We start from the raw sequence: 115,343 nt of genomic DNA on the forward strand, positions 1-115,343 counted from the left end.
AAAGAGAGATTTCGAACTACCAAGGAACATACACTTGCCACCCCGAAGCGATCTACGACCCAAGTTCTATTGATGAAGTACAAAACATCGTCCAAGACGCTCTGATACGCGGTAAAAAAGTGATGACGGGAAATCGCAAGTTCGCCAGCCAAATCGATGCCGCTTGTGCCGGTGACGACCAAGTTCAAATCACTCTGAAGAATATGAATAAGATCGTTCACTTCGATGCAACAAATAAGACCGTCACCGTTGAAGCTGGTATGCGGTTCAACGATCTTAATGACTTCTTGCGCGGGCAAGGTTACGCGATCAACATGGTGACGGAGTTAGCTATCTTTACCGTTGGTGGCATGCTGGGCAGTGGCACACACGGCTCTACATTAGATAGACCAAGCAACATGCTCGCTGACTACGTTACCCAACTTAAAATTGTTGATGGACAAGGCGAAGTCAGAGTACTTGAGGGCGATTTACTGGACGCCGCAAGAGTGAACCTTGGTGTGCTTGGCGTAGTGGTTGAAGCGACATTAAAACTTGAAGATGCCTTTAAAGTGAAAGCAGAAGTCACCGGTTATCGAGATGATTCCGACCTTGAAGACGTAGTACTGGATATTGCACACAACAATTACTCTGCGAACATCGCATGGTTCCCCGGCTTAGGGCGTTACACCACGACGCTTTACAACCCCGTTCCAATCGAGACAGAAGGCCAAGCCTACAATGCACAAGCCGATGTCACAGATGCGGAGGAGTTTTTCTTCGGGCTACTGTTTAATGCCGCACACGAATTCCCAGGTGCTGGTTTGCAATGTCTTGCTGCCGTCGCTCGTTACAATGGCCGAGCAAAGTCCTACTTCAGAGACAGTGTCACAGGTAAGGCAGTTGATGAACCTATCGGCTATTCAGACCAAATGCAGTACTTCGAATGCAAAGACCCGAACAAATGTATCTGGGATCGTCTGCCTATCGCGCTTCAAGAAGTCGCTATCGACATTGAGCGCCTGCCAAACTGGATCAATGATGTCCGCCAAATCGTCGATGCTCACCCACGTACTTGCTTCCCGCTCAATGGTATTTACTTCCGATTTGGTAAAGCTTCCGACAGTTATTTAGGAATGAGCGCAGGACGAGATACCGCTTTCGTCGGCATTGAATACACACTGCGTAAAGAGGGCAAGAAAGAGCCTAAAAACTATTTCGTTAACCTAGAAATCGAGCAAATGTCACTGCGAAAATATGATGCGAGACCACACTGGGGGAAAAACTCAGTCGCTATTTTTGAGGACATGCCCTCTCGCTTCCCGATGTGGCCAGAGTTCTTGCAAGCTAAAGCTGAACTAGACCCTTTCGATACCTTTACTAACCCATTCTGGGAGCGTGTGAGTGGTGAAACACCTTTAGAAAACTATCTACAACCAGGATGTAACGTACGCGGCGAATGTTATTGCCAAGAAGATGCCCACTGCCAATCCGGGACGACTTGTCAGTCAGGGCTCTACTTCACTGACGCTCGTATCTGCCGAAAATAAACAGCTCGTCAGGCATATAGCACTTCGCTCTATGCCTGATACTCGCTTTTCCAAGGGATCCAATAAAGGACATCACGTCAATGAACCTCCGCCAACTACTGCGTTTAGGGCTAGCATGTTGCTGCTTGTTCCTAACACAAGGATTTGCTACCACACTCGAGGACATACGCCCTCACACTCCATCATCTCAACAAACTTGGGCTGAACAATGGTTCTACAATATCGCCGTACCAGAGGTCGGCTATGTTAAAATCAGCCTACAAACCTATATAGCTCCAGACTTTACTGAACCAACGCCGAAGGCTTACGTGCATCTCGCGTTTACACCGATAAACGGTAAGACAGTAAAATACGACATCTTTCGTGATGAGTTAATCCTCAGAGGTTTTGAAGACTCGGAGCAGTTTCATTACGAAATTCCAGGGGTTGTCGTCGCCAATGAAGACACACTGAATGTGACTTTCGAAGACTTTCAGTTCTCGATGCGTTGGGATGGCAGACATGCTCATTATTGGCGTGGAAGAAATCCGGGACAAACGCCTTTTGGCATGATTCCTGAATTACCGGGGGTCGGAGGAAAGTGGTTTCTTTACACCGTCGGCACGCCGATTCAATACAGTTTCTACGATGGTGAACAGTCACTATTTGGAAGCGGATACGCTCAGCTTGATAAAGGGTGGTACGACAAAGAGTCTAGCGCGGGAATGATCTACACCATGGGACTTTCTGATGAACTCTATTACATGTTTACAGGCGCAAAAGTTGGGAATTCTAATATTGAACTGTGGGCTGGCCGCTATATCTCCCCTAATTATGACCTGATCTTCTACCCGGCGATTGGCAATATTTCACTGAAAAGAGAGGTAGATTCCTGCGCGGGATACTTAAAACTCGAAATGAACAAAATTAAGTACAAGATGGTCATGGAAGTAAAGTCAGAACTGGAAAGCTTTTATCCGCTAGCCTTCCCTTCTGTGATTATCTTTGGCGGAGAGCAAAAGTACATGAAGTCGATGAAGGCCGCGGTCAATGTCTCTTTGTATGAGCACAACATTTTGGCCGAAACCATAGACATGCCACAAGCCTTATTGGAGTTCAGTGGCCCTTTCTATTGTGATGCCTTAGATGACATTCAAAATGCCGCGCTTTAGATCGGTTTGAATACACAACAGGTGCTTCTAACAAAACAACAACGGAGTAGTACTTTCTTGGTGCTACTCCACAACTTAACGCCTTCCAATCAGTTCCAGTAATCCCAAAAGACTCACCTTTCATGCAGACATAATGGTAGCTCACGAAACGGATAATTTTCCTGATCGATAAAAAGCTCATGTTCGTACATATAGGCTCATAAAAACGCAGGTTCATTTAATCAAATAGGAAGAGAAAGGTTATGAAGGACATCACCCTGTCAAAGAACGATCTTCAAGCCATGGAGCAGCGAGCGCGCACTCGTCTAGTCAACTCATTATCAGGATTCAAGAGTGCAAATTTGATTGGTAGTTGTGACAGTCAAGGGGCAGCAAACTTGGCTGTGATAAGCTCGGTGGTACATTTAGGCTCTCACCCTCCACTATTCGGGTTTATTGTCCGCCCATGTAAAAGACGCCGCCACACCTTGGACAACATTCTCGAAACCAAACACTTCACCATCAACAGCATTGGCGCTGACTTTGTTCAAAAAGCGCATCAAACCTCGGCTCGTTATCCAAAGTCGGCATCCGAATTCAAAGCCGTTGGGCTCACCCCTTATTATGACGACATGTTTCCCGCGCCGTTTGTATTAGAAAGTGCACTCAAGATAGGGCTGGTTTTGAAAGAACAGATATCAATAGAGAGTAATCAAACCCAGATGCTGATTGGAGAGGTTATTACGATTCAAGCACCCAAGCGTGCCGTGATGCCGGATGGCTACCTTGATTTAGAAGCGCTAGATTTAGTCACGATTTCAGGGCTCGATAGCTACCACGTCACGCAAAGGCTTCACCGATTGAGTTACGCCAAGCCAAATAAGTCTCTGTTTCCGCTGACCCACGAAGGTACCCCAACCTCATGGGAGGCTTTCGAACACAACCTAACTCATTTTGTTCGGTAATCTAGTCACAAAGGTGTTAACTTTCTAAGCTTAACCTAATGCGCACACAACAGTTCTAAACTGCATCTACCACCATTTCCAAGGACTCTTTTGAAGTTAACCCACTTTAAATACAAGACTCGCAAAGGCCCAGACTATCGCCATGGTGATCAGGTGTCTTTCATGGACATCAAGCAGACCTTTGGTATGGGCAGTATTCGCGTGGGTGCTTGGGTAACCAAAGAAGAGAAAGAGCTGGCTGCGAATCTGATATTCGACTCGCTTGCAGACTTGGCTTACATCTTGGCTCTGCCGCCAGAAGCCATTGGCCTGCGCGGCACATTAGGCTTAGCGTTTGGCAGTGGTGGCAGAAAAGGCGTGCAAGCACACTACGCACCGAACCAACGAGAATTAGCCCTTGCCAAGAACGCTGGTGCTGGTGCGCTTGCTCACGAGTTTTGGCATGCATTTGATCACTACATCGCTGAAAAGGCATTTGAGATTGGCGATACCTCAGGGCCTCGTAAACACATCTTGTTTGCCAGCGATTGTTGGCTACATGATAGAAAGGTGCGACCTCATCCATTAAACGAGAGTCTGATGTCGCTGTTCGATTCCACGCTACTCAGCCAAAATCACTTGGATAAACACGATTACGTTGCCCGAAGTGTCATAGCCGACAAAGCGACGTCTGCCCGCTACTTCTCGTTACCAACAGAGATGATGGCGCGTGCTTTCGAGTCCGCCATTGAATCCTGCTCAGATATCAAAAACTCGTACCTAGTCGACGGCACAACAAAGCCGGATATGTTCCCCCTCTATCCAGACCTCACGCATAGAGAACAAATCTACAATGCGATACAAGGCTATTTTGCACCGCTAGGCCGCTCTTTGAGCAAGTAGCTCTTAAGTAAATAGCGTTTGACCAGCTAGAACAGTAGATGATCCAAGGCTCAAAACTGTTTATAGTCGATAAACTTCAACATATATGATTCAGAGGCTGTAATGATCCGTTGGCCATCTTTAGTAAAACTCTACGGCGATGATGAGCTTATTTACGTCGCATCCAAGAGTGACTTTCAAGCAGAATGCTCAGACATGATCTTGGGCGAAGATGATTACCTCATTGATTCTGAAGGTAACAGCTATTCACTTCAATCGAGCTCAAATCAACTATCTCTAGCAAAACGACCTGAGCAGTATTCATTAGAAAGCGTGACTAAGCTGATACGAAATCACGAATTCCAAAAAGCTGAAGTATGCTTGATGAAAATTCACTTCCCAACGATTGAAGAAGCAATTCTGTCTTTGGCTTTTGAAGCTCGTTAGTATCGACTCGGAAAACCAATACTTCAAATATCCCAAACAAAAACAGCGCCAATTCAGGCGCTGTTTTTTTGTTTATGAGCTTGCTAGTACATTAAGCGATAAAAATCTGTGCTAGTGCGTAGCCTAAACAACATGCGCCTACAACACCGATTAAACCAACCGACATGAATGAGTGATTGAAATACCACTTACCAATCTTGGTGGTGCCAGACACATCGAAGTTAACCGTTGCGATATCTGATGGGTAGTTCGGGATGAAGAAGTAGCCGTAAACTGCTGGCATTAAGCCGATCAACAAGGCTGGGTCGAGTCCTAAGCCAAGGCCAACCGGTAGCATCATACGTGCAGTAGCCGCTTGAGAGTTCACCACAACCGATACGATGAATAGCGCTAGTGCGAACGTCCATGGGTAGTTGGTTACCATTTCCACGATGCCGGATTTGAACTGAGGCATTGCGTATTGGAAGTAAGTATCCGACATCCAAGCGATACCGAAGATAGCAATCGCTGCCACCATACCCGATTTGAATACCACACCACTTGGCACATCACGTGGGTCGGTTTTGGTCGCCAATAGAATGATACCGCCGAAGCAGAGCATCATCATTTGGATGATCACCGACATCTTGATTGGCTTGTCGCCGTCTACGATGGTTCTGATCTCAGGCACCATCGCCACAATAACAATCACAACTATCGACAGTAGGAAAATCAATACTGCATTACGTGCCGAGCTTGGAAGCACTTCATCCAAAGACGTCGCAGTGGTGTTTTCAATACGCTTTTTCCACTCAGGATCTTTTAAACGAGCTTGGTAATCAGGATCGTCGTTCAATTCTTTGCCGCGCTTCAAACTGTACAAAGAAAGTAACAACGTACCGAATAGCGTTGCAGGCACCGTCACTAATAGGATTGAAAGCAAAGTGATAGAGTGTTGAATATCAGACAACTGCGCTAAGTAATAAACTACGGCTGCCGAGATTGGCGATGCTGTGATTGCAAGTTGAGACGCGACTGAAGCTGCCGCCATCGGACGTTCAGGACGAATGCCATTCTTCAATGCCACATCACCAATGATCGGCATGATTGAGTAAACCGCGTGGCCAGTACCCAATAGGAAAGTCATCGAATAAGTCACAAACGGGGCTATCAAGGTGACACGTTTCGGGTTCTTTCTTAGCACCCTTTCCGCAACTTGCAGCATGTATTTTAAGCCACCTGCGGCTTCGAGGATCGAGGCACAGGTAACAACGGCGAGGATAATCAGCATTACGGTAACAGGTGGAGACGTTGGTGGCATCTTGAAGACAAACACCTCGATAACCAAACCAATACCAGAAACAACACCTAGGCCAATACCACCATATCGAGAACCGATATAGAGAACGACAAGTAAAAATAGAAACTCAAAATACAACATAAGCAACCCTGCTAAAAATGTGGACTAACTATATTTTGTCCGCAAATTCAGCCATTTACTTATTGCTTGGTCACACTCTCATTGCAGGCTTCCGCAAATTGTTTTTTATAAGATTGTGGTCACGCTACCAAGTCTGTAAGTTTATGAATTGTAATAGTAAACTAGATTCTCGACCTAGATTTGTTATCTATGATAACCACTATTGTGTCTATTAGATCCGTATAGCCTATAAAATACCAGTCTCATAACTTAACGGTATTATTCCACCCACAACCAATCACAATTAAAGTCACTCATAAGCATATTGCCGAACCAGTTAGACGTATTCTCACACAACACTGGCTCGCCTATCCCTAGACACTATGTCAAAATACCCGCCCTCACGACGACAACACATAAAGAACCACGGATATGAATTTTCAAGCTGCTATTTTTGATATGGATGGACTGCTGCTCGACACCGAGCGACTTTGTATGCAGATTTTTGAAGAAGCATGTCACGCGCAGGGTGTCCCATTTTTAAAGGACGTTTACCTAGGCATCATTGGCTGCAACGCAAAAACCATCGAACAGATCTTTCGAAATGGTTATGGTGAAGATCTCGATTATCCGGCTCTAAATAACGAATGGCGCACCCGCTATAGCGCGATAGTGAAGAACCAAGCTATTCCAGTAAAAGACGGCGTGATTGAGCTGCTTGAATGGCTAAAGTCGAATGACATTCCAATCGCGGTGGCAACCTCAACTCAGCTAGATATCGCGAAGAAAAAGCTGGAACTGGCTGGCTTAGATTCTTATTTCACCTCATTAAGCACAGGTTGCGAAGTGACTAATGGTAAGCCTCACCCAGAGATCTACTTACTTGCAGCTGAACGCCTAGGGGTTGCACCTGAAACTTGTCTCGCGTTTGAAGATTCAAATAACGGTATTCGAGCTTCTATGGCAGCCAACATGATCAGCTTCCAAATCCCTGATTTAGTAGAGCCATGTGACGAAGTAAAAGCGCTTGGTCACACCATCAGCTCTTCTCTGCATGATGTATTAGCACAGCTTCAACAAGCTGCAGCTTAAGCTCTAACTGCCGTTGATAATGCTTTTATCAACGTAGACAAGCCTCTCTATTAAGCCGACTCACAGAGTCGGTTTTTTTGTCGGTATAGCTTTTATAAAAGATAAAAACTCGCGCTTGAAACTGTTAAAGTCGATGTGAAATATATGCCAAATGATGAACAAGATTGCTAACGCCCAAAGATGGAGAAAGAGACACGTGATTGAGAAATTTGAAGGCCAACTGCTTGATTTTGCACAGCGAGAAATGACACAAGATGCAGCGCACGACATCAGCCACATTAAGCGCGTCGTCAAAACTGCCAAAGCTTTGTGTACTCAAGAGCAGGCTAAACTTGAAGTCGTTCTTCCCGCTGCTTACCTTCACGATTGCTTCACCTTTCCGAAGAACCACCAAGACAGAGCTAAAAGCTCTCAAATGGCGGCAGACAAGGCAATCTCTTTTCTTCAATCTATCGACTACCCCGCGTCCTATCTTGATGGGATCCATCATGCCATTGTCACGCACAGCTACAGCGCCAACATCACACCAGAAACCTTAGAAGCGCAAATAGTCCAAGATGCGGATCGTCTTGATTCTCTCGGGGCAATTGGTATTGCTCGCTGCCTGTACGTGGGTCAGAGCTTTAATGCCGAACTCTATAACCATCAAGACCCGTTCGCTGAACATCGAGACTTGGATGACAAGCATTACAGCGTCGACCATTTCTACGTGAAGCTGTTTAAGCTGGCTGAAACCATGAATACAGAATCCGCCAAGTTAGAAGCTAACAAGCGCACTGACTACATGCGTGGCTTTCTTGATCAGTTGGGCGCAGAAGTTTAACGGCTTACTTGCTTAGAAAAATAGTTAGCCAACAAGGGAGAAGTACGAATATGGAAATTAATCGCTTTAAGGAATCCGACGCCGACGAGATCGTCACTTGGTTTACATCGCTCGAAGACTACGTGTTGTGGGGCGGACGAACATTTGGCTGGCCGTTAGAAGCGACTTCTATCATCGAACGATCTCAAGAACCACATGTTGAGCTGTATACCTTTTCTCAATCTAATGCTGGTTCTAGCACAAGTGAATTACTTGGCTTTATGGAATTTCAACGCATGTCAGACAGTGAGCTTCGCTTTTGCCGTGTCGCCATACACCCAAACTTTCGAGGCAACGGGTTAGGACAATCGATGCTAGAAACCGCCCTAGAAGAGGCGAAAGAAATACCGGATGTCACCACCATCACCTTGGCCGTATTCAAGCAAAACCAAGGGGCAAAGCGCTGCTATGACAAAGCGGGGTTTCAGGTTGTCGACAAAGAGCCAAGCGTTAAAGAGTTCAACGGCAAAACGTGGCCCTTGTATCAAATGGAATTACAGCTCGGCTAGTTCGTTTTAATTGTCAGGCTGGTTTTAATTACCAGATTTGACCCCATATCTTAAAAACTCGCATTAGTTTGGAACCTTCAATGACCCAAGAAAAATTCGACACCATTTATCAACGCGCGGCTCACCGTAAAGGTGGTGCAGCCGAACTCGAAAAGATTGTTCACGCGCCTCTTTCACAAGCCGAGCTATCACAAATGACCGACGACCGCTGGTTGGCAGCCTTTACCGAAAAGGTCTTCCAATGTGGTATTTCATGGAATGTAGTGAGAAAGAAATGGCCGCAATTTGAAGAAGTATTCTTTGAATTCAATATCGAAAAAATGCTGATGCTGCCTAATGAAATGTGGGAACAAAAAGCACAAGACCCGCGTATTATTCGCCACCTCACTAAGGTGATGACCATCCCAGCTAACGCCACCATGATCCACAATGCCAAACGTGAAGCCGATTCATTCTCACAAATGGTTGCCGACTGGCCATCAGAACGCATTACTGAGCTTTGGGATTATCTGAAAAAACACGGTAAGCGTTTAGGCGGTAACACGGGCGCCTACACTTTACGTCAAATGGGCAAAGACACCTTCATCTTGTCTTCTGATGTGGAAGCGCATCTGCGTAGTACAGATGTTATCGATAGCGGTCGTAACACCAAGCGAGCACAACTGGCGGCAGGTAAAGCCTTTAATGAGTGGCAGCAACAATCTGGACGTAGCCTAAGCGAAATCAGCCAGATCGTTGCATACAGCTGCGGCGATAATCGAGTCTAGTTGTCGCTAGAATTGCTTAAAGCTCAATATTGCACACAGTATCCTGCAAACTAAATGTTATAAGTCATTAACAAATAAGCGTGTATTACACTTTCATGCGGTGGCATTGTATAGATAAATGTATACAATATAGAGTAATACTCATGAATTACTCTCGACCAGACCAACTCGACTAAACAAGGGTCCTTATCTCTATGACAGCTCTCAAAAACTCTGTCTCCAAAGGTGTAAATACAAAAGTATCAGGCCAGACTCAAGACGATGTTGTTTACTGCCATATCTTCGACGCAATACTAGAACAAAGGCTACCACCAGCCACTAAATTAAGTGAAGAAGCCCTAGCAGAAATCTTTGGTGTTAGCCGTACAATCATCCGTCGTGCCTTGCTACGTCTATCTTTAGAACAAGTTGTGGTGATCCGCCCTAACCGAGGAGCAATGATTGCTGCGCCAACGGTAGACGAAGCCAAACAGATATTTAAAGCGCGTGAAGTGATGGAAATCGCTATCACCGAACTTGCAGTGAAAAACGCGACCAAAGCTCAAATCGAAGAATGTAGAAAATTAGTAGCGAAAGAGAATTGCGCCTTTGACCAAGGTGATTACGGCTCTGGCTTACGGCTGTCTGGTGAGTTCCACATCAAACTGGCTGAAATGGCAGAGAACGCACCACTTCTCGCCTTCCAGCGCAGTTTAGTGTCACAAACTTCACTGCTGATCGCTCAATACGAAACAGGTAATCATTCAAACTGTTCTTTAGATGAGCATTCTGGGTTACTTGATGCGATTGAATCTGGTAATGAAGAACAAGCGGTAGAATTGATGCAAGAACACTTAAGCCACATCCGCTCAAAGCTCAATTTAGACAGCAGCACAGCTTCTAGCGACCTACACGTGGTGTTCTCTGATCTGCTCAAGAGCAAATCATAATCGTATCAACGATATAGTGATGCTAAGAACATTACAGTACAAACATTAGTTACCACCTGTTAACAAATAGAGAGAAGTGAGCGCCAGTGCTCACTTCTCTTTTTTATGCCCCACCTTCTCTAACTCAGTACAAAAATCGATACCACTTATTCTTAAAGCCCTATCAAACCTGGCCTGAACCGCTAACTTAGCCTCAATAATGCATTTCCCGCCTACCCCACAAACCCTGCCGTTATTTTGTATACATCGCCATCAATTCATTCACATTATCAAACTGATTGATACTTCGGACAACCCTTTATAAAACAACAAAATAGAGTCGATAATTTATTGTATACAATTTTAACCAACATCTCTTTGTTGCATTTTTGTAAATAAATAGTTGACCACAGGGTCAGGATGGATAATTATTGACCTAGAAGTCAAAAAGAATACACATGGAAATATGTCGATATACAAGGAGGTCTCTTGATTACTTTTTTGCTCAATCAGGAAATAAGACGTGAAGACAATCTGTCACCTAACATGACAGTGCTCAACTACCTTCGTACCAAGATAAATAAGACGGGTACAAAAGAGGGATGCGGTTCAGGCGACTGCGGCGCATGTACGGTCGTTCTAGGTGAAGTAGTTGATGGGCAACTGCAATACCGTTCGGTCAATTCTTGCCTAACTTTTGTATCAGCGCTGCATGGTAAGCAACTGATCACGGTAGAAGATTTGCAAAACAAAGACCGCTCTCTGCATCCAGTGCAAAAAGCAGTGGTTGATTTTCACGGTTCACAGTGTGGTTACTGCACGCCGGGCTTCATCATGTCGATGTTTGCGCTAGGTAAGAACAAACCCGATGCGAGCAAAGAAGACGTCATGGAATCACTGGCGGGTAACCTATGTCGCTGTACTGGCTACCGCCCAATTGTTGATGCTGCGATGTCACTTTCAACAGACCAACCTTTGATAGACCAATTTGCTGAACTTGAACGCAACACCATCAAGAAATTAGAAAGCATTCAAGACACTGAGGCTAACTTACGCCTTGGTCACCTCACGGCTTTTTCCCCGAAAAGCACCGATGAGTTGGCCAAGCTTTTTCAAGCACATCCGAACGCAAAGCTGGTTGCTGGCGGTACGGATTTAGCACTGGAAGTAACTCAATTCCATCGTGAGATTGAAACGCTGATCAGCGTCAACCTTGTTGAAGACATGAAAGTATGTGAAGAGACAGACACCGACTTAATCATTGGTGCCAACCTTCCTATTAGCGATTCTTACTCACTACTGAAAAAACACTACCCAGATTTTGGTGAGCTACTACACCGCTTTGCTTCGCTGCAAGTACGTAACCAAGGAACCATTGGCGGTAATGTTGCTAATGCTTCGCCTATCGGTGATACACCTCCTCTGCTGATTGCACTTAACGCGAAGATCAAACTGCGTTGCGGTGATGAGTCACGCATCATGCCGATCGAAGATTACTTCATCAGCTACAAAGTGACGGCGCAGAAAGAGAGTGAATTCATTGAGCAGATTATTATTCCTAAGCCAACTAACGACAGTTTCCGAGCTTACAAACTGTCTAAACGTTTAGACGATGACATCTCCGCGGTGTGTGGTGCGTTTGATATTCAAATCGAAGATGGCAAGGTTTCTTACGCTCGTATCGCTTTCGGCGGTATGGCTGCAACACCTAAGCGCGCGGCGCGTTGTGAAAATACGTTATTAGGCAAACCGTGGACAGACGCTAATATTAAGTTAGCGATGCAGGAACTGTATAACGACTTTGAGCCGCTATCTGATTTCCGTGCAAGCCAAGAATACCGTTCATTGTCGGCGGCCAACATGCTGCGTCGCTACTTCATTGAACAACAGAACAAAAACAACCAAATCGAAACAAGGGTAACGTCTTATGTCTAAATCACACGAGCATGCGATGACCCACGAAGAGATGGTTACCATTGCAAAACAAGACCTAAAAACTGGCGTGGGTAAAAGCGTTAAACACGACAGTGCAGCCAAGCAAGTAACGGGCGAAGCGGTATACATTGATGACCGCCTAGAGTTCCCAAATCAGCTGCATGTATACGCACGCCTGAGCACACAAGCACACGCGAACATCACCAAGATAGATTTATCACCGTGTTACGAATTTGAAGGTGTGGCGATTGCTATTCAAGCCAAAGACGTACCGGGTGAACTGGATATCGGCGCAATCCTACCGGGCGATCCACTGCTTGCGGATGGCAAAGTAGAGTATTACGGCCAACCCGTGATTGCGGTAGCAGCAAACGATTTAGAAACCGCACGCAAAGCCGCGCACGCAGCCATTGTTGAATACGAAGAGCTACCTGCCATTCTTGATGTAAAAGAAGCGTTGGCAAAAGAGCACTTCGTAACAGAAAGCCACACTCAACAACGTGGTGATTCGAAAGCCGCATTGGCAAAAGCAAAACACGTGATCTCTGGCGACCTAGAGATCGGCGGCCAAGAGCACTTCTACCTAGAAACCCAAATCAGTAGCGTGATGCCAACCGAAGACGGCGGCATGATCGTCTACACCTCAACACAAAACCCGACCGAAGTTCAAAAACTGGTTGCGGAAGTGATTGGCGTACCGATGCACAAAGTCGTGATTGATATGCGTCGTATGGGTGGTGGTTTCGGTGGTAAAGAGACTCAAGCAGCCTCTCCAGCGTGTATGGCTGCGGTGATTGCCCACCTCACAGGCCGACCTACCAAAATGCGTCTGCTGCGTAATGAAGACATGCAGCAAACCGGTAAACGCCACCCGTTCTACAATCAATACACCGTCGGTTTTGACGACAATGGTGTGATTCAAGGTGCCGACATTACCGTTGCAGGTAACTGTGGCTACTCGCCAGACTTATCAAGTTCTATCGTCGACCGCGCGATGTTCCACTCAGACAACGCCTATTACCTAGGCGATGCAACAGTGGTCGGTCATCGATGCAAAACCAACACAGCATCGAACACCGCATACCGTGGCTTTGGTGGCCCGCAAGGCATGATGACCATTGAACACATCATGGACGAGATTGCGCGTTACCTGAAAAAAGATCCTTTGGAAGTACGTAAGGCGAACTACTACGGCGAAGAAGGCCGTAACGTGACCCATTACTACCAAACCGTTGAAGACAACTTTTTACCTGAGATAACCGAACAGCTTGAACGCAGCAGTGACTATCACGCACGTCGTAAAGAAATCGCTGAGTTCAACAAGCAAAGCCCTATCTTGAAGAAAGGCCTAGCGATCACACCAGTGAAATTCGGCATCTCGTTTACTGCGACTTTCTTGAACCAAGCAGGTGCGCTTATCCATATCTACACCGATGGCAGTATTCATTTGAATCACGGTGGTACGGAAATGGGGCAAGGCTTGAACATCAAAGTGGCACAAATCGTTGCACAGGAGTTCCAAGTCGATGTCGAACGTATCCAGATCACCGCTACAAACACAGACAAAGTTCCGAACACATCACCAACCGCAGCCTCATCGGGCGCCGACCTCAACGGTAAGGCCGCGCAAAACGCCGCAATAACCATTAAGCAGCGCTTGATCGACTTTGCTTCTTCACACTTCAAAGTGTGGCCTGAAGAAGTCATCTTCAAGAACGGTATGGTGCAGATCCGCGATGAGATCATGACCTTCAACTCATTTGTTGAACTGGCTTGGTTTAACCAAATTTCGCTGTCGAGCACCGGCTTCTACCGCACGCCGAAGATCTTCTACGATCACGAGAAAGCACGCGGTCGCCCGTTCTACTACTACGCATACGGCGCATCTTGTTCAGAGGTTATCGTTGATACCCTAACGGGCGAAAACAAAATTCTACGTGTCGATATTCTGCATGACGTGGGGGCTTCGTTGAACCCTGCGATTGATATCGGCCAAGTCGAAGGCGGCTTTGTGCAAGGCGTTGGCTGGTTGACTACAGAAGAACTGGTATGGAATCAACAAGGTCGCTTAATGACCAACGGCCCTGCAAGTTACAAGATCCCAGCGATTGCTGATATGCCGATTGATTTCAGAACGCACCTTTTGGAAAACCGTAGCAACCCAGAAGACACAGTATTCAACTCGAAAGCCGTGGGTGAGCCACCTTTTATGTTGGGTATGTCGGTATGGAGTGCATTGAAAGATGCGATTAGCTACGTAGCCGTTGATGGCGCGATTCCTAAGCTGAACACACCAGCAACGCCAGAGCGCATTCTGATGGCGATTCAGGAAGTCTCTGAAACAGCCCCGACTTCGGTCGATGCTCAATCAGAAACGGCTTAGGGCTGATAGGGTATCTAAGACACCAATAGGCAGCTAGGAAGCACAGAAGGGATTTAGGAGGACATATGTTTAAGGATAATTGGATTCACGAACTGGCAAAACTGGAAGAGAACTACGAACCATGTGTCATGGTGACAGTGCTTGAAGACAGAGGCTCAGTGCCACGTGATGCGGGTACCAAGATGCTTGTCACTCGTGACCGAATCATCGCTACGATTGGTGGTGGTCACCTTGAACATGTGGCCACTAAAATGGCTCGCGAGATGCTGATTGCCAGCGAAAAATCGCTCAAAGTAGAACGCTTTAACCTAGGTGCTCGTTTAGGCCAATGTTGTGGCGGAATGGCAACATTAAGCTTTGAACCGATTGGGACTCAGCAGAACCACCTCGTGCTGTTCGGCGCCGGCCATGTGGCTAAGGCGCTGCTGCACATTGTCGCAACCCTGCCCTTCCGTGTGACCTGGATTGATGAACGTGAAGAAGTGTTCCCTGACACACTTCCTCACGGTGTGAAAAAGCTGGTCTCAGACGACCCAGTTGGCGAAGTAAAACACATGCCACCGAACAGCTACTACCTTGTGATGACGCACAACCACCAGCTTGATTTCGATTTAACTAAAGCCATCATCGAACGTGAAGACAGTCGCTACTTCGGCATGATCGGCTCGCTGACCAAGCGCAAGAAATTCGACTTCCGCCTAGAACAACGTGGTTACAGCCAAGAACAAATTGAAACGATGGTTTGCCCTATTGGTATTAGTGCTGTGAATGGCAAACATCCAGCCGAAATTGCGGTATCGGTTGCGGGTGAACTGATCGCACATTATCAAGGCCAGGCACTTGAACAAAAGCGTCCAACCAAACAATATCAAAATCAGGATTTGACCGATCAACACAGTCAACCAAGCGATGTAGGCGAACCTCCTCTGGAAGAGAAGATCGCCTAATAAAAGTCGCAAAGCTTCAGTGGCCATAACGTCGCTGAAGTCATTAAAAGGAAGTAAACATGACAACGCAACGCAAAGCTTATCGCGCAAGTATTTTACACAGCGTAGCCGACCCAAAAGACGTCGGTATCGATGAGTCTTACGACTATTTTGAAGACGGTGTTTTAGTGGTTGAGAACGGCCACATTGTCGACCTAGGCCATGCCGATGAAGTATTAGCTCGCCAACCAAAAACACTCGAAGTAAAAGAATACAAAGACAAGCTGATCACCTCTGGCTTTATTGATACGCACATCCACTACCCTCAAACAGGGATGATCGCGTCTTACGGTGAGCAGCTTCTCGATTGGTTGGAAAACTACACCTTCCCAGAAGAAAAACGCTTCAAAAACCCAGTCTACGCACACAAAGTGGCGAAGCTATTTCTAGACGAACTGGCCAGCAACGGTACCACGACAGCACTCGTGTTCGGCACAGTGCACAAAGAGTCGGTCAATGTGTTCTTCGAAGAAGCTGAAAAACGTAACCTACGTATGATCGCGGGTAAGGTTTTGATGGATCGCAACGCGCCTGATTACCTCACCGATACCCCTGAATCTGGCTATGAAGATTCAAAAGAACTCATCGAGAAATGGCACAACCGTGGTCGCTTGCACTACGCTGTGACGCCTCGTTTCGCACCAACCAGCACTCCAGAACAATTGGCGACGGTTGGTAAGCTATTAGAAGAATACCCAGATGTGTACATGCACACCCACCTTTCTGAAAACAAGAAAGAGATCGACTGGGTTCTAGAATTGTTCCCCGAACGCGACAGCTATTTAGATGTGTATGACCACTATGGCTTGCTGCATAAACGTTCGGTATTCGCACACGGTATTCACCTATCAGACTGCGAATGCAAACGCCTAGCGGATACCGATTCTGCAATCGCCTTCTGCCCTACTTCAAACCTGTTTTTAGGCTCTGGCTTATTCAAGCTGCCAAAAATGGAAGAGCACGGTATTCGTGTTGGAATGGGGACAGACGTTGGCGCTGGTACCAGCTTCTCGATTCTGCAAACCATGAGCGAAGCGTACAAAATCATGCAGCTTCAACAAGAGAAACTACACCCGGTTAAATCACTGTTCTTAGCAACTCTGGGTGGCGCACGCTCGCTACATTTAGAAGACAAGATTGGTAACTTGGAAGTAGGCAAAGAAGCGGATTTCGTAGTGCTCGACTTGCACGCTACCCAACTGATGCGCTTTAGGATGGAACAAGCGACCAAGCTTGAAGAAAAGCTATTTGTACTGATGAGCTTAGGAGACGACAGAACCGTCAGCGAGACTTATATCTACGGTGAGAAAGCCTACGATGTGAACTTTAAAGACTACAAAAAGCTCGTGAGTTAATTTGCTAGCAATGAGCACATACTAGGTAACCTTTGTTGTTAAAGAACCCGTCCAAATTCGCCTAGTTTTAAAGACCAGCTGTTAACGTAGCTGGTCTTTTTTTGTCCTTTATTCAAAGAAATACAAATTATTGCTCGTGGTGTGCTCCACACCCATGACGCAGCCGATTTATGTTGGTACGTTAGACGATGATTGGTCAAGCTTTGTCCGTTTAAAACAACACCCACACACGCTTAGAAAGGAATTCTATGTTCGAACAGGTCGTCAGCATTCTGTTTCCCGTTTTTGCTTTAGCCAGTGCTGGTTTTGCAGTGGGTCGTTGGCTCAAACCCGATTTTAAGCCGATCAATCGCATTAACATGGATGTTTGTATTCCTGCTTTGGTGTTTGCATCGCTGACCACCATGCCGCTCGACACCGAACAACTTCCGCTGATTTCTGCCTCTTTGGTTGCGGTGTTAGTGCCCGCTTTATTGATGATACCAATCTGCAAGATCTTTAAGCTCAATTTCAAAGCTTGGGCTCCGCCACACATGTTCCGCAACAGTGGCAACCTCGCTATTCCGTTGTTCACGTATACCTTTGGTGAGAGCGCGTTAGCCCCTGCGGTATTACTGTTTGTGGTATCGGCTTGTGTGCACATTAGTGTTGGTTTGGCGTTACTGAGTGAAGGTAATCCGATCAAACAGATCCTCAAAATGCCAATATTCTTAGCCGCTTCATTAGCGATGGCGCTCAACTTATCTGGTATTACTGTGTGGAATCCAATCTACGAAGCGACATCGCTTCTTGGCCAAGCCGCTGTCCCTATCATGCTGTTGTCACTGGGTTCGCAAATGGTCAACTTGAGGCTAAGCGGGTTGAAAGTCGGCTTATTGTGTACCGCTCAATCACTGTTTACTGGAGCCATCGCTTTTACCATCATCTACTTCTTTATTCCTCTGCCTACGCTGCACCTGCAAATGATGGTTCTGTTCACCATGCTGCCACCCGCAGTAATGAACTACCTGTTCGCAGAACGCTTCAATGTCGAGCCACCCAAGGTCGCGTCTATGGTGCTATTTGGCAACTTCCTGAGCGTGGTTACTTTGCCGATCTTGCTATCATTTGCGTTGTCTTTGTCGACCTGAAGGCCGTAAACCTTTTACTATCGAGTCGGATAAGCCTGCCCTTCCCCCTGAGAAGTCGCGGCCGATGAAGCGTGTCTGTGCAGCCACACCCAGCGGTCCGTTTTCTTGAGTATCACGCTCCAACGAACAGGGATAGACAAAAACGATCCACCCGCATTCAAATGGATCGTTAAACATTGTGAAACCACAGCATGATCACCCGATATCACAGTATCTGACCAACCCCATTCAAATCTTATCGCTGTGGCTTCAGCAAAATTTCTCAGAAATAGCTGCTTTACTGATTCTGCACCTGAACACAACTCATCTTCACCCGTCCCTATCACTGAAATGTGGCCATTCACATCAAATACACGCATCAGTGCTTCAATATCTTTTGCACAATACGCGTCTGCGTAATTATTTAACGTAGCCATAATGTCATCGAGATCTTTCATGGTGCACTCCTTGGTTACCATGAAGTGTAGACCTACGCTTTAAAAGCATTCGATCCGAATCAAGGCTGTCACTTACCCTGTAATATCATCAGAAAAGAGGGGGGTTCACGAAGAGAGCCGGAAGGGAAAACAAAAATGACGGACTTAACCGCCACTAGATGGAAGGTGTTTTAAACTTAGTTTGAAGGGTAAACGCGATAATTAGGTTCGTTTAGGTTCTCTGCAAACCCAAGCTCACCAATAAAGTAGATAGCACTACCAATCGTATCCAAAGTATCATTCGGCTCTCTTTCAGGTATGTCACCGATTGACGGTACAGTTTGTATCGCACCTCTCTCTTTACAAATGATACTTCCACATTGCCTTTCAGAAAAACTCGGTGTCGGTATCTCATATTGTTTTCCGTGCCCTAAAAACACAGATTCATTCGCGCCAAATACACTGCCCGAGAACAAAACAAGTAAAGGTACCCCTAGCTTTATCATACTCACACCCTACTGTTTATAAAATTGAGCAGAATGATATCTAACACTTGAACTATTGAACAGTGTTTTTAATTAGGCGACATAACATCGCCTATTTTGCATGATAACGACCAAGCCTGAGAACTAACTTATGAGCGCTAGAAGTTGATAGGCGATGAGCACTAAGAACATTAATACGGTGGAATAAAATGTCAGAGCAAAACCGAACGCTCTGGCTGGAGCACCTTGTTTGTACCCCTTAAAAAAGAAAATTCGCCCAATGGCAAACAACATCGAGCACAACGGTACGACCGATAACCATGAAGCTGGCATTAATAAACTCCAAGCCGTATACACACCAAGCGCAATCACAAGTTGTTCTAATGTGTTTTGGAGTAAGCTCTGTAAAATCATCGCTTCGTTTGTGCCAGACGTTAAACCACTGCCATCAATGTCTTCCGGGCTAAAAAAACGGAACTTGGCGAGCCGACCAATTGATGCAATCAAAAATAGAACCGGAAATAGTAAGGACAGTGCTAAAACAGTAAGTCGTTCTGATACTTGACTAATTTCTGAGTAATTGAAGGGGTCGAATACAACCGCAACTGCGATGACAACGATTGAAGTCAGCATTGCTGAGACCATTCCTTTTAAAACACCACTTTGTTTATTCGATAATTTCATCATTCCCTCAAGCCAAATTCACACCATTTAAAAATACGGTAACTAGGGCGTTTAAGCTGTGACCTCTAGGTGTATTCCATACAAAGAACCGTTATTGAATTCTCTATGGTCAGGCTTTCTCGTTAAAATACTGAACACTATGATCAATGAACAACCGAGTTAAACGCGGAAGCTGCTTTCTGGAAGGGTAAAGCAAACTGATTTCGAATAAAGGCATCGGAAAGTCAGGTAAAACCTCGATTAACTCCCCTCTTTTAATCTCGCCTTCACATAAGAATGGCGGCAGTTCCGTAACGTACTGACCATTTAAAACACTATACTTAAGTTGAGAATAGTCATTACACACCTCTTTCGGCTCAATTTTTATTTTCTCATCTCCTAAGCTCCAGAGAATACTCTCTCCCGGATAACCCCATGCAATACAAGATTTATGATAAAGCTCCGATGGCTTAGCGATTGGATCCATTTCAGGAGAAGAAACCAGCTTATGACGATAAGAAGTTAAACGACGAACTACATGCGATAAGTTGTTAATGCTCCCAACACGAAAGGCAACATCAATCCCATTTGAAATTAAATCTAACTTTTCTGTCGTCACTACCGTATCAATTTCAATGTTTGGATAAGCTTCTTTGAAAGCTTGTAACAATGGCCACACAATATGAAAAGAGGGAGGAATAGATATTTTAATCCGCCCTCTTATGGCTTGTTGATTATCAGATAAAGTCTCAAGGCCATTATTAATCTCATTGAATGCACGAACAAAAGAGTTATATAAGATGTCGCCAGCTTCTGTTGACCTCTGTTTTCTCGTTGTCCTTTCCAATAAACGAATGCCTAGTTCCTCTTCCAACTCTGAAACTTTTCTACTTACTGTAGTGAGTGGAACATTGAGCTCTTTAGCTGCCGCGGTAAAAGAGCCTTTGTCCACAACCGCAACGAAAATCCGTGCACCATTAAGGCTTACATCTTTCATATAATAATTCCAAATATGGGATAGTCTATTAGCACTTTACCATATTGTTGTTCTTTTTGGTTTACTTGATACTGCAGTTCTCAACACGAGATTTAACGTAAAAACATAGGAATAAAATCATGAAAGCTATTATCGCAGCACAAGCAGGTTCTCCAGAAGTTCTTACTCTGATTGATACTAATGAACCAGAAACACAAGAAAATGAAGTCAAAATTAAAGTAAAAGCATTTGGCCTAAATAAAGCAGAAACTTATTACCGAGCAGGCCACTTTGGCCAACTAAACCCTGAATTGGCACTGGGTATTGAAGCTGCTGGCGAAGTTATCTTCGACCCATCAGGTATGTATCAGAAAGGGGACAAGGTTGTTACTGCAATGGGCGGAATGATGTTTGCTCGCCACGGTGGTTATGCAGAAATCATTGCCGTAAACAAAACAAACGTGAAAAAAACAAATAGTGATATTGATTTTACCACTCTCGCTTCATTACCAGAGCTTTACTCAACGGTATGGGGTGCATTGGACAAAACGCTAAACATTCAATCAGGTGAAACGTTATTAGTTAGAGGGGCAACGTCAGCAGTTGGCTTAGCGGCCATCACTTATGCTAAAGCAAAAGGCTTAACCATCTTCGCAACAACACGCAGTGAAGATAAGGTTGATTTCTTGAAGTCCATGGGGGCAGATAACGTTCTTATCGATGATGGTCATGTAGGTGACAAAGTACGAGCCATTCTTCCTGAAGGTGTCGATAAAGCCCTGGAAGTTGTTGGTGCGTCAACCGTTATTGATACAATGAAAGCGATTAGACCATGGGGTGAAGTCACTGTAGTCGGCCTTCTTGGCGGTGCACCTGTGATTGAGAACTTTGGTTTAATGTCAGACCTACCAAGCTCTGTAAAACTAAGCTTTTTCCAAAGTGGAATGCTAGGTAACGAACTACCACTAGAAGAGTCACCGCTTGACTGGGTTGCGGACCAAATACTCGAAGGAAAAATGCCATCGATTATTTCTCAAGTCTTTAAATATGAAGATACCAAAAAGGCTCACTCGCTAATGGATGCCAACCAAGCTAACGGTAAACTCGTTGTTGAAATGGATTAATGCCTATCGATGCCCATAATACCAACAACATGGTCACTGCATATCGATGTAGTGACCAATATCTTTACCTCAATTTACGCACTTATCCAGTTTAAGCTCTGCCGTCACTTTAGTAAGACGCAGAGCTATTGCGAAACAGACTAAGTAAGGACTCACATACCAAAAGATGCTTTCTAACGGTTGCTTCACCTGCGCTTCTCTGGTTTTTATGTATTGGTTTTTCTGCTTCTCATACTGACTCAGCATGCCATCCACCCACACCGCATCACTTTCAACCAGCGATACATTAGGCGCAGGAACCGTAAAATCCGATGCATTGGGTAACAAGGTAAAATCAACATCTTTGAACGTCATAGCTGTGCTCAAATACCACAAACACGCTTCATGATGCTGAGCCTGGTTATCTAAAGATGGTTGACCTTTGCAGATATCACTTCTCAGCTTATCCAAAGAAAACTGCTGAACCGATTCTAGAATCACCACTGCTCTGGTTTGTTCTGTTTCAACCCAGTCACCCGCCACTTTCGCACGAATCTCAGACACTGCACCGAGCATCCCGATCCCTGCCAATAATGGCCACAAATAGTCCATCAATTTCCATTTACGTCGGCTCAAGTTGAACCCACACCAAATGGGAAGGTGTAAAAGGAGCGTTAGCCCAAGCGATAGCAAAACGAAATTCAAGGAGCTAGAGAGCATGAGTTCGCTATCAAAGAAGTTCTTCATAATGAGAGACTTGCCTGTATAACAAAGAGAAATTTGATACTAAATTCGATATTTGAAAGGAGTGTGAGGGGAAAGTAAAAACAGCACCAACCATTGGAGTTAGCGCTGTTTATTTAAGCAAGTAGCGGCTTTTCCATCGGGATGCAATCGAGGCTAATACCTCTAGGCGAGTGATAAGTGGAAAGTTCATCACCGATAAAACCACACGAACGATAAAATTCCGCAGCATTCAGGGTCGATTCTAGCTTCATTAACGGTAAGTTGTGTTGAATCGCTAGTTCCTCTAAGAACTGCAACATCAGCTTCGCTGCGCCTTTTCCGGAAAAATCTGGGTCCACAAAAATAGCATCAACCATACCGGTTTCGATGTTGATTTTACCGCTGCCAATCACTCGGTCATCGACCTCTGAAACGTGAAAAGTTTGGACTACATCGCTTATGAATCCATCAGACATTCCACCCTGCGTCCATATTGACAGCTGTTCTTCTGAGTAATAAGCCGAGCACTTCTCGACAATGGCACGGCTTCGAATATCGAAAATATCCTGAGCATCAGACTCAACCGCTTTTCTAATTGTAATCATAAGCCTACCTCAAGGAATTGTTGGAAAATGGGAAGCCACGGCTATATCACTAACCTCACTCAATCTATCACAAGACGACTGGCTATTTCAGCTCCAACACATGATCGATAAAAGCCGACTTCTTTGCACGGTACTCTTCTTGTGGCCAACCTTCACAAGACATTTTGAGGGCATTGTATTGCTCGACTAAGGCAGGGGCCGCACGTAGCTTGTCACGAAACGTTAGAAAGCATTCAAACTCAGAACCATTAGCGACAACTTGCAACGCCACATCGTCCCCAGATGTAGACTCCAACATACACAGTTCGAGCGTTCTTAAGGTATCGAGTTTCTCATTGAAGCCGAGCGTTGAGAGTTGTTCAACGGCGTACTCAAGTTCACTCGATTCAATACCCACGAATATATCCAAATCGCCTTTAGATACTGCAGATGGAATAGAAGATGCACCTACATGCTCAACTCTCGCATTAGAGATTAGCTTTTTGATGCCACGTTCGTATCGGACAAACAGCTCGTTGCAAGCCGCTTGGTATTGTTCCGCGGAGTAAAATTTCATATATCCTCACTCCGAATCACAAACTATTGAACACACCAATTGCTAACAGAAGCAACACGATGCTAATAGCTCCGATATAAGAGATTCTAGTTCGCTCTTTTTCAGTTGGAATCAATGGGGGGAAGCGCCCTAATGTGAATACTTTACAGACTATCCAGCCAGCTCCGTAACCAATGAACTCAATCAAGATCGACTGAAACAGATACCTAAAGAATGAGCTCAGTGCCCTAAAATACGCGACGATCAAGTCTTCCATTTTTGTCCTAAATAAAGTCAATTTAGACTAAAAATGCCATGGGTAGAGATTCATATCAAGAACCTTATACAGGACTGCGCACGCAATGAATCAGTTTAAACGTAAGTACTTACTATCGACATGCAATGATTCACAGAGTCTTCTTTCTCACCAACAGGCGCAACATAGTGAATTGCAGCTTCGGCATGTGCTTGGTCTGCGAGCTTACAGATAACCCATGCAGCTAAGTATTTGGACGACAAGCATCCACCCGCTGTAGCAATGTTACCTTCCGCATAAAACGGCTGGTCCAACACGGTCACACCGGATTCAATTACCCATGGCTTCGTTGTTAAATCAGTACAGGCTGGAACTTGATTCAACACCCCCAATACCGACATTAACAGAGTCCCTGAGCATTGACCGCCAATCAATTGTGTTTGTGGATTAAGGTTTAATCTTGAGAGTAATTTATCATCTTGGGCAATATCGCGGGTCAACATGCCACTACCAAACAACACCGCATCAGCAGTATTCGCGAACTCTAAAGGCTGTTGAGATTTAATTGTGACTCCATTCATTGAAGTCACTGATTCTGTGGGACTAGTAATCTGCACATTCCAGCCAAACTCTTTCATTCGGTTCAAAATACCCGATGCGATGAAAGAATCCAGCTCATTGAATCCATCAAAAGTTAGTACGGCAATATCCATATTTTTCTTTTCCCACTTCGTTGTATTGATATCGATTACTTCACGAAAAGCAGCTATACCCTAGATTTACTTTTAACACAGAGCTAAGCCATTTTAGACATTCCAGAAGCCTTGGCTTTGATACCATAAGTATTGGCTTCTTGCTCTCCAGTATGGATTATATCATCAAGAATTCCCGAGAATTGGCTGGGAGCCTTATTAAGTCTCAAACCGATATATGTGCCATCAAAGTTGAGCTTTTGCTCATTAATGATGTTTCCTTGAGACACCAATTTTGCGGAGCCACTACCTAACATAAACCACCCGAATGATGAAACAAGCTGCTCTAACACATAAAGCCCAAAACCTGAGTTATCATAAACATTGTCGGTATCAGCAATCTTTGTAGTGCTTGATATGCCAGGCTTAATCGCCATTCTTAGTGCAGATAGTTCAGAATCAATCATAAATGATCGTTCTAATGAAGAGGATATACCAACTCCTTCATCAATGACTGCGACTTCCACTCTACCATCCGCCCAACGTTGTCCACACAAATAACACTCTTCAGCTGTTGAATGCTCAAATACATTGCGAACAATTTCTCTCAAAGCGTAGTGATAGAGTTTATTTTCTTCATTGTAACTTTTTGTTCCTGATAACAAATTAGCAAAGCGTCTTGTTTGAGATATAATTTCATCGTACCACTCTTGAACATCTTGAGTTTTGGAGTCAAACGATGGCTTATATATTTTGGTTATAGGTAAATACGTCATTGAGCCAAGAGCTTGTCCCACATTATTCCCTTCACCCATACCAATGAACTGAAAAAAGCCTAAATGACGTAAATAGCAATGAACATTCTTATTACTGTCATGACCTTTCTTTTTAGTAATTAAACCTAATTCACGTCTGTATTTGATCCACGCTCTCATTTTTGAGCCAGCAATTAACATCCCACTAGGGTAAGAAAAATTCAATGTTGAGCAATCTATACAAACCTCCTGTTCATTTAGGCTTTGTTCAAGTTGGTAAAAAAATTCATACAAGGTGTCTCGTCCAAGCTGGCTCGGAAAATAAATAGTCTTCATTTATTAATACACTCGATAACTAAAAGGCTCTTGTTTACGCTTTTAAATGAAGGTGTCGAACTATATTTGAGCTGAGCACCGCCAACAAAATTGCTGTCAAGAACTCTAAACCACATATGCACCTAGAGTCACCAACTGAATGATAAATCTGCATTTCCTTTGTCCAAAAACAAAAAGCCCCGGTTATAGGAACCGGGGAAACAGGGTGGGATGAGTTTGGCGCGTGCCCGTAAACCAAACTCTCCCCAAGCCTCACCTAAGACTCATGCTCTTAGGAAAAGGATGCTGAGTACTCTTGTTGAAGAGTAATGTTATTGCAAAGTACGATTATTGAAGCGTAGCGCCTTGCTCTACCCAAGTGCCGATGAGTGCTCGCTCTTCGTCGGTCATTTGAGTCATGTTACCAAGCGGCATAACTTGGGTTGTTACGGTTTGAGCAACAATCCTTGGTACGTTGGCTTTAATCTCTTCTGGCGTATCAAGCATGACACCCGCTGGCGCAGCAGCAAAAGCGGCGTGACTAGGGGTTGATGAGTGACAGACAGAACAGCGCTCTTGAATGACCTTATTAATGGTTTCAAAGCTGACTCCTACGCTAGCGGTTTGAGCTGTGTGGTCTGCTGGTAAAGCTGGAGCATCAGTTGTAGTTGAAGCAGTATCGCTTGAAGCAGCCTCTTCTACCGTCGATTCAGTCGCGCTTACTTGCACTTCTTGAACGACTGGCGCCTGTACAACTGGGGTCATCTGTTTTTTCGCGTAAGGTGAAGTCACAAACGCAAGAGTGATCATACCCAATGCCGCGACTGGTACTGTCCATGCAAATTTCTGACTACCGTGACGGGTGTTGAAATAGTGACGCACCAAGATACTGAAGATCGCTAGGCCAGCAAGAATCAGCCAGTTGTATTCTGAGCCATAAGTGCTTGGGAAGTGGTTACTGATCATGATGAACAGCACTGGCAGTGTCATATAGTTATTGTGACGAGAACGCAGTAGACCTTTCGCTGGCAATGCCGGATCCGGTTCGCGCTTCTCTTCAATCGCTTTCACTAAATTACGTTGTGCAGGCATGATAACTCGGAATACGTTACCCACCATGATGGTACCAATGATTGCACCCACATGAATGTAAGCACCACGGCCACTGAACACTTGAGTTAGGCCATATGTCGCAGCGACGAGCAGCACAAACAGCACAACGCCAAGCAACACTGGAGTTTTACCTAATGGTGAGTCACACAGTAGGTCGTAGATAAACCAACCGGCAACGAATGAACCAATACCAATCGCGATTGCAGTGGTTGAATCAAGACCAGAGCCCGGTGCAATCAGGTAAATCTCAGCGTTAAGGTAGTAAACCACACCTAGTAGACACACACCGGTGATCCACGTGAAGTAAGCTTCCCATTTGAACCAGTGCAGGTGCTCTGGCATCTCTGGTGGTGCCAATTTGTATTTTTCTAGGTGATAAATACCACCACCGTGAATTGCCCATAAGTCGCCTGAAAGGCCCGTTTTAGGGTTTACTCGATTAAGGTTGTTCTCTAACCAAACAAAGTAAAATGATGCGCCTATCCACGCAACACCAACAATCATGTGAGCCCAGCGTATTGCTAAGTTCAACCACTCTGTAATATGCGGATCCATAATAAACTCCTGTATCACAACGCTTTAGCTAAACGTTGTTCTTCCTTATTGTCGTCCGTTGGCAGATCGTCCAAATGCAATGCCACTCGGTCGTTGTCGAAATAAACTTCATCACAGTTGTGTCCTTCGCCGCCTCTATCGACGATCAAGAACTGGTCTTGATCGGTGAGGGCGAGAACTGGGTGGTGCCACACCCCTTTGTGATAGTTCACTCCTTGACGGCCGTTGCTCAAGAAAGCTCGGCTATTGGCCAATGTTGGATCATCGCCTTTTGGCGCAACAACAATTAAATAGGGTTGACCAAGTAATGGAATGAATGCCTGAGAGCCAAGTGGATGACGCTCTAACATTTTGATGGTCAGTGGGTAGCTCAACGGTGTGGCTTGGAAGATGCTGATGATGGCTTCTCCGCCTTGGTCTTGCACATCCGTTGTCGCTAACTTGTGATAGCGACGTGTTGATCCACTGTTGATCATGAAGAAATCACTATTATCGGACTCGATAACATCGCCAAACTCTGCAAAAGCCTGCTTAGTTAACGGTTCGATCGATAAACGACGTATTCCATTACTCATACTCATTTCCTTACCTATTTCGCTTTCGTACCAAATAGACGCAAACGGCTGATACCACCATCTGGGAATATGTTTGCACGTACGTGGGTAATCGCACCAAGGTCGTTAACCTCAGAAATGAATTCGTGAATCTCGTGCGCTTGTAGCTTTTGTGCAGGCAAGAGTTCACGCCAGAATAGGCTTTGTGTTTCCACTTGGTCGTCGGTACCGCCTTTCACGTAAGCTGCTTGAATTGAGCAGCTGTCTGGGTAGTTACCTTTGAAGTGGGCAGTATCAACAACGATACGTTCGATATTACCTGGATGGCCTAGTGCCACGATAACCCAGTCGTTACCCGGTGTACGACGACGTGCTGTTTCCCAACCGTCACCCATGTTTTCACCGCGGCCTGGGCCTAAGATATTGGCTTTATTGCCATAGTGCTCATCGCTACATGCGAGTGCTCGACCACCGTGTTCAACGGCTGCTAGGTCAACTTGTTGCTGAGAATCTATTGCTTCCCAATCGACACTTGGTCGGCCATAAACACGTAAGCGCGCGACACCGCCGTCTGGGTAGATATTCAAACGTAGGTGCGTAAATACTTGGTCACTTTCGATTGCTTCAAGATGATGATGATCACCTTGTAATGCCATTGAAGGTAGAATTTCTTGCCACTCTGTTGAATCAGTTGGCTCACCTTGTGGTGAGTAACACGCGTCAATTGATGCCGAAGGTGGGAAGTTACCAGTGAAGAATGAGGTATCAATATCAACGCCAGCAATGGTGCCAGCTAGGCCAAGGCGAACGACACAGTAGTCGTAACCTTCACCGCGTTTACGTCTGCTTTCCCAACCGTCCATCCACTTGCCGTTATCGTCGTATAAGTCGTCTTTCCACTCTGGCGCTGCGTGGCTGAGTAGACGGCTTTTATCCGCGAAAAAATCGTCGGTTGCGAAGATAGCTTCTGCACCGAGTTTTTCGTCTGCAAGGTTTATGTATTGTTCAAATGTTTGGGTCATGTCCGTGTAATCCTATCCAATTAATCAAGTAATAATAAAATGAGAACTTAGTGGCTTATTCGCTTATAAAGCGTGCTCTTAGCGCACTAAGACTGGGCTGAGATAGCTGTTAACTCCGTTAACTTACATATCCCAGAGACGAAACATCGCGATCTTGTTGATCTCTTGAATCGCCGTAGCAAACTCAGTTTCACTATCATTTCCTAATCGCATCTCGAACGACTCAAGAATTTGGTAACGATTGGCTCCCTTCACCGCCATGATAAAAGGGAAATTGAAGCGACTTTTGTAGCTGTTGTTGTAAGAAGTGAATTTTTCAAATTCTTCGGCGCTGCATTGGTCAATGCCCGCCCCCGCTTGTTCTTTAGTCGACGACTCTGTAAGTTCGCCGTTTACTGCTGCTCGGCCGGCTAAATCCGGGTGAGCGTTGATCAAAGCCAACTGTTTACCTTGGTCTGCATTTAACAAGGTTGTTGCCATTTTCAGATGAAGATTCTCGATATGATCGTCTTCGGCATTCAAACCTTGGTCATACACCACTTCTGCAACCCATGGGCTGTGTTCGTAGACATCAGCAAAATGAGCGACAAAGGTATCGCGGTCCATGGTTGTTGGTTGGCATGATCGAAATTCAGTCACGTTAAGCCTCCTTGCTTCACTGCTACTTTTGCTGTTGATGATTAGCGTTATTTAGTTGATATGGATGATGTTGGTGCCAGTGATTGGCAATATCGATTCGACGACATAGCCACACACTGTCGTGCTGTTTGACGTAATCTAGGAAACGTCTTAACGCAGCAATACGACCGGGGCGACCAATCAGCCGACAGTGCAACCCAACCGACATCATTTTCGGTGCGGTTTCGCCTTCCATATAAAGGGTGTCAAACGTGTCTTTTAGATACTGGAAGAACTGCTCACCTGAGTTGAAACCTTGCGCGGTAGAAAAACGCATGTCGTTCACATCGAGTGTGTAAGGGATCACCAATTGAGGGTGGCCCGTTTCGGTATGCCAATAAGGCAGGTCATCATCGTAGGCATCTGAGTCATAAAGAAAGCCGCCTTCTTCTGCAACCAAGCGACGAGTATTTGGGCCCGTTCGGCCTGTGTACCAGCCTTGTGGGCGTTGCCCAGTCACTTGCTGGATGATCTCAATCGCTTTGGTCATGTGATCACGCTCTTCAGACTCATCAATGTATTGATAGTCTATCCAGCGGTAACCGTGGCTACAGATTTCGTGCCCCGCTTCGACCATGGCTTTGGCAACGTCTGGATGACGTTCAATGGCCATCGCGACGGCAAATACGGTCAGTGGGATTTCATATTCATCGAACAAGCGAAGAACACGCCACACCCCCGCACGGCTACCATATTCATAGATGGATTCCATACTGATGTGACGTTCGCCTTTGATCGGTTGTGCTGACGGGATCTCTGAAAGAAAGGCTTCAGACTCGTCGTCTCCATGTAACAAACAACGCTCACCGCCCTCTTCATAGTTCAATACAAAAGAAACCGCGACGCGCGCATTACCTGGCCATTGAGGGTTTGGAGGGTTAGCTCCGTAACCGATCAAATTTCTTGAATAATCCTTATTCATCCAAGTACTCCTAACATAAGTGGTTGGCTTAGCCGCTCTTTAAGTGAGTCACCAAATGATTCAATCAAATGGATTCTCGATAAACAGAGCAACCTTACCCCTGTACATTTATTGTATACAATTATTTATCTCAATGTAAAGATTTTGTTATTCAAGTTAAATTTAGGTACTTTAATTATTTAAAAACAAAAATTTAACAAAGCACAAGCTCACTAAAAAACGATAATTAAGATCTATAAAGTCAGAAAAAACGACACAATGGTTAACATTTTTCCAACAATTAGCTTTACTAATTGTGTACAGTTCGTACATAGTTAGTGATAACAAAGTGACCAGTTGCATTCTTTGCAAGGTCGAAACAGACAGATAAACCACGGAACAGAGGAGCGCTACAAGCGCTATTAAGGGACTATGGGAAGACTAACAACACACGTATTAGACACTACTCACGGCTTACCAGGTGCAGAGATCAAGGTAGAGCTTTATAAGGTCAATGAAGACTCAACAGAAAAGCTGGCGACGGTACTCACCAACTCCGATGGCCGAACCGATGCGCCGATTCTGGCAGGGAATGATTTCCGACCGGGGAAATATCAATTGGTGTTCTACGTTGCGGATTACTACAAAAGCAAAGGTGTAGAATTGGATGGTGTGCCCTTCTTAGATGATGTGGTGATTCGTTTCGGCTTAGATGACCCAGAAGCGCATTATCATGTCCCTCTTCTCGTCTCGCCTTACAGTTTCTCAACCTATCGGGGCAGTTAGTCCCGTGACCTAGAACTTCGAACTAGGCTCAACCGACAAATATTAAACAGATTAGTGCGTGCATCCAAAATGATGCGCGCTCATTAAACACGCTCATATAAAAATACTAACAACGTTAATAGTTAGAGATTAATAGCTAGAAAACAGATGGTTAGAAACTGATAACTAAAGAAATAGCGGCTAGGAAAAACCTTAAAACTTAATATTGAAATCTCGCTGTATTCAATAAATGGATCACAACATAAAAGGACTTGCTGACATGAGTGAGAGTAAAACAGAAATACTCAACCAAGATGCGAACAACGGAATTTTAGAGAAGTTTTTTAAAATTAAGGCACACGGAAGTAGCGTAAAAAATGAGTTAGTCGGTGGTGTCACCACTTTCGCAACCATGGCTTACATCATCTTCGTTAACCCACAAATAATGGCCGCTTCCGGCATGGATTCAGGTGCGGTATTCGTCGCAACCTGTATTGGTGCTGCGATCGGTTGCTTGCTAATGGGGTTATTTGCGAACTGGCCTGTCGGCCTTGCGCCGGGCATGGGCTTGAACGCCTTCTTCTCGTTCACTGTAGTAAGCGAAATGGGCTACAGCTGGGAAGTGGCACTGGGTGCCGTGTTCATCTCCGGTATCTTGTTCGTCGGAATGAGCTTCTACAAAGTCCGCCAATGGATCATTGAAAGTATCCCTGTGAGTTTACGTTATTCCATGACAGCGGGTGTTGGTCTGTTCTTGGGTCTAATTGGCCTTAAAACAGCGGGTATCGTCGTCGAAAACCCAGCAACATTGGTATCACTAGGTGACTTCACTAAACCTGAAGCGCTACTGGCCGCTATCGCATTCTTAATCATCGCTGTTCTGAGTGAGCGCAAGGTTTTTGGTGCGGTTCTAATCGGTATTTTGAGTGTAACTCTGGTCGGCATGATGCTTGGCTTAGTGCATTACAACGGCTTCTTCGCGGCTCCACCAAGCTTAGCGCCTACGTTCCTAAAAATGGACATTATGGGTGCGCTTGATGTTTCAATGATCAGCGTTATCTTGGCTTTCCTTTTTGTAAACATGTTCGATACCGCGGGTACTTTGATGGGCGTGGCTGAGCGTGCGAACCTAACTAACCCTAAAACGGGCAAAATTGAAGGTCTGAGCAAAGCACTGAAAGCCGATAGTATCTCAAGTGTTGCAGGTGCGTGTGTGGGTTGTCCACCTGTCACCAGTTACGTAGAAAGTGCTGCAGGTGTTGCAGCCGGTGCTCGAACAGGCCTATCTGCGATTGTAGTTGGCGCTTTGTTCTTAGCGGCGATTTTCCTATCACCTCTTGCAGGTATGATCCCAGCTTACGCCACCTCCGGCGCGTTGATTTACGTAGCGTTTGTGATGATGAGCAGCATGCAGCACGTTGATTGGAAAGATTTCACCAACGGTGCACCCGCAGCGATTACCGCTTTGATGATGCCACTGACGTTCTCTATCGCGAATGGTATCGCACTGGGTTTCATTACCTACACAGTACTTAAGCTGGCGACAGGTAAAACAAAAGACGTATCAATTTCGATGTACTTCCTAGCGGCTATCTTCGTTGCCAAGCTGGTATTCATCGGATAATCAACACGGCAACATGATTTATTGCTTGGCTCATTCATGAGCCAAGCTACTGACACACAATCTACCGACAAAATTGCTAAGAAAGCTAATTGTATTAATACGCGGAACGCAGATGCATTCCGTCCCTTTAATGCACCTTTTTTATGACCCTACGCAGTTTGTAGAAGTCATTATTTGACCGCCAATCGCCTGTAAACGGAAACGCAGGCAGAGGAATATCAAATGAAACTTCTGTACACCCTAAATGAAAGACCGCCTCACGGCTTAACCTTCCTACTCGCATTGCAGCACATGCTCGCCTCGATTGGTGGCATTGTCGCTGTTCCCCTTATTGTCGGCGCTTCCATTGGCCTACCCAACACAGAGATCGTCTCACTGATCAATGCAGCTCTATTGGCATCCGGTATTGTGACCGTTGTTCAGTGTCTTGGCTTTGGCCCTGTTGGCATTCGACTGCCCGTGGTTATGGGTTCGAGCTTTGCCTTTTTAGGTGTGGCTATTTCGATCGGAAACGAAGGCGGTGTCGCCGCCATTATGGGCTCGGCGCTTATCGGCTCGTTTGTGGTCATTGGTGCCAGCTTTTACATGGACAAGGTTAGGAAGCTGTTCCCAACCGTGGTAAGTGGTGTGGTGGTTACCCTAATCGGCTTAACCATTTTACCGGTTGCCATGAACTGGGTCGGAGACTCTCCTGCCAATACAGAACAATTCGCCACGCTACCTAAACTGTTTCTAGCTCTGGTCTCTTTGGGGATTGTGGTTGGTGTATCGGTTTACTGTAAAGGCGCGGTTGCCGCTTCAGCTATCGTGATTGGTTTAGCTGGTGGTTACATCGTTGCGCTATCGCTCGGCATGGTCGACCTTGAACAAATCAGCTCTGCAGCTTGGGTTGGCGGACCTGAACCCTTCAAGTATGGCTTTACCTTTTCTGCTAGCGCCATCATCAGCATGAGCTTGGTGTACATCGTGGTTATCGCGGAAGCAACGGGTGACTTCATGGCATTGGGCAACAACTGTCAAACCCAAGTCAGCGGTAAAGATCTAAAACGTGGGCTGCTAGGCGATGGCCTTGGTAGTACCTTATCTTCAATTTTAACAGCGATGCCATTGGCGTCATTCAGTCAAAACGTCGGTATTGTTGGTATCACAGGTGTCGCAAGTCGCTATGTCGTAGCAGCAACCGGTGGTTTACTGATTTTAGGCGGTTTATTCCCGAAATTAGCCGCTATTGCCGTCACCATTCCTAAACCTGTTTTGGGTGGTGTGGGTTTCGTGATGTTCGGAATGATTGCCTACGCGGGTATCCGCATGTTGATCAAAGCCGCAGACACCAAACGTAACGCTTTGGTAATCTGTGTTGGTTTGGCGTCTGGTTTAGCTGTTACCTTCGAACCGAGATTGCTTCAACATTTACCTCATGACCTAGCGAACTTTCTTCACTCTGGCATCACGACCGGTACTATCATGACCGTGCTGCTAAACCTTGTGTTACCGAAATCTTCACGAGCAGAAGAGCAAGAGGCGTTGGCCGAAAGCCAAGCGCAAGTTGAGCTAGAAATGAAAGAGCAAGCTGAAGATGCAATGGCGTCAGACGAGCAATTAGAAATTCAACAAGCAACAACAGAAACTGACGTTCAAACGGCATCAGATAACCCAGAGCCAAAAACGAACTAGATGAACCGCTAACGAGCGTAAAACCGATTTCCGTAGAATCTCGGGCGTAACGAGAACACTGAATATTTCATCGCCCTAGATTCAAATTTATCTTTCAACAACAAATACCAAATAAAGACCCTCTTCCCTGAAAAGGCTGAGATGGCTAAGGACTACTATGAATGGAAACCATCTGGATTAAGAATCCTCTCGCAATCTACACTGGCTCACACGCTGATGCAGAAGGCGGCATTGTCATTAAAGGTAATAAAATCATTGAGCTGGTTGGCAAACACAAAGAGCCAACCTTACCCGTAGATTACAGCGTCGATGCCTCTCGTCATGTTGTGACTCCTGGGCTTATCAATGCGCACCACCACTTCTACCAAACCCTAACGCGTGCCTACCCCGGCGCACTCAATAAAGAACTCTTCCATTGGCTACAAAGCCTCTACCCGGTTTGGGCCAACCTCGATTCGGAGATGATGAGCCTTGCTACAGAGCTTGCTCTGGTTGAGCTTATGATGTCGGGTTGTACTACAGCTTCCGATCACCATTACTTATTACCAAACGGGCTTGAGCACGCTATTGATTTACAAGTCGAGGCGGCCGAGAAGCTGGGTGTAAGAGCAATTTTCACTCGCGGTTCTATGAGCCTAGGGGAAGATGAAGGTGGGCTACCTCCAAGACACACCATTCAAACCGAGCAGACCATCATTGATGACAGCCAACGCTTGATTCGCGATTACCACCAGCGTGATGAAGGGGCGATGATTCAAATCGCACTCGCGCCTTGTTCGCCGTTCTCTGTCACCACAGATCTGATGAAAGAAACCGCTAAGATAAGTGAGCGTGAGAACGTAATGATGCACACGCACTTATGTGAAACACTTGATGAAGAGGACTTCTGTATTGAGAAGTTTGGCCTGCGCCCTGTGGATTACCTAGAGGATGTGGGTTGGTTAAACGAACGCACTTGGCTTGCTCATGGCATTCACTTCAATCCAGAAGAGATCAAACGTTTAGGTAAAGCGGGCATTGGTATCAGCCACTGCCCGACTTCCAATATGATGTTGGCTTCTGGTATTTGTAAGAACAACGATCTTGAAGCCGCTGGCGTAAAAGTGGGGCTAGGTGTTGATGGTTCCGCTTCAAACGACGGTTCGAACATGATTGCCGAAGTGCGCATGGCGATGTATCTACAACGCCTGCAATATGGCTCGGCTAACGTCTCCCATTTCGATGCCCTACGCTGGGCAACCTCAGGCTCTGCTGCCGCTATGGGACGAACTGATATTGGTACGCTCGAAGTTGGCAAACAAGCGGATATCGCGATGTTCAAGCTTGATGACATTCGCTTCTCTGGCAGCCACGACCCACTCGCTGCACTATTGCTTTGTGGTGTTCAACAAGCAGATAAAGTGATGGTTGCCGGCAAGTGGCGAGTTAACGATGGCGCTGTGATTGGCGTAGACATGGAGCAACTGATGCACCGCCACCACGCAGCAGCCATGAAGTTAGGTAAGCTGGCGATGAATAATTAAAGTTCGTGTATTTTGAGCTTATCTAAACAAGAAAGGCCGACATATTGTCGGCCTTATTCATTCTGTTCGATTACTAAAATCAGGTTTAAGTCCTAATCCATCAAGCTCTTCGACTTAATCGCTTTCTTAGACAGTTCTTTCGCGAACTCAGTAATGTCGGCTTCAAACTGATCAACGCTTTGGCGGATGTCATCCAGCTGAACCGTCTGCATCACGCGGTTTTCCATTACGATTTGGCCGTTAACAATGGTCGTGTCGATGTTACTTGGGTTCGCTTGATAAACCAAGGTCGCGTATGGGTCGTAGCTTGGCATCATGTTCGCTGATTGTGTTTCGACAATCACGATGTCTGCTTTTTTACCGACTTCCAGAGAACCAATTTGGTCTTCCATGTGTAAGGCTTTAGCGCCACCTAAGGTTGCCATCTCAATAACCTGTTCAGGAATCATGATGGTGCGATCTGAGTGCTTCAAGCGTTGCATGTTCGCTGCATAGCTTAGGGTGCGCATGATATCGACTTGGTTTGAACTCATTGGGCCATCTGTTCCCAAACCTACTCGCATGTCGGCACGGTACATATCCCATGCTGGTGCGATGCCGGTTGCGCCTTTAGCGTTCGCCATTGGATTGTATGAGATCCCTGCATCAGCTTGTTTTAGAAGCTTTTGATCGTTCTCTGAAAGGTGGATACCGTGAGCAATCACTACACGCTCGTCCAGCACACCAATTTCACTCATGTATTCGACTGGCGACGTTGCCTTCGTTTCATCTTTGATGCGCTTCTCTTCATTCGGGAATTCAGCAACGTGAATTAACACTGGCACATCGTATTGAGCAGACAGTTTGTTGATTTCTTGAAGCTTGTCTTTGCTCACTGTGTACACCGCGTGTGGTGCATAAGCAGGTGTAATCAACTCATCGTTTTGGTACTGCTCAATGAAGCCTTTGGCATAATCGATACCGCCATAAGGTTCTTTAGCGTCTACCACAGGGAACTTAATCACGGTCTCGCCGAGCACCGCACGCAGGCCAACTTCTTTGGTCGCTTTTGCCATTTCATCCATGTGGTAATACATGTCGGCATAAGTCGTGACACCACTTTGTGCCAGCTCGATACTGCCTAGCTTGGTCGCGTTATAAATCAGTTCACGGCTTAGCTTTTCTGCTTCAAGCGGGAAGAAGTAAGCGAATAACCGGTTGGAAATACCCTCTTCGCCTAAACCGCGAAACGCAATCATAGGAAGGTGGTTGTGAGCATTAACCATGCCTGGCATAACAATACCATCTTGAGCATCAATCACCTTTTCAGCTCGGTATTGAGTAATCAAGTCCTCATTACCCACCGCGATGATCTGGTCGTTTTTCACGACAACAACACCATCTTCAATCACATCCATTTCAGAGTTGATCGTCAGGACTTGTCCATTAGTGATAATCAGATCGGCGTTGTATGTTTGAGTTGCCACTGTCGAACCACAGCCAGCCAGTAAAACCGCGCTGATGGTGCATGCCAAGCTTTTAAGCGTCATTGCTAAACCTATATGTTGTGCGTGTAATATTGTTAAGAGCTCCACTTTGTTGTTCTTGGCTATTCGTGCTTGAGAACAACAGTGCCGCAAATTTTCGCGACACTATACCCTTATCTTTAAATGAAATGGCATACCAAATCTAGCCAGATTCAAGATAAATACGTAATTGCACAACAGGTCACAAAACCAAGCTTCAAGACGCGTTGATGTTGGCGTACTACGCGGTTTCTGCGTGCACATTCTCCTTAACCGGCGAAGGTGTTCCTTTAGAAAAGAACAACGCATACATAGCAGGAATCACCAACAGCACAACGGGCAACGAGAACAGCAGGCCATAGCCCAATGTAAGCGACATTGGCCCCATAAACACATCCGTTCCACCTAGCCCATAAGCGAGCGGTAGCAAGCCAGCAACCGTGGTCAGAGAGGTCATCACAATCGGACGCAGACGGCTGACCGCAGCTTGAGTCACGGCGTCTATCGCGTTCAACCCCTCGATTCTTAGTTCGTTGATCCGGTTAATCAGAACCAATGAGTTATTGACCACCACCCCAGTCATTCCAAGTACGCCAATCAATCCAAACAGAGACATCGGCTGCATGTGTACGACTAATGCCATCAGTGAGGCCATAATCGCAAACGGGATAACCGCCATAATAAGTAATGGTTGCAGTAGTGAGTTGAACATCACCGCCAATACAAAGTAGATCGCCACCATCGCCGCAGGGAACACCACCATAAAACCGCTCATGGTTTCATTGGTGCTTTCCGCCTCGCCACCAACATTAATGGTCACACTTGCTGGGTATTGTCCCGCAAGTTCAGTAACTAACTCATCGGCTAGCGCGACAGAGCTAATATTCTCGTCAGACAAACCCGCAGAAACTGTCACCTCGCGCTCACCATTGTAGTGTTTGATAAGACGTGGGATTTCAATCTGCTCAACCATGGCCAAGCGGCTCAGTGGTACTTGTTGTCCGTCTGCCGTGTAAATCTTTGTGGTTTTCAGTTTCTCTATATCGCGGAACTGCTCGTCCAATACCACTCGTATATCGACTTCTTGGTCACCAAGCCAAGTGGATGTCACGCTGTTACCATCAAACCCGACACGCAGCGCATTCGATAGATCAGTCACCGTTAGGTTATATTTCGCCAGCCAGTGATACTGAGGAACAATATTAAGCTGGGGATCTTTCAGAGCTTCACTGTGGTTAATGCTGGTTACCCCTTGGTAGTCTTCTAACCAAGCCATCACCAAATCAACCGTTTGGTTGCATTCACTCTCCGTTCCGCCAAGCACTCGGACTTCAACCGGGTCACCCGGAGGCGGGCCACCAGCATCAATTGAGAACTTAATAAACATCTCATCAGACAACGACGCCAACTCTTCATTCAGTGAAGCAATAATCTGTTCAGCAGAACGGCTACGTTGGTCAAAGTTCGTTAAATTGATGATGCCTTGTGAGACTGGCGATGAGTAAATCAGTTCATAGCTGACTAGCTCAGTTTCAGGCAGAGATTCAATCGCTTGTTCAATAGCTTGATGAGCCTCTCGCACTTGGGATAACGGAGTTCCAGCCTTTACCTCGGTATACACATCAATGTATTTACCCGCTTCAGTCGGGAAGATATCCACTTTCAAAGAAGACACTAAATAACCAGAAGCGACGAAACCAACAATGGCCAATGCGATAACCGATTTTTTGTAGTTGAGTGCCACATTCAGCAATGAACGATATTGGTTAGAAACCCATTCAAAACGGTCTTTTTCTTCGACTTTTTTGGTGCTCTCTTTCGCAGAAGATAAGTGCGCAGGTAGTGTTAACGTACACTCGATAAAGGAAAACACTAATGCTGCAATAACCGTAATTGGAATCACTGCGACAGCTTTACCCATGGTGCCCGGAATGAACATCATTGGAATAAACACCAAGGCGGTTGTCACTAAGCTTGCCATCAATGGCTTAATCACTTTTAAAGTCCCCGACACCGCTGCATCGACGCCTGTTTTACCCGCTTCTTTCTCTTGGAAAATACTCTCAGCAATGATCACTGAGTCGTCAACAATAATACCGATCACCAACAACAATGCAGCCAGTGTGATGCTGTCTAAATTCAGTCCCATGATTGGTAGAACCATCATCACGCCAAATACACAAAATGGAATAGAGACCGATACCCAGAAAGCCACGCGACGCTGCAAGATCATGCTCAAGATCAGTAGAACCAGCACTAAACCTATCGCCCCGTTAGTTGCCACGATAGAGAATTTCTCGCCCATGTCTTTACCAAGATCTAGGCTTGTCTGGAAAATGAATTGGTCGCCAATGCGTTCGCTCTCTTTGTCCAACAATGCCTTGATGCTATCGATGGTGGCGATCACATCGGCACTGCCGCTATTGGTGATTGAGAAGATAACTGCAGGCTTGCCGCTCATGACTGGATCTTGCGTTGCTCGAGCAAAGGTGTCGACCACCGTCGCCACATCAGAAACTCGCACAACCTGACCAGAATCCAACGCCTTAATCACGATGTTAGACACATCATCCGTCGACTCTACTTTGGTCATGGTGACGATCTTCTGTTCTTGACTCCACGACTCAACAAAGCCGCCCGATTGCGACAGGTTGTGCTGCTCTATCGCGGTGCTGATATCGTCGAAGGCCACTTGGTAACGACGCGCTTTTTCAGGATCGACCTCAACCCAAAACTCTCGCTCATTAAAGCCAGACATAGTGATAGAACCAACACCGCCAAGGTTGTTGATTTTCTTTTCTAACTGATAGGCGTAGTGCTGCAAAGACGCCGAATCTGTATTGTTACCCGCTAGGCTGACGCCAAAATGGTACACATCCAAAGAAGACGTTTTTTGCTGAGTCACTACCGGTGGCGAATCAATATCTTTCGGCAGATTACCCACTCGATCGACGGCTTGTTGAATGTCTCGCAAGATCACGGCGGCATCTTCACCGGGCAGATATTCAACCTCAATGAAAGAACGTCCTTCTGAAGATTCAGACGAAAAATACGCAATACCATCCACTGAGCGAAGCTCTTTCTCGATTGGATTGGTAATGTTCAATTCGATGTCTTGAGCCGTTGCACCGGGGTAGATGGTTTCAATTTCCGCGGTGTCCATCGCAACATCTGGGTACTCTTGTAAATTGAGCTGCATTAACGACATAGCACCGGTTAACAGCACCATAACCGTGATGATACGAGCCAAGAACTGACGTTTGGCGAAGTATGCTAGAAAGTTCATTGTTACAGCCCTTTACCTTCATTTAATACAATTTGATTCGATTTTGTTTGAGCGGTTGTCATGCTTTGCATAGAAAGATCAGTCGAGGCATAAACCGACATCCCCGGCTTAAACTGATGGCCTTGGTTGGTAATTTCGACGAGCACCGGATAGGTTGAGTTTTGCATCTCGACACCAATACGCTGCACCTTGGCTTCCATCTTGAATTCTGGGTTAGTCTCAGACCACACCACCACTTCCTGACCAACCGTGAAATGTTTTAAGTCATATTCACTTGCCATGAATGACAGAGTCACCTTATCGATATTAACCACTTCATAAAGCAAATCTCCCTCGCTCACCCAAGCGCCTGATTGCGCGGGTTTATTGGAGATGTAACCCGAAATTAAGGATTCAATCTGAGTGTTTTCGAGATCTACTTGCGATTGTTGATATTCAATTTTCGCGACGGAAACGGCTGCTTTGGCGCTAAGAAATTCTGCACGCGCGGTGTCTAACTCTCCTAATGAGAGGCTGTTCTTTTTGATGAGTGCTTGATAGCGGTTGTAGGTCGCTTTGCGCAATGCGAGATCCGCCTCAGCAAGAGCTAGGTTTGCTTTGGCTTTGTTCACGCTAAACTTAAAATCATCGGCTTTTATCTGAGCCAGTATCTGTTGATGGTTTACCGCATCACCCACTTCGAGGTTATTCATCTCCACCACGCCAGGCACCTCTGCCACGACACTGTGTTTATTTAAACCTTGAACATGTCCGATTAACTCCGTTGCTTGAGTTATTGATATTTGAGTTGTGGAGACTCCCAGAAGAACTGCAAGCGCGATAATTTTAGTGTTCATAATTCAACCCTCACCTATTGATGTGAACTATTGTTGAATTCGCTTTGTCGAATTAAAGTCGAAGTCAGTTCGACAATGAAAAATAATCTGATGGCGTTGTATTTTTGTGCGCAACACTATCAATTAGACATAAATTCGACATAATTTTGGATAGGCTACATTTTTACTGACCGTATATTTGGGGTGGGAGCAGAGCGATGCTTGAACGCAGTCGTATTTTGGTTGTTGAAGACAATATCGAACTACAAGGCATTATTGCCGACTTCTTAGAAGTAAAAGAGGCCGTGGCAGACTTCGCTTCTGATGGCGAGCAAGGTTTCAAACTTGCGATGGAAAACGACTTCGACGCTATCATTCTCGATGTAATGCTGCCCAAGCTTGACGGAATGCAAGTGGCGTCTAAGTTACGCCAAAATGGCGTAACCACTCCAATATTGATGCTAACAGCATTGAATGGCCAAGAAGATCTATTAAGTAGCTTTGATTCAGGTGCCGACGACTTCGTAACCAAACCGTTCAAGTTTCCTGAATTAGAAGCTCGCCTGTCAGCACTGATAAAACGCAATAAAGGCTTAGTCGCCAAAAAGTCGTTGAGCTTTGGTGAAGTGATCATCGATGCAAAAACACATACCGCATCAAGAAGTGGTCAATCACTCAACCTAACCCCTATCATGTTTCAAATTTTGAGAGAGTTAGTCAAAGCTCAAGGTGGCGTCGTGTCTCGTGAAAGCCTCATCTACATGCTTTGGGGCGATGACATTCCAGACAAAGACGTACTCCGCAGCCATATCTACCTATTACGAAACGTGCTCGATAAACCCTTCGATTTTCCTATGCTCAAGACCATTCCTAAACACGGTTTTCAATTAATCGTGTCTAACAATGAGCCTCAATCCGCATGAAAATTCGCACAAAGCTAGGCAACTCAATTGAGGATGTCAGAATCCGCACTATGCGAACGTTTTCGGTCATCGCACTTGTCTCTTCATGCATTGTCTTTTTCGTTTTCTCGCTACGCTTGGTGTGGCAAGAAGAAGCTCAAATCGAGAATCACCTAAAATCATATAAAGGGGTGGCACAGCAGTTTTACCGCCTTCTTTCTCCAGAAGGCAGCCTCAAACTGTCGGAAAACGTAACGGCCTACTATGGTGAGGCAGACTTTACCGACCAACTGAAAAAGCTACCGCCAATGGCGTTGGAAACGGTCGATCGTCAACGGTTTGAGATTAGACTATCTGAAGAGGACATTCTTATTCCCGGTGTGCTCGTCTACCACTTTGCTTTTGAAGACCAGGGAAAAACCATTCCTACTTATATCACCATCAGCTCATTTGACATGGATCTGTGGGACGACAGTTGGGGCGTATTGATGGCGATTTCGACTCTGTTGATGATCGGACTGATCATAGTATTGCGGATTACACTCAAGCGAGTGTTCGACCAACTAATGGCGCCCATTTCAGAGCTCAGTACTCAACTCACTAAACTTGAATCTGACAACTTCAAAGTACCCGACCACACGGTTGATGAGTTGCAGATGCTCACCTCGCACCTCAACAGTTACTCGACAATGAAAGACAGGCTTGCCAAACAAGAGATGATGTTTGCGAAATACGCTAGCCACGAATTGAAAACACCGATCTCAATTGTTATTGGCGCTGCAGAGTTGCAAGCCATGAAACCCGATGATCCTGTATTTCAAGCTAAGCAACGAGAACGTATTCTTGGAGCCGCAAACGGCATGAGTTCTACTGTTGAAGTACTGCTGAACATCGTTAAGCAAGAGAACTCTTCCGCCGAAAAGACACTAACGGCTATCGATGAAGCCGCTATCGATTTATCGAAGTACCACACGATGTTGGCTCCAGATGTTGAACTACAGTTAAACATTGAGCCAAATACTACGCTTAACATGCCTTTGCCAATCGTCAATATGGTGCTTAAGAACTACATTGAAAATGCGATTCGATTTACCACACAAGGTAAGATTGTAGTGAGCATCAACTACAACACGATTGCGGTTTCAGATACTGGCGCAGGATTAAATGATGATACAAAAACGGAACACGGCCTTGGCCTCATCATTGTAAAACGCATCGGAGACAGTTACGACTGGAGATCCACACTAATAGATAACGCCCAGTCAGACACGAGCCTACATCCCGCGGGCTGCACTGCGACTTTTGCTCGAAACGATGTATAAAAGCTGCATCTATTCAAAAGCGACTCTTACAAGAAACTGCGTATACAAAAAAGGACATCGAATGATGTCCTTTTGCTATTTAATCGTCGTCCTCACAAGGCTCCCAGTCTCGATCGAATGGAGAGGTTTCGTTATCTCTTCGGTCCCACCTGTCGCAAGGGTCCTCTGGGTCTTCCGGATCATCATCTTCACACGGTTCACGATCATTGGCTTCAACGCTATCGTCATCCCAGCACGGCCTTTCCCAAGGTGGCTTAGGATCTGGGTCTGGTTCGGGATCCGGGTCTACAGGGTCTACAGGGTCTACAGGGTCTACAGGGTCTACAGGGTCTACAGGGTCTACAGGGTCTACAGGGTCTACAGGCATCGAGCCACCACCATCACCGATTTCAACACCTCTAGTGCCAACGACGTAAGTTAAGAAACCATGAGAGCTAAAACTTTGATTTGAAGCTCCTGCCATCGCGCTTGCAGAAGACAGAACTGGGGCGTTGTAATAATAGTACTGGCACGCAGCATTTTGCGCATCAAACACAGCAACCAACGAATCTGAATCTATACTATCAACGCTTGCTCGAATGCCTGTCGTTATTACATTCCAAATCGATTCACACTCTAATGCTGACGACGCTAAAGGGTATTCTGATCTCTGTTGAGTCTCTTCATCCCAAAAACTCAACATCTCACCGTTTACCTCAAGTTCGTTCGGTTCTCCCGCCACTTTATGTTCTGAGTAAACGATATCTAGACCAGAAAGCAGCGTTCCTTTTAAACCAAACAAGACTGAGTCTTTTGCATCACTAGAAAAATTAAGAAAACGAGGGGCAGCGGTTACGGCGAGTACACCTAAAAGAACAATCACAGACACCAGTTCGATCAGTGTAAAACCCTTAGAGCTTTTCATCTTGCCTACTTAGAAACTATTAAAACAGATAATAAGGAACAAGATACTATAAAAACAAACTTGTGGTACAGCGTACTTATAACTTTAATGGAACATCACATGTAACAAAGTATGAATGAGGGATTCACTCCAAGCCCATGTTAACTAAGACTTTCCTTTCACACCGCAACCTTTAATAACTAGCTGGGTGATAAACTCAGCGGCTTCTTCATAATCTTTGTCATCGAGCTGCTCTTTCTGCATCACGCTGCAAATCTGCCAACCAAAATCGGCGTAGGTTTGGGTAGCCGCCCAGATGGTAAACATCAGGTGGTGCGCAGGAACGTCATCCATTAAACCTTGTGCTGACCACGTTGAGAACTTATCAAGAATCATCTGCGATTGCTTATACAGCTCATCACCAATCTCTTTCGGCAGCACTTTCGCGCCCGACATCACTTCATTGGCAAATACTTTAGAAGCATGTGGATGGTCGCGAGAAATAATCAGCTTGGTTTGAATATATTGAGACAAAGCTTCAACAGGATCGCTGAGCTCTTCAATCGGACGAGATGCTTCTAGCAAGGGCTGAGTGACGGTTTCAAGCACAGCGTTGTAGAGCTTATCTTTAGAGCTGAAATAATAGAATACGTTAGGTTTGGGAATGTCGGCCGCTTTTGCGATATCAGCCATTTTTGTTGCGGCATAACCATGAGTGGCGAATTGTTCACACGCGACTTCGATGATTAAATCTTGATTCTTTTGTCTGATCCTAGACATATTGCATCCTTTACAACTCATTACTTAAGCCATAGTAATCAACGTGCTTCATTAGTCCAGAAGATAATCTCAGAACTCGAGGTCACAACATTGATAGCAATAAAATGGTCGTTCTTATGTGCAGAAGAGCGACCATTCAATACTGCTAGCTTTCCAACGCTAATATTTTGGGGGCTATTCGCACCGTTCAGATTAAAGAATCAATATCGCGCGGAAGTCATTCACGTTGGTTAGCGTCGGCCCCGTGCTCAGTAACACACCGACTTGCTTGAAGAAGTCGTAGCTGTTGTTCGCGTCAAGGTAGTCTTGCGCTTTAAGCGACAGGTTCGAACCTTGCTGCCATGTTTGAGGTGTGATCCATGCACCGGCGTTATCTTCTACACCATCTATACCATCAGTATCGGCAGCCAGAGCAAATATATTGTCTTGGCCTTTAAGTTCGTTATACAAACTTAAAAGGAATTCACAATTTCGCCCGCCACGGCCATTCCCTTTAACGGTCACCGTGGTCTCACCACCAGAAAGTATCACGCAAGGCGTCTCAAATGGGTGCTTATTGTCAGCAATTTGCTTAGCCAGGGCAGCATGAACCTTCGCTACTTCTCGCGCTTCCCCTTCAATACAGTCACTCAACACGTAAGCGGGGATCCCCAAACCTTCAGCTTCTGCAGCGGCAGATTCTAATGCTGACATTGGAGTTGCGATAATATGATGCTCTGCATTCTTCCAACACACATCATCCGGCTTAACGGTTTCTGACTCAGGGTTATTGAGCCATTCAAATGCCGAGCGTGGTGTTTCAATTTGGTAGCGTTCTAAGATTGCCATTGCATCAAAGCGAGTGGTGGTATCAGGTACGGTTGGGCCAGAGGCAATCACACTAATATCGTCTCCCGGCACATCAGATATTGCCAAAGACACAACTCTTGCTGGGTATGCCGCTTTGGCAAGTCGACCACCTTTGATTGAAGATAAATGCTTACGAACGCAATTCATCTCATCAATGGCTGCACCCGACTTAAGCAGCGCTTTATTGATTTGTTGCTTCTCTGCCAAACTGATATCACCACCCGGTAAACTCAATAACGCAGAGCCTCCACCCGACAACAAGCAGATCACAGTATCATCAGCACTAAGATCATTAACGAGTTGCAACATACGTTGACTCACTTCTAAACCCATCGCGTCTGGAACTGGGTGCGCCGCTTCAATCACCTCAATGTGTTCGCAAGGAGCCGTGTGCTCATAGCGAGTCACGACCAAACCTTCAAGGTCACGCAGTGCAAGATCTTGTTGCTTCTTTGTTTGCCATACGGCTTCAAGCTCCGCCGCCATTGACGCTGCAGCTTTTCCCGCTCCGATCACGACAGTGCGCCCAGCTTGATTAGCAGAGCGATAAAAAATGTCTTGAGGTAGAAAAGGTTCGATGTGATTTTTTGGTAGTGCCTCATTTACAGCACTTGAGAAAAGGGTTTGCAGAAACTGCTTAGCATCAATGTCCATCAGCCACTCCTTAGTTGACGGAGAAAAAAAGAACCCCGATACAAGGCGAAAGGGTGCCTGCTAAGATTAAGTTGGAAAGGAACAACTTCAACCTCTGCCTCGTATCAGGAACGCGTATAAAAGGAGACGAAACTACGCGATTTATAAACAAACTGTTTGAAACTGGTGGGCTCGCACATCGCAGCTCTGTCGAGGCGCAAAGTAGATTCACAATTCGACATTACATGTAATGGCAGCCCAGATTCATTAGCCTTAGCCCTACTGAAGCGACAAAGCTTTACAACAAAGCCACTACAGCGACAAAAGCCAATGAATTGAGACGGATTAATCGTTACGGATATTAGCGAATAGAGTGGTCAGAACGCTTCTCTATCGCTTGGATAAGCGCAGAGTGGTCCCAGCCTTCACCGCCCATTTCGGCACACTCACCAAACAACTCTTGAGCGTTCGCCGTATTCGGTAGTGCGACACCTAACTCTTGTGCGCCCGTTAGCGCAAGGTTCAGGTCTTTCTGGTGAAGCGAGATTCTAAAACCTGGGTCAAATGTGCCTTCAACCATACGCTCGCCATGAACTTCCAGGATCTTAGAGTTAGCAAAACCACCTAGTAGTGCCTGACGAACTCGCGCTGGATCAGCACCGGCTTTTGAGGCAAATACCAAGGCTTCGGATACCGCTTCAATATTCAGTGCAACGATGATCTGGTTAGCAACCTTACACGTTTGGCCAGCACCGTTATCACCCACCAGCGTGATGTTCTTACCCATGATTTCGAATAGCGGACGGGCTTTGTCAAAGGCGTCTTGCTCGCCACCAACCATAATGGTCAGTGCGGCATTGATAGCACCTACTTCACCACCCGATACCGGAGCATCTAGGTAAGAAGCGCCACCTTCATTGATGCGAGCGGCAATGGCCTTGGTCGCGATAGGCGAGATTGAACTCATATCGATAACCAGTTTTCCAGTCGCACCGCCCGCAGCTAGGCCTTGCTCTACTCCGTTGTTACCAAACAGTACGTCTTCAACTTGAGGTGTGTTTGGCACCATTAGGATAATGACATCCGCCGCCTCTGCCGCTTCCGCGGGTGAGTGACAGACTGTTGCGCCCGCTGCGACCAGATCAGCAGGAGCTTCATTGAAGTGGTCTGATAGAAAGATATCGTGACCCGCTTTTTGAAGATTACTCGCCATAGGTTTACCCATGATGCCAGTACCGATAAATGCAATTTTAGACATGTTGTTCTCCTTAACGTTTGAGGGTTACCAGACGGAATTAACGGTACTGGTGTAGCCAACCAAGGCCTTCTGTAGTCGTTGTTTTTGGCTTGTACTCGCAGCCAACCCAGCCTTGATAGCCAAGCTCATCAAGATAATTGAGCACGAATGGGTAATTGATTTCTCCCGTCCCCGGTTCGTGTCGACCTGGATTATCAGCCAGTTGAACGTGGGCGATTTGGCCAATGTTTTGTTGCATGGTCGGCGTTAAGTCGCCTTCCATAATTTGCATGTGATAAATATCGTATTGGATAGAAAGGTTATCGCTCCCTACCTCTTTAATGATCGCTTTGGCTTGCTCAGTGGTATTTAAGAAGAAGCCCGGAATATCACGCGTGTTGATCGCTTCAATCACTAGGCTAATCCCTTCTGCTGCTAGCGCGTTCGCTGCGTAATGCAGGTTAATCACAAACGCCGATTGCGCATCTTGTTGGGTCACACCTTGCGGAACTATCCCAGCCAAACAATTCACTTGGGTACAACCGAGCGCTTTAGCGTAAGCAATCGCCTTAGGTACACCCGCTTGAAACTCTTCGACTCGAGCTGGGTCGACCGCGATACCACGGTCACCGGCGTCCCAATCCCCTGCTGGTAGGTTAAATAACACTTGTTCTAAATTATTAGCGACAAGCTTTTCTTTAATTTTGTCTGCCTCAAAGGCATACGGGAAAAGGTACTCCACGCCCTGAAAGCCCGCTTCTGCTGCGGCTTCAAAGCGATCCATAAAATCAACTTCCGTGAATAACATTGACAAGTTTGCTGCAAATTTTGCCATGACTCTGTCCTTACTCTTTATTTGGTGAAGCTATGTCTATTTAGTGAAGCTCCGATTTCTTGGAACTTCTCCGTTGAGCCAAGCTTTGGCTCAACGGGTACACGTACAACAAAGCTACTTGTATGCAAGCGCTGTCGGGGCATCGCCGCGGCTTTCGGCAAGCGGTTCGAACTCATTGATGGCATTGATCTCGATACCCATTGCTATGTTGGTTACTCGCTCAAGAATTAGCTCAACAACAACCGGGACTTTATGCTTATTCATCAGCTCTTTTGCTTGCTCAAACGCAGCGGCAATTTGCTCAGGCTCACGAACTCGAATCGCTTTACAACCTAAACCTTCCACAACCGCGACATGGTCAACTCCGTAGCCTTCAAGCTCAGGCGCATTCTGGTTATCAAACGCCAGTTGTACACAATAATCGATATCAAATTGGCGCTGTGCTTGGCGAATCAAACCTAGGTATGAGTTGTTCACCAACACATGAATGTATGGCAGGTTGAATTGGGCACCTACCGCCAGTTCTTCGATCATGAATTGGAAATCATAATCACCAGAGATAGCGACAATATCGCGGTCCGGATCAGCTGCACGTACACCCAATGCCGCAGGGGTTGTCCAACCTAGAGGGCCAGCCTGACCACAGTTGATCCAGTTACGTGGCTTATAAACATGCAGGAATTGAGCAGCAGCAATTTGCGACAAACCAATGGTGCTCACATAGCAAGTGTCACGACCAAATGCCTTGTTCATCTCTTCATAAACACGCATTGGTTTCATTGGTGCTTCATCGAAATTGGTTTTACGCAGCATGGTCGATTTGCGTTCCTGACACTCACTTGCCCAAGCATTTCGGTTTGGCAGTTTGCCTGCATCACGCCACTCTTGAGCAACTTCAACCATTAATTCAAGTGCTGCTTTCGCATCAGAAACAATACCTAAATCAGGACAGAACACTCGACCGATTTGGGTCGGTTCAATATCAACGTGCACAAACTTGCGTCCTTCGGTGTAAACATCGACAGAGCCGGTATGACGGTTTGCCCAGCGGTTACCTACACCAAATACAAAATCAGAGTTGAGCATAGTTTCGTTGCCGTAACGGTGAGAAGTTTGTAGCCCCACCATGCCGGCCATCAATTCATGATCATCTGGGATAGAACCCCAGCCCATCAAGGTTGGGATAACCGGTACACCCGTGATTTCTGCAAACTGCTGCAGCAACTCAGATGCGCCAGCGTTAATTACGCCACCCCCAGATACAATCAGCGGCTTCTCAGATTGAGACATCATGGTTAGTGCTTTCTCAACCTGCGCACGTGTTGCTTGTGGCTTATATGGTTCTAGCGGTTCATAGGTATCGATATCAAACTCAATTTCAGCCAGCTGAACATCGATAGGCAGGTCAATCAGGATTGGGCCGGGACGACCCGAACGCATTAAATGAAACGCTTTTTGGAATGCGCGTGGCACTTGTGCAGGTTCCAGTACCGTGGTTGCCCACTTTGTTACTGGCTTAGCGATAGATTCAATGTCGACCGCTTGAAAATCTTCTTTATGAAGACGAGCACGTGGCGCTTGGCCTGTGATACATAGAATTGGAATCGAATCTGCAGATGCAGAATACAGACCCGTGATCATATCCGTGCCCGCAGGACCAGAGGTACCAATACACACACCAATATTACCTTGATTGGTACGCGTGTACCCTTCAGCCATATGGGATGCACCCTCTACGTGACGAGCTAAGACGTGGTCGATTCCTCCGAGCTTTTTCATAGCCGCATACATAGGGTTTATTGCTGCGCCGGGAACACCAAATGCGATGTCTACGCCTTCACGTTTAAGCACTTCTACCGCTGCTTCAATCGCTTTCATAATTGCCATTCGAACCTCCAGTTCAGATTGTATACAATTAAACTAACTTTTGTACACTATGAATCATCCTCAGCATTTATCAACCCTAGATTGAAACATTTTTGTTACATCAACCTATCCTCTTGAACAGCAAACAAGCCTGAAAAGCTTACAATTCATTGCTTTACATAAAATATCTTTACGTAAAAATAAATTACAAAAAGATCAAATGATAAATAAATGTTAAATACCTTTTGCTTGTTTACAATTTATGCAATATAAATATCCTTAAAAAGAGCATTTTGTATACAAAATAGCATCGTATTGTTTAAAGGAGACAACAATGATGAATGACGTAAAAGAGAGAGAAGAAGTACAGTGTATGCAGGTACTCGGGAATATGGACAACTCCGAGTACAAAGAGATCTTGTCTAAAGATGCATTAAAATTCTTAGAAGCTCTCGTGAATAAGTTTGGAGATCGCCGTCATGCCCTGCTAAGTGACCGCGACACAAAACAGGCTCAATACGACGAGGGGGAGTTACCCAATTTCAGAAAAGACACTATCTCTATTCGCCAGAATAAAGAATGGAAAGTGGCAACACCACCACCAGAGCTACTGGATCGCCGCGTGGAGATCACCGGCCCAATCGAGCGCAAGATGGTGATTAACGCTCTGAACTCAGGAGCCAAAGTCTTCATGTGCTGCTTTGAGGATGCGTCTTCCCCAACTTGGGCCAATATGGTCGAGGGACAAATCAACCTTAGAGACGCCAACCTCGGTACCATTAGCTACTTCGATGAAAAGAAGCAAAAGAATTACCAGTTAAATAACGATCCAGCGCTACTAATTGCTCGTCCACGTGGCATTCATTTACCAGAGCAGTCCATCCAATTTAACAATCAGCCTATCGGTGGTTGCTTGATGGACTTCGCTTTGTACTTTTTCCATAACTATCAATCACGCGCACAACAAGGTTTAGGCGTTTACTACTACATTCCAAAGCTAGAAAGCATGGAAGAAGCACAGTGGTGGGACGATATTTTCAGCTTCACCGAAAACTATTTCCATGTACCAAAAGGCACCATTCGCGCGACCGTTTTGATTGAAACGCTTCCTGCTGTATTCCAGATGGAAGAGATTTTGTATGCCATGCGTGATCATATCGTAGCGATGAACTGCGGCCGCTGGGACTACATCTTCAGCTACATCAAAACGCTGAAGAACCATAAAGACCGCATCCTGCCTGACCGTCATGGGATCGGGATGGATCAAGAGTTCCTTAACGCGTATAGCCAACTGTTGGTTCGCACTTGTCACGCACGCGGTGCACTGGCAATGGGTGGTATGTCAGCCTTCATTCCAGCAAAAGATCCTCAAGAGATGGCGCGTGTCACCGCCAAGGTTATCGAAGACAAGCAAAGAGAATCTCAAAATGGTCACGATGGCACGTGGGTAGCGCATCCAGCATTGGTTGATTTAGCAATGTCGATCTTTGATAAGCACCTTGATGGCAAAGTAAACCAAATGGATTTCCAAAGCCCTGAGCATGTGATCAACGCAGATACGCTATTGAAACCTTGTGAAGGAAGCCGTGACGAAGCGGGCGTGCGCAAAAACATACGCATCGCGCTTTATTACATTGAGGCTTGGATCCAAGGCTACGGTTGTGTGCCTATCTACGGTTTGATGGAAGATGCCGCAACCGCTGAGATCTCAAGAGCCAACATCTGGCAATGGATCCACCACGGAGTCACACTTGATGACGGCCAAACTTTTACCAAACAACTGTTCCACTCTTGGCTTTACCAAGAGCTAGACACGATAAAACATGAAGTCGGAGACTCGCGTTATGCAGCTGGTCGATTTGAAGAGACAGCCGATCTTTTCTATCAACTTTCTACAGCCGATGAGTTCGCTGCCTTCCTAACTTTACCCAGCTATGGGCTACTACAAGAGTCCAGTTAGGACTCTTGTACCAAGTTGAATCCGTCAATGGTATTCATGAACATGAGTAGCAATTGGCTGACTGAGCTTGGTACATATGCCCCTTGAAAAACTAGGAGATAACATGGGAAGTTTGACTCTACAACAAGCGTTAACCATCATAGATGGAACCTTAAAAGCAGGAAACAAGATCCACACCGAGCCTTTGACGGTCGCCGTCTTAGACAGTGGTGGCAAGTTGATTTCTTTGCAACGTCAAGACGGCTCTAGCATGATGCGACCAGACATCGCTATCGCTAAAGCGTGGGGAGCACTCGCACTGGGTTGTTCCTCTAGAAAACTCGCCCAAGATGCTGACACCAGACCAGCATTTATCTCCGCCGTAAACGTACTCGCACACGGTAATATGGTGCCAGTACCAGGGGGCTTACTAATTCGAGACAAGGATAAAACGGTACTCGGCGCTATTGGGGTAAGCGGTGACATTTCAGATATAGACGAAAGCTGCGCCATCAATGGTATTGGGTGCGCGGAACTGTTCAGTGATGAAATGCTGCAAGCTTAATTCACCAATTCTTTGTACTTGAAACTCTTAGAAAGGAACAAAAAACCGAAGCGATTAAGCTTCGGTTTTTTAATGAATCTAAAGAAAGATCAGCAAAACTATTCGTAAGCACTCAGCCACGTTTTCAGGAGTTGGTTAGTGTTCTTCTTCTGACTCGCAGACATGGATTTAACCAGTTTTTTCTGCATTTCGACATGCTCAATCATCATTTGGTCAATCAGAATGAGACCATCTTTGGTTAGCTGGACACTCACACTACGTCGGTCTTCTTTGCTGTGCTCACGGCTGATCAACCCTTTAGCTTCTAGCTTATCAAGGCGATTGGTCATCGCGCCAGATGTCAGCATCATCGACCCGATCAGTTCTGACGGAGTCAGTCTGTAAGGCTTTCCAGAACGTCGCAAGGTGGCTAGCACATCAAACTCACCCAGCTTCATGTCGTATTTTTTATGAAGCTCGGCAACTTGCGTCTCCATATACTTGGCAATTCGCATAATCCGGCCCATCATTGCCATAGGCTCAGTTTCTAGCTCAGGCTTTTCCTTTGCCCATTGCTCTACTACGCGGTCGATAGCATCCATTTGCAATCTCACTCCGTTGTTAGTCTGATTACTTTAAACTAGTTTAACATAAAGATACTTTACAACCACTAGTTCTCAGTATACAGTTCACACAACAGTTATCTTAATGTAAAGATATTTTATATGAACATATTATTAGCAATGATCCCCGCGTTCTTCTGGGGAACAACCTATGCAGTGACGCAATTTACGCTACAGGAGTGGCCACCATTATTATTGGGCGCTTTGCGTGCGTTACCTGCTGGTTTGTTATTGCTAGCAGTAAAACCTACACTGCCTAAAAAAGGCGAGTGGCAAATCATTTTCACATTGGGCCTTATCAATATTGCGACCTTCTTTGGCTTGATCTTCGTAATGGCGTTAACGCTGCCTTCGGCCATCTCTGGTGTAGGCATGATCTCCGTGCCTGTATTTGCGATGATCTTTCACTGGGTAGTGAAAAAGCAACGCCCGCATTTGATTCAAGCCTTGTCTGGTATTGGCTTAATCACGTTGGCGTGGGTGCTATTTAACCCGAGTCAGATAGCATTAAACCCGATCGGTTTGGGTGCCATGTTCGCCGCAATCATGTGTATCGTTATCGGCAGCAGCATTACCAAGTCACTGGGTAATCGCATGCACTGGTGGAAGGTATTAACGTGGCAACTGATTTTGGGTGGTACGATTTTATCCGTAGCTTCTGGCGTTCATGCATTCATCGACCCGCAGCCTTATGTTAACGCAGTGACTCATTTCGATACTCGTAATGCTATGGGGCTAGTGTGGGTGATTGGCCTAAACACAGCGCTGGGATACGGCATGTATGTGTGGTTACTGCAACGTATGTCAGTGGTTGATTTCACCTTCGGTGGTATTGCAAACCCAGTAGCCGGCATCGTGACTGGTATGGTGTTGATGGGTGAATCATTCACTGCAGTCCAATACTCGTTAATGACTGGCATGATCGTGATGTCGCTGCTCCCACAACTTATTTTGGCAATTAGACAGTCCAAGCAAATTAAACCTGTTACTCAATAGCAAGCGCATATAGAAAGTATCTATTCCAGAGCCCAACAAACCCGCCAAGTGCGGGTTTTGTTTTATTAGCATCACATCTATATACGTTTTCTATTTGTTCTCAAGCGGTTACCAACTTATGATTAAAGAACTCATAATCATTCGGTGCTCCTTATGGCAAAAGATCTATTCTCGAACTTAGATTTAAATTTACTTCGCACTTTTATCATTCTTCATCAAGAAAGAAACATGCGTAAAGCCTCCGAGCGCCTATTCGTATCTCAGCCTGCGATAAGTAAAGCTCTACAACGATTGCGCGATCATTTCGACGATGAGCTCTTTGTCAAAACGCATCACGGCTTACGAGCAACTGAACACGCGAATATGTTGGCTGAGAGTATTTCTCCGATACTCGATGAGCTTTCTTCTGCATTAAACAGTAGTAATGAGTTCAACCCTGAAGAGCTGCAAGGTGTGATTAAAGTCGCTCTCTCTCCTTATTTGCTTTCGTCCCTTTCCAGTAAACTTTTTAAAGCAATAAGAGCAGAAGCTCCCTTGGTACAGGTTCAGCTGTTGAACTGGTCTGGTACTACTATGACCGACATCATCAATGATGAAGTACATATCGGCTTAAATTATGAAATCAATCACGCGCCAAAAGAGCTGCTTCAACAGCCAATTGCGAAAGACACATTTAAGGGATATGTACGAGAAGATCACCCCTACGAAAATGATTATTTAGAAGTCAAAGATGGCGTCAATTTCGAATTAGCCTCTGTCATCGCTGTAGATTGGAACTCACACCAATCGCTTGCAGAAAAGATACTTAAAATAAAAGGTCACACCGCAAATATAGGATTTCGTTCAGAGTTGCCCTCAGCTGTTATTGATGTTGTCAGAAACTCTGACATGATCTTTCCGGCTTCCAAATTTCTAGAAATTGAGCAAAAGACCTCACTCAGAGCAATTAAATTATTATTCGATAGTGCAGACGTCCAACCAACTGTTTGTGCGTATTACCACCATAAAAACCGAAACAGCCCAGTCACATTATGGCTCAAGAAAAAACTCGAGCTATTGCTCAATGATAACTAACGGTTATTACCTTCTTTACTAGGTTTCATTAATAACTCATCGTTAATGCCTCTATTCTCTTAAGGGATTAGAGGCTTTTTTGTTCAATCCGTATACTTCTCTCATCGGCTAGGAACGCCACATAACACTGCAAGAAGCAACCTTTGTTCCTATACAATATTTGAGAGTAAACCATGAAACTAAAATTATTAAGCACACTTATCGCAGCCTCTTTCCTAGCTGGTTGTTCTTCTTCTGGTTCAAGTGGTGGTGCGACACCAATGAATCCTATAGAGGTGACGCCAAGCAACCCAATCGAAATGAGTCCAAGCAACCCTATCGAAGTCTCTCCAGAACACCCTGACAACCCGGAGTTTGTAGAACCAAGTGTTCCAGTAGCAAAAGATATTGTAGTGGTAGATGAAGAGCTAAAAGTCAATGGCGAAGTCGTAGCGTATGTTGATGGAAACGATAGACTCGTCAACGCAGATGGTCATGCCATTGGACACGTTGAACGTAATAAAAATGGTCAAGTTAACGAAGTCTATGTAAGCACAAATACATATGGCTCAGTAAAAATTGAACTGAATCCTGCTGTAAACCCACAAGACCGTATGGTTACGGTGACTGGTGAAAACGGTAATAAGCTTGAAATCTTCCGTGGGGATGGTTCGTGGACTTTTATTCCTTCAGGTACACCTGATTTACCAATCTACGATGACGTAGAAAACCCAATTGGTAAAGATATTGCTGTGATCGATGGTGAACTGATTGTTGATGGTGTAGCTATTGCAGGCATCAATGCAGATGACCGAATTGTTGACGCAAATGGCAATGGGATTGGTCACGTCGAGCGCAATAAAAATGGCCAAATAAACACTCTACATATCTCTACTAACATCTACGGTTTTGTCAAAATTGAGCTTAACCCAGCAGTCAACCCGGAAGATCGTATGGTAACCATTACGGGTGAAAACGGAAACAAACTTGAAATCTTCCGTGGTGATGGAACGTGGACTTTTATTCCAGCAGGAACTCCATCCAATCCAATTCACGATGGTAACGGTAACCCTGTGGCAAAAGATATTGTAATTGTTGATGAGGTATTAATGGTGAATGGTGAACCAGTTGCCTTCATTAATGGCAACGACAACATTGTTGATAGTGACGGAAATGCGCTAGGTCACGTTGAGCGAAACCGAAATGACCAAGTCAATAAGATACACCTATCTACGGAAGCTTATGGTGTTGTTAAGATTGAATTGAGCCCAGCTGTTAACCCAGAAGATCGTATGGTGACAATCACCGGCGAGAACGGCAACAAGCTTGAAGTTTTTCGTGGCGACGGTTCATGGACATTTGTCCCTGCACCAGACGCTAACCTACCTGAATTAGATAGCTCGAATGCAGTACAGAAAGCTGAACTAAAATCGAAGATCCAATCTCTATCTCAAGAACAACGTCAGCAAATTAAGCAAGCTGTCAAAGACCGCGCTAGCCGCAGCTAATAAAAAATAATAAATGCAAAAGCAAGGGAGCCGCTTATTAGCGGCTCCTTTTTATTTGAGAGTTGAGAACACGATGAAACGACTATTAATCACTTTATTGATGCCCCTTGCCGTATGTGCAAACGACCATCAATTACAAACATTAAATTATCATGAGCCAAGCTTAAGCTTTCAAACAGCTAAAGCTGGAGACAACTGGATAGGTACTGTATCTGGAGTTATTCAAGCAACTGAAGAGATCAACATCAGTGCAGAAATTGACTCGGAAGGTTACCTAGAAATAGGGACTGGTTACGGCTTGATGCTAGGTAACTTTTACACTGAAGCTTTCGTGAGTTATGGCCGAGCTGACCTTATCGATATCTACGACATCGGCTTATTTGGGGGCACTGCCATCACGAACAATATTATGGTTTTTGCCAGCACTTCGCACGAATGGCGCGATGTTTCTTTATCCCTCATAGATATGACAGACAGAGAATGGAAGAACACGGTTGGGACTAGTTACTCTCCCACAGAGTTTATGAACTTCTCTTATTCATTCAGTCATGACCGCCAATTAACGGGTTCAAAAGGTTATTACAATAGCCAAGACGTCACTTTTACCCTAAAGCCCAAATGGGTAGAACCTTATGTGAAATACACATTCGGTCAAAAACGCGTTAGCCCAGGAGACGTATTTCGTTCTGATGGCAGCGTTGAGCTAGGCTTCAACCTACGTTTTTAGTTTACCGTTTCGTGTGGTAGCTCTCACCCCTTTATAGTTTATTTGAATAAAGGGGCTTTTTACTTCATGTAGTAGCCTTTCCAATCAGTTGCGAATACCGTAATCGACTTAAATCAATTTCACCGCTTCTTCCTCAGTTTTAACTTTCTATCGTTCAACAAAACCTCACAAAGAATAATGACTTTAACCTAGTCCAACTTTATGGAAAATTTTTACCTTTAATGGTTATTTAATAGGTCATATTTCCACAAATCATTGCAATTAAAGACAAAAAGACAAAACTTTTCTCCGGTGACCTGCTTATACTGTGCCACGTCATTAAGGCGCTACAAGCCTATGATTTAAAATAATTATTAATGAGTAGTCACCATGAATTCGAAGTCGCTAACTATCTTGCTTTTTGTCTCTGTTTGCTTAATTTGGGGAACCACTTGGTTCGCTATGGAAGTGGCATTGCACTCTATCCCACCCATTTTTGCTACCGGACTGCGCTTTCTCCTAGCAGCACCGTTGCTCGCAGTATTAGCGAAAGTCTTTAAACAACCTTTGCTATTTCCGAAGGGCAAGCGTCAATGGCTGCTTATTGTGGCACTGATGTATTTTGCTATTCCGTTCACTTTGATGATCTATGGTGAGCAATACATCTCTTCTGGTTTAGCATCGATCATTTTTGCGAACATGCCGGTTGCTGTCATGCTGATGTCTGGCTTATTCCTAGGCCTGCGCTTGGCGAAGCATCAAATCTTCGGCTTGATCACCGCAGTTGTCAGCCTATGTTTAATCCTTGGCACCGAAATGCAAATGGGTGGCGATGACTACCTTATCGGCACGATTTGTTTAGGCCTTGCTGTTGCCATTCATGCAGTGATGTATGTGCTGGTTCAAAAGCACTGTAAAGGAATCGAAGTACTAACTTACAACGCGGTACCAAGTTTTATTGCTGCGATTTTCTTGTTTGCTGTGTCGGCAACTGGTGAAAACGTGAATGTTGAATCTTTCACTTGGGATTCAATTTCAGCTGTAGTTTATCTAGGTTTTGTAGCGAGTGTAGGTGGCATTGTGGCTTACTTTAAACTAGGACAGGTTTCGACACCGTTCCAAGCATCAATTTGTTTCCTTATTTTCCCAGTGGTTGCGCTGCTGATCTCTTGTTACATCAATGGTGAAGTTCTATCTGAACAGTCTCTGCTTATGATGCTCCCTCTACTTTGTGGCATCTTACTGACCAAGGCACCAAAAGGGATCTTTAAGCTGCGTTCTTCGTTAAAAACAGCGAGCAGCAACTAAGCTCTATGAATCACCCTAGAAGCTCGTAATGTGCTTCTAGGGTTCTATTTAGCTACTCGTATCGAAGCTTCTACCACACTCCTCTTTGCATACACTCCTATCTGTTTCACCGCGTCCATTCTTTCTCTGCCCATCACTCATTGATAATGGCAAGCAAATGACTTAAAAGTCGTAATCGACTACATTAGAAACACCAATCATTGTCGGCTTTGGTCATAGCCTTCAGCGCCCTTCTCCAACCAAGGAATGTCATGAGAACTCTCATCAAACACATGCGTCTGATTAAAGGTCAACCTTGTAGGGTTGAGGAACTGACTAACAGCGACGATGCGTTCTTAGAACCGCACAGACATGAGTATTGGGAGTTGGTGTGGTGTGTGGATGATCTCGGTAGTCAGAGTATTGATTTCGTCGATTACGACAACAAAGTCGGGCGTATTTTTACCATTGCTCCTGGTCAAGTACATCGCTCAGAACTGGTGGGAGAAAGTGCTCGTTTACTGGTATTTACCCCTGGCTTTGTTAAAACCAATCACCGCAACACTCAGCTGGTCGATACTGTTTTTGCCATGCACCAAAGCCGCCCTCCCTATTTGGATTGCATTGAAGAAGGCAACCGCTACCTGTTGCCTATTTTCGACATGCTGAAAGAAGAATGTGCACGAGAAGAGAGCGACTGGGACCTAGTAGAGTCGCTCGTTAATAGTTTTTTACGCTACATACTACGCTTCGCAACCCAGTCCTCATTGAAAGGCGAAGTGCGCGACAGTCGAGTAAACAAGGTTGTTGATTTGATTGAACAACATTACACAACACACAAACATTGCGAGTTTTATGCGCAAGCACTGTCGATAACTAACAAGCGCATCAACGAAATAGTCAAAGCGGAACGAGGTAAAACGGTCACTCAGTTAATCCATGATCGAACCATCTTAGAAGCGAACCGAGAACTGATCTTTTCGACCAAGACAATTAAAACCATCGCCTTTGAACTTGGCTTCGAAGACCCTGCCTATTTCAGTCGTTTTTATCGTGGGCAGATGAAAGAGTCTCCTGCAGAGTTTCGAGCTCGATGTGCAGATCGTGCAACATAATGCGCAGATAATCCCTTTTTAGAATCCAATTAAGTTCCGATAATGCTCCCTCTTTATTTCATCCAATTTGCTGGGAGCTTTCTGGAATGAGCATTAATCTCAAAACCGATCCTATCTCAAAATCCTTTTATCAATACCTTTGGCCCGCACTAACGGGCATGGTGATCAAGTCTCTTTTTATCATGGGAGATGCTTGGTTTGTCGGACGCGGTGTTGGCCCTGATGGGCTTGGTGCTATCGCTTTGACCATCCCTGCTTTTTCAATATTCACCGCCATTGCCATGATGGTGGGTATTGGCGGCGCAGCTCTTATGTCTATCGAAGTCGGTAAAGGGAACACGACGTCAGGTCAAACCCTGTTTAGCCAATCCATGCTCAGTACCGCTGTGCTTAGCACCATTTCAGTCAGCATTGCCCTGTATTTTCTAGACGACATGATTGCGTTAATGGGCGCTTCTGGTTACATGGCTGAACTGACTCACGATTACCTGTCTGTGATGCTGCCATTCTTTGTGTTGTACTCGTTAGCTTGGGTCATGTCATGCTTTGTTCGTAACGATACCAACCCAAAACTGGCGACTTACGCGATGTCGATAGGTGCTGTGGTTAACCTAGTTTTAGACTACTTCTTCGTTTTAGAATTTGGCTGGGGCATGAAAGGCGCGGCCTACGGCACAGCAATTGCTCAAGGTGTTATCGCTTGTATTCTATTAAGCCACTTTGTACGTAGACAAGGCACCTTGGAAATGAGCTTAAAAGGGATTGGTTTGAGCAAACTGCCAAGCATCCTAAAAATAGGTACACCGACATTCTTCATTGAAGTAACCGCAGCGATGACGATCTTATTGTTCAACTACGTGTTGCTACATCAGTTTGGTGAGAATCATATTATCGCCTATGGCTTAACGGCAAACGTTGGGGTATTCGCCCTGTTTGTAATGGTCGGAATCGCTCAAGCCTGCCAGCCAATCATCAGCTTTAATCATGGAGCCAACCAACCAAACCGCATCGAAGCGATTTTTCGCTTAGGTTTAAAAAGTGCAATTGGTAGTGGTTTGGTGTTTATGGTTATTGTGTACCTGTTTGCTCCTCAAATAGCAGCCATTTATCTAGGTGCTTCAAGTGACTTGATTGAACTTTCAGCCACTGCATTGACGTTCTTCTTCTTTGCTGTACCACTGATGGGAGTCAACTTGGTGATCGCCAACCTGTTTCAGGCAACGGCAAAACCCAAACAAGCAACACTGATATCTCTTGGACGTGGCTTCGTCTTCGTCGCATTGGGTATCGTCATTTTACCTAAGCTATTCCCAGAACAAGGTATTTGGGCAAGTATTCTGTTCGCGGAAACCGTAACAGCCATATTCAGCCTGAGTATGCTGCGCAGCTACAAGAAGCGCTTTTCTGGCTCATTAGAAAAACAGGCGGCATAGGAAGCAATCCGTTTAGAACGCCACGCCTTTGACTACCAAATAGCACATACAAAAAAGCTCCAATATCGCTATTGGAGCTTTTTGTTTATCTCATCAGATTGAAACCAACTTAACGCCAGCTAAACATTCGAACTTCGTTGCCCTCTTCAGGCTTCTTGGGGATGTTTAAAGACAGCGCCAAAGAAACCACCGCCATCACTGCACCAATGTAGAAAACCGTTGCGGGAGACGATAACCAAATCACACCAAACGCGACTGGAATAACAACCGCGGCAATATGGTTGATGGTGAAAGAGACACCGGCGGTTGAGGCCATGTCAGCAGGATCTGCAATTTTCTGGAAGTAGGTTTTGATCGCCAATGCCAACGCAAAGAACAGATGATCGACAACATACAGCGCGGCTGCCCACTCCGCCGTTTGTACTAAAGCATACCCAACGAACACTCCTATCAAACCGACATACTCAAAAATCAGCGCCTTCCGCTCACCCACCACACCAATAAACTTACCAATGCGTTTGGCGAACAAGAAGTTAAACAGATAGTTGATTAAGAACAGTAACGTTATGTCAGCGGCTGAGTAACCGAACTTCTCTACCATCAAGAAGCCTGCGAACACCGTGAAGATTTGTCTTCTTGCTCCGCTCATGAACGTCAGTGCGTAGTAGAGCCAGTAACGCTTTCTCAGCACCAATTTCTTATTCTGTTGAGTCTTGGTCTGAAACTCTGGGAAACCAAAGGTCATCACCAAAACCAAAATAAAACCAATGCCGCCAGTGATGCCATACACCCAAGCAAAATCGAGTTTAAGTTGCTCTAGCATCATCCAAATCGATCCATAAGTGATTAAGGATGCCAGTGCGCCGACTGAGATCATTTTACCCAGCATCTCGGGCGCTTCTTCTTTACTCAACCATTGCAGTGACAGAGACTGCTTCAGCGTTTCAAAATAGTGAAAGCCCGTCGACATCAAAACCGTCGTCAGCAACAAGCCTGTGAGTGAAGGGAATAAACCGGTTATCGCCGTGCCCACGGTCAGCATCGCCAGCGATATCAACATAAAGCGTTGCTCACGAATAAATGCCAACACAAATACCACGGTAAACGCTAAGAAGCCTGGGATCTCACGAACACTTTGCAACAAGCCAATATCGGCACCATCAAAGTTCGCTTTCTCAATCACGAAGTTATTCAACAGAGCCATCCAGCTCGAAAACGCGATAGGGACAACAATCGAAATCAGTAATAAGAAGTTTTGCGGCGTTTTCCAGCTCGCTGTTGATGCACTCATGACAGCCAAATCCTAAATAGTAATCCAGTATCATACTCCGGTTTTATGGCAATTAACAAACGATTAACTTTTGTTTTCTAGTGTTCATACGGAGCATAAATACATACTTCAAAAAGAGATAAATAAGAGAAATAGGTCGTTGTAAAAAAGAGAGGGGTGAAATAAGAAAAGAAGAATAAGAAGGGAGCAAGCCTCCCTTCTTTAGCGCAAAAAACCGTTAAAGACCTTTATAGAAAGTTAGCCATTCACCTCGTTCTAAGCCACTGACGTGCACACCAGAGATGCCACTTGAAGTTGTCGCATTGGTCGGAGAAAACGAGAGGTTTACGTTTTTAAATTTATCGGAGATGTTACTTTCCGTACCCGTTTGAGAAAGAATGTAGCCCAAGTTCGTTGAACTCCAACTTGAATTGCCGCTGTCTTCCCACTTTTTGAGGAGTTCTTTGGTCACCAACTGGCTGCCAACCTTGAGAGCCGGGCCGCTGATATTTCGGAACTGATAATAGTCCGCACCCGAAGAAGTTAACACAATCACCTTATCTTCTAACACATACAAAGACTTGATAGCATTGTTACTCAGAGACTCTGTTACAAGTAAGGTTCTCGTCATGTTATCAACGATATAAAGAGAACTTGCTGTGGTAATCGCACTGGTTTTTCCGTCTCGCGATGTCGCGATCTTGCTAATAGCAGAATCAACGGTCAGCTCCCCAAGTACAGTTTGTTGTATCGAGTTAGACACCCACTCAACCTTATTGCTATCCAACCCCAACAATATCTGCTGATTCACGACAATATTGGCTGTTTTAAGGTTTAACTTATCAATCGTCATTTTAGTGGATAGGTTAGAGGTGTCGATAACTTCTGCCGCTAAATTACTGTTTGAAAAGTAATTCTTATAAACAATTAATGCTTCACTTTCGTCGTAAGATGACATGACTTGCGGTGAGGAAGCTTTCAATGCGTGACTCCAGCTTTTCATATCAAGCTTATTAGCGCTTAGCAATTTGAGTTCTTGCTGTGAGTATATCGAGCTTCCGGTATTTTTAATCGCCAGTAACGAGCCACTTTGTAACAGAGGGACCACTGCTGCGAAGTTATCATTGATGCACGACTCACTCGATTTAGGCGGCACGGCTGGATTAGGTTTTGGAATGGGTGGAAGCGTACCTCCACTGCGACTGCTGTATGTATCAATCGCAAAAGCCTTCACGCCAACATTGTTGTTATTCGAACCATTGAGGCTCGTAAGGAAAACACCGTTAGCGCCTTGGCTATTACAAATATCACTCGATGTGGGTGAGACGTAAGCGGTCGGTTTGTAAACCTTATAGGCCTGAACACCATTTAACGCAGGAACTAACTGAATGATTTCACTCGAGTCGACCGGTATTTCTCCGCCTCCAGTACCACCTCCGTGATCGCCATCGTGGTCATCATCATCGTCATCATGGTCGTCGTGATCGTCATCGTCGTCGTCGTCGTCGTGTGAACGGATACTAACCAGACCAGAAACCGCTTGAGATGCAGGGTCACCATTGATTGTCACCGGCTTATTGCGTGAAGAGCTATCAATTTGCATAACCACATCATTAGCCGTTAAAAACACAATCTGACTGCTCGCTGGATTCAGAGCTATCGACTTCGCACCAGACAATTGCGGTACCGATTGTGAACCGCGAACAACCAAAGAGTCTTCAATTTGTAGATGCCGAGAAACCGTACCAGCAACGTCAATATTAGATAAGTCTAAAGTTTTATGTTCTATCATCAAATCAAGAGCATGCGCAATATTGGTATAAGAAGACTGCTTACCGTCACTTTGCGCCTTTTTCAGTGATTTTAACAACAGATTTGATAGATCTTTAGACCCATGAGTTGAATCCAGCACACTAAAATTGATGCCAACATGATCGCCTAACTTACTTTGAAGCGATGCTTTTGCTTGCTCTACATCGTTACTTACCGTTGGGTTAAACATCATCTCGCTATGAATCAAAGTAGTGAAAGGCGTCACCACTTTCATACCAGGAGAAGCAGTCAAAATTGCACCATCATATTGCCTTTGCTGTGCGTACCCAGAAACATCAGCAATCTGTTTCTCTTGATCACTGCATACGCCATTCAGATCTGCATCAGCGCATACTAATGAATCTAGAAACGCATAGCCTGAAGCCGTAGACCCAACTGGGTTTTCGCTATCAGAACTACCTCCACATCCAGAGACCATTAAGACACTAGAGATTGCTAGTGACAATTTGCATATTAAGAATTTATTGTGCATTTTTTCGACCGATTCACCTAGTTTATGATTTGATTGATAGTATTTTATTTTGCTATTAAATCACTTAACGAAATAAAAGATCAAATGATATTGATAATTACTATCATTTAAATTAATATCCTCCGCCTTTCCCATGGGTAATTTATAAATTATTTGGAGTTCAGGTGGTAAGGAATCCATACAAATTAATGAGTGTTTCACTCGTTTCCACAATGCTGATTGCTTGTGGCGGAGCAGAGTCAGATCCGAAGCTCGAACAGTCACAAACTAAGCCAAGTTCTCAGAATATTTCGGGCATTGCTTTAGATGGTTATTTACGCAACGCGAAGGTTTGTTTAGACAGAAACAGCAATGCTATGTGCGACTCTGCTGATGGAGAAATTGCCACTACGGACGCCGAAGGACGATTTCAGTTAGACGTCGACAATGATGTCGCCCAATACCCAATATTGGTTGAAGCGGTTGCCGGTATAACCATCGATATGGATTCACCGAATCAGCCTATTGAATCCGGGTTTACGTTAGAAGTACCGAGTAACACTTCGAACGTGATCAGCCCCATGACATCTCTTATTGCGAGTGTAGCGAAAACCAGTGGCATCAGTTTTGATGAAGCAACTCAGCTTGTGGCCAGCGACTTAGGCATCGATAAACAACTGGCTGTTGGTGATTATTCCGCATCAAACTCAGCGATAAGCCGTGAAGTACACATGTTTGCACGCGGTGTTACTCGCGTACTTCAAGAAGCACAAATGGCCTCTGTTGATGCAGGTGTCGACCAAGTGAATGCTCGAAAAGGCTCTATGTACAAATTGGCCGAACTTGATTTGGCGGAATTTAAAGCCAAGACCGATTTGCTGTCTCATGGCGCATCAGGAACCGATAGCGCATTGAAGCAACTTGGTAAGGAGTACCGAGATCAACTCAAAGTTTCCCAAGAAGACATCGATGGCAATGAAATCATCACTAGACCGCCGGCTCCTAAACATGGTCAGGTCAATGATGCCTCAGACACCTTCGACTGGCAGTTCGTACGTGGCTTCAACCACAACACAGATTACGAATATTCGCTAGATGCCGGTAGCACCTGGTCGACTGTCATTCGCAAACCGATTGTGGTTGGAAAACAGGCATTCGATAAAGGCGCTATTCAGGTTCGAGTCGCAGCCTCTAGTGCACGTAATACTCCAGCAGGTAAACCGCTTCTTTCACACAAAGCATTTACACTAACGACAGTTCCAGCAGCACCCGCATGGGTCACCGTGGACAACGCGAGCAATGAATTTGATTGGGCGCTGGTCGATTCTTTTAATGAATTATCTCTTTACGAGTACTCTTTAGATAACGGTGCTAACTGGGTAAAAGCAACTGAAAAACCTCAACGCATTCAAGACTTAGACATTCCAGTTGGGCATCTAAAAGTACGTGTCGCGAAGGATGACTCCATAGGTCACCCGACCGGCTTAAGTGCTATTTCAGACAAACCGATGACAGTAACCCCAGCGCAACCAGTAAAACCTGTGCTGGACTTTGCAAACGACAGCACCAATCAGATCAACTGGCTTTGGGTCTCTGGATATGATGCGCCATCTTTCTACGAGATTAATCTAGGTAACGGTTGGAATACTGTCACTGAACTTCCATATGTGGTTGGCAACGTTTCACTTCCGACTAACAGCATCTCTATCCGTGTAAAATCCAATGTGCAAGATGCTCGCCCCGCAGGCATTCCACTAGTGATCAGTACGGCTTTCACTCGCTCAGAAAACCAGCCTGTTGCGCCAACCCTGCCGATTATTGATGATGCTGAAAACACGTTTGCGTGGACAGAAGTTACAGAGTTTGCTGGCAGTGACTTCTACGAATACTCACTAGATAGAGGTCTTACATTTAGCCCTGTAACTAGCAATCCACAAGCAGTCCCAGATGAGACGTTTGCTAAGGGACAAGTCTGTGTGAGAGTGAAAGCAGGAACAGATCCTCAACATGATCCTGGTGAAACGCTGTGCTCAGATAAGCCATACTCGATGACACCTGATAAGCCACCGGCACCAACATCTCCAATCACTCACGATGGGCTAGACACATTTGATTGGACATTCGTAACAGGCTTCTCAGAAGCTGCGAATTACGAGATCAATGTACTCAACACAGGTTGGGCAACGGTTACTCAGAAACCTTATCAGTTAAACGATCAAGCTTACGCTATTGACTCAATTCAAGTGCGAGTCAAACGAGATCCAATTACCGATCGTCCTAGTGGAGCAGAGCTGACAAATGATACTGCGTTTACCGTTCGTCCATCTGCACCCAATGCTCCAACTGGACTAGTGGTGAACGATACGGACAACACGCTAGATTGGACATACTTTGGCGAATTCACACAACCAGAGCATTTCGAAATCACGCTCGACTCAGGTTCAACTTGGACTAAAGTCACCGTAAAACCGGTTGTGATCGGTAATATCGACAAGAATATCGGTGAGGTTCAAATGCGCGTCGCTCAAAACCCGACGAATGGCATGCCTCATGGCGTAGCAGCATTAACCACACAAGCCTTCACCAAAGTGTTTGAGATTCCAGCACCAACCTCGCCTGAGATCACCAACACTTTCACTGGCTCAAACCCAATCAAGACCAATGGTTTTGAATGGGACTACTTAACGGCTAACGTTGATGGCCAATCTGTTCGCTTTGATGACGCCGAATACTATGAGTTCACCAACGACAAAGGTCTGACTTGGCAGCCTGCTGTTTCGAACCCACAGTTCATTGGCCCTGAAGCATATGACAAGGCTAATGTCGGTATCCGACTAAAAGCACATGCGAAAGAAGGCGTAGCAAACTCAACCAGCGACACGCTTTGGGCAACAGCAGCAAGCAGCCGCTTTGTCAGCCTAAAATTCGTACCAATGAAAACCCGTTCGCAAGCTGCTGATTTTGGTTATGGTGGCTCATGGAATACCTACTCGCTCAATTGTATCGCTGAATACGATGATAAAGGACAAGGGGAGCCGACGTTTTGGGCAAAGCGATTCTCTTCAGAAATCAATACCGTCTTCGATAAAGTCGCTCGACTGATTGCTTGTGATATCACTGGTTGGACACTTCCGGACACCAATGAAGTGATTACGTTATCGCAACGAGATCCTGCAACACTGCCATCAAATCTAAGAAGTGGTGGTTACTTAGTATCGAATCAGTCAATGAATACATTAGCGGATAAAAATGGCGTCGCTGTCACTATCAACAAAGGCCAGGAATCTGTTGAGCAATATTATTCAAAATACGCATACGCTAAGTGGCAATTGCCATCAGGTACAGAGTTACTCACTGGTGTAGATAGCGCGACGACTGAAATAACCGCCTTCCTGATTACACAAGATACGAAGATTAACGCTACGGAGCTTTATCTAGAAACCTGGCTAACCGCCAACCAATCTAAGAGCAAAGGTTACGCTGTATTAGAAACGGAAGCTCAAGCTAAAGTACTAGAACTACAGGCTTTAGCCCAACCATGGGCAGATGAGCTTAAGAATACGAAGCTAAAACTAAAAGCTCTTGAATTTCAGGCATCTGTTGCTCAAAGCCGAACTGATACTGAGAGCCTTGAATTCATTAGCAAGGTAAAAGCGTATAAGGAGCAAGTCGCTAAATTAGAGCAAAACACCATTGCACTGAGCGCATTAGTCTCTGGTTCTGAATTTGCTCAAAAATTGGCGTTCATGCAGCAAAAATCCGTAACTCTATCCAGCTCAACCAACGCACTAAGTTCAGCGTCACTGGCTAAGGATATTCACCAAGCAAGTTTAGACCTGTACAGCGCGATTTCAGTTCTAGAACAACAATATGAAATGGTTAACTCGTTCGTAAGCGAGCTAAATACATCAACACAAACGCTAGGCTCGGAATTTGCCACCTTAACTACATTGTTCCAGAAGTTTGTCAGTGAGATGAACACGACCGCCAAAATCCACAACCTAGTACAATCAAAAGTGCTAGCAAAAGATGGACTGAAACTGGCAAAAGACAATGGCTTTAGCGTTTCTCAAGCAGACGCGATGGTAAGCAGCCGCTTCGCTAAATTGGACGAATTAGGCAACTACCTACCAAAAAGTACTACCTACCAACAAGGCTGGCGTTGTGTTGAAGACACTAACATCACAGGCAAACGCCGAGTATGGACACTGCTCAAAGACGGCCGACCAAATGGTGCTGACGATCTCGCTTATGACGCTTCGGCCTCTGGTGTAGCAAGTGTTTTAGGCAGTAACGGCCTGCTAGAGAGCACTAATAATGCGAACTTATGTGGCTTCAATGATTGGAAAGTACCAGCGCTGTCTCAGCTACTTTCACTACAAACTAAAGCAATCTCTAGCTCAAACTCGACCATAACAATCGATACAGATGCATTCCCTCATCATCGAGGGCTTGATCCGGAGTATGACAAATCTAGCTATTACGGTGGCGTGATTTTTTACTACTGGTCGAATCAAGCAAAGGACATCAAACAATACATCACAAACTACAGCTCTGAACGCAGCTACCAAGATGTCCGTCGTTCGGCAGTCGGTGGTACTGAAGATGCCGTAATCTTAGGGCGTCTGGTTAGAGAAAAAGCGACAACATACCAGTACCTAGATATGCAAGGGAACGTCGTAGCCGATCGCCAAAATGCCATTTGCGCACAAGACACAGACAGTAACCTCGTGTGGCAACTGTTTACCAACGGAGACACTAGCCGTTTCAACAAATACGTAGATGTAACACCGTTAATTTCAACACGAAATACACAAACAGTATGTGGCAAGACGAACTGGCGCTACCCATCGAAAGCAGAGCTATACGGGTTGCTGCCGATCAATGCGGATGTCTTTAAATTTAATGACGTGACGGGTGGAGGCTACTCAAACCATGGTTTCTATATCACCAGCGATCCCGCCAATTATGGTCGAGTCCTCGGGTTGAATATGACAACGATGGATGAAAGTGACGTAGGTACTCAAAGTTACGACGGCCGCTACCTATACCGACTCGTTGCCAAATAGGCACTCAAAACACCTTTATTAATAACCACAGCAGCCTCAGCTGAGGCTGCTTTCATCTAGGAAACAACAACATGTTTAACAAGAAAAAACAGCGCGGCGCGGCCGCTATCGAATACGCAATTCTCGCAGCAGCAATGTCTGTGGTCTTGCTTAATTTTGTAGGCGGCGAGAATGGTGATCTAACCGAAGCCATTACTGACGCTTACCAAACTGTCGTCACTCAGCTCAAAGACGCTCAAAAATCAGAATAAGCCCGTTTACCGTAAATTAAAGGAATAGTTATGACTGCCAAGCGACTCATGTTGCTGTCGTTATTTTGTTCGGTGCTCGGATTGTCCGTTTTACTGTTGAGCCAAACCAATAGCGAGTCTGCGACCACCTCTTCTAAACAAGCCGCTGAGCAAACTATAAAAGTGCTGGTTCCAACTCGCACTATCGAGATAAGCCAAACCTACACGCCAAACTCGTTTCGATGGAAAACTGTTCCATTGAAAGAGTTAGAGAACTACATCGACCATGTGACGCCGGAAGATATTTCTGCCGACCACACGATGTCAGGGCTAGCACGTACCAAGTTAGTCAAAGACTCAGTGCTATCGAAGGCCGATATTACAGAACCTAAAGGTGGCTACTCGCTCTCATTGAAGTTGCAACCGGGCTATCGTGCGATTTCGGTTCCTGTAGATCAAGTCACGTCTAATTCAGGCTTCATTGAGCCGGGCGACCGAGTGGATATTCTCCTACTCGGTTCACAAGATGGTGAGCTACTTCGTTACGGCAATTCATCTCAAGGACTGTACGTTACAACGATAGTTCATGACGTAAGAGTCTTGGCATTTAATAACAAGCAAACGGCAGAATCTTATCAAAAGGCTCGGGAATCGAATGGTTTCGAAAATGGTATCCCTGACGACAGCAGTGTCTCTTTAGAAGTGACACCCGAGCAAGCAAACCAAGTGGTCCTTGCGAAGCAATTAGGAAAGCTAACGCTTGTATTACGCGGGCAAAACGAGGCTCAAGATCAACCTCAACACGCAAATGCAGTGACGCTGAAAGTCATTTCTCCGGACACAACTCAGGTATTACCTGACGTGGGATTGGTGGAATTTAGAGCCGACAATAAAACGGTTAAAACTAATACTGGAGCTGATAACAATGGCTAATATCTGTCGTTGGTGGGGTGTTCTCCTGCTATCAAGCCTATGTGTCTCTTTTGCATCTGCAGCATCAACGTTTGATGTCACGATCAATGAGGCAAGAATGATTCACTTACCAGAGAAAGCGAAATCTATTTTCATCTCTAGCACCCATATCGCTGATTACCAAACCTTAACCAATACCAAGGTGATGATATTCGGTAAGCGAGCGGGCAGCGCTACGATCACCGTTTTGAATGAACAAGAACGCGTGATTTATACCAACAAGATTCGCGTCACACATAACAGCCATGAGTTCAATGAACTGGTTAAAAACAAGTTCCCAGAAGCGTCAGTCAACGCGGAATCTCTGGGCGGAAAACTCTGGCTTAAAGGCCGTGTTCCCTCTCCGATGATGGCACACAATATCGTGTCGCTCGCGAAAGGCTATTTATCCCCTATTGTCGGTTCTACCGAACAACAAGAGAGCTCAAATTCACAGGGAAACAGTAACAACAGCAGTAATTCAACCAATCAAAATCAGCAGACTCAACCCAATGATGATGAGCTGATCAATCAATTGGTTGTCACCATGCCAAATCAGGTCAACATTCGTGTAAAAATCGCGGAAGTCTCAAGAAATGTATCCAACAAGTTGGGCATCAAATGGGGCTCAATCGCCGGTGGTGTGGGGCAATTTTCGTTTTCAAAGCTGCCTAATGTCAGTAGTTGGGGCAAGCCGAGCATTACTGCTCTGATTGATGCGCTAGCAACCAACGGCATGATGTCTGTGCTTGCTGAACCTAACTTGACCGCGATGTCAGGCGAAGATGCGGAGTTTTTGGTTGGTGGGCAAGTGCCGCTACCACTGATTACGGCTGACACCACTCAAATCGAATACAAGGATTTCGGTGTAAAACTGAACTTCACCCCAACCGTGCTCAGTCAAAACCGTATCAGCTTAAAAGTGAATCCCGAGGTCAGTAACGTCTCTATCGAGAGCCAACAAGTGATACACGGAACTAACTTCCCTTCTTTTACTACTCGTAGCGCCTCCACCACCATTGAATTGGCGAGTGGGCAGAGCTTTGCTTTAGGCGGTTTGTTGAAATCGGAAGACATTGAGCAACTACAAAAAGTCCCACTTATCGGTGAAATACCTGTCCTTGGTAGCCTGTTCCGCTCAACTGAATTCACTCGTAGAGAAACAGAGCTGATCATCATTGTAACGGCTTACCTAGTTCAACCGACACGTTCGGACTCAATGCCACTACCAACCGATGGCTTAATCCCGTTGAGCGATGTTGAACGTTTACTGGCACTGCCGAGAATTCAACGTAAAAGAACGTTTAGTCAAGACACATACACCGACAACCAGAAGCCTCGCTTACTGGGTGACAACGGGTTCTACTACTGAGGACATCATGAACAAATTATCCTTATTACTGCCCGCTCTCATTGCGCTTGCGGGTTGCGCGCCAACGCCTACAACCCAACAACCTTCTGTGGATGTGGTGTCCGTGACAAACAAACTGACTTTAACACTGTCGGGTAAAACGTTATCGACTCAAGAGAAAGATGACATCTCTGATTTTATTGCTCGTCTAGGTACGCTATCCAACTTAATGGTCAAGATTGAAAATACGACTCAGAAAGGAGAAAGCCAAAGTGAAAAAGTTAGGCTTCATCTGATCGAGTCAGGGTTCTACCCTTCTCAAATTTCAGTATCTAATCCATCGGTACAAGGTAAAGGTGATCTCACGATTTTTGTTGAGTCTTATCGTGCCAAAGTAACGGCATGTGACGCGGGTAAAACACCAAGAACTACACTCAACGCTTATCGTACTCAGCGCAATTTTGGCTGTGCGAATGCCAATGCACTGGCGCAAATGGTCGCAAATCCAAAAGACCTGATTGTTGGTCAACCCATCGACAGTGCACAAGGACAAAAAGCGGTGTCTAGCATCGATAACTACTTTGCACCACCAGCACAAAACCAACAGACAAACTCTGGTTCTTCGAATACAACGCTAGGAGGTTCGCAATGAATCAAGTACACAACTTAACGGTACTGATCGCGGCATCGGAGCAACTCGATACATTAGCGCTCACATACACACTGAATGATTTCGGTATCAACAACATCACAACCTCTTCGAATCAAGAAGATGACGTGGTGAGACAGGTACTTAAGAATGACGTTAAAACCATCTTCCTCGATGTATTGAATAGCGAATTGCCAGAGTCGAAACAGGTTGTGCAGCGTTTAATACAACGTACTGGGTGCCAGGTTATCGCGATTGGTCATTCAACCGAAATTTTTGCTTACCGTGGAATGCTCGCATCCGGTGCCAGTGACTACTTAGTCAACCCAGTGACACCACAAGATCTTGAACACGTCTCCTTTGCTGCTTTGCAACTCAACAACGAAAAACGAAATGAAAAAGTCGTTTCCATTGTCAGTGCAAAAGGTGGCTCAGGAAGCAGCACCATTATAGCGACGTTATCGCAACAGCTTGCCGAACTCGGGAAACGAGTAACTTGTATGGACCTCGATTTTTCGATGGGTGATTTGGATTTGCTACTCAATGTCGAAGGCAACACGGCGTTGGTAGAGCTTTTACAATACCCAGAAAGATTAGAACCTCTCGTGTTTGAGCGCAGTGGGATCAGTGTGACACCCAAGCACACGCTCTTTACCGGTTATCTACCTTTAGACACCACACCATTTTGGCCACAAAAGAGTGCATTCGATCAGTTTACAAAGTTCTGCCTGCAAAGTTCAGACTACTTACTGATCGACATCCCGACCTATTCATTGCGTGACCAGGTTGGCTTTGAAGCGCTTAAAAGTGCCGATATCCGAATCATTGTGGTCGAGCCTACACTCAGCTCCATTCGCAATGCCGGTCAGATAATCAAACGACTTCAAAACCAAGCGGCTTCACAAACCATTGTGGTGTTGAACCATTGTAAGTCCGATTCCGCATCCCTTATTTCGGTCAATGATGTGAAGAAATCACTCGGTACATCCGTAGACGTCGTGATTCCATTTTTGCCAAACCATTTCTTGAGCAAGTCATCGCTTGGTCAGCCTGCCCATAAAGGCAATAGGAAAGTGAAGCTCGCCTTTAACTCTCTACTTGAACTAGTCACTGGTGAGCCGCAACAAGGCAGCCGCCGTTTTTGGAAGCGAGGCGCATAATGTTTGGTCAGAACACACAAGCCATAGATCCGATCGAAGCGAATAGAGCTCGAACACATGAAGCCCTAACATCAACACCCTCAGTTCGTGAGCATTATCATGTGATTCATGAAGAGGTCATCAAGGCGATCGACCCATCGGTTGTCGTGAGCTTAAGTGCACCCGATCTTGAAGCTAGAATTGCCGAAATGGTGTCAGATATCGTGATCTCTAAGCAGTTACCGCTTGGTCACAAAGATGTCGCTCATTCGGTGGAACAATTGCTCAATGAATTTCTAGGATTAGGCCCACTGCAGCCCTTAATTGAAGACCAAGGCATTACCGACATCATGGTCAATGGGTACCGTGAAGTCTACGTAGAACGCTCAGGGAAATTGCAAAAAACGGCCGTTCAATTTCGCAACGAAGAACAGCTTCTCAACCTAGCGCGACGCATCGTCAGCAAGGTTGGACGAAGAATCGATGAATCGAATCCATTAGTCGATGCTCGATTGGATGATGGTAGCCGTGTCAATGTGATGATCCCACCGCTAGCGCTTGATGGAACCTACATTTCCATCCGGAAATTCAATGAGAATAAGTTAACACTCAGCCAATTGGCTCAGTTTGGCGCAATGTCGAAATCAATGGTTAAGCTTATCGATATTATTGTTCGCTCACGCCTTAATGTGCTTGTTGCGGGAGGCACTGGTGCAGGTAAAACCACACTGCTCAATGCGATGTCTTTTAGCATTTCACCTCAAGAACGCATCATTACCATTGAAGACACCGCAGAACTGCGTTTACAGCAACCTCATGTTGTGCGCGCTGAAACTCGCCCAGCCAATGCCGAAGGCTTAACGCCGATTACCCAGCGAGAGTTGGTGCGAAATGCTCTACGTATGCGACCAGATCGCATCATTTTAGGCGAAGTTCGTGGCGATGAAGCCTTTGAAATGATGCAGGCAATGAACACCGGCCATGATGGTTCACTGTGTACATTGCATGCAAACTCGGCGACTGACGCACTCGTTCGCATGGAAAACATGTTGATGATGAGCCAAGCGACTCTGCCTCTGTTCTCATTGCGCCGCCAAATCGCAGACACCATCGATGTCGTTATACAAGTCGAAAGAATGCGTGATGGCAAAAGACGCATTGTTTCGATCACCGAGGTGCAAGGGTTAGAAGGAGAACAATACATCACTCAAGACTTGTTCAAATTCAAGCCTTTATCGGAGGATCAACAAGGCAACCTGATTGGCGAATACAAGAGTGCTAAGTGCGTACCAAGCTTCAATGACAAAGCCAAATACCACCAACTCGATGCTCAACTAAGAGTAGCGATGGAGCTTGAAGCCTGATGATCTTAGTTCTCACTGTTTTCGTTTTATTTATCGCGATCGGGTTAATCAGGTTGAGCTCAAAGCAAGCCATCGTCAATAAACGGCTGTTATTGGTAAGCGACAGTCAACGCTCGCTTACAGCTGACGTTTCAATCAAAAAAACCAACCACCAGCGCAGCAACAAACTGCATGCTTTCTTTTTACGAATGAATGCATTGCTGCCAGTTTGGGATAAGTACTTCATTGCTTTATCAGCTATCGGTTTCCCAGCATCAGGCCACATGTTATTTCCCCAACTGGCAATGCATCATCAACTTTTCGCCGCTGTTGGACTTTGGTTTGTATGCACATGTGCCTTGGTGATGTACCGCCGAAAAATGCAGGTAGAAGAGTTCGAACAAGGCATCATCAATGTACTTGGCTTAATTTCTAGAGCGGTAGCTGCGGGGCTCTCAGTCCCACAAGCAATTGAACAAGTGTCAGAAACCCAACCAGGGCTATTAGGACGTGAGTTCTCCTATATTCGCGATAACTTAACGCTCGGTTTAAGCCTTAGACAAAGCCTCGATGATGCATGCGTTCGCCTTCCTTACAGCAGTTTCCGCTACTTCTCGGTCGCGCTGATCCTGAATCAATCGAATGGTGGCCAACTGCGCGACATTCTTCAAAGCTTAAGCAGAACCATGCATGACAATCGAGCGATGAGAAAAAAGGTCAAGAGCTTGACCTCGGAGCCTCGTATGACAGCCCTCTTTCTTTCCATCTTACCCTTGGGGTTATTGAGTGGTATCTATTTGATGGAACCCACCATGATAGTCCAATTGTTCAACACAGAGTCGGGACAACGGGTACTAACCTACGCCGTCATTAGCATCAGTTCAGGCACACTCATTTTGAACGCTCTGACTCGTAACAAGAGGTTCTCGTCATGATCTATGTTGCCTTGCTTCTGTTGGGGTGTGCATTACTACTCACGCTTATCGCGCACTTATCTTGTTTCAAACGAGATGTTGTCGCTGAACGACTGACTCGCGTATCGAGTTACTCCTCTAAATACACTGCGGCTTCAAGTAAATGGCGCTTCCAAGGTGCAAAACCACGACGCCAGAAATTGATCCTCATTGGCTGGTTGAACCCGAATGCCGAGATCTATTTTCTTGGCTTAAGACTACTGACGATGGTGACGGGCTCTATTGCTTGGTATGTCACTCGAATCCAAGTGCTTAACATGAACTCTGTGGCCGAATGTATCGCAATCGCCATTGTGGTTGGCATCCTGTTCGACCGCATTCTAGATTGGCGCGTGAATCAAGTCCGAATGCAAATTAGCCGCGTTGTTCCTGATGCCGTCGATCTGATGGTGGTATGTGTCGCATCAGGTCTAACACTCGAAGCGGTATTTCGCTGTGTCGGTGAAGAGATGCGTGCGATCTCTCCTGCATTGTCACGCGAATGGCTACTCACTGCGACTGAGATATCGGTTCTTGATTCACCACAAACGGCACTTTCAAACCTAGACAAACGAGTCCAGCTTCCTAACATCAACAATATTGTGACCACCATGAATCAAGCACTTCAATACGGCACGCCTCTCGCTGAAGCGTTAAAGCTGATTGCCTCTGATAGCCGCCAATATCACTTCTTAGAGCTTGAAGAGTGGGTAGGAAAAATACCAGCCAAGATGTCATTCCCTTTAGTGGTCTTCATCATGTTACCTGTCGTGGGCATTATTGTCGTGCCAATCATGTTATCCCTTAAACAAACTCTGGGGGGCTTATGAACAAGATCATTCTCTTGGGTTTAGCGCTGATTTTGGTTGGCTGTCAGTCAACGAATAACGTTGAAAAAGAGACCTCTGAAGATATGAAAGTCGCCGAGGTTTCACTGATGAATGGCAAACCAGAAAGTGCCATGGATCTGTACCGAAAGATGCTGATATCGAAGCCTGATGACCCACAGTTACTATTGCTAATGGGGTCCGCTGCGAATCAAGCGAGTCGTTATGATGAGGCTCTTCATTATCTAAAACGTGGTATCGAGCTTAATCAATCGAGCGCGATTTACAGAGAACTTGGCCGCGCGTGGTTGGCACTCGGTGAGCTTGAACAAGCCACAATAGCTCTCGAAGAATCTGTCAGGTTAGTCGCAACTGATGATGTTGCCCAAAACAGTTTAGGCGTGAGTTACTCGCTCAATAAGCAGTATTCAAAAGCGCGTGAATCTTACTCACATGCCCTCAGTTTGATGCCATCCAGTAATGAGTATCGCAACAACTTAGCCATGGCTTGGATACTCGATGGCAAACCAGAGCAAGGGATCCGAATTCTGCACCCGATCTTTGTCCGAGGTGAAGCGAGCGTAAAACTGCAACTCAATCTAGCACTGGCTTATGCGCTTTCTGGAGACAGTGATTCAGCGAAAAGTATCGCTCGTGCACATCTATCTCAACCTGAGTTCGCCAACAATAGTCTGTATTACCAAGAGCTTGCTGCTAAAACAGAGCAAGGAGAACAGTGATGCTCTCACGTCAAAAAGGTGCGCAGACCGTCGAATTTGCAATGTTGGTGGTACCGTTCCTGATACTGATCATCGGTTTCTTTGAGATCTGCCGCCTGCTGTTGGTCAACATCATCTTTGATGTAGCCGTTAATGCGGGTGTTCGAGAGGCCAAGACACGGCCGATTAGTCCTATTTCAGACCAAGCTTTTGCCGAGACTATCGCAAAGTTCCCACTGATAGATAAGAGCAAGCTCGTCTTGGATCCATCGCCGCTATACGCCGAAAACTTCTCAGATTTAGTTAATGAGAAACCGGTATCCAAAAGCAGAGCAGTGTTAGGCGAGTACAAGGTGTCTTACTCATTTTCATTTGCCTTATTACCTAATCTATCAACTCAGTTTTCTGAGTCTATCGGCAACATGACAACCTTGAAAAGAAAGGTACTGGTTAGTTATGACAACAAATAAAACACCTCGAAAAAAACAAGCGGGTTCAGCAGCGATTGAGTTCCCCTTTGTTGTGCTCGCACTCATGATCATTTTGTGGGGGCTTGTTGCCGTCTATCGCTTATTCAGCCTGCAGACTCAACTCGACAACGTGACATATAACCTAGTGAATGCTGTCTCCCTGACGCAACTAAAACCAGAGCAAGGCCCAAACGGATTACCTAATACGTTAAAGAATCAGCTTCTCGCTCTCGCCGAGCGTTATCTTCCGCAAGACATTGAACGTAACGATATTGGGTTGTTACTTGAGAGCCGTGTATTTGATACAGCCGCTTCGAACTGGGAATACAAGCACATCCATGCCGGGATCACCTGTCAAAGCGACACACCTATCGAACAACTAACGGCACTTGTCGTAGAAGGTAGCGGCGACCCTGCGTTAGATGGAAGACCATCCACCTTGGTTCAACTCACTTTATGTGTGAATACACCGTTTGATTACAAGCGACTCGATCCTCCTAAAACACTCTCAAGTTCATCAGCCGTGATAGGAAAGCATTATGGTTAAACCAATATTCGGCAGCATTGCGCTTAAAAAACAGCAAGGCTCCATGACCATTTCATTGTTGGCGTTACTGTTTCCCGCGCTTTTCATCGCCGTTGGCACTCTGATGATCACGGCACAAGTGATGGTTTCAAACCGAGCTGCGCAAGCCGCCGATTCGGCCGCATTAGCTTGTGCCTTTGCTGATACAGCCACACACCCAATGATGTTGGCTTACCAAGATTACTATAAGCCAACCCTAAACGGGGTGAGTGGCTTACAACCAGAAAACCCAGGCTCAAGCTGCCGTATTAGCCTAGGTTATTCATTGTCACCGATACTGCCCAACTTTAAATATGAGAGCTATGCAAACAAGGTAACGGCAACGGGTGGAGGTTATAAAGGTGTGGTTGAAAGCAAGCAATCCTCGATTCCAACGGAGCTGGTTTTAGTACTTGATGTGTCTGGATCGATGGGTTCAAACATCCAATCATTGAAATCCATTTTATCCAATGCTTTGAATACGATTCAATCTCAGAGTAAGAACGTTAACGATTTAGATTCAGTAAGAATTTCAATCGTTCCTTTCGACTCTGGCGTTGCAGCGCAGCGCCCACCTTGGTTATCCAAAGAAGCAGCCGGAATCTACTGTATCGATGGGCTTAGCTATCGTAGTGGCAATTTCTCTGCGGCACTGACCGTCGACAACCTCGCCACGCTGCACTCAGAACGCCCTGTGAAGTTTGCTAAGCCCAACGACTGGTTACTTGACTGTAACCAAAACTCGCCAATGCTGCCATTGACCAACGTATTTTCCCGCGTCCAAAACTCGATAAACAGCCTAACGGCGAACGGCGGTACTCGCTCTTTTCACGGGTTGTTGTGGGGAGTCAGACAACTCATCCCAAGCTGGCAACAAGCGTGGGGCATCAACGTCAGCACACTACCCGAGACCAGAAGAAAGCTAGTGCTTTTTACCGACGGAGATGACAGTGGAGACGCGTTCACCCAACTGGTTAACGCCGGGTTCTGTACTACCGCAATTAATCAATATGGCATCGAAATGAATTTCATCGGCTATGGCGTCAACCCTTCTCGAATCGCTCAATTCGAGAACTGTGCCGGGGATCCACAACGCGTGTTTAGCGCCACTAACACCACCCAACTTAACAAATATTTTTCCGACATTTTGGCTGCTGAATACTCGGCAACCATCAAACTCACTCGCTAATCCAAACAAAGCGTTTGATTGGAAACACCTGAATTTAAGCATTGAATTAAAAACAAACAAGTTAAAAACAATATGGAGAAAAACATGTTTACACGAGCCCTAGCACTATTGGCGCTGTGCCTTTCTTTACCTGCATTGGCTTATCAAGAAGGGGATTCGTTGTCGCCAGACGTCATAGAAAAACTTCAACTCAACAAGGATGAACTGACCATTGTCGACTTCTTTGCAGAGTGGTGCGTGTCTTGCCGTGAAGAGCTACCAGAAGTCAATCAACTCTACACCGAACTCAAAGGCACAGGCGTCACGTTTAAAGGCGTTGATGTGGATGAAGATGTTGAGGTTGGCTTGGAGTTTCAAAAACAACTCGGACTGGAGTTCCCTGTTGTTAACGACCCTGAACAAGCGTTGATCGCAGAGTTTAAACCTATCGGCATGCCTGCGCTTTACTACATCTACCAAGGCAAGGTTATCAAGATTCGTTTTGGTGCCATTAACCACATTAGTGATGTGATTACTGATGACCTCACCAAGATGGGAGTGCAACTGTAATGTTAATCAAAGTCACCCTTGTTGGGCTACTCGCTATTCCAATGACGGCTAATGCCACGCTAGAACTCGACCTCAGTGGTCTGGGCAAAAAGCCCGTTGAGCAACAAGCCACTGACAAAAACGAAGGTCCTATCGTTGAAGAAGAGATCATCTCCAGCACCGTTTATTCAAGTGGCGGTGATTATTCAAACCAAGAAGCAAAACGTGCAACCAGACGAAACATTGAAATGGTGAAACCCAAGGCAAAGCAACTGGTTATCGAACAGAAAGCACCAGAAGAGAGTAACAAACCTTCTGCTTTGGCTTTCGTTGATGAGTTTCTTGGTATTGAACCTGTAAAGCCTTGGGAAAAAGGCACATTGGCTCAAAAAGAGATGAAACCCGGCGGCACAGTGCCTGAGTTCGACGTCTTTTCTGAAAAGGTCTTCGCTTACAAACAAGGTTCCGTCGGCGGCAGTGGCGTTGGTGGCGGAGGTTGTGGTTGTAACTAACCGCTCCTTCAACGAATAAATCAGTACTTCAAAACAAAATAAGAACAAAATGAAAAAATTACCAATTACGCTGCTGAGTGCAGCGGCAGTGGCTAACGTGGCATTAGCTGAAGATCATATCTCTGTTCACTACCTGAGCTATGAGGAATACGATGACAGAGTATCAGCCAATGACACCATGGTTTCGATTGAGAAAAGTATCGGCTTAGATTGGACACTCAACGCAGAGATAAGCTACGACAGTGTTTCCGGTGCCTCACCAGCGTGGGGACCAACGACACCTCCTGCTTCGAATGCAGATCAGATCAATCGCGCCCTTAAAACTCAGCAAGCGCAAAACAAAACCAACGAAGTGATTCGTGCTGGCTACGATCCTCACCGCAGCGGCTATGAAATCCAAAAAGTAGGCCTTGAAGACACTAGAAAATCCATCAGCTTAAGCGCGACCTATCGCGATACCTTACGTAACGAATGGACCTTAGGTGGCAACGCCTCTCAAGAAGAAGATTACGAAAGCCTTGGTATCAATGCCAAAGGTTTGGTCTATGCCGACAGCACGAAAAACCGTTCGTACAGTCTAGGTGGCTCTGCCCTTTTCGATCAGACTCAAGCGTTCGGCAAATACTCGTTGGCTTCATCAAACAGCCAGAGCTGGGAAGACATTTTCACCGGCAGTTTAGAAGCCGGATTATCACAAACCTTCACGCCGAATCTATACAGCATTTTTACTGCTTACACGGGTTACCGCAGTGGCTATTTGAGCAATCACTATTTAACGGTTCTGCGTGAAGTCGATATCAACGACGACGGAAAGATCGATGATGATGAAGTGTTCTTGGGACAAGATTCTCGACCGGATACGCGACTCTCTGGCGGTATTAATATCCAAGCTTTTTACTCATTGTCCGACAGTCTAAAAATCCGACCAAGATACAAATGGTTTATGGATGATTGGGGCGTAATGTCTCACCAGTTAGGCGGCAAATTATCTTGGCGAGTGAGTGAATGGTTAACGTTAGCACCGGGTTATTTCTGGTACACGCAAGATGCGGCCGATTTCTATCGCGACCCAAGTAGTGCGGATCCTTCATTTGCATCATCCGGATACGCAACTTCAGATCTGCGCTTAGGTAACTTCACCGCCAATGCCTATGAGCTAGGAGCGAGTATCAAGGTGCATAAGAAATTACGCTTAAATGCGCTTGCTGCATATTACGAACAGAGCAACGGTTTTGAAGCGCAATGGTGGGCGGTTGGAGCAACCTATGAGTTCTAATCTACCCTTTGTGCACCGCTTTCATGCGATGACAGTGCCGTGTGAAGTGCAAATTTTGTCGATGGATTTGGCTAACTTTCCAGAGGCAAGTGCAACAGCAATCGCGACCAAGATAGAGCAAAACACACGCCGTTTGGAAGGCAAGTATAACTTCTACTGCGACGACTCGTGGCTAACACAATGCATTAATCAAAGAGCGTCATGTGACATTGAACTCGACCCAGAATCTGCCGAGGTTTTCCAACACCTAGACCGATTAAGTCAACTCACGTTCGATACCTTTGATACTACGGTCGGAAGCATCAAACATCTTTTAAAACAAAAGCCGAAGATGTTGCACAGTCATGCTTTCCAAGCCTTGTCTTCTGCTTTGGGTAAGCAAGCGTGGGAGCTGAAAGGGACAATGGATCTAAAAGGCACTGTCGATCTACAAGGAACCATCGATTTACAAGGGACGAGGCTACACGTCCCTGATTCACGCACTCGCTTCGACTTTGGCGGCGTCATCAAAGAGTACGCCGTTGACCAAGCCGTAGCGATCGGAAAACAACTCGGCGCGACGTCGATGTTAGTGAATTTTGGCGGTGACATCTATGCGCTAGGAACCAAACCGGATGGCTCGGCATTTAACATTGCTGTCTTAGATCCAAGAGACAACAAGACCCCATTTTTCGCAGTTCCGTTAACGAACGCAGCGCTCACGACCTCAGCTCACAGTGAACGCCAAGTGCAATTTGGTGACAAGACCACCTCTCATATTCTGTCAAAGCAAGATGTCGAGCAGAAGATCCTTTCTGTTACCGCTATCTCGTCGTCCACATTAGAAGCAGGCGTGCTCAGTACTTCACTGACATTGAATCCCAACATATCAGTACCTGAAGATAGCGCTGTTATCTACATCGACGATCAATTACACATTCACCAAAACACGGAGTTCCTTCATCTATGAAGTGCTACCTACTTACGTTAATTCTATTGTTTAGCAGCTTTTTGCATGCTCAAGAAAACGAGTTTCTTCCCGTTGAAGAGGCCTTCCCCGTCACATGGGAAGCCACAGACCAAGGCGCGGTAATCAGCTTTGATACGCACAAGGGCTACTACCTGTATCAATCTCGATTTTCGTTCAAAGGTGAGTCGTCATTATCTACGTTAGAACCGAGTTATTCGCTGCCAGGTGAACAGAAAGAGGATCCTAACTTTGGTAACGTCATCGTATTTCACGAACCGCTTACCGTTACCGTGCCTTACACCGGAAGTGGCAAACTCATCGTGCGTTACCAAGGCTGTGCAGACAAAGGGCTTTGTTATCTGCCGCAAAAGTTAGTGCTCGATTTGCCGATGCTCGAAACCGTAGCTGAAGCCCAAGTTGAGGAGACATCAAACTCTCTATATCAAACCTTAGGTGAGATCAGTGAGGATACGAATGGCTTATCTTCGTTCCTATCCCAAGCCGGTAAGTTACAAGCGCTTCTTGTGTTCTTCTTGCTTGGCCTAGGCTTGTCTCTGACGCCATGTGTACTGCCGATGATTCCAATCTTAGCCAGTATCATCGGTGGCGAAAAAGCGATGACAGGCAAAAAAGGTGCGGCACTCTCCAGTTCCTATGTTCTGGGTATGGCGACCAGCTATGCCATGACGGGGATCTTAGTCACCACCTTGGCAAAAGGCGTCAACCTGCAAGCCGCGATGCAACAGCCTTGGTTGTTAAGTAGCTTTGCAGCGGTTTTTGTTCTGCTCGCATTGGTGATGTTCGGATTCTATGAACTCCAACTGCCTGCCGCCCTGCAGCAAAAGCTCAACAGCGGCTCAGACAAGCTTGGAGGCGGTAAGATCGCCAGTGTCTTTGCCATGGGCGCAATATCAGCCTTGGTTGTGTCACCTTGTGTCAGTGCTCCATTGGCTGGTGCGTTGCTGTACGTCTCAACCACTCAAGATTGGATGTTTGGTGGGGCGACTCTGTTCGTTATGGCGCTTGGTATGGGCATACCGCTTATCGCTATCGGCGCAAGTGGCGGGCGTCTGTTATTAAGAAGTGGCGCTTGGATGGTTTCAGTTAAACAAGTGTTTGGCGTGCTGCTATTGGCTGTTGCTATCGTGCTATTAAGCCGCTTTGTCGCTCCATCGGTCATTATGATCTTATGGGCGCTGCTCGCCATCGGTTCTGGTGTACATTTCGGTGCTTTAGAAGCCGCACAACCGGGTTGGGCGCGTACTCGTAAGTTCTCTGCTTTGCTACCATTGAGCTATGGTTTAATTTTATTTGTCGGATTTTTCTTAGGTAATACAGACCCTCTGAACCCACTTGAAAACAGGGACTCAGTCCAATCCATTGCGATCACTCCCTTTGAAAAAACAGACTCTATTGTTCAGCTAGAACAACAGTTGCAAACCGCAGCGAGCAGCGATCAAAAGGTGCTAGTCGACCTTTACGCAGATTGGTGTGTGTCTTGTAAGGTGATTGAAACCAACGTGTTCAACGACCAACAAGTGAGTCAAAAGCTTAAAGAGTGGAAAACCATAAAACTTGATGTGACTGAGAGTTCTCCCGAGCAAATGGCGTGGCTCAATGATAAGAATGTATTTGGCCCTCCAGCGATTTTCTTTTACTCACCCACCAGCGGTGAAATAGAGCCTGCGCGAGTAATGGGGGATATTGATAAAGAGGGTTTCAATAAAAAACTCAAACTTGCCAATAAGCTCGCTTACACACGAACAACAGAAGCTGATAGCCAACCGAACTAAGGCCTACGCTAGATAAAATCAAAATCGCCCAATCATAAATTGGGCGATTTTTTCTTTTGTGGTTTACAGATATAAGGCAATTTATTCTGGGCTTTCTAGCTGCTCAATCACCGTTTGAGTCAATTGCTCAGTATACGGATTGATCTTCCAGTGTTCTGGACTCCAACCTTTGACAAAACGTTGAAAATCAGCCCACGCCACATAGAACATTGGTCGCCAAGCGGCTTCGACTTCATCAAACGAAAGCTGTGGCTGATAGTACGTCAATGCCTCTTCCAAGTATCGGAAGTATGTCTCTAACATATGTGACTCAAGTTCAGCGCAATCTTGCGGCCTGACAGCACTGCTCATAAACAGAGCCACGTCTTTCATCGCACATCCGTGACCGACGTACTGGAAATCGACTGCAGCGACTTTTTCACTCTCAGGATCAAAGCAGAAGTTGGCGAGCTTGGCATCACCATGCACTAAGGTTGGATATGGACACTCTCGGAGTATGCGGTCGATGTGCTGTGCTTGGTGCTTTAATTGTAAATCGGACAATGCGTTCAGCTCATCAGGGCGTGTGTCTAAATGCCAGTATGTACCGACTTGCCACAATAAGGCTGATTGTTCTTGATCTACATTGATGTGCTTTGCGTGAAAGTTAGCGAGCCATTTAAGGCAAGCATCGCGTTGTTTCTGCTCTTCTAGAGTGTAAGCAGACGCCAGTTCAGACTGAGTATCTTTGGTTGCCAGATCGTCAGACACAGCAAGCACATCAAATTGAGAGGTTAACGGAAAACCGATATCCGCTAAGTCTTGCATCACAATCAGCCATTCGTTCTCTTGCAACTCACATTGCAGCCCAACAGGTACGGGGCAACGCTCATCCCATTCTTGAGTGAACGATTGATACCATTCCGTCTCAACTTGATAAGAGTGCACCTTGCGTTGGTGAGAGAGTTTGGTGTTCCAACCCTTTGGGTGTTCGGCTTTATCTGGCAATGCGACATGTTTAACAATCACACTCTTGAGTTCAGCACTGTTTTCTTGAGAAAAGACCAAGCGAACTAACTCGCCATACCCGCCCCACAGGCTTTGAATCACTTGGACACCAAACCCTTGGTTAAAGCCAAGTGAGACGGCAATTTTTTGATAGAGTTCCGACTGATTTTTATCTGAGCTAGTTTGAAGTTGAGCTCGATTATTCGACGATATTGATTGAGACATATTACTCGTTGTTATGCTTTGTCGGATAGAAGATGTGACCACTGTGGCTGCCTATTCATATAGTGAACAACATAGCTACAAACCGGCACAATTTTGAAGCCCGCTTGTTCAATTTCGGGCAAAACCGACTCCATCATCACCTTACCAAAGCCCTTGCCTTGCAGCTCATCAGGAATGCGTGTCGAGGTGATATGTAGTACATCTCCGTCCTTTTTATACTTAACGACTGCGAACTGGTCGGGTTCTAGCTCAACCGTGATCTGGTTCACTTCTTGATCCCATTTTACTGCCTGCATTCTCAACTCCTGCAAATAATTGATACGACAAACAATAAAAGTTTGAAGTATGAGTTCCTTGTAATAGACTAACGCAAGTGCATATAAATAAAACTAAGTACTTACAAACACAGTAAATAATTTAGTGCAATCGGCTTAATATAAAATCAGCAATGATAAAGGCACTCTATAAATCTATGTGAGTACGTCCACTAAATCTAGCACGTAATACCCCCTTGTTAGCAAGCTACCAATATAACTAACAGACGCATGTTGGCGCATGGAGAACCTATAATGAACGCACCCCTGAAGAAGCCTTTGGAGCATAATCAGGCACTTCAAGACCCTCGTAATCGCACCGTTTCCACCATCAATAGCACTGATGCGCTAGCGATGATTGAGCACGGCAGTGAACTGACATTAAATGTCTCAACTCCCGTTGGCACTAAGTTTCTCGCCACCACCAAATTTATCGGTACGCACAGTGATAATTGTATTGTGGTTGAGGTTCCTGATGTATCCAATGAAGATCTGAACTTTTTCTTTCAAGAAGGTTTTTGGATGACCGCTCGGGCTTATTCTCTACGAGGTGAAGGTGCGCTTATCCACTTTAGAAGCCAAATTCACCACAAGATTGGTGAACCCTTCCCTATTCTTGTGCTGTCTACACCAAGCACGATGCAAGTGACTCAGCTGCGTAAAGAGACACGCTATGAAGTGAATTTAGCTTCAAGAATCATCTTCAACGACCAACGAGCAAACTGCGAGATAAGAGACTTATCGAAAAGTGGCTGTCGCTTTGTGACCTCACCGACCTCTCGTGCGATTCAGATTGCCGATCGAGTGTCTATTGAGATAACTCCTGAGAATTACAACGGTCCGCTGATTCCGCCATTGCGAGGCATTATCTGTAATCTGCAAAAATCGACGCACTACGCTCGATACGGTGTTGAATTTGATGATATTGGCCGAGCTAACGCCAAACACTTATTGGCAAAGTTGAAGTTCGATGGCACCAAGCTCTGCTTACGAAACGGTTAACGCCTTTTAAGACGCGACTTTCTCCGAATACCGTAAGCTGACCAAAAACAAATGGCTCCTAGCGAGCCAAACCTCAACAAATAAAAAGCCATCGACTCTAAAATCGATGGCTTTTGTGTTCTAGCTATTTGTTTAACTGTTTATCTAAGCATTAAACTAATTAGCTATACGGTTATTTACGCAGTGCGTTCAGTTTAGCTTGCGCGATACCAAAGATAGTATCGATTGGGTAGCTCCCCTCATCACTAGCCTCACCAGCAGCTTTACCTGTGAACAGTTCAATCGCTTCTGTTACATGGTCGATGGCCCAGATGTTGAACTCTCCCTTTTCAACCGCTTTGACGATGTCGCTGCGCAGCATCAGGTTATGAACATTCGAACGCGGGATGATCACACCTTGCTCACTTGAACGACCTTTAATTTCACACACATCAAAGAAGCCTTCGATCTTCTCGTTCACGCCACCAATTGGTTGAGACTCACCAAACTGGTTCATCGAGCCAGTAATTGCGATATCTTGACGGTTTGGCTGCTTAGAAAACGCCGACACCACCGCACAGAACTCGGCCATACTCGCACTGTCACCATCGACGCCACCATACGATTGCTCGAAGGTGATGTTAGTGGTAAGCGGTACTTTCGCTGTCTTACCAAACACAGAAGAAAGATAAGCCGACAAGATCATCACACCTTTCGAGTGAATACTGCCACCTAGGTCGACGTTTCTTTCGATATCAATTACTTCGCCGTCACCGTAAGCCGTGGTAGCCGTGATTCGGTTCGGCGCGCCAAACATATGGTCAGTTGTACTTAACACAGACAGAGCATTGACCTGTCCAACCGCTTCACCATCCACATGGATTAGCGTTGTACCATTAGTGAAGGTTTCCATCACGCTGTCTTGCAGTCGTCCGACACGCATCTGTTGGTTCGATAGCGCTTGGTCGACGTGTGTTGCACGAATCAGGTTCGATTTTGATCCTCTAGCCACGTAGTTTGACTCACGAAGCAGGTTAGCAATGTGTGCTGAGTGCAGGGAAAGCTTGCCTTGGTCACCCGCCTGACGAGAGCTGTGCTCAATGATGCGAGCAATCGCTTTACGGTCACAATGCAGCATATTGTTGTCATGCACGATGCTCGAAATGAAACGCGCGTAATGCATTTCAGAGTCGGGAGTACGCTTCATCTCATCTTCAAAATCGGCTGTCACACGGAACAGTTCACCAAACTCCGCATCGTAGTGTTGCAGAAGCTGGTAAGTTCGGTAATCACCAAACAGAATGATCTTAACGTCCAATGGAATAGGCTCAGGATCAAGCGATACCGCCCCCGTTAAGGTCACCTCTTTCTCTAGTGAAGTGAAACTCAATTGACGTGAACGCAGCGCTCGCTTCAAGCCTTCCCAAACGTACGGCTGCTCAAGTACCTTGACCGCATCCATCAACAGTACGCCGCCGTTTGCTCTGTGCAAGCTACCTGCGCGAATCAATGAAAAGTCAGTAAATACGGTGCCTTTAAAGGTCGCGGTTTCCACATGGCCAAACAGAGAGTGGTAATTCGGATTCTCCTCTACCACGATCGGCATCGCTTCCTCTTTCTGGCTCACAATCACATTGACCTTGTAGCGACGCGGCATTTTCTTATCCAAAGAGGCCGTTGCAACTTCGGCTTGCTCTGTGCTCTCTTCTAGAAAAATATCGGCGTTATCAACAATATCCTTACGTAATGCCGTGAGATACTTCTTGATCTCTGGATATTGACTGTAATCCTGCTTCAACTGCTTGATAAAGTGAGTAATCACATCTCGCGCCGTATCATCATTTAGCTTTTGAATTTTCTCTGTGTACGTCTCTTCAAGCTCAGTCAATTCACGAGAAATGGTTCGCAGTCCGACTTCCAATCCATCAATGGTTTTATCAAATTGATCTTGCTCTTCCGGCGACAGTAGATCGAAGCTCTCTTCGGTATGGAGCTCATCACCATTCATTGCCACGAACTGGTAATCACCCTGAGTGGTGATCGTCAGGTTGATACCTTTATCTTTCGCTTCTTGGCTAATGCTTTCTAACGCGGCTTGTTGCTTAGCTGCTAATTGGTTTTTAAGCCTGTCAGCACGGCTAAAGTACATCTCGTTATCAAACGCTAGAGGCATACCTTTTAGCAACTTACGCATCAATTTTTCAATATCTTGCTTTAAGCTGCTGCCTACGCCACGAGGCAATTTCAGTACCTTAGGTGTACGAATATCTTCGAAGTTCGCGATATAACACCAATCAAAAAGCTCCTGCACTTCTTGAGGGTGACGGTTTAGATAGCGCAAGATCATGGTGCGTTTACCCAGACCATTTCGCCCTATCGCATAAATGTTGTAACCCTTTTCCTTAATTGACATCGCGAACTCAACGGCTTTTTGTGCCCGTTCCTGTCCGACGATTTCGTCAATTGGAGCCAGTTCTTTGGTCGACTTACATGGTAGCTTGTCTAATTCCGCTACCTGATACAGTTGTTCTGTATTGAGCCTTTGCATCGCCATCGCCGCCTCCTTAGTCCTTCATTACTTGGGTGTAGATAAAATCAGTGTAGATGTAATTTCCTACAAATTTAGTGACTTACGCTACACAGCTGTTCAACCGAACAAATAACACACAATTTAAGCCATATTTAGGAATAGCCCGTCATTTAATTCACCAACTTAACATGTGAATGATTTTAATTTGCAATTGATAATAAATATCATTAACATTTTAAGATATTATAAATTGAGGATGTGGATATGGAAATTGAACGATGTTGGATGCACTACCTAAAAGCTGAACAGTTAATGGAACAAGGTCACTGGCCCGAAGCACAGCGCCTCTATGGTGATGTTCTAACCTCTCTTCCTCATCACATCCAAGATGCCGCATACCAAAGCGATATCAAACCCTGCCAATTTGCATGCCTGCTTGCCGGGTTGAGAGACGCCAGTGTCGCTCAATCCGAGATACTCAACCGCTTAGGTCAGCATCAACAAGCCTTCGATACCCTGAATCAATCTTACGCGCTGATGCAATTTATCTCTCTTGAGAACACTGATCTGATTCAACGTACCTTTGGGTTACTGGAAAAGCAGAGCGAAGATTTACTCAATCACCTGATCGCTTTTTGCAGCGCTCAGCGCAGTTCGCACTGGATGCTCGAATTAGAACAAATACAACGTGCTCATCACCATTTTGGGCAACTTAAAACAACGTCAGAAGTTCAATCTTCACCTAATGTCTTAAATTGATAAGGATATATCATGTCGGACCGGGCCATACTTAAAGTCAATAACCTCTCCGTTAGCTTCACCACCAATGATGGAATCATTGATGCGGTCAAAAAGGTTAACTTTACCCTTAACTCAAGCGAAACCTTGGCCATTGTTGGTGAATCAGGTTCAGGTAAATCAGTCTCTTCCAACGCGCTTATGCGTGTGCTTCCTGATAACGCGATTATCGATCAACAATCAGAAATCGAGTTTGAGGGACAATCGATTCTAGGAAAGACTGAGCGAGAAATGCAGTCAATTCGTGGCGATAGAATCGGCATGATCTTTCAGGAACCAATGACCTCTTTGAATCCATACCTGCGTGTCGGTACTCAAGTGGCGGAAGCCATTATGTGTCACCGTAAGGTATCGAAATCAAAAGCAAAACAGCGTGTGTTAGAGCTGTTCAACCTTGTGCATTTACCTATGCCAGATCAGGCTTACACCAAGTACCCCCATGAATTTTCAGGTGGTCAGTTACAGCGCATCATGATCGCAATGGCACTGATCAATGAACCGGATATTCTGATTGCCGATGAACCCACCACAGCACTCGATGTAACGGTTCAAGCAGAAGTGCTTTCTCTTATCAAAGAGATACAAGGCAAGATGGGGATGGCTATTTTGTTCATCACCCATGATCTCGGTGTAGTGAAGCACTTTGCTGACCGTGTGCTGGTGATGTGTAAGGGTGAATTGGTCGAGGAAGGGCTTACTCAAGAGCTATTCGATAGCCCTAAACACGATTACACACGTATGCTAATTAACTCAATTCCGAAAGGCGCGAAAGTTCCTGTTGAGGCATCCGCACCTGAACTGCTTTGTGCAGAAGATATTCGCGTGAAGTTCTTGATCAAATCTCACTTTATCCAAAGTAAGAACCAGTACTTCGAAGCGGTTAAAGGCATTTCGTTGAAACTGAAACAAGGTGAGACTTTAGGTATTGTGGGAGAGTCTGGTTCAGGAAAATCAACCCTTGGACGCGCATTGATCGGCTTGCTGCCAAGCAGCGGACGTATTGTTTACAAGGGCCAAGACGTGAGTTTATTAACCGATAAAGAACGTCACAAGCTTAAGAAAGATGTGCAGATGGTGTTCCAAGACCCTTATGGTTCTTTATCACCACGTATGACGGTTGGGGAGATCATCACCGAAGGCTTAACGGTGCATCAACCTCACTTGTCAAAACAAGAACGTTTAGAAAGAGCGCGTAAAGCACTGATTGAGGTTCGCTTAGAGCCAAACTCAATTAACCGTTACCCGCACGAATTCTCTGGCGGACAAAGACAGCGTATCGCGATTGCTCGTGCGTTGATCCTTGAGCCATCTTTCATCTTGTTGGATGAACCGACGTCAGCACTCGACCGCTCAGTACAACTGACCGTGATTGACCTACTGAAAGATATTCAAGCTAAGCACAATATTGGCTTCCTGTTCATTAGTCATGACCTCTCAGTAGTGAAAGCACTTTCAGATCGTGTATTGGTGATGCAGAAGGGTGAAGTGATGGAAGAAGGCTCTGCTGAAGAGATTTTTAATGCGCCGAAAAACGACTACACCAAGAAACTCATCGCTGCGTCATTCGATTTAGAAAATAATTCGGAAAAAAATGCAGCTTAAAGGGAACTAATCAAGATTAACAGCGTCTTATAGATACATTCTGAAAAAGCATCTAATGGATTGCACTCTAGAATGGATATAGCAAAACTGGTTTGGCCGCCAAAAGAGAAATGTCGCATGGATGCGACATTTTTCGTTTCTGAAGGGAAATAATGTGCCTTTCAACGTCATCCCCTAAGACTCAATCACTTCAACATCAACTAGCGATACAGAGACTTAGTCGACTCTCTGACGATTAAATCAATCGGTGGTAAACGAGCTTCATGTCGCTCGCCAGATAACAAGTTCAAGATCGACTGAGCACACACCTCGCCAATCTCTTCAATCGGCTGCCTCAAAGTCGTCAATGCTGGCGTGAAATACTTCGACGTTGGTAAGTCATCAAACCCTATTACTGACACATCTTCTGGCACTTTGTAGCCGTGATCATGGAGCGCCTTAATCGCCCCATAAGCCGTTTGGTCATTGGCGGCAAACAGAGCAGAGAAGTGAATCTTAGATTCTATTAATTCCACGGTTTTCTCATAGCCAGTTTCACTACTGAAATCCCCTTGCTTGACGAGCTTTGGCATCACCTTAATGCCCGCTTCTTGAAGCGCTTTCTTATAGCCTTCAAAGCGATTACCTGCGTCTGGCTGGCTAGAAAGCCCTTTGATATGAGCAATATTCACGTGCCCCTGTTGGAGCAAGTGGAGGGTTGCCATGTAACCACCCAACACATTATCAATGTTAATTGAGCGAACATTATCTGCAACCATGTCATAGCCCACTGCAACAACCGGAATGTCTTGCGCATACTTAGCGATGTCCTCTTTGGTGATGCTGCCTGTCACGATGATCATGCCATCGACATTACTCTTAGCTAAATACTCCAAGGCATGTATTTCGAGCTTTTTTTGCCAATGCCCGGTAGCTATCACTAACGAATAGCCTTGAGCTATCAGGGTTTTCTCCATGTCGTTAAGAATACGACTGGTATAAGGGCTATCAGGATGCTGCACCAATACACCAATCGTTAATGAACGGCGATTAATGTTTTCCTGCATTTGAAAATTCGGCTTGTAGCCGGTGTCTTTGATTGCCTGCTCGATATTCTGGCTTTTATCATCCGACACATAGGTTGTTCGATTAAGAAAACGAGAAACCGTGCTTGGAGAAACGCCAGCTAGCCTCGCTACATCGTATACGGTGGTTTTTTTAGTTTTAGTGCGCATCTCAATACCCTAACCCAATGACATTAAGGGGAGCCCTAAAGCTCCCCATCAGTTTCAACTCAACATTGCTCAAGGTGAAACTCATACTATTTAATTAATATAAGTAGGCGAAAATCATCCCCGGTCGGAAGTAGCGACCCGCGGTATATTTCAAACCTGTGCTCAGAAGCCACTTGTGAAGAACCGTAGCTTGATCCGCTGAAATTTCACCTTGTACCATATTAACAAATTTATCATTGTCTTTCGTCAAACTAGGATTAACCCGACCGTCAGACAGCACACAGTTTTGCAATTTAAGTGCATTAATCCACTTTTTCGCATCACTTTGTGACAATTTAAAAGACTCTGAAAGATCTTTCTCATCAAATGAGACTGAACAGTTGAACCCTTCTGGTGCGGCAAATGGAATTTTTGAATAGTCATACAGCGCGGTATACACGGTATCCATTAATGTTTCTGCTTGCTGCGATTTGCCCGCTAAACTCAACGCTGTCGCGACACTAAATTGCACGCCAATCCACACGTCTTGCGCCTGAAAAGCCTCATGTGGAGAACCATCCGCGAGCGTCATATTCGCCACCCCAAGTTTAGGGCTGTTAATCTCGAAGTTATGTTTATAAACATAGTCCAATGCACGCTGAATGCGCTGTTGCGGGAAAATACCCTCTAGGCCAATCAGTTTGAGATAACTATCGGCAAGCAGCGCATCACCAAAGCTATTGTCAGAATCGGGTACCAAGTCTAGATATTCTTGCGTGAAAGCTTGAGGTGCCGTTTCACTCAACAAACGTTTCTTGGAGACACGTTGAGCTACCTTACCGATGTTTATCGAAGTATCGGTTTGTAGATAGTCGTTAAGCATATTCTTATCAGCAATCGCATCACCCGTTAAAACCAACCCCAGAGTTTCCAAAGCTTGGTAGCCTTCACCGGTGAGATGCTTGGCTTGGACAGGCGTCACGAAGAAGTGGTAATAACCCTCTTTCTCATCCCACAAGCTCTGCTCAACCGTGGCTAATGCCTTTTTAGAACGTGTTAGGTAGTCCGAACCCAGATCGTCTTCACCCATTAATTGTGCAAGTTCACTCGCGGCTTGAAGGCCAGCAACCCAGAGGCTCGCACAGTAAATAGAGATACCATGTGAAGCGAGATTATCGAAGGTATCGTCAGTACCTCGAGTGAGTGGTAAATCATCGCCCTCAGCAATCAAGTTCGATAAGAAATCGATGCTCTCTGTAACGGCTTGCCAGCACTCTTTAACCACTGACATATCTTGTGTGTTTTGGTAATGACGGTACACCATCAGAATGTATTTCGGTGCTAAGTCCTTCCATTCCTTAACATTATGCCAGCTATATGCGTCAGGCTGAATGTCGAACGGGCTACCCAAATCGTGGATTACTGCACCTCGAATCGCACGCACACCTTGGTACTTTTCATCAATCAATTCAGCATTCGGTGTCGCTTCATATTCCCAGTAGCGGCGCTGAGTAAAGTCTTCGGCCAAAATGGCTTTTGAGAACTCTTTCATCACGCAGCCATCAAGTTCAGGTAGCAAATAGAGCAATGAAAATGATCCGTAGAAATACACATCCAAAGAGTTAAAGAATGGGTAATCAACACACTCTTTCACTAGGAACTTATCTTCTTTATCCCATACTGTTGATTCAGCAAGGAATGATAGTGAGTTCATCGCCATCGTCGCATAGCGCAGTGCTGATTCAGGCTGTGATATCTTACTCTGAGCTTGCTCTAGGAAAGCAGTCTGCTGCTCAACGAGCTTCTGCTCAATCACCTCAAGCTTTGGCAAGACATCTTCTAACATAGGTAAGGCAGGTTTAGCTTGAGGGTAGAATTGCGTATAAGCCTTCTCCGAGTTCCAGCCATTAAGCATCACTTTGCTATGTGCCATCACTTGTGCAAAACGCAGGTCTACAGACTCACCCGGCTCCAATTCAACCTGTACCACAACAAGTGCGCTCAATGCTTCGCGCCCTGTGTAAATGCCAGTTTGGAATTCAGCGTTAGTGCGGCCGGTTTTCAATGCGAACTCGGTTTGTTGGGTCACTTTCGAAGTATAAAGCGTTGGCTTAACAGACACCGATACCTTGCCCGACTCCATCAAACGGTTTTCGGCTTGAACACCAAACACCACCTCACCCTCAATGTCACTTTGATAAGGGGACTGACTTGTGAGCTGAACACCAGTAAAACCGTAGCTTTCACCATTAAGCTTCACCGCTTGATGCTGCTGATCAATCGGGTTTTGAGACAAGGTACACGCCGAATCTTGAATCCCATCACGACCTTTCCGGTAGGTTGAACCGATCAAGTTTTGTAGAGGTTGAGCAAGAGTAATCACGCGTGTTTGCTGTGATTGGTTAGTAAGTTGGAAGTGGTTCCAGTGCATCGGCAAAGAACAGAGGCGTTTATCCTCCTTAACGATCGGCGAGACTACCTTTCGCTTTATATTAATACCATCAAAACTATTATATTGATATTCAGCTAATGGATATAAAGCCTTATATTCTATATCGCTACCATTAACACTTTCTATATCACTATTATTTCCCGCAGTTAGTGATAACTGTCTCGCTGTACCATTTATTAATAAACCATTAAAGAAATCTAAGGCTACATATAATTGACAATCAATCGATGATGAATCGGATTCAATTAATAATGTAGTCTTATTAGAAAACTCGACATTCCACTTTATAAAGTTATCTTTATTTTCTTTATAGAAATTACCATTTTCTAATGCGGCACGAATAAGGTTAATTGCATTCGAAATTTTTTCTTTATCTATCTTCTTTCCATCGAATAGCGCTGGGTAAAAATTCAGGTGCACACTAAGCTCTTGCTCGTTAAGAACTTGGAGCTTTTCAGTGGTCGGCACATCCATCACTGACGCATAAAAATCATTAAAATTAATAGCTTGTTGTGAGCAGTCGACAAATATCCCTGGAATGAAACTGAAGTTTGGCGTGTTGCCATTTGGCGTCAGTGTAAATGTATTACCGATACCACCGATTGCCATTCCGGTATTTTCTGGTGTCGTAGAAATTGGCGTGTACCAAGGTTGAATAAATTCAACTGCATCACCTTTTTTACACAGGTGTTTTGAATTTCCTGAATAGCTTGTATATGGAATTTTATTATTCATTTTAAAACCGCCATTGAATATTTTTTTCTTCTTGTTAATATCTTTAAAAAATGGAGACATCAACATGTTTAAAATTATAAATGAAAAATTTGGAAATATTGACTCTGTCACATTAATAAACCACCAGCATGGTATAGAACTTCAAATAATCAATGGGTTTGGTGCTGTTATAAATAAATACATTGTAAATAACAGTCCATTCTCTTTTATTTGTGGCTATCAGAATTATGATGAACTGATCAACCAACATCCGTTCTTTTCCCGCAGTGCTAAATTATTCCCTTTTCCAAACCGTTTAAACTTAGGTCGTTACAGTTTCGAAAACCAAAACCATCAACTCCCAGCTAACTTTCCTTGGTCAAATCACGCCGTACATGGCCTGCTCTACAACCAACCTTTTTCAATCAAAAACAGCGTAGCCAATGAAGAGTCAGCCAGTGTGACGCTGCAATATCAGACGTCATCTTTGCACCCTGCTTTCCCGTTCGCTTTTAACCTTGAAGTCACCTTCACTATCGACATCACAGGCAAGCTATCTTGCTCGACAACTGTCTCTAATTGTGGTGATTTCGCCTTCCCATTCGGTGATGCTTGGCACCCTTATTTCTCGCTCGGCACTGACTTGAAACAGTGTGGGCTTACCATGTCATCTTGTGCTGAGGTCATACACGAGAACGACCTACCTAATGGTGAAAAACAGGCTTTTGACCGTTTGTCTTTGGCTGATTCCCTAACGAATCAAAGCCTAAACCACTGCTTTGAATTTGATTCAAAGACAACTAACCAACTGACTTTCAAACGCTCAGATTCATCTGCCGAGATTCACTATCAACAAGATGCGAGCTACCCATTTGTTCAGCTGTACACCCCAACGAGTGAGCAAAGTATTGCAATAGAACCAATGACTTGCCCTGCCGATGCTTTCAATAACCAGATCGGCTTATTGACGCTTAGCCCGAACCAGTCTCAAACCTTCACTTGGCAATGCCAAGCTGCCTATCAACCAAAATAATCGAGCTAAACTAGAGCAACTGCTGAATGCGAAATCAGCCCCCCAGAGAACGCATTGCTAACGAAACGAAAGAGCAATAAAGGGCGCATAAAGCGCCCTTCTCTTTGTTAACCTAAAACCACTTCTACCGTGTGCTCGCCAGAGGTAAATACCGGTGCTTTGTTGCCTGAAATCAGATCACCATTGACCTTCATCTCAACCACGCCCTTACACACGTTATTCGGGTTCGTGACATGAATGTTGTATGTTGCACCGCGGAACTGACGACGGACTTTAAACTCAGGCCATTCAGCCGGAATACAAGGGTCCACCAGCAAGCCATCTACTTCAGGTCGAACACCCAGAATCCACTGCGTACCCGCAACGTATGTCCAAGATGAGGTACCAGACAACCATGCATTACGGCCTAAGCCGAACTGCTTATGTTCGTCACCCAAGATGTTTTGTGGGTAGCAGTAGGGTTCTGACTCAAAGGTATCAATGTCGTCGTTCTTAGAAGCCGGGTTAATTTGACGGTAGTACTCATAAGCACGCTCGCCATTGCCCATTTTCGCTTCTGCGATCATCACCCACGGGTTTGAATGCAGGAAAATACCGCCATTCTCTTTCGCACCCGGTGGATATGTCGAAACGCCACCTAGTTGCGGATCAAAGCCGTTGTAACCGGGTGTTGAAAGCTTGATGCCATTGGTTGTGTTCAGCTTGTTGTAAACCGAATCTAGCGCTTGCGTCGCACGTTCTTGAGTCGCGAAACCAGAAATCACAGGCCAGCTTTGACCATTAGTGTAGATCTGCCCTTGCTCGTTCTTGTGAGAACCAATCGGCAGGCCTTGCTCATCAAAGTAACGCACAAACCATTCGCCATCCCAACCGCACTCATTCACTGTGCTCTGCATCTGTTGGTACTGATCTTTAAACTTGGTTGTTAGCTTCGCTTCACCACGCAACTCACAAAGGTCCAGCATATCGAGCAGGGCTTTGCCGTACATGTTGGCTACCATCATCGACTCAGCACCCGTTGGCAGGTTCACCGTGTCATTCCAGTCAGCAAAACCTAATAACGGTAGGCCGTGCTCACCCGTATTGGTGTAGGTAAATTCAATTGCGCGGCACAAGTGATCCCACACGGTTCCCGTTTCAACTGGGTTGCCCGCTTTGTCTTTTTGGTAGAACGGGATCTCTTTGTTCAAGAAGTCTGCATTGCCCGTTTCTTTCACATATTGAGTCACCGCGTAAATGATCCACAGATGATCGTCACCGTAGTAATCCGGGCGATCTTCTTCTTCACGTGAGTCACCCGCGTTCGCTTCCATGGTCGATGGGAAGAACTGGTGCATCGCAGAACCGTTGGTGTTTTGCACAGATAACAGACGCTCAATGAACTCACGCGCCTCTTCTGGCATATGAGTAATAACGCCCAATGTATCTTGTGAAGAATCGCGGAAACCGATGCCACGTGCGCCATAGCCAAGCTGATACAGAGACAGGTAACGAGACCAGTTTTTAGTGGTGTGGCATTGACGTGGGTTGTGTACGTTAAGCATTGAGTTCATAGCAGGGTCTGGCGTTTCAACCTGAACCGCTTGTAGGTAAGAATCCCAGTGCTCAGCCAATTCAGCGAATGCCGAATCAACCACTTGATGGTCACGATATTTAGCCAATAGAGGCAATGCTGCTTCTAGGCTCTGTTCTTGCGCGATTTGTACAATCGTACGTTCTGTCTGCTCTGGAGATAACCAACCTAGACGTAGGTTAAGTGCACCAATGTTGTCGCCACGCAAACACTCGGTGTTGCCTAGTTCATCATTGTTTAGTGCTTCTGGCGCTGCCCATGTACCGTAGCCCAAATTACCTAGGAACGATTGGCGGTCACCATCAAAAGACGTCGCAGGGCGATCCGCTGTCATCAGGTTCACCGCGTAGTCACGCTTCATGAAGGCATACTGCTCAAGCACGGTATGACCCGACTCTTGTTGGTGCGCTTTCAATGTCATTGTTTGTGGAACCCAATCGGCATTCAATAACTGCTTAAGTGCATCAAAGTGTGTGAATTCGTACACAGGCACTACATCAACGTGCAGCGCTTTGTCTGAAATGTTGGTGACTTTGATGTCTTGCAACAAGACTTGGTCAGCTTTTGGCACGAAGAACGTCGCTTCACAACGCACACCAAACGCTTCTGCAATGATGGTGGTGTAAGACAAACCTGTGTGGTTTTCAAACTTATCAAGCGGCTTCAGAGTTGGAGTGTAGAAAGGTGAGAATATTTCTACGTTGCCCGCTTCATCACGTACTTTTAGGTACATGGTCGAACCTTTGAAATCTGAGTTTGGCAGTTGTGCAATGTACTTGGTAATACGGTTCAGTGCCGGGTCACCTTTGCACAACAACACGCCGCCGTTGCTATCTACAATGCCACCGAAATCTAATGTGCCCACATAGTTACACCATTTGATCGGTGTGCATGGCGTGGTTGCTACGTATTCTTTGTTTTTATCGTCAAAATATCCGAATTTCATCATCACTATCCCTAGCCCCTCCCAAATCAGGAGGAGCCAAAACAATTTGTCGTAAGTTGGTTGGTATCAGCTCGTTGGCTGACTTAAATTGACTGGCTAGCTCGTAATTGACTAGCTCGCTAGCGAGTTCTCACTCAGTGCATCGAACAAATGGAAAGCGTCCAAATCCAAGTAAAGTGTCAGCTCTTTCACGTCCACTTCAGCGGCTTGGGTTTCAACCATCAGCGGTTGACCACCAATTTCTGTTTTCAGAAGAATGCTTGCGCCCAGTAATTCCTTGTCGTTGATCTTCACAGGGAATGGCAGCACGCGGTCATGGTCGACTTGCTCAGCACGTAGGTGGATGTCTGTTGGACGAACACCAAAGTGAAGCGCTAGGTTTTTAGATGCCAGAGACTTAAAGCGCTCTGGCAGTGGGATATGAACATCGCCAAGTTCAACGAAGTATTCGCCTTCTTTTTCAATCAACTTAGCTTCCAACATGTTCATTGACGGGTTACCAATGAATTGCGCGACAAACTTGTTAGCTGGACGTTGGAACACCTCAGTTGGTGTACCCACTTGAGCAACATAACCATCTTTCAGAATCACGATGCGGTCTGCTAGCGTCATCGCTTCAATCTGGTCGTGTGTAACGTAGATCGTGGTGGTTTTCAGCTCGCGGTGTAGGTGTTTGATCTCTTCACGCATCACGCCACGAAGTTTTGCATCTAGGTTAGATAGCGGCTCATCAAACAAGAACACTTTCGGAGTACGAACCATCGCACGGCCCATAGCTACACGCTGACGCTGACCACCAGAAAGCTCTTTTGGCTTACGGTTTAGTAACGGGTCAAGCTCTAGCATTTTGGCGGCTTTTAGTACCTCTACGTCGATTTCCGCTTTCGGCATGCCTTTCAGTTTTAGTGCGAAGGCGATGTTCTCGTAAACCGTCATATGTGGGTAAAGAGCGTAGCTTTGGAATACCATCGCCAAATCACGGTCTTTAGCATCGACTTTGTTCATCAGCTTGCCGCCAACCACGATGTCACCAGAACTGATACTTTCAAGGCCAGCAAGCATGCGTAGCGTTGTCGATTTACCACAGCCAGATGGGCCAAGGAAAACCACGAATTCACCGTCTTCAACCGTAAAATCAAACTCTTTAACCACTTCAACATCACCGAATGATTTCTTGATGTTTTTGAATTCTACTTTAGCCATTATCTGTTCTCCTCAGCGCGCTCTTGAAGCATGTTTCGGTACGCAATTGCGCTCTGTTTCAGTGTTCTTTCTTGGGTGGTGTAATCAACATGGACAATGCCAAAACGCTGGCAGTAACCGAATGCCCACTCAAAGTTATCCATCAGGCTCCAAGCGAAGTAGCCATCGACTTTTACACCGGCTTCAACTGCGTTGTGAACCGCTTCGATATGACCTTGGAAATAACGAACGCGTTGCTCGTCCATCACTTGCCCATTTACACGCTCGTCGTTACCTGCTGCACCATTCTCAGTAATGTAAATTGGAGGTATGTTTTCGTAGCGAGCATCCAGTCTTACCAATAAATCGGTTAAGCCTTGTGGGTTAATTTCCCAGCCAATGTAAGTGTGTTCAGCGTCAGCCTGTTTCACTGATTCAATGTCGCCATTCTCGTTGAAGCGAGCGACATTACGTGTGTAATAGTTGATACCGATGTAATCGACCGGTGCGCTGATGATGTCTAAATCACCTTCAAGGATCATCGGCATGTTCATCGCTTGACGGTCTACGACTGGCTGTGGGTATTCACCTTTCAATACTGGGTCGATAAACCAGTGGTAGTTCTCTGCTTCACAGTAGTCTGCAGCGCCTTGATCTTGTGGCGTTAGCGGGTAAGCTGGAGTCGCGTTAAATACCACTCCATGCTTAGCATGAGGCGCATTCTTGCGAAGAATCGGCATTGCTAAACCATGACCTAGCATTAAATGGTGAGAAGCTAAGAAGCCCTCTTTCTCACCCTTGATACCCGGCGCATGTTCGCCCCAGCGGTAACCTAGGAACGCAGACACAAACGGTTCATTGAGCGTGGTGTATACGTCGATGGTATCGCCAAAATACTTGCTCACCACTTCTGCATATTCAGCGAATTTGTAAGATGTTTCTCGGTTTAACCAGCCGCCCTTGTCTTCAAGATATTGCGGAAGATCCCAGTGGTACAAAGTCACATACACTTTCATGCCACGAGCATGGCACTCGTCGATAATCTGACCGTAAAACTCAAGGCCTTGCTGGTTCACCACACCGTCTTGCGGCAGAATACGTGGCCATGCAATTGACAGGCGGTAAGCATCAACACCTAAACCTTGAATCATCTCGATATCTTGCTTCCACAAGTGGTAGTGGTCGCACGCCACATCACCACTGTCGCCGTTATCTACCTTACCTGGCGTCTTACAAAATGTGTCCCAGATAGACGGTGTACGACCGCCCTCTTCAACGCCGCCTTCAATTTGGTATGAAGATGTCGCGACACCGAATACAAATTCCTTACTGCGTAACTTTGAATCACTTGGAAGTTGAAATTTATTCATTGTTATAACCCTTAAACCTAACCTTTAACTGCGCCGGACGTTAAACCACTAATCATCTGTTTCGATGCGAACAGGTATGTAATCACGAGTGGTAAAATAGAAATTGTGGTACCTAGCATTACCGCGCCCCATGGCGTATTCGGAATACCTTGAACACTTCGTAGTGCTTGTGTGATGACGTAGTTGTCAGGGTTGTTCAGCACCACAAGAGGCTGCATAAACATGTTCCAGAAGAAGACGAACTGCACGATAGCGAGTGTTGCTAGTGCTGGTTTCATCAGTGGCAGTACCACACTCCAGTACGTTCTGAACTCACCTGCGCCATCCAGTTTCGCTGCTTCTAATAGCTCTTTAGGAATCGATGCAATTACGTGCTGACGCATCAAGAAGATACCAAATGGTGTGGTGGTAAACGGTAGCCATACCGCCATGTGGTTATCCAACAAGCCTAAGAATTTCACGATCATGAAGTAAGGGATCAAGCTAAGCACTGGCGGAATCGCCATTGAGCCAACCAGCATGCCGAACAACACGTTCTTACCGCGGAACTTAAACACAGCAAACGCGTAACCACCCATGCTACAAAACAGCAGCGAGATAGTGGTGCCTAAGAAAGCCACGTAAATCGAGTTAAACATCGCTTTCCAAAACGGCATGATTTCCAGCAGTTTTGCGTAGTTCACCATTAGGCTATCGCCAATCGCAAAGCTGATGCCCGAGCCGAAGATCTCCGAGCGGTCACGTGTTGAAAGCAGTGCTGACCACACAAACGGGAACACCGTAATGATTGCGGAAACAATCAGTAATATGCCGAGCATGACCATCAAGATCTTAGTCATGATGTACATGGTGCGTTCGCTTGGCATTAGGCCACTTAGTGGTGAAGTATTTGTCTTAATTGATGTCGACATCTTAATGTTCCCCTAAGCCTTTCTTACCGAAGAATAAAAATTGAACCAAGGTGCACGTTGCGATAAGTGCAAATAGAAGCCATGAAATCGCTGACGCTGTGCCCATTTCTAACCATTCCCAACCCACTTTGTAGAGGTACATAGAGATAGTTAGACCTGATTGCCCCGTACCACCTGTACCACGCGTTAGGACGAACGGTTCTTCAAACATTTGCAGGTTGCCGATGATGGTCATGGTGATAGCAAAGAAGATGAATGGGCGAATCATTGGTAGTGAAATGTTCCAAAAGCGGCGGAAGGCATTCGCACCGTCCATACGAGCAGCTTCTAAAATATCTTTAGGAATCGTCATTAAACCTGTGGTGTAAAGGACGATGTTAAAACCGGTGTATTTCCAGAAAACCATGATCGCGATAGACGGCTTCACCATAGTCGCATCGTCTAACCAACGGATTGGTTGAAAATCGTTAACCCAAGCAAATGCCCAACCAAACAGCGTGCTATCGGCCAGAGCCATTAGGGTTTGGTTAATAATTCCTGAGTTAGGAGAGTACATGTTGAAGAAAATCAGTGACGCTGCGACCGTTGATGTGATGAACGGTAGAAAGTACGCCGATGTTAGCCAGTGACGCATACGGTCACCCATTGAAACCAACATGTAAGCCACTGGAATAGCGACTAAGTGCTGAGCCACACCCGAAGTGATTGCTAGCCACAATGTGTTCTTTAACGAACGCCATAGCCACGGGTCAGTCAATGCAATGTGATAGTTCTCAAAACCAACGAACTGCATTGCGTCCATGCCCTGTACTGGGTTCCATTCGTGGAACGACAGGTAAACAGAGAACAACAGCGGGAAGATCCCAAATACAGAAAAAATGATCAGAAACGGCAGAAGGAATCCATACGGTGTAAGCGCTTTCAAATTCAGACGAGAAAAAAGGCTTTTGTCCGCAGGTTCTATCGTTGTGCTCGCTGTATGATTCATAGTAACGACCTCTTAAAAAAGGAAGCGCGTTACCCACGCTTCCTCACTTACTCAAAATAAAAACAAATTAAAGATTACGCGTACGACGCTTGATTAGACGCTCTGCCTCTTTCAATGCAGTCTCGATGTCCTTACCTTCATCAAGCACTTCCATCAATGCGTTCTCTAAAATTATAGAACGTGCTACATGGTCGCCTTGAGCTGGAGATACTGGTTTGATGTTCTGCGCCACTTCAGCAAATAGAAGACGCGCTTTCTGACCACCTAGGAATTCCATCTCTTCTTGGAACAACTCATCGTCATACGTAGTTACGTTCGCAGGAAAAGCAGCAATCGTTTCAAAGTGCTTAAGTTGAACTTCACGGTCAGTCGTCATGTATTCAATAAGAGCCCAAGCTTCATCTGGGTTATCTGATTGAGTTGGAATTGAAAGGAATGAACCGCCCCAGCTGCCGTAGATGCCATCAGGTAGGTTTTCTACTGCCCATTTACCTTTGGTTTCAGGAGCAATCCAGTTATTTAGGTGACCAAGTAACCAAGCGCCAGAAAGTTGAGTTGCAAATGTGCCGTTGCGGAAGCCTTCGTACCATTCGTTAGACCAAGCCAGGATGCGACCATCTAAACCTTTGTCACGGATCTCTTTTGCTACTTCAAAAGCGTGAACAAAACGCTCTGATGTCACAACTGGGTTGCCATCTTTATCGAAGTAAAGACCTTCACCTTCAGGAACCGTTGTGAAGATAATTGCCTGTGCAACGTCTGCCGCTGAAGCAATAAGTTGTACGTTTTGCTCTTTCAGTTTTTCACCGGCAGCGATGTATGAATCCCAATCTTTGATAGCTTCTTCTACATCAATGCCCGCTTTTTCGAATACGTCGGTACGGTAATACATAACACCTGGACCAAGATCGACAGGAATGCCGTACATGTCGCCGTCAGCGCCTTTACCTTGCGCCCATGCGTAAGGTGCGAATCGCTCTTCGTATTTATCCGCACCGTAGTTTTCAGATAAGTTTACTAGACCACCAGAGCCAACGAATGGACCGATTTTCTCAACGTCGACAACAATCACATCACCAGCACCCGAGCCAGTAGCCAAGTTGGTAGTTAGCTTGGTGTGGTGGTCACCGTGGTTGTTCATAAGGTAATCAACTTTAATCCCTGTTTCCTTTTCGAAATCAGGCAGTAACACCTTCAGGCTGCTATCGAAATCAGGGAAGCCGTCGAAACGAATCTCTTTGTCAGCCGCATTAACAGCCGTTGTACCTAATCCTAAAGCAACCGCGCACGAGAGCGCTAAGGTCTTAAATTTCATGTTCTATCCTTAATGTTTTTATAGGGTAACGAGTAAATCCGATACCGAGTTTCTTGTGACCAACGTCGGCAGCAATTTAAAGTTCACGTCATGTTTGATTTTTTTAAGCTTCTGTAGAGTAAGCTGTACGGCTTCAACGCTCATCTCTTCAATAGGGAAATTAATGGTGGTCAAACTAGGGGTCAGATAGCGCGCGAAGATGGTGTTATCGAAGCCCACCAGTGATACATCTTTTGGAACAGACAGCCCCTCTTGATGCAGCACCTCAAAGGCACCGAATGCCATGTGATCATTCGAAGCAAATACTGCTGTGAAATGACACTTACGATTAATCAGCTTCTTCATAGCACTGATACCAGTCTCTTCAGTAAAGCCCGCTTCCGAGACTAAAGCTTCATCGTAAGGCACACCCGCTTCTTCCAAGGCCTTTCGATACCCCTGCAAACGCCCCCTAGCGTCTGCTTTATCTAAAGGCCCGGTAATACACGCGATATCTGTATGTCCCTTTTGCAAAAGATATTGAGTAGCGAGCAGCCCCCCGACTTCGTTATCAATATCAATACAACTCATCGCCATTTCTGGGATGAAGCGGTTAATTAAAACCACAGGGGTCCCCTGTTCTTCCAATTCAATTAAATAATCATCACTGAGCAGTTGAGTGTGAAGAATCAAAGCATCAACACGACGCCCCAACAAAAACTCCACCGACTCGCGCTGCCCTTGTTCGGTGTTCGAGCCCGCCGCAACAACAGCGTGGTAACCAAAGCGGCGTAGGTTTTCTTCTATACTGTGCAAAATGCCCGAATAGAAAGAACCGCCCAGCTCTGGAACAACAACGCCAACACTACCGGTACGACTTGACGCCAAAGCTTGTGCGATAGAGTTCGGGCGATAACCCAACTCCTTGATCGCTTTTTCAACCTTTAACTTCTTGTCATGACTCACTCTACTAGTGCCATTAATGACCCTAGACACTGTCGCCTGAGACACACCTGCATGTTCTGATACGTGTTTAATTGTCGCCACTCGAACCTCGATACTTCATTAGCTTGTAACCGCTTACAAAACGATTATTAAAGAATTAAGTCTAAGTAGAAGTGAGTGACATCACACTAAACCTCGAGCTAAAAAGGCCAGTTATGGAAATCATGAAAGCGCTTACAGATTACCTTCACGCCATGAAACTGTTTCATGGATTCATGAATCCACATTTAGTCAATTTTGTTAAAAGCCTTAGTTCAATAAAGGGATTTCAACACATCTATTGGCGTATCAAATACGATTGATATCTAGTATTTCCCATTATCGAGGCTATTGATATGCAGGGGCCACGGCGAGATAAATTAAAATAATATGAAACGAGGTATTGAAGATGTCATGGAGGGTAGAGGGAGAGGCAATCCCAAATGATAGAACAGATATTCAAGACGAAAAAAGGGCACAAAGAATGTGCCCAAGAATGGAGTTATATAACGTGCCCTAATCAATCTGCCTTTAGGGCTAAAATGGACAGTATTTACGTACTATTGAAACGCATGGATATTCGAAAGCATGGCTCTTTGAAAATATGCCGAATTCAAAGAGCTGCGCTTTCTATATCGGTGATTACCACCAAGCTTCAAACATTGCGCCGAACGACAATGTATCAACATTAGTTGTCTTCACTGTGTTGCCTTTCGTTTCTACATCACCCACGGTTGTGTAGAAGCGAAGCATTGGACGGCTCCAAGGTAAACCACCTAGAGAAACGTTTTGAGACAGGGTTACTTTCCACGCGTTCTCTTCACCGTCGTCATCGTAATCAACCATGCCGTAGCCCGCTTCTAGCCATGTAGAGTGAACATCATCCCATTGGTATTGTGGACGAACGATACCAGCGTATTCCGTATTCTCGCGGTCTAGATCAGAACCAGAGTTGTCTTTGTACGACACTAAGTAATCGATGATGAAGTTGTCTGTCGCTGCATAGCTACCTTCAACGCTTGCATACAAAGTCTGGTAGTCACCTTTCAGGTCATATACTGACGAATCAGCACCGTCACCATACTTAACAACCAACTTGTTAGACTCACCCAAGCCTAAGGTCGCACCCAATAGGTATGCCGTTTCATCACTAACTTTTGGCTCACCTGCTACATCAGCTTCATCTGAAGCAAAGCCGTAGTTCGCATACAGATCTAGGTTACCGATACCAGCGTTGATGCTGTGCAGTTTTGCGGTCACAGCGTATCGACCGTTGTCGTTAACCAAACCACCTTTAACTTGGCCAACAAAGCCCATGTCTAACTTAGCACCACCGAAGTCGAAGTTGTTAAAACCAGCACCTTGACCATCGTGTGTCATCCAGAAGTAATCGTTCAAACCTTGTTGCGGACGTTGATGGAAGTCACGACCAGCCCACATGTAAAGCTCAGGCTGACTTTCAAAGACATTGGTTACACCAGCGTACATTTTTTTCATGCTTAGGCCACCGTCATCAGCCCATGCGTCTGCTTCCCAGTGGTCAGCCATGAATACGATGTCCCAGATAGCGCCGTTATCTGCTTGGAAAAGCTTAGCTAACTGAACTTCACCACCGTTAGCTTCGTTACCTAAACGACCAACAGAACGACCTGTTGTACCTATGTCTACGTAACGCTCATCACCACTTTTGTAGTGAGCGCCGTAACGAGCATAACCAGAGAAGACGATACCGTCTGGTACATTGGTTTCTGCAGTCAGAACCGCTTGTTGTTGATCATCAACATACTTGATATCACCAACTTGAGATTCCAGCTCTTGGATTCGCTGTTCCAGAGCGGCAAGATCCGTTTCTGCAGCAAAAGAAGAGATTGAAGCAAGCGAAGCCGCCACTGCGACCGTTATTGGCAAAAGCTTAAATTTTTGCATTGTAATTCCCTATTATTTTTTTGAGTTTTCATCGAACAGGGAAATATTAAGCAATGAAAGCGTTGAAAAGTTGGTCGCTGTTCACACTGATAAATTAGGTCGAGAGCCATGAAACTTTTAGAAAAACCACACCCAAAACTATTAATTTAATATCAGAAACTTAGAACATAAAGTGCGTGAAATATCAGCTTGAAATCGCTTTCATTTCATCAATAATGGCGGGGTCTATCACGGAAAGCAGTGTGTGAAAATGAGGGAAATATGGTGCAGTTTTGACTGGTTTTCATGTATATGAAAAGCCTCAAAATCTATCATCAATTTTGAGGCTTTCTAGTTATCGTCAAATATCTATTTTAGATGATTCAGATACCCCTACGGCATATCAAGAGACTCAACGCCCATGTTGAACAGGGTAAATGCATAGATATCTGCAGTAAGATCGATAGCTTTACTCAATGGCATTCCAGCACCGTGACCCGCATTAATATCAATACGAATCATCACAGGTGCGCCACCTTCGTGCTTGTCTTGCAGCTCAGCGATGAACTTATAAGAGTGTACAGATACCACGCAGTTGTCATGCTCCTTCTTTTATATGCTATAACGCTATGACTCTACTCATCAAAACATGGCGAAAACTCATAACATTAAAAATAGTGTGAAATCGTCAGATAACGAGTTCTGATGTGTTCAATCAATAACTTAATCTTATTGGGAGGCTGGCGCGTAAAGGGGTACACCGCATAAATACCCAACTTCTTGCCCACCAAGTCAGGGAAGATATCCACCAGCTGACCATTGCGAATATCGTGATAAACCAGACAGCGCGGCACGTACGCAACGCCATGTCCACCCAGCGCTGCTTTTCTTAATGCCGTCGCGTTGTCAGTCGAGAAAGAGCCCGAGACACGCACAATGTACTTATCGTTGTCGGTACAACCATCTTTACTGTGCAGGAACTGCCATTCGCTAGCACCCGTTGTTTGATACGCATATTGCAAACAATTATGCTCAACTAAGTCTTTGGGCTGCATTGGTTTGCCATTCTTGGCGATATACGAGGGCGAGGCACACACCACCCATTGAGAATCCAATATGTGTCGCGCAATCAAGCTGGAGTCTTCTAGGTATCCGGTTCTAATCACCAAGTCGAGACCATCCTCAACCAGATCGACAAAGCGATTGTTTAGAGACATATCGACCGTTAAACCTGGGTGCATGTTACAAAACTCGGCAACAGCGTCTGCGAGTATCAAATCTCCGGAGATAGTAGGCACTGACATTTTGATATGACCACTCACATTTTCACCAAAGCCTGAAACTGCGTCCATAGCCTCTTGAGCTGCCTGCTTCACATTTTTGGCTCCGTGTAACATTGCCTTGCCTGCTTCGGTCAGCGTCAATTTACGCGTAGTTCGATATAATAATTGCACGCCAATCTCTTCTTCCAAACGCGCAATCCTCTTACTAACTACCGAATTTGTAAGGTTATTTTGCTCTGCCACCTTACTAAAACTACCCAGCTCTACTACCTGTGAAAACAGGATCAAATCATCTGCCCGCATCTGATTATGCCAATTTTGGAATTAATTATTTTCATTATTTCCCTATATCAATAAAAAATAAAGGGGTAAATTCACGCCAAATTAACAAAACAATTACAAAAGAGTCATTCCAATTACAAGATTCGCACCTAAATGGTTCCCGCTTAAGAGGCCAATAGCGATTCGAATGATGACAACCCATAACGTGTTATTTACTTCAAACATGAACGTTTGAAATCAGTACGAGGAAGTACCCATGAGTGAAACTCTACTAGCTCTATTGGCCTTTTCACCAATAGTTGTTGCAGCGATTCTACTGGTTGGCCTGAACTGGCCAGCGAAAAAAGCGATGCCAGTGGCATTTGCACTAACCGTTGCTATTGCCCTATTTGCTTGGGATATGTCTGGCACTCGCGTGCTGGCTTCTGTATTCCAAGGCTTCGGCATTACCGTGTCGGTTCTCTGGATTGTGTTCGGCGCCATCTTCTTATTAAACACTTTGAAGCACACCGGAGCTATCACCACTATTCGTAACGGCTTCACGGATATATCCGCTGACCGTCGCGTTCAGGCTATCATCATCGCTTGGTGTTTTGGTTCATTTATCGAAGGCGCATCTGGCTTCGGTACACCTGCTGCAATTGCCGCTCCGCTACTGGTTGCTATCGGCTTCCCAGCGCTTGCTGCGGTACTTATGGGCATGATGATCCAATCTACGCCAGTATCATTCGGCGCGGTTGGTACACCAATCATTGTTGGTGTGAACAAAGGCTTAGACACGCACAACATCGGTGAAAGCCTGATTGCTCATGGTTCTACTTGGGATGCTTACCTGCAACAGATCACGTCAAGCGTTGCGCTGATTCATGCTTCTGTTGGGGTGATGATGCCAGTGCTAATGGCGATGATGCTAACTCGCTTCTTCGGTAAGAACAAAAGCTGGACTGAAGGTTTAGATATCCTACCGTTCGCACTGTTCGCGGGTGCTGCTTTCACTATTCCTTACGCACTGACTGGTGTCTTCCTAGGCGCAGAATTCCCATCATTGATTGGTGGTCTGGTTGGCCTAGCAATTGTCGTTACTGCAGCAAAACGTGGCTTCCTAGTTCCAAAATCAAAATGGGATTTTGAAAGCGAAGACAAATGGCCAGCAGAGTGGCTAGGTTCTCTGAAAATCGATCTAGACGACACTCATTCAAACAGTAAGCAAGGTCATAAGAAAATGAGCATGGCGATGGCATGGGCACCTTACGTGCTGCTCGCTGTGACTCTGGTTGCTAGCCGTGTGAGCCCTGAGTTCAAAGGCCTGCTTAAGAGCGTTAGCCTTTCTTTCAGCAACATCCTTGGCGAGACAGGCGTAAGCACCGCAATTCAACCTCTGTATCTACCTGGCGGCATCTTGGTATTCGTCGCGCTAGTTGCGGTTCTAATGCAATCTCGCAGTGCTGCTCCGCTGGCTAAAGCTTTTGGTGAATCAAGCAAGACTCTGATTGGCGCTGGCTTTGTGTTGGTGTTCACCATCCCAATGGTTCGTATCTTCATTAACTCTGGTGTTAACGGCGCTGATTTAGCAAGTATGCCAGTAACCACTGCCAACTTCGCAGCTGACCTAGTCGGCGGCGCATTCCCAGCGCTGAGTGCAACAGTTGGTGCGCTAGGTGCCTTCATTGCAGGTTCGAACACCGTTTCAAACATGATGTTCAGCCAATTCCAGTTCGAAGTAGCACAAACTCTGACTATCTCTAGTGCGGTGGTTGTGGCTCTGCAAGCCGTTGGTGCAGCAGCAGGTAACATGATTGCGATTCACAACGTGGTAGCCGCATCAGCGACCGTAGGTTTGTTAGGACGAGAAGGTGCAACACTACGTAAGACAATCATCCCAACGTTCTACTACTTGGTGATGACAGGAATCATCGGCCTAGTGGTTATCTACGGCTTCAAAATGACAGACGCACTTATGTAAACCATAAGTCGTTACAAAAGCACTTGGCGTTAATACTCAATTCCCCGACTGCAACACCGTCTAATAAGACAGTTGATGAGTTTCGGAATGGATACTAAAACACATCAACACCCTCGGGTATTAACGCCATTTTCCCGTTTTATCGTTTTATCGTTTTATCGTTTTATCGTTTTATCGTTTTACAGCTTCAAAGCTTAAGAAAGACAGAACACTTACTTTTCAAGAATTAAAGCAGCCCAAGCCAAGCTCTCATAGAAGAGCAACATCCCAAGAATTTAGGACTGAAATTATGATCATATCCGCATCGACTGATTACCGCGCCGCAGCAAAAGCAAAATTGCCACCGTTTCTTTTCCACTACATTGACGGCGGTTCTTACGGAGAACATACCCTACGCCGCAACACAGCCGATCTTGCAGAGATCGCGCTCAAGCAGCGTGTCCTCAATGACATGTCAGATCTGAATTTGGAAACTGAGTTGTTTGGCGAAAAGCTGGCGATGCCAATTGCCTTAGCACCAGTTGGCCTAACGGGCATGTACGCGCGACGTGGTGAAGTGCAAGCAGCAAAAGCCGCGGACAACAAAGGTATTCCTTTTACGATGTCGACGGTGTCGGTATGTCCAATAGAAGAGGTCGCACCTAAGATTGAACGCCCAATGTGGTTCCAACTTTACGTACTAAAAGATCGCGGCTTCATGAAGAACGTTCTTGAACGCGCAAAAGCAGCAGGCGTAACAACATTGGTTTTCACCGTTGATATGCCAGTACCTGGCGCTCGCTACCGTGACATGCACTCAGGAATGAGTGGCCCAAATGCGGCAATGCGTCGTGTATTCCAATCTATGCGTCATCCTAGCTGGGCCGTTGATGTTGGCTTGTTAGGTAAGCCACATGATCTAGGCAACATCTCTACTTACCGCGGCTCTCCAACCAAACTGGAAGACTACATCGGTTGGTTGGGTGACAACTTCGACCCATCGATCTCATGGAAAGACCTAGAGTGGATCCGTGATTTCTGGGATGGCCCAATGGTCATCAAAGGCATTCTTGATGAAGAAGATGCAAAAGACGCGGTGAGATTTGGTGCTGACGGTATCGTGGTTTCAAACCACGGCGGTCGTCAGCTCGATGGTGTTCTATCGAGTGCTAAAGCCTTGCCTGCGATCGCAGACGCAGTAAAAGGCGACACCAAGATTCTGGTCGACTCTGGTATTCGCACCGGCTTAGATGTGGTTCGTATGATGGCGATGGGCGCAGATTGCACCTTGCTTGGCCGTTCATTCGTCTACGCGTTAGCAGCACAAGGACAAGCAGGCGTTGAGAATCTACTCGACCTGTATGACAAAGAGATGCGCGTTGCCATGACTCTAACTGGGGCCAAGACAATCAAAGACTTAACTCGTGATTCTCTGGTGGGGCTAGATTAAACCTCAACGACTTAGGTTCGGATTCG

General features: G+C 45.6%; 97 protein-coding genes and 1 pseudogene (1 of these 98 only partly in view). 55 read left to right on the forward strand and 43 right to left on the reverse strand.

Annotation, left to right across the window (positions count from 1 at the left end; genetic code table 11):
* The 5 genes from L4C44_RS07790 to L4C44_RS07810 all read left to right on the forward strand — a co-directional run.
* A protein-coding gene (locus L4C44_RS07790) for an FAD-binding protein (protein ID WP_017105017.1) crosses the window boundary here: on the forward strand, positions 1 to 1,529 show its 3' portion. 85 nt of this gene lie to the left of the window's left edge; 1,529 of the gene's 1,614 nt are visible here — the last part of the coding sequence; its start codon lies off the left edge, out of view; it ends in the stop codon at positions 1,527 to 1,529.
* Positions 1,530 to 1,609: 80 nt separating this feature from the next.
* Positions 1,610 to 2,680, forward strand: a complete 1,071-nt coding sequence (locus L4C44_RS07795) for a hypothetical protein (protein ID WP_428804780.1) — start codon at positions 1,610 to 1,612, stop codon at positions 2,678 to 2,680.
* Between the two features lie 242 nt (positions 2,681 to 2,922).
* The gene (locus tag L4C44_RS07800) at positions 2,923 to 3,624 is read left to right on the forward strand and encodes a flavin reductase family protein (protein ID WP_428804781.1); all 702 of its coding nucleotides are present in this window, start codon (positions 2,923 to 2,925) and stop codon (positions 3,622 to 3,624) included.
* A gap of 90 nt (positions 3,625 to 3,714) precedes the next feature.
* Positions 3,715 to 4,506, forward strand: coding sequence for a CLCA_X family protein (locus L4C44_RS07805; protein ID WP_428804782.1), 792 nt, complete (start codon positions 3,715 to 3,717; stop codon positions 4,504 to 4,506).
* 102 nt (positions 4,507 to 4,608) lie between these two features.
* The gene (locus tag L4C44_RS07810; RefSeq protein WP_428804783.1) at positions 4,609 to 4,932 is read left to right on the forward strand and encodes a DUF4144 domain-containing protein; all 324 of its coding nucleotides are present in this window, start codon (positions 4,609 to 4,611) and stop codon (positions 4,930 to 4,932) included.
* 91 nt (positions 4,933 to 5,023) lie between these two features.
* On the opposite strand, the gene L4C44_RS07815 is transcribed toward L4C44_RS07810, so the two are convergent.
* Positions 5,024 to 6,352, reverse strand: a complete 1,329-nt coding sequence (locus L4C44_RS07815) for an anaerobic C4-dicarboxylate transporter (protein ID WP_428804784.1) — start codon at positions 6,350 to 6,352, stop codon at positions 5,024 to 5,026.
* Between the two features lie 411 nt (positions 6,353 to 6,763).
* Between L4C44_RS07815 and L4C44_RS07820 the strand changes: the two genes are divergently transcribed.
* The 10 genes from L4C44_RS07820 (at position 6,764) to L4C44_RS07865 (ending at position 18,258) form a co-directional block, all read left to right on the forward strand.
* A complete protein-coding gene (locus tag L4C44_RS07820) occupies positions 6,764 to 7,423 on the forward strand; it encodes an HAD family hydrolase (protein ID WP_428804785.1) in 660 nt (219 codons plus the stop codon).
* A 196-nt stretch (positions 7,424 to 7,619) separates the two neighbouring features.
* Positions 7,620 to 8,246 carry an HD domain-containing protein gene (locus L4C44_RS07825; protein ID WP_428804786.1) on the forward strand — a complete coding sequence of 209 codons (627 nt, stop codon included), beginning with the start codon at positions 7,620 to 7,622 and terminating at the stop codon, positions 8,244 to 8,246.
* 50 nt (positions 8,247 to 8,296) lie between these two features.
* Positions 8,297 to 8,794: a GNAT family N-acetyltransferase gene (locus L4C44_RS07830; RefSeq protein ID WP_428804787.1), complete on the forward strand. Its 498-nt coding sequence runs from the start codon at positions 8,297 to 8,299 to the stop codon at positions 8,792 to 8,794.
* Between the two features lie 80 nt (positions 8,795 to 8,874).
* Complete coding sequence (locus L4C44_RS07835) at positions 8,875 to 9,561, forward strand: DNA-3-methyladenine glycosylase I (RefSeq protein ID WP_428804788.1); 687 nt, start codon at positions 8,875 to 8,877, stop codon at positions 9,559 to 9,561.
* Positions 9,562 to 9,755: 194 nt separating this feature from the next.
* Positions 9,756 to 10,490, forward strand: a complete 735-nt coding sequence (locus L4C44_RS07840) for a GntR family transcriptional regulator (RefSeq protein ID WP_215402819.1) — start codon at positions 9,756 to 9,758, stop codon at positions 10,488 to 10,490.
* Positions 10,491 to 10,958: 468 nt separating this feature from the next.
* The gene (gene xdhA, locus L4C44_RS07845) at positions 10,959 to 12,404 is read left to right on the forward strand and encodes a xanthine dehydrogenase small subunit (RefSeq protein ID WP_146490282.1); all 1,446 of its coding nucleotides are present in this window, start codon (positions 10,959 to 10,961) and stop codon (positions 12,402 to 12,404) included.
* On the forward strand, positions 12,397 to 14,787 hold the full coding sequence (gene xdhB / locus L4C44_RS07850) for a xanthine dehydrogenase molybdopterin binding subunit (RefSeq protein WP_428804789.1): 2,391 nt from the start codon (positions 12,397 to 12,399) through the stop codon (positions 14,785 to 14,787). Before xdhA ends, xdhB begins: the two co-directional genes overlap by 8 nt.
* A gap of 65 nt (positions 14,788 to 14,852) precedes the next feature.
* Positions 14,853 to 15,734: a xanthine dehydrogenase accessory protein XdhC gene (gene xdhC, locus L4C44_RS07855; RefSeq protein WP_428804790.1), complete on the forward strand. Its 882-nt coding sequence runs from the start codon at positions 14,853 to 14,855 to the stop codon at positions 15,732 to 15,734.
* 59 nt (positions 15,735 to 15,793) lie between these two features.
* A complete protein-coding gene (gene guaD / locus L4C44_RS07860; RefSeq protein ID WP_428804791.1) occupies positions 15,794 to 17,128 on the forward strand; it encodes a guanine deaminase in 1,335 nt (444 codons plus the stop codon).
* Between the two features lie 248 nt (positions 17,129 to 17,376).
* Complete coding sequence (locus L4C44_RS07865; RefSeq protein WP_428804792.1) at positions 17,377 to 18,258, forward strand: AEC family transporter; 882 nt, start codon at positions 17,377 to 17,379, stop codon at positions 18,256 to 18,258.
* A gap of 17 nt (positions 18,259 to 18,275) precedes the next feature.
* Here L4C44_RS07865 and L4C44_RS07870 read toward each other — a convergent pair whose 3' ends face one another.
* The 4 genes from L4C44_RS07870 to L4C44_RS07885 form a co-directional block, all read right to left on the reverse strand.
* A complete protein-coding gene (locus L4C44_RS07870; RefSeq protein WP_428804793.1) occupies positions 18,276 to 18,695 on the reverse strand; it encodes a nuclear transport factor 2 family protein in 420 nt (139 codons plus the stop codon).
* A 176-nt stretch (positions 18,696 to 18,871) separates the two neighbouring features.
* Entirely contained in the window at positions 18,872 to 19,180 is a 309-nt protein-coding gene (locus tag L4C44_RS07875) for a hypothetical protein (protein WP_428804794.1), read from the reverse strand.
* A gap of 123 nt (positions 19,181 to 19,303) precedes the next feature.
* Complete coding sequence (locus L4C44_RS07880; RefSeq protein ID WP_428804795.1) at positions 19,304 to 19,846, reverse strand: MAPEG family protein; 543 nt, start codon at positions 19,844 to 19,846, stop codon at positions 19,304 to 19,306.
* A gap of 106 nt (positions 19,847 to 19,952) precedes the next feature.
* Complete coding sequence (locus tag L4C44_RS07885; RefSeq protein WP_428804796.1) at positions 19,953 to 20,819, reverse strand: LysR family transcriptional regulator; 867 nt, start codon at positions 20,817 to 20,819, stop codon at positions 19,953 to 19,955.
* 119 nt (positions 20,820 to 20,938) lie between these two features.
* Between L4C44_RS07885 and L4C44_RS07890 the strand changes: the two genes are divergently transcribed.
* Positions 20,939 to 21,922 carry a zinc-binding dehydrogenase gene (locus L4C44_RS07890; RefSeq protein ID WP_428804797.1) on the forward strand — a complete coding sequence of 328 codons (984 nt, stop codon included), beginning with the start codon at positions 20,939 to 20,941 and terminating at the stop codon, positions 21,920 to 21,922.
* 69 nt (positions 21,923 to 21,991) lie between these two features.
* Here the strand turns inward: L4C44_RS07890 and L4C44_RS07895 are convergent, their stop codons facing one another.
* The 11 genes from L4C44_RS07895 to puuE all read right to left on the reverse strand — a co-directional run bounded on the left by L4C44_RS07895 (position 21,992) and on the right by puuE (position 30,629).
* On the reverse strand, positions 21,992 to 22,513 hold the full coding sequence (locus L4C44_RS07895; RefSeq protein WP_428804798.1) for a hypothetical protein: 522 nt from the start codon (positions 22,511 to 22,513) through the stop codon (positions 21,992 to 21,994).
* A 248-nt stretch (positions 22,514 to 22,761) separates the two neighbouring features.
* A complete protein-coding gene (locus L4C44_RS07900; RefSeq protein WP_327784543.1) occupies positions 22,762 to 23,232 on the reverse strand; it encodes a GNAT family N-acetyltransferase in 471 nt (156 codons plus the stop codon).
* Between the two features lie 82 nt (positions 23,233 to 23,314).
* Positions 23,315 to 23,788 (reverse strand): GrpB family protein, encoded by a 474-nt coding sequence (locus L4C44_RS07905; RefSeq protein ID WP_428804799.1) that lies wholly within the window; start codon positions 23,786 to 23,788, stop codon positions 23,315 to 23,317.
* Positions 23,789 to 23,804: 16 nt separating this feature from the next.
* Complete coding sequence (locus L4C44_RS07910; protein WP_017086627.1) at positions 23,805 to 24,044, reverse strand: hypothetical protein; 240 nt, start codon at positions 24,042 to 24,044, stop codon at positions 23,805 to 23,807.
* A gap of 95 nt (positions 24,045 to 24,139) precedes the next feature.
* The gene (locus tag L4C44_RS07915) at positions 24,140 to 24,736 is read right to left on the reverse strand and encodes a DJ-1/PfpI family protein (protein WP_428804800.1); all 597 of its coding nucleotides are present in this window, start codon (positions 24,734 to 24,736) and stop codon (positions 24,140 to 24,142) included.
* An 83-nt stretch (positions 24,737 to 24,819) separates the two neighbouring features.
* The gene (locus L4C44_RS07920) at positions 24,820 to 25,806 is read right to left on the reverse strand and encodes a hypothetical protein (RefSeq protein WP_428804801.1); all 987 of its coding nucleotides are present in this window, start codon (positions 25,804 to 25,806) and stop codon (positions 24,820 to 24,822) included.
* Between the two features lie 327 nt (positions 25,807 to 26,133).
* A complete protein-coding gene (locus L4C44_RS07925; protein ID WP_428804802.1) occupies positions 26,134 to 27,453 on the reverse strand; it encodes a urate hydroxylase PuuD in 1,320 nt (439 codons plus the stop codon).
* A gap of 14 nt (positions 27,454 to 27,467) precedes the next feature.
* Positions 27,468 to 28,028, reverse strand: coding sequence for an ureidoglycolate lyase (locus L4C44_RS07930; protein ID WP_146490274.1), 561 nt, complete (start codon positions 28,026 to 28,028; stop codon positions 27,468 to 27,470).
* Between the two features lie 14 nt (positions 28,029 to 28,042).
* Positions 28,043 to 29,029 carry an allantoicase gene (alc, locus tag L4C44_RS07935; protein ID WP_428804803.1) on the reverse strand — a complete coding sequence of 329 codons (987 nt, stop codon included), beginning with the start codon at positions 29,027 to 29,029 and terminating at the stop codon, positions 28,043 to 28,045.
* Positions 29,030 to 29,152: 123 nt separating this feature from the next.
* The gene (gene uraD, locus L4C44_RS07940; RefSeq protein ID WP_428804804.1) at positions 29,153 to 29,668 is read right to left on the reverse strand and encodes a 2-oxo-4-hydroxy-4-carboxy-5-ureidoimidazoline decarboxylase; all 516 of its coding nucleotides are present in this window, start codon (positions 29,666 to 29,668) and stop codon (positions 29,153 to 29,155) included.
* Positions 29,669 to 29,690: 22 nt separating this feature from the next.
* Positions 29,691 to 30,629 carry an allantoinase PuuE gene (gene puuE, locus L4C44_RS07945; protein ID WP_428804805.1) on the reverse strand — a complete coding sequence of 313 codons (939 nt, stop codon included), beginning with the start codon at positions 30,627 to 30,629 and terminating at the stop codon, positions 29,691 to 29,693.
* A 411-nt stretch (positions 30,630 to 31,040) separates the two neighbouring features.
* On the opposite strand from puuE, the gene uraH reads away from it, so the two are divergent.
* The 4 genes from uraH to L4C44_RS07965 all read left to right on the forward strand — a co-directional run bounded on the left by uraH (position 31,041) and on the right by L4C44_RS07965 (position 36,194).
* The gene (uraH, locus tag L4C44_RS07950; RefSeq protein ID WP_055319165.1) at positions 31,041 to 31,394 is read left to right on the forward strand and encodes a hydroxyisourate hydrolase; all 354 of its coding nucleotides are present in this window, start codon (positions 31,041 to 31,043) and stop codon (positions 31,392 to 31,394) included.
* Positions 31,395 to 31,653: 259 nt separating this feature from the next.
* Positions 31,654 to 32,997 (forward strand): NCS2 family permease, encoded by a 1,344-nt coding sequence (locus L4C44_RS07955; RefSeq protein WP_428804806.1) that lies wholly within the window; start codon positions 31,654 to 31,656, stop codon positions 32,995 to 32,997.
* A 222-nt stretch (positions 32,998 to 33,219) separates the two neighbouring features.
* Positions 33,220 to 34,671 (forward strand): nucleobase:cation symporter-2 family protein, encoded by a 1,452-nt coding sequence (locus L4C44_RS07960; RefSeq protein WP_428804807.1) that lies wholly within the window; start codon positions 33,220 to 33,222, stop codon positions 34,669 to 34,671.
* 161 nt (positions 34,672 to 34,832) lie between these two features.
* Positions 34,833 to 36,194 carry an 8-oxoguanine deaminase gene (locus tag L4C44_RS07965; RefSeq protein ID WP_428804808.1) on the forward strand — a complete coding sequence of 454 codons (1,362 nt, stop codon included), beginning with the start codon at positions 34,833 to 34,835 and terminating at the stop codon, positions 36,192 to 36,194.
* Between the two features lie 92 nt (positions 36,195 to 36,286).
* Here L4C44_RS07965 and L4C44_RS07970 read toward each other — a convergent pair whose 3' ends face one another.
* From L4C44_RS07970 to L4C44_RS07980, 3 genes are all read right to left on the reverse strand, one after another.
* Positions 36,287 to 37,723 (reverse strand): amidohydrolase, encoded by a 1,437-nt coding sequence (locus tag L4C44_RS07970; protein WP_428804809.1) that lies wholly within the window; start codon positions 37,721 to 37,723, stop codon positions 36,287 to 36,289.
* A gap of 217 nt (positions 37,724 to 37,940) precedes the next feature.
* Positions 37,941 to 40,985 (reverse strand): efflux RND transporter permease subunit, encoded by a 3,045-nt coding sequence (locus tag L4C44_RS07975; RefSeq protein WP_428804810.1) that lies wholly within the window; start codon positions 40,983 to 40,985, stop codon positions 37,941 to 37,943.
* A 2-nt stretch (positions 40,986 to 40,987) separates the two neighbouring features.
* Positions 40,988 to 41,821 carry an efflux RND transporter periplasmic adaptor subunit gene (locus tag L4C44_RS07980; RefSeq protein ID WP_285954779.1) on the reverse strand — a complete coding sequence of 278 codons (834 nt, stop codon included), beginning with the start codon at positions 41,819 to 41,821 and terminating at the stop codon, positions 40,988 to 40,990.
* A gap of 197 nt (positions 41,822 to 42,018) precedes the next feature.
* On the opposite strand from L4C44_RS07980, the gene L4C44_RS07985 reads away from it, so the two are divergent.
* Together L4C44_RS07985 and L4C44_RS07990 are read left to right on the forward strand one after the other, a co-directional pair.
* Positions 42,019 to 42,723, forward strand: a complete 705-nt coding sequence (locus L4C44_RS07985; protein WP_428804811.1) for a response regulator transcription factor — start codon at positions 42,019 to 42,021, stop codon at positions 42,721 to 42,723.
* Between the two features lie 50 nt (positions 42,724 to 42,773).
* Entirely contained in the window at positions 42,774 to 44,024 is a 1,251-nt protein-coding gene (locus tag L4C44_RS07990) for a sensor histidine kinase (protein WP_428804932.1), read from the forward strand.
* 79 nt (positions 44,025 to 44,103) lie between these two features.
* Here the strand turns inward: L4C44_RS07990 and L4C44_RS07995 are convergent, their stop codons facing one another.
* From L4C44_RS07995 to gcl, 6 genes are all read right to left on the reverse strand, one after another.
* Positions 44,104 to 44,928 (reverse strand): type II secretion system protein, encoded by an 825-nt coding sequence (locus tag L4C44_RS07995; protein ID WP_428804812.1) that lies wholly within the window; start codon positions 44,926 to 44,928, stop codon positions 44,104 to 44,106.
* Between the two features lie 144 nt (positions 44,929 to 45,072).
* Entirely contained in the window at positions 45,073 to 45,687 is a 615-nt protein-coding gene (locus L4C44_RS08000; RefSeq protein WP_146490258.1) for a TetR/AcrR family transcriptional regulator, read from the reverse strand.
* A gap of 192 nt (positions 45,688 to 45,879) precedes the next feature.
* Positions 45,880 to 47,190 (reverse strand): glycerate kinase type-2 family protein, encoded by a 1,311-nt coding sequence (locus tag L4C44_RS08005; RefSeq protein WP_428804813.1) that lies wholly within the window; start codon positions 47,188 to 47,190, stop codon positions 45,880 to 45,882.
* Between the two features lie 340 nt (positions 47,191 to 47,530).
* Positions 47,531 to 48,427 (reverse strand): 2-hydroxy-3-oxopropionate reductase, encoded by an 897-nt coding sequence (locus tag L4C44_RS08010; protein WP_086714501.1) that lies wholly within the window; start codon positions 48,425 to 48,427, stop codon positions 47,531 to 47,533.
* A gap of 37 nt (positions 48,428 to 48,464) precedes the next feature.
* Positions 48,465 to 49,241, reverse strand: coding sequence for a hydroxypyruvate isomerase (gene hyi, locus L4C44_RS08015; RefSeq protein WP_215402795.1), 777 nt, complete (start codon positions 49,239 to 49,241; stop codon positions 48,465 to 48,467).
* Between the two features lie 114 nt (positions 49,242 to 49,355).
* Entirely contained in the window at positions 49,356 to 51,128 is a 1,773-nt protein-coding gene (gene gcl, locus L4C44_RS08020; protein WP_428804814.1) for a glyoxylate carboligase, read from the reverse strand.
* A 313-nt stretch (positions 51,129 to 51,441) separates the two neighbouring features.
* Here gcl and aceB point away from each other — a divergent pair, with 313 nt between their 5' ends.
* Complete coding sequence (aceB, locus tag L4C44_RS08025; protein ID WP_428804815.1) at positions 51,442 to 53,067, forward strand: malate synthase A; 1,626 nt, start codon at positions 51,442 to 51,444, stop codon at positions 53,065 to 53,067.
* A gap of 103 nt (positions 53,068 to 53,170) precedes the next feature.
* Positions 53,171 to 53,611, forward strand: a complete 441-nt coding sequence (locus tag L4C44_RS08030) for a GlcG/HbpS family heme-binding protein (RefSeq protein ID WP_060980973.1) — start codon at positions 53,171 to 53,173, stop codon at positions 53,609 to 53,611.
* A gap of 98 nt (positions 53,612 to 53,709) precedes the next feature.
* On the opposite strand, the gene L4C44_RS08035 is transcribed toward L4C44_RS08030, so the two are convergent.
* A complete protein-coding gene (locus tag L4C44_RS08035) occupies positions 53,710 to 54,192 on the reverse strand; it encodes a MarR family winged helix-turn-helix transcriptional regulator (protein ID WP_428804816.1) in 483 nt (160 codons plus the stop codon).
* Positions 54,193 to 54,315: 123 nt separating this feature from the next.
* On the opposite strand from L4C44_RS08035, the gene L4C44_RS08040 reads away from it, so the two are divergent.
* The 7 genes from L4C44_RS08040 to L4C44_RS08070 all read left to right on the forward strand — a co-directional run bounded on the left by L4C44_RS08040 (position 54,316) and on the right by L4C44_RS08070 (position 62,311).
* Positions 54,316 to 55,209 carry a DMT family transporter gene (locus L4C44_RS08040; RefSeq protein WP_285954785.1) on the forward strand — a complete coding sequence of 298 codons (894 nt, stop codon included), beginning with the start codon at positions 54,316 to 54,318 and terminating at the stop codon, positions 55,207 to 55,209.
* A 153-nt stretch (positions 55,210 to 55,362) separates the two neighbouring features.
* The gene (locus tag L4C44_RS08045) at positions 55,363 to 56,283 is read left to right on the forward strand and encodes a LysR family transcriptional regulator (RefSeq protein WP_428804817.1); all 921 of its coding nucleotides are present in this window, start codon (positions 55,363 to 55,365) and stop codon (positions 56,281 to 56,283) included.
* Between the two features lie 173 nt (positions 56,284 to 56,456).
* A complete protein-coding gene (locus tag L4C44_RS08050; protein WP_372385396.1) occupies positions 56,457 to 57,770 on the forward strand; it encodes a hypothetical protein in 1,314 nt (437 codons plus the stop codon).
* Positions 57,771 to 57,843: 73 nt separating this feature from the next.
* Positions 57,844 to 58,497, forward strand: coding sequence for a hypothetical protein (locus L4C44_RS08055; RefSeq protein ID WP_285954788.1), 654 nt, complete (start codon positions 57,844 to 57,846; stop codon positions 58,495 to 58,497).
* A 369-nt stretch (positions 58,498 to 58,866) separates the two neighbouring features.
* Positions 58,867 to 59,784 (forward strand): DMT family transporter, encoded by a 918-nt coding sequence (locus L4C44_RS08060; protein WP_428804818.1) that lies wholly within the window; start codon positions 58,867 to 58,869, stop codon positions 59,782 to 59,784.
* A gap of 251 nt (positions 59,785 to 60,035) precedes the next feature.
* A complete protein-coding gene (locus L4C44_RS08065; protein ID WP_428804819.1) occupies positions 60,036 to 60,878 on the forward strand; it encodes a helix-turn-helix domain-containing protein in 843 nt (280 codons plus the stop codon).
* A gap of 86 nt (positions 60,879 to 60,964) precedes the next feature.
* Entirely contained in the window at positions 60,965 to 62,311 is a 1,347-nt protein-coding gene (locus tag L4C44_RS08070) for an MATE family efflux transporter (protein WP_372385402.1), read from the forward strand.
* Positions 62,312 to 62,420: 109 nt separating this feature from the next.
* Here L4C44_RS08070 and L4C44_RS08075 read toward each other — a convergent pair whose 3' ends face one another.
* Entirely contained in the window at positions 62,421 to 63,602 is a 1,182-nt protein-coding gene (locus L4C44_RS08075) for an MFS transporter (RefSeq protein WP_428804820.1), read from the reverse strand.
* A 217-nt stretch (positions 63,603 to 63,819) separates the two neighbouring features.
* Entirely contained in the window at positions 63,820 to 65,832 is a 2,013-nt protein-coding gene (locus L4C44_RS08080; protein WP_428804821.1) for a hypothetical protein, read from the reverse strand.
* Positions 65,833 to 66,074: 242 nt separating this feature from the next.
* Here L4C44_RS08080 and L4C44_RS08085 point away from each other — a divergent pair, with 242 nt between their 5' ends.
* The 18 genes from L4C44_RS08085 to dsbD all read left to right on the forward strand — a co-directional run bounded on the left by L4C44_RS08085 (position 66,075) and on the right by dsbD (position 86,378).
* The gene (locus L4C44_RS08085) at positions 66,075 to 70,934 is read left to right on the forward strand and encodes an Lcl C-terminal domain-containing protein (protein ID WP_428804822.1); all 4,860 of its coding nucleotides are present in this window, start codon (positions 66,075 to 66,077) and stop codon (positions 70,932 to 70,934) included.
* A 71-nt stretch (positions 70,935 to 71,005) separates the two neighbouring features.
* Complete coding sequence (locus L4C44_RS08090) at positions 71,006 to 71,185, forward strand: Flp family type IVb pilin (protein ID WP_061021301.1); 180 nt, start codon at positions 71,006 to 71,008, stop codon at positions 71,183 to 71,185.
* Between the two features lie 30 nt (positions 71,186 to 71,215).
* On the forward strand, positions 71,216 to 72,097 hold the full coding sequence (gene cpaB, locus L4C44_RS08095) for a Flp pilus assembly protein CpaB (protein ID WP_428804823.1): 882 nt from the start codon (positions 71,216 to 71,218) through the stop codon (positions 72,095 to 72,097).
* On the forward strand, positions 72,090 to 73,487 hold the full coding sequence (locus L4C44_RS08100; protein WP_428804824.1) for a type II and III secretion system protein family protein: 1,398 nt from the start codon (positions 72,090 to 72,092) through the stop codon (positions 73,485 to 73,487). The genes cpaB and L4C44_RS08100 overlap by 8 nt, the downstream gene beginning before the upstream one ends.
* A 7-nt stretch (positions 73,488 to 73,494) precedes the next feature.
* Entirely contained in the window at positions 73,495 to 74,118 is a 624-nt protein-coding gene (locus L4C44_RS08105; protein ID WP_065105147.1) for a CpaD family pilus assembly lipoprotein, read from the forward strand.
* The gene (locus L4C44_RS08110; protein WP_428804825.1) at positions 74,115 to 75,275 is read left to right on the forward strand and encodes a CpaE/TadZ family protein; all 1,161 of its coding nucleotides are present in this window, start codon (positions 74,115 to 74,117) and stop codon (positions 75,273 to 75,275) included. The genes L4C44_RS08105 and L4C44_RS08110 overlap by 4 nt, the downstream gene beginning before the upstream one ends.
* Positions 75,275 to 76,618 carry a TadA family conjugal transfer-associated ATPase gene (locus L4C44_RS08115; RefSeq protein ID WP_428804826.1) on the forward strand — a complete coding sequence of 448 codons (1,344 nt, stop codon included), beginning with the start codon at positions 75,275 to 75,277 and terminating at the stop codon, positions 76,616 to 76,618. Before L4C44_RS08110 ends, L4C44_RS08115 begins: the two co-directional genes overlap by 1 nt.
* Complete coding sequence (locus L4C44_RS08120) at positions 76,618 to 77,532, forward strand: type II secretion system F family protein (protein ID WP_428804827.1); 915 nt, start codon at positions 76,618 to 76,620, stop codon at positions 77,530 to 77,532. Before L4C44_RS08115 ends, L4C44_RS08120 begins: the two co-directional genes overlap by 1 nt.
* Positions 77,529 to 78,380 (forward strand): type II secretion system F family protein, encoded by an 852-nt coding sequence (locus L4C44_RS08125; RefSeq protein ID WP_428804828.1) that lies wholly within the window; start codon positions 77,529 to 77,531, stop codon positions 78,378 to 78,380. The genes L4C44_RS08120 and L4C44_RS08125 overlap by 4 nt, the downstream gene beginning before the upstream one ends.
* Positions 78,377 to 79,117 (forward strand): tetratricopeptide repeat protein, encoded by a 741-nt coding sequence (locus L4C44_RS08130; protein WP_428804829.1) that lies wholly within the window; start codon positions 78,377 to 78,379, stop codon positions 79,115 to 79,117. The genes L4C44_RS08125 and L4C44_RS08130 overlap by 4 nt, the downstream gene beginning before the upstream one ends.
* The gene (locus L4C44_RS08135; RefSeq protein WP_192891442.1) at positions 79,117 to 79,566 is read left to right on the forward strand and encodes a TadE/TadG family type IV pilus assembly protein; all 450 of its coding nucleotides are present in this window, start codon (positions 79,117 to 79,119) and stop codon (positions 79,564 to 79,566) included. Before L4C44_RS08130 ends, L4C44_RS08135 begins: the two co-directional genes overlap by 1 nt.
* Positions 79,553 to 80,113 carry a tight adherence pilus pseudopilin TadF gene (gene tadF / locus L4C44_RS08140; RefSeq protein ID WP_285954799.1) on the forward strand — a complete coding sequence of 187 codons (561 nt, stop codon included), beginning with the start codon at positions 79,553 to 79,555 and terminating at the stop codon, positions 80,111 to 80,113. Before L4C44_RS08135 ends, tadF begins: the two co-directional genes overlap by 14 nt.
* Entirely contained in the window at positions 80,106 to 81,320 is a 1,215-nt protein-coding gene (locus L4C44_RS08145; protein ID WP_428804830.1) for a VWA domain-containing protein, read from the forward strand. The genes tadF and L4C44_RS08145 overlap by 8 nt, the downstream gene beginning before the upstream one ends.
* Before the next feature lie 84 nt (positions 81,321 to 81,404).
* Entirely contained in the window at positions 81,405 to 81,869 is a 465-nt protein-coding gene (locus tag L4C44_RS08150; protein ID WP_004732809.1) for a TlpA family protein disulfide reductase, read from the forward strand.
* Positions 81,869 to 82,360, forward strand: coding sequence for a DUF4266 domain-containing protein (locus L4C44_RS08155; RefSeq protein ID WP_229648677.1), 492 nt, complete (start codon positions 81,869 to 81,871; stop codon positions 82,358 to 82,360). The genes L4C44_RS08150 and L4C44_RS08155 overlap by 1 nt, the downstream gene beginning before the upstream one ends.
* A gap of 49 nt (positions 82,361 to 82,409) precedes the next feature.
* Positions 82,410 to 83,636 carry a DUF3570 domain-containing protein gene (locus L4C44_RS08160; protein ID WP_428804831.1) on the forward strand — a complete coding sequence of 409 codons (1,227 nt, stop codon included), beginning with the start codon at positions 82,410 to 82,412 and terminating at the stop codon, positions 83,634 to 83,636.
* Entirely contained in the window at positions 83,626 to 84,585 is a 960-nt protein-coding gene (locus L4C44_RS08165; protein WP_428804832.1) for an FAD:protein FMN transferase, read from the forward strand. Before L4C44_RS08160 ends, L4C44_RS08165 begins: the two co-directional genes overlap by 11 nt.
* Entirely contained in the window at positions 84,582 to 86,378 is a 1,797-nt protein-coding gene (gene dsbD / locus L4C44_RS08170; protein WP_428804833.1) for a protein-disulfide reductase DsbD, read from the forward strand. Before L4C44_RS08165 ends, dsbD begins: the two co-directional genes overlap by 4 nt.
* An 81-nt stretch (positions 86,379 to 86,459) precedes the next feature.
* Here the strand turns inward: dsbD and L4C44_RS08175 are convergent, their stop codons facing one another.
* Both L4C44_RS08175 and L4C44_RS08180 read right to left on the reverse strand, forming a co-directional pair.
* Entirely contained in the window at positions 86,460 to 87,590 is a 1,131-nt protein-coding gene (locus L4C44_RS08175) for a phosphotransferase (protein WP_428804834.1), read from the reverse strand.
* 11 nt (positions 87,591 to 87,601) lie between these two features.
* Positions 87,602 to 87,886 (reverse strand): GNAT family N-acetyltransferase, encoded by a 285-nt coding sequence (locus tag L4C44_RS08180; protein ID WP_146490228.1) that lies wholly within the window; start codon positions 87,884 to 87,886, stop codon positions 87,602 to 87,604.
* Between the two features lie 273 nt (positions 87,887 to 88,159).
* On the opposite strand from L4C44_RS08180, the gene L4C44_RS08185 reads away from it, so the two are divergent.
* A complete protein-coding gene (locus tag L4C44_RS08185; RefSeq protein ID WP_146490227.1) occupies positions 88,160 to 88,906 on the forward strand; it encodes a flagellar brake protein in 747 nt (248 codons plus the stop codon).
* 172 nt (positions 88,907 to 89,078) lie between these two features.
* Here L4C44_RS08185 and L4C44_RS08190 read toward each other — a convergent pair whose 3' ends face one another.
* Complete coding sequence (locus L4C44_RS08190; protein WP_285954807.1) at positions 89,079 to 91,439, reverse strand: Lon protease family protein; 2,361 nt, start codon at positions 91,437 to 91,439, stop codon at positions 89,079 to 89,081.
* Positions 91,440 to 91,679: 240 nt separating this feature from the next.
* Between L4C44_RS08190 and L4C44_RS08195 the strand changes: the two genes are divergently transcribed.
* Both L4C44_RS08195 and L4C44_RS08200 read left to right on the forward strand, forming a co-directional pair.
* Positions 91,680 to 92,174 (forward strand): hypothetical protein, encoded by a 495-nt coding sequence (locus L4C44_RS08195; protein ID WP_146490225.1) that lies wholly within the window; start codon positions 91,680 to 91,682, stop codon positions 92,172 to 92,174.
* A gap of 12 nt (positions 92,175 to 92,186) precedes the next feature.
* Positions 92,187 to 93,815, forward strand: a complete 1,629-nt coding sequence (locus L4C44_RS08200; protein ID WP_428804835.1) for an ABC transporter ATP-binding protein — start codon at positions 92,187 to 92,189, stop codon at positions 93,813 to 93,815.
* A gap of 200 nt (positions 93,816 to 94,015) precedes the next feature.
* On the opposite strand, the gene L4C44_RS08205 is transcribed toward L4C44_RS08200, so the two are convergent.
* Positions 94,016 to 95,029 (reverse strand): LacI family DNA-binding transcriptional regulator, encoded by a 1,014-nt coding sequence (locus L4C44_RS08205; protein ID WP_050643642.1) that lies wholly within the window; start codon positions 95,027 to 95,029, stop codon positions 94,016 to 94,018.
* Positions 95,030 to 95,123: 94 nt separating this feature from the next.
* On the reverse strand, positions 95,124 to 98,195 hold the full coding sequence (locus tag L4C44_RS08210; RefSeq protein ID WP_428804836.1) for a GH116 family glycosyl hydrolase: 3,072 nt from the start codon (positions 98,193 to 98,195) through the stop codon (positions 95,124 to 95,126).
* 64 nt (positions 98,196 to 98,259) lie between these two features.
* Between L4C44_RS08210 and L4C44_RS08215 the strand changes: the two genes are divergently transcribed.
* A complete protein-coding gene (locus tag L4C44_RS08215; protein ID WP_285954810.1) occupies positions 98,260 to 99,207 on the forward strand; it encodes an aldose 1-epimerase in 948 nt (315 codons plus the stop codon).
* Between the two features lie 107 nt (positions 99,208 to 99,314).
* Here the strand turns inward: L4C44_RS08215 and L4C44_RS08220 are convergent, their stop codons facing one another.
* The 10 genes and pseudogenes from L4C44_RS08220 to L4C44_RS08265 form a co-directional block, all read right to left on the reverse strand.
* Positions 99,315 to 101,729, reverse strand: coding sequence for a glycoside hydrolase family 94 protein (locus tag L4C44_RS08220; protein WP_428804837.1), 2,415 nt, complete (start codon positions 101,727 to 101,729; stop codon positions 99,315 to 99,317).
* Between the two features lie 108 nt (positions 101,730 to 101,837).
* Positions 101,838 to 102,929, reverse strand: coding sequence for an ABC transporter ATP-binding protein (locus L4C44_RS08225; protein WP_428804838.1), 1,092 nt, complete (start codon positions 102,927 to 102,929; stop codon positions 101,838 to 101,840).
* Positions 102,929 to 104,278 (reverse strand): GH1 family beta-glucosidase, encoded by a 1,350-nt coding sequence (locus L4C44_RS08230; RefSeq protein ID WP_428804839.1) that lies wholly within the window; start codon positions 104,276 to 104,278, stop codon positions 102,929 to 102,931. Before L4C44_RS08230 ends, L4C44_RS08225 begins: the two co-directional genes overlap by 1 nt.
* Before the next feature lie 17 nt (positions 104,279 to 104,295).
* On the reverse strand, positions 104,296 to 105,144 hold the full coding sequence (locus tag L4C44_RS08235; RefSeq protein ID WP_017061568.1) for a carbohydrate ABC transporter permease: 849 nt from the start codon (positions 105,142 to 105,144) through the stop codon (positions 104,296 to 104,298).
* Positions 105,145 to 105,190: 46 nt separating this feature from the next.
* A complete protein-coding gene (locus L4C44_RS08240) occupies positions 105,191 to 106,177 on the reverse strand; it encodes a carbohydrate ABC transporter permease (protein ID WP_017068577.1) in 987 nt (328 codons plus the stop codon).
* 67 nt (positions 106,178 to 106,244) lie between these two features.
* Positions 106,245 to 107,492 (reverse strand): ABC transporter substrate-binding protein, encoded by a 1,248-nt coding sequence (locus tag L4C44_RS08245; protein ID WP_060980939.1) that lies wholly within the window; start codon positions 107,490 to 107,492, stop codon positions 106,245 to 106,247.
* Positions 107,493 to 107,510: 18 nt separating this feature from the next.
* On the reverse strand, positions 107,511 to 108,518 hold the full coding sequence (locus L4C44_RS08250; RefSeq protein WP_146492552.1) for a LacI family DNA-binding transcriptional regulator: 1,008 nt from the start codon (positions 108,516 to 108,518) through the stop codon (positions 107,511 to 107,513).
* Positions 108,519 to 109,097: 579 nt separating this feature from the next.
* Positions 109,098 to 110,381, reverse strand: coding sequence for a carbohydrate porin (locus L4C44_RS08255; RefSeq protein WP_146492554.1), 1,284 nt, complete (start codon positions 110,379 to 110,381; stop codon positions 109,098 to 109,100).
* Positions 110,382 to 110,753: 372 nt separating this feature from the next.
* Positions 110,754 to 110,966: pseudogene (locus L4C44_RS08260) on the reverse strand (prolyl oligopeptidase family serine peptidase); the annotation flags it as partial.
* A 62-nt stretch (positions 110,967 to 111,028) separates the two neighbouring features.
* A complete protein-coding gene (locus L4C44_RS08265) occupies positions 111,029 to 111,946 on the reverse strand; it encodes a LysR family transcriptional regulator (protein WP_009846145.1) in 918 nt (305 codons plus the stop codon).
* A gap of 235 nt (positions 111,947 to 112,181) precedes the next feature.
* On the opposite strand from L4C44_RS08265, the gene L4C44_RS08270 reads away from it, so the two are divergent.
* Positions 112,182 to 113,888 carry an L-lactate permease gene (locus L4C44_RS08270; RefSeq protein ID WP_327784577.1) on the forward strand — a complete coding sequence of 569 codons (1,707 nt, stop codon included), beginning with the start codon at positions 112,182 to 112,184 and terminating at the stop codon, positions 113,886 to 113,888.
* Positions 113,889 to 114,177: 289 nt separating this feature from the next.
* Complete coding sequence (gene lldD, locus L4C44_RS08275; protein WP_192891467.1) at positions 114,178 to 115,317, forward strand: FMN-dependent L-lactate dehydrogenase LldD; 1,140 nt, start codon at positions 114,178 to 114,180, stop codon at positions 115,315 to 115,317.
* The last annotated feature ends 26 nt before the right edge of the window (positions 115,318 to 115,343 follow it).

The organism is Vibrio satsumensis, assembly GCF_050337435.1.
In the GTDB taxonomy this organism is placed as follows: Bacteria; Pseudomonadota; Gammaproteobacteria; order Enterobacterales; family Vibrionaceae; genus Vibrio; species Vibrio satsumensis.

What these genes read in the sequence shown, in the direction of transcription:
- L4C44_RS07820 (WP_428804785.1), top strand. Translation starts at nt 6,764, where the DNA reads ATGAATTTTCAAGCTGCTATTTTTGATATGGATGGACTGCTGCTCGAC.
- L4C44_RS08195 (WP_146490225.1), top strand. Translation starts at nt 91,680, where the DNA reads ATGGAAATTGAACGATGTTGGATGCACTACCTAAAAGCTGAACAGTTA.
- L4C44_RS08255 (WP_146492554.1), bottom strand. Translation starts at nt 110,381, where the DNA reads ATGCAAAAATTTAAGCTTTTGCCAATAACGGTCGCAGTGGCGGCTTCG.
- L4C44_RS07930 (WP_146490274.1), bottom strand. Translation starts at nt 28,028, where the DNA reads ATGAGTAATGGAATACGTCGTTTATCGATCGAACCGTTAACTAAGCAG.
- L4C44_RS08090 (WP_061021301.1), top strand. Translation starts at nt 71,006, where the DNA reads ATGTTTAACAAGAAAAAACAGCGCGGCGCGGCCGCTATCGAATACGCA.
- L4C44_RS08070 (WP_372385402.1), top strand. Translation starts at nt 60,965, where the DNA reads ATGAGCATTAATCTCAAAACCGATCCTATCTCAAAATCCTTTTATCAA.
- L4C44_RS08270 (WP_327784577.1), top strand. Translation starts at nt 112,182, where the DNA reads ATGAGTGAAACTCTACTAGCTCTATTGGCCTTTTCACCAATAGTTGTT.
- L4C44_RS08120 (WP_428804827.1), top strand. Translation starts at nt 76,618, where the DNA reads ATGATCTTAGTTCTCACTGTTTTCGTTTTATTTATCGCGATCGGGTTA.
- xdhB (WP_428804789.1), top strand. Translation starts at nt 12,397, where the DNA reads ATGTCTAAATCACACGAGCATGCGATGACCCACGAAGAGATGGTTACC.
- L4C44_RS07810 (WP_428804783.1), top strand. Translation starts at nt 4,609, where the DNA reads ATGATCCGTTGGCCATCTTTAGTAAAACTCTACGGCGATGATGAGCTT.
- tadF (WP_285954799.1), top strand. Translation starts at nt 79,553, where the DNA reads ATGACAACAAATAAAACACCTCGAAAAAAACAAGCGGGTTCAGCAGCG.
- L4C44_RS07970 (WP_428804809.1), bottom strand. Translation starts at nt 37,723, where the DNA reads ATGACGCTTAAAAGCTTGGCATGCACCATCAGCGCGGTTTTACTGGCT.
- L4C44_RS08055 (WP_285954788.1), top strand. Translation starts at nt 57,844, where the DNA reads ATGAAACGACTATTAATCACTTTATTGATGCCCCTTGCCGTATGTGCA.
- L4C44_RS08075 (WP_428804820.1), bottom strand. Translation starts at nt 63,602, where the DNA reads ATGAGTGCATCAACAGCGAGCTGGAAAACGCCGCAAAACTTCTTATTA.
- L4C44_RS07985 (WP_428804811.1), top strand. Translation starts at nt 42,019, where the DNA reads ATGCTTGAACGCAGTCGTATTTTGGTTGTTGAAGACAATATCGAACTA.
- L4C44_RS08145 (WP_428804830.1), top strand. Translation starts at nt 80,106, where the DNA reads ATGGTTAAACCAATATTCGGCAGCATTGCGCTTAAAAAACAGCAAGGC.
- L4C44_RS08190 (WP_285954807.1), bottom strand. Translation starts at nt 91,439, where the DNA reads ATGGCGATGCAAAGGCTCAATACAGAACAACTGTATCAGGTAGCGGAA.
- L4C44_RS07830 (WP_428804787.1), top strand. Translation starts at nt 8,297, where the DNA reads ATGGAAATTAATCGCTTTAAGGAATCCGACGCCGACGAGATCGTCACT.
- L4C44_RS07840 (WP_215402819.1), top strand. Translation starts at nt 9,756, where the DNA reads ATGACAGCTCTCAAAAACTCTGTCTCCAAAGGTGTAAATACAAAAGTA.
- L4C44_RS07890 (WP_428804797.1), top strand. Translation starts at nt 20,939, where the DNA reads ATGAAAGCTATTATCGCAGCACAAGCAGGTTCTCCAGAAGTTCTTACT.
- L4C44_RS07900 (WP_327784543.1), bottom strand. Translation starts at nt 23,232, where the DNA reads ATGATTACAATTAGAAAAGCGGTTGAGTCTGATGCTCAGGATATTTTC.
- L4C44_RS08130 (WP_428804829.1), top strand. Translation starts at nt 78,377, where the DNA reads ATGAACAAGATCATTCTCTTGGGTTTAGCGCTGATTTTGGTTGGCTGT.
- L4C44_RS08180 (WP_146490228.1), bottom strand. Translation starts at nt 87,886, where the DNA reads ATGCAGGCAGTAAAATGGGATCAAGAAGTGAACCAGATCACGGTTGAG.
- L4C44_RS08005 (WP_428804813.1), bottom strand. Translation starts at nt 47,190, where the DNA reads ATGGACATTGATGCTAAGCAGTTTCTGCAAACCCTTTTCTCAAGTGCT.
- L4C44_RS07795 (WP_428804780.1), top strand. Translation starts at nt 1,610, where the DNA reads ATGAACCTCCGCCAACTACTGCGTTTAGGGCTAGCATGTTGCTGCTTG.
- L4C44_RS07955 (WP_428804806.1), top strand. Translation starts at nt 31,654, where the DNA reads ATGAGTGAGAGTAAAACAGAAATACTCAACCAAGATGCGAACAACGGA.
- L4C44_RS08100 (WP_428804824.1), top strand. Translation starts at nt 72,090, where the DNA reads ATGGCTAATATCTGTCGTTGGTGGGGTGTTCTCCTGCTATCAAGCCTA.
- L4C44_RS08105 (WP_065105147.1), top strand. Translation starts at nt 73,495, where the DNA reads ATGAACAAATTATCCTTATTACTGCCCGCTCTCATTGCGCTTGCGGGT.
- L4C44_RS07990 (WP_428804932.1), top strand. Translation starts at nt 42,774, where the DNA reads ATGCGAACGTTTTCGGTCATCGCACTTGTCTCTTCATGCATTGTCTTT.
- alc (WP_428804803.1), bottom strand. Translation starts at nt 29,029, where the DNA reads ATGACCCAAACATTTGAACAATACATAAACCTTGCAGACGAAAAACTC.
- L4C44_RS07995 (WP_428804812.1), bottom strand. Translation starts at nt 44,928, where the DNA reads ATGAAAAGCTCTAAGGGTTTTACACTGATCGAACTGGTGTCTGTGATT.
- L4C44_RS08000 (WP_146490258.1), bottom strand. Translation starts at nt 45,687, where the DNA reads ATGTCTAGGATCAGACAAAAGAATCAAGATTTAATCATCGAAGTCGCG.
- L4C44_RS08030 (WP_060980973.1), top strand. Translation starts at nt 53,171, where the DNA reads ATGGGAAGTTTGACTCTACAACAAGCGTTAACCATCATAGATGGAACC.
- L4C44_RS08065 (WP_428804819.1), top strand. Translation starts at nt 60,036, where the DNA reads ATGAGAACTCTCATCAAACACATGCGTCTGATTAAAGGTCAACCTTGT.
- L4C44_RS08160 (WP_428804831.1), top strand. Translation starts at nt 82,410, where the DNA reads ATGAAAAAATTACCAATTACGCTGCTGAGTGCAGCGGCAGTGGCTAAC.
- cpaB (WP_428804823.1), top strand. Translation starts at nt 71,216, where the DNA reads ATGACTGCCAAGCGACTCATGTTGCTGTCGTTATTTTGTTCGGTGCTC.
- L4C44_RS08240 (WP_017068577.1), bottom strand. Translation starts at nt 106,177, where the DNA reads ATGAATCATACAGCGAGCACAACGATAGAACCTGCGGACAAAAGCCTT.
- L4C44_RS08265 (WP_009846145.1), bottom strand. Translation starts at nt 111,946, where the DNA reads ATGCGGGCAGATGATTTGATCCTGTTTTCACAGGTAGTAGAGCTGGGT.
- L4C44_RS08040 (WP_285954785.1), top strand. Translation starts at nt 54,316, where the DNA reads ATGAACATATTATTAGCAATGATCCCCGCGTTCTTCTGGGGAACAACC.
- uraH (WP_055319165.1), top strand. Translation starts at nt 31,041, where the DNA reads ATGGGAAGACTAACAACACACGTATTAGACACTACTCACGGCTTACCA.
- L4C44_RS08035 (WP_428804816.1), bottom strand. Translation starts at nt 54,192, where the DNA reads ATGGATGCTATCGACCGCGTAGTAGAGCAATGGGCAAAGGAAAAGCCT.
- L4C44_RS07870 (WP_428804793.1), bottom strand. Translation starts at nt 18,695, where the DNA reads ATGAAAGATCTCGATGACATTATGGCTACGTTAAATAATTACGCAGAC.
- L4C44_RS07915 (WP_428804800.1), bottom strand. Translation starts at nt 24,736, where the DNA reads ATGGATATTGCCGTACTAACTTTTGATGGATTCAATGAGCTGGATTCT.
- L4C44_RS08155 (WP_229648677.1), top strand. Translation starts at nt 81,869, where the DNA reads ATGTTAATCAAAGTCACCCTTGTTGGGCTACTCGCTATTCCAATGACG.
- L4C44_RS08050 (WP_372385396.1), top strand. Translation starts at nt 56,457, where the DNA reads ATGAAACTAAAATTATTAAGCACACTTATCGCAGCCTCTTTCCTAGCT.
- L4C44_RS07920 (WP_428804801.1), bottom strand. Translation starts at nt 25,806, where the DNA reads ATGAAGACTATTTATTTTCCGAGCCAGCTTGGACGAGACACCTTGTAT.
- L4C44_RS08080 (WP_428804821.1), bottom strand. Translation starts at nt 65,832, where the DNA reads ATGGTCTCTGGATGTGGAGGTAGTTCTGATAGCGAAAACCCAGTTGGG.
- L4C44_RS07815 (WP_428804784.1), bottom strand. Translation starts at nt 6,352, where the DNA reads ATGTTGTATTTTGAGTTTCTATTTTTACTTGTCGTTCTCTATATCGGT.
- L4C44_RS08200 (WP_428804835.1), top strand. Translation starts at nt 92,187, where the DNA reads ATGTCGGACCGGGCCATACTTAAAGTCAATAACCTCTCCGTTAGCTTC.
- L4C44_RS07875 (WP_428804794.1), bottom strand. Translation starts at nt 19,180, where the DNA reads ATGATAAAGCTAGGGGTACCTTTACTTGTTTTGTTCTCGGGCAGTGTA.
- L4C44_RS08185 (WP_146490227.1), top strand. Translation starts at nt 88,160, where the DNA reads ATGAACGCACCCCTGAAGAAGCCTTTGGAGCATAATCAGGCACTTCAA.
- L4C44_RS08215 (WP_285954810.1), top strand. Translation starts at nt 98,260, where the DNA reads ATGTTTAAAATTATAAATGAAAAATTTGGAAATATTGACTCTGTCACA.
- L4C44_RS08135 (WP_192891442.1), top strand. Translation starts at nt 79,117, where the DNA reads ATGCTCTCACGTCAAAAAGGTGCGCAGACCGTCGAATTTGCAATGTTG.
- L4C44_RS08230 (WP_428804839.1), bottom strand. Translation starts at nt 104,278, where the DNA reads ATGAATAAATTTCAACTTCCAAGTGATTCAAAGTTACGCAGTAAGGAA.
- L4C44_RS08060 (WP_428804818.1), top strand. Translation starts at nt 58,867, where the DNA reads ATGAATTCGAAGTCGCTAACTATCTTGCTTTTTGTCTCTGTTTGCTTA.
- L4C44_RS07865 (WP_428804792.1), top strand. Translation starts at nt 17,377, where the DNA reads ATGTTCGAACAGGTCGTCAGCATTCTGTTTCCCGTTTTTGCTTTAGCC.
- L4C44_RS08235 (WP_017061568.1), bottom strand. Translation starts at nt 105,144, where the DNA reads ATGCCAAGCGAACGCACCATGTACATCATGACTAAGATCTTGATGGTC.
- L4C44_RS08045 (WP_428804817.1), top strand. Translation starts at nt 55,363, where the DNA reads ATGGCAAAAGATCTATTCTCGAACTTAGATTTAAATTTACTTCGCACT.
- L4C44_RS07975 (WP_428804810.1), bottom strand. Translation starts at nt 40,985, where the DNA reads ATGAACTTTCTAGCATACTTCGCCAAACGTCAGTTCTTGGCTCGTATC.
- guaD (WP_428804791.1), top strand. Translation starts at nt 15,794, where the DNA reads ATGACAACGCAACGCAAAGCTTATCGCGCAAGTATTTTACACAGCGTA.
- gcl (WP_428804814.1), bottom strand. Translation starts at nt 51,128, where the DNA reads ATGGCAATTATGAAAGCGATTGAAGCAGCGGTAGAAGTGCTTAAACGT.
- L4C44_RS08225 (WP_428804838.1), bottom strand. Translation starts at nt 102,929, where the DNA reads ATGGCTAAAGTAGAATTCAAAAACATCAAGAAATCATTCGGTGATGTT.
- L4C44_RS07880 (WP_428804795.1), bottom strand. Translation starts at nt 19,846, where the DNA reads ATGATGAAATTATCGAATAAACAAAGTGGTGTTTTAAAAGGAATGGTC.
- L4C44_RS08010 (WP_086714501.1), bottom strand. Translation starts at nt 48,427, where the DNA reads ATGTCTAAAATTGCATTTATCGGTACTGGCATCATGGGTAAACCTATG.
- L4C44_RS08220 (WP_428804837.1), bottom strand. Translation starts at nt 101,729, where the DNA reads ATGATGAAATTCGGATATTTTGACGATAAAAACAAAGAATACGTAGCA.
- L4C44_RS07885 (WP_428804796.1), bottom strand. Translation starts at nt 20,819, where the DNA reads ATGAAAGATGTAAGCCTTAATGGTGCACGGATTTTCGTTGCGGTTGTG.
- aceB (WP_428804815.1), top strand. Translation starts at nt 51,442, where the DNA reads ATGATGAATGACGTAAAAGAGAGAGAAGAAGTACAGTGTATGCAGGTA.
- L4C44_RS07835 (WP_428804788.1), top strand. Translation starts at nt 8,875, where the DNA reads ATGACCCAAGAAAAATTCGACACCATTTATCAACGCGCGGCTCACCGT.
- L4C44_RS07905 (WP_428804799.1), bottom strand. Translation starts at nt 23,788, where the DNA reads ATGAAATTTTACTCCGCGGAACAATACCAAGCGGCTTGCAACGAGCTG.
- L4C44_RS07965 (WP_428804808.1), top strand. Translation starts at nt 34,833, where the DNA reads ATGGAAACCATCTGGATTAAGAATCCTCTCGCAATCTACACTGGCTCA.
- L4C44_RS08210 (WP_428804836.1), bottom strand. Translation starts at nt 98,195, where the DNA reads ATGAATAATAAAATTCCATATACAAGCTATTCAGGAAATTCAAAACAC.
- L4C44_RS07895 (WP_428804798.1), bottom strand. Translation starts at nt 22,513, where the DNA reads ATGGACTATTTGTGGCCATTATTGGCAGGGATCGGGATGCTCGGTGCA.
- L4C44_RS07960 (WP_428804807.1), top strand. Translation starts at nt 33,220, where the DNA reads ATGAAACTTCTGTACACCCTAAATGAAAGACCGCCTCACGGCTTAACC.
- L4C44_RS08125 (WP_428804828.1), top strand. Translation starts at nt 77,529, where the DNA reads ATGATCTATGTTGCCTTGCTTCTGTTGGGGTGTGCATTACTACTCACG.
- L4C44_RS07800 (WP_428804781.1), top strand. Translation starts at nt 2,923, where the DNA reads ATGAAGGACATCACCCTGTCAAAGAACGATCTTCAAGCCATGGAGCAG.
- L4C44_RS08205 (WP_050643642.1), bottom strand. Translation starts at nt 95,029, where the DNA reads ATGCGCACTAAAACTAAAAAAACCACCGTATACGATGTAGCGAGGCTA.
- L4C44_RS07925 (WP_428804802.1), bottom strand. Translation starts at nt 27,453, where the DNA reads ATGGATCCGCATATTACAGAGTGGTTGAACTTAGCAATACGCTGGGCT.
- L4C44_RS08175 (WP_428804834.1), bottom strand. Translation starts at nt 87,590, where the DNA reads ATGTCTCAATCAATATCGTCGAATAATCGAGCTCAACTTCAAACTAGC.
- L4C44_RS08245 (WP_060980939.1), bottom strand. Translation starts at nt 107,492, where the DNA reads ATGAAATTTAAGACCTTAGCGCTCTCGTGCGCGGTTGCTTTAGGATTA.
- lldD (WP_192891467.1), top strand. Translation starts at nt 114,178, where the DNA reads ATGATCATATCCGCATCGACTGATTACCGCGCCGCAGCAAAAGCAAAA.
- xdhC (WP_428804790.1), top strand. Translation starts at nt 14,853, where the DNA reads ATGTTTAAGGATAATTGGATTCACGAACTGGCAAAACTGGAAGAGAAC.
- L4C44_RS07980 (WP_285954779.1), bottom strand. Translation starts at nt 41,821, where the DNA reads ATGAACACTAAAATTATCGCGCTTGCAGTTCTTCTGGGAGTCTCCACA.
- L4C44_RS07910 (WP_017086627.1), bottom strand. Translation starts at nt 24,044, where the DNA reads ATGGAAGACTTGATCGTCGCGTATTTTAGGGCACTGAGCTCATTCTTT.
- puuE (WP_428804805.1), bottom strand. Translation starts at nt 30,629, where the DNA reads ATGAATAAGGATTATTCAAGAAATTTGATCGGTTACGGAGCTAACCCT.
- hyi (WP_215402795.1), bottom strand. Translation starts at nt 49,241, where the DNA reads ATGGCAAAATTTGCAGCAAACTTGTCAATGTTATTCACGGAAGTTGAT.
- L4C44_RS08110 (WP_428804825.1), top strand. Translation starts at nt 74,115, where the DNA reads ATGAATCAAGTACACAACTTAACGGTACTGATCGCGGCATCGGAGCAA.
- L4C44_RS08150 (WP_004732809.1), top strand. Translation starts at nt 81,405, where the DNA reads ATGTTTACACGAGCCCTAGCACTATTGGCGCTGTGCCTTTCTTTACCT.
- L4C44_RS08115 (WP_428804826.1), top strand. Translation starts at nt 75,275, where the DNA reads ATGTTTGGTCAGAACACACAAGCCATAGATCCGATCGAAGCGAATAGA.
- dsbD (WP_428804833.1), top strand. Translation starts at nt 84,582, where the DNA reads ATGAAGTGCTACCTACTTACGTTAATTCTATTGTTTAGCAGCTTTTTG.
- L4C44_RS08165 (WP_428804832.1), top strand. Translation starts at nt 83,626, where the DNA reads ATGAGTTCTAATCTACCCTTTGTGCACCGCTTTCATGCGATGACAGTG.
- L4C44_RS08085 (WP_428804822.1), top strand. Translation starts at nt 66,075, where the DNA reads ATGAGTGTTTCACTCGTTTCCACAATGCTGATTGCTTGTGGCGGAGCA.